This is a genomic window from Pseudomonas sp. PDM18, assembly GCF_014852585.1.
Taxonomy (GTDB): Bacteria; Pseudomonadota; Gammaproteobacteria; order Pseudomonadales; family Pseudomonadaceae; genus Pseudomonas.
On the sequence record NZ_JACVBX010000001.1, the window covers coordinates 228,007 to 342,783 of the forward strand.

The 114,777-nt window shown below is 65.7% G+C and carries 97 protein-coding genes, 4 tRNA genes and 1 pseudogene (2 of these 102 cut by a window edge); 38 read left to right on the top strand and 64 right to left on the bottom strand.

The window, feature by feature from the left end; all coding sequences use genetic code 11:
- The 4 genes from nrfB to IB274_RS01025 all read left to right on the top strand — a co-directional run.
- A protein-coding gene (gene nrfB, locus IB274_RS01010) for a cyclic di-3',5'-guanylate-activated glycosyltransferase NrfB (protein ID WP_192430272.1) crosses the window boundary here: on the top strand, positions 1–519 show its final stretch. The gene continues 1,656 nt to the left of window position 1, outside the view; only the last 519 of its 2,175 coding nucleotides appear in the window; its start codon lies beyond the left edge, outside the window; it ends in the stop codon at positions 517–519.
- Positions 516–3,701 (top strand): NfrA family protein, encoded by a 3,186-nt coding sequence (locus tag IB274_RS01015; RefSeq protein WP_192430273.1) that lies wholly within the window; start codon positions 516–518, stop codon positions 3,699–3,701. The genes nrfB and IB274_RS01015 overlap by 4 nt, the downstream gene beginning before the upstream one ends.
- Positions 3,701–4,576 carry a DUF4434 family protein gene (locus IB274_RS01020; protein WP_192430274.1) on the top strand — a complete coding sequence of 292 codons (876 nt, stop codon included), beginning with the start codon at positions 3,701–3,703 and terminating at the stop codon, positions 4,574–4,576. The genes IB274_RS01015 and IB274_RS01020 overlap by 1 nt, the downstream gene beginning before the upstream one ends.
- A 94-nt stretch (positions 4,577–4,670) precedes the next feature.
- Positions 4,671–5,738: a sensor domain-containing diguanylate cyclase gene (locus tag IB274_RS01025; protein WP_192430275.1), complete on the top strand. Its 1,068-nt coding sequence runs from the start codon at positions 4,671–4,673 to the stop codon at positions 5,736–5,738.
- A 53-nt stretch (positions 5,739–5,791) separates the two neighbouring features.
- Here the strand turns inward: IB274_RS01025 and IB274_RS01030 are convergent.
- Positions 5,792–5,868: transfer RNA gene (locus IB274_RS01030), tRNA-Arg, on the bottom strand.
- A gap of 92 nt (positions 5,869–5,960) precedes the next feature.
- Between IB274_RS01030 and IB274_RS01035 the strand changes: the two genes are divergently transcribed.
- Positions 5,961–6,437: a GNAT family N-acetyltransferase gene (locus IB274_RS01035; protein ID WP_192430276.1), complete on the top strand. Its 477-nt coding sequence runs from the start codon at positions 5,961–5,963 to the stop codon at positions 6,435–6,437.
- A 2-nt stretch (positions 6,438–6,439) separates the two neighbouring features.
- Here the strand turns inward: IB274_RS01035 and phnN are convergent, their stop codons facing one another.
- Positions 6,440–7,003: a phosphonate metabolism protein/1,5-bisphosphokinase (PRPP-forming) PhnN gene (phnN, locus tag IB274_RS01040; protein WP_192430277.1), complete on the bottom strand. Its 564-nt coding sequence runs from the start codon at positions 7,001–7,003 to the stop codon at positions 6,440–6,442.
- Positions 7,004–7,490: 487 nt separating this feature from the next.
- Here phnN and amrZ point away from each other — a divergent pair, with 487 nt between their 5' ends.
- Positions 7,491–7,823 (top strand): transcriptional regulator AmrZ, encoded by a 333-nt coding sequence (gene amrZ, locus IB274_RS01045; RefSeq protein WP_017517196.1) that lies wholly within the window; start codon positions 7,491–7,493, stop codon positions 7,821–7,823.
- A 122-nt stretch (positions 7,824–7,945) separates the two neighbouring features.
- On the opposite strand, the gene mgtE is transcribed toward amrZ, so the two are convergent.
- Positions 7,946–9,388 (bottom strand): magnesium transporter, encoded by a 1,443-nt coding sequence (gene mgtE / locus IB274_RS01050; RefSeq protein WP_192430278.1) that lies wholly within the window; start codon positions 9,386–9,388, stop codon positions 7,946–7,948.
- A 322-nt stretch (positions 9,389–9,710) separates the two neighbouring features.
- On the opposite strand from mgtE, the gene bamE reads away from it, so the two are divergent.
- Positions 9,711–10,235: an outer membrane protein assembly factor BamE gene (gene bamE / locus IB274_RS01055; protein ID WP_192430279.1), complete on the top strand. Its 525-nt coding sequence runs from the start codon at positions 9,711–9,713 to the stop codon at positions 10,233–10,235.
- Positions 10,236–10,302: 67 nt separating this feature from the next.
- Here the strand turns inward: bamE and IB274_RS01060 are convergent.
- The 24 genes from IB274_RS01060 to IB274_RS01175 all read right to left on the bottom strand — a co-directional run bounded on the left by IB274_RS01060 (position 10,303) and on the right by IB274_RS01175 (position 36,914).
- A tRNA-Arg gene (locus IB274_RS01060) sits at positions 10,303–10,379 on the bottom strand.
- 98 nt (positions 10,380–10,477) lie between these two features.
- A tRNA-Arg gene (locus IB274_RS01065) sits at positions 10,478–10,554 on the bottom strand.
- A gap of 109 nt (positions 10,555–10,663) precedes the next feature.
- Positions 10,664–10,754 (bottom strand) — tRNA-Ser (locus IB274_RS01070).
- A gap of 60 nt (positions 10,755–10,814) precedes the next feature.
- Positions 10,815–11,000, bottom strand: coding sequence for a carbon storage regulator CsrA (csrA, locus tag IB274_RS01075; RefSeq protein ID WP_003085981.1), 186 nt, complete (start codon positions 10,998–11,000; stop codon positions 10,815–10,817).
- 186 nt (positions 11,001–11,186) lie between these two features.
- Positions 11,187–12,422: an aspartate kinase gene (locus tag IB274_RS01080; RefSeq protein ID WP_045210116.1), complete on the bottom strand. Its 1,236-nt coding sequence runs from the start codon at positions 12,420–12,422 to the stop codon at positions 11,187–11,189.
- A 101-nt stretch (positions 12,423–12,523) separates the two neighbouring features.
- A complete protein-coding gene (gene alaS, locus IB274_RS01085; protein ID WP_192430280.1) occupies positions 12,524–15,148 on the bottom strand; it encodes an alanine--tRNA ligase in 2,625 nt (874 codons plus the stop codon).
- A gap of 121 nt (positions 15,149–15,269) precedes the next feature.
- Positions 15,270–16,274, bottom strand: coding sequence for a low-specificity L-threonine aldolase (gene ltaE / locus IB274_RS01090; RefSeq protein WP_192430281.1), 1,005 nt, complete (start codon positions 16,272–16,274; stop codon positions 15,270–15,272).
- 140 nt (positions 16,275–16,414) lie between these two features.
- Positions 16,415–17,407: a succinylglutamate desuccinylase gene (gene astE / locus IB274_RS01095; protein ID WP_192430282.1), complete on the bottom strand. Its 993-nt coding sequence runs from the start codon at positions 17,405–17,407 to the stop codon at positions 16,415–16,417.
- A gap of 50 nt (positions 17,408–17,457) precedes the next feature.
- Positions 17,458–17,739 carry a hypothetical protein gene (locus IB274_RS01100; RefSeq protein WP_054907334.1) on the bottom strand — a complete coding sequence of 94 codons (282 nt, stop codon included), beginning with the start codon at positions 17,737–17,739 and terminating at the stop codon, positions 17,458–17,460.
- A 9-nt stretch (positions 17,740–17,748) separates the two neighbouring features.
- A complete protein-coding gene (gene astB, locus IB274_RS01105) occupies positions 17,749–19,095 on the bottom strand; it encodes an N-succinylarginine dihydrolase (protein ID WP_192430283.1) in 1,347 nt (448 codons plus the stop codon).
- A complete protein-coding gene (astD, locus tag IB274_RS01110; protein ID WP_192430284.1) occupies positions 19,095–20,561 on the bottom strand; it encodes a succinylglutamate-semialdehyde dehydrogenase in 1,467 nt (488 codons plus the stop codon). Before astD ends, astB begins: the two co-directional genes overlap by 1 nt.
- A gap of 25 nt (positions 20,562–20,586) precedes the next feature.
- Positions 20,587–21,606: an arginine N-succinyltransferase gene (gene astA / locus IB274_RS01115; protein WP_192430285.1), complete on the bottom strand. Its 1,020-nt coding sequence runs from the start codon at positions 21,604–21,606 to the stop codon at positions 20,587–20,589.
- Positions 21,607–21,617: 11 nt separating this feature from the next.
- A complete protein-coding gene (gene aruF / locus IB274_RS01120) occupies positions 21,618–22,634 on the bottom strand; it encodes an arginine/ornithine succinyltransferase subunit alpha (protein ID WP_192430286.1) in 1,017 nt (338 codons plus the stop codon).
- Positions 22,635–22,800: 166 nt separating this feature from the next.
- On the bottom strand, positions 22,801–24,021 hold the full coding sequence (locus IB274_RS01125) for an aspartate aminotransferase family protein (RefSeq protein ID WP_192430287.1): 1,221 nt from the start codon (positions 24,019–24,021) through the stop codon (positions 22,801–22,803).
- 476 nt (positions 24,022–24,497) lie between these two features.
- Positions 24,498–25,481: a transcriptional regulator ArgR gene (gene argR, locus IB274_RS01130; RefSeq protein WP_192430288.1), complete on the bottom strand. Its 984-nt coding sequence runs from the start codon at positions 25,479–25,481 to the stop codon at positions 24,498–24,500.
- A gap of 34 nt (positions 25,482–25,515) precedes the next feature.
- A complete protein-coding gene (gene aotP / locus IB274_RS01135) occupies positions 25,516–26,280 on the bottom strand; it encodes an arginine/ornithine transport ATP-binding protein AotP (RefSeq protein ID WP_192430289.1) in 765 nt (254 codons plus the stop codon).
- Between the two features lie 17 nt (positions 26,281–26,297).
- Complete coding sequence (locus tag IB274_RS01140) at positions 26,298–27,410, bottom strand: M14 family metallopeptidase (RefSeq protein ID WP_192430290.1); 1,113 nt, start codon at positions 27,408–27,410, stop codon at positions 26,298–26,300.
- Between the two features lie 10 nt (positions 27,411–27,420).
- Complete coding sequence (locus IB274_RS01145; RefSeq protein ID WP_088418021.1) at positions 27,421–28,119, bottom strand: ABC transporter permease; 699 nt, start codon at positions 28,117–28,119, stop codon at positions 27,421–27,423.
- Between the two features lie 16 nt (positions 28,120–28,135).
- Complete coding sequence (locus tag IB274_RS01150) at positions 28,136–28,825, bottom strand: ABC transporter permease (RefSeq protein ID WP_192430291.1); 690 nt, start codon at positions 28,823–28,825, stop codon at positions 28,136–28,138.
- Between the two features lie 140 nt (positions 28,826–28,965).
- The gene (locus tag IB274_RS01155) at positions 28,966–29,745 is read right to left on the bottom strand and encodes an ABC transporter substrate-binding protein (RefSeq protein ID WP_192430292.1); all 780 of its coding nucleotides are present in this window, start codon (positions 29,743–29,745) and stop codon (positions 28,966–28,968) included.
- A gap of 594 nt (positions 29,746–30,339) precedes the next feature.
- Entirely contained in the window at positions 30,340–31,953 is a 1,614-nt protein-coding gene (locus IB274_RS01160) for an inorganic phosphate transporter (protein WP_192430293.1), read from the bottom strand.
- A gap of 186 nt (positions 31,954–32,139) precedes the next feature.
- Complete coding sequence (ppk2, locus tag IB274_RS01165) at positions 32,140–33,057, bottom strand: polyphosphate kinase 2 (protein WP_192430294.1); 918 nt, start codon at positions 33,055–33,057, stop codon at positions 32,140–32,142.
- A 200-nt stretch (positions 33,058–33,257) separates the two neighbouring features.
- A complete protein-coding gene (locus IB274_RS01170) occupies positions 33,258–35,537 on the bottom strand; it encodes an acylase (protein ID WP_192430295.1) in 2,280 nt (759 codons plus the stop codon).
- A 345-nt stretch (positions 35,538–35,882) separates the two neighbouring features.
- Entirely contained in the window at positions 35,883–36,914 is a 1,032-nt protein-coding gene (locus IB274_RS01175) for an AraC family transcriptional regulator (protein WP_192430296.1), read from the bottom strand.
- Between the two features lie 128 nt (positions 36,915–37,042).
- Here IB274_RS01175 and IB274_RS01180 point away from each other — a divergent pair, with 128 nt between their 5' ends.
- A complete protein-coding gene (locus tag IB274_RS01180) occupies positions 37,043–37,936 on the top strand; it encodes a TauD/TfdA dioxygenase family protein (RefSeq protein ID WP_192430297.1) in 894 nt (297 codons plus the stop codon).
- 126 nt (positions 37,937–38,062) lie between these two features.
- Here IB274_RS01180 and IB274_RS01185 read toward each other — a convergent pair whose 3' ends face one another.
- Positions 38,063–38,965, bottom strand: a complete 903-nt coding sequence (locus IB274_RS01185; protein WP_192430298.1) for a LysR family transcriptional regulator — start codon at positions 38,963–38,965, stop codon at positions 38,063–38,065.
- A 106-nt stretch (positions 38,966–39,071) separates the two neighbouring features.
- Here IB274_RS01185 and IB274_RS01190 point away from each other — a divergent pair, with 106 nt between their 5' ends.
- Together IB274_RS01190 and IB274_RS01195 are read left to right on the top strand one after the other, a co-directional pair.
- Positions 39,072–40,142: an AbrB family transcriptional regulator gene (locus IB274_RS01190; protein WP_192430299.1), complete on the top strand. Its 1,071-nt coding sequence runs from the start codon at positions 39,072–39,074 to the stop codon at positions 40,140–40,142.
- Positions 40,143–40,283: 141 nt separating this feature from the next.
- Positions 40,284–41,522 carry a flavin monoamine oxidase family protein gene (locus tag IB274_RS01195; RefSeq protein WP_192430300.1) on the top strand — a complete coding sequence of 413 codons (1,239 nt, stop codon included), beginning with the start codon at positions 40,284–40,286 and terminating at the stop codon, positions 41,520–41,522.
- 92 nt (positions 41,523–41,614) lie between these two features.
- Here IB274_RS01195 and IB274_RS01200 read toward each other — a convergent pair whose 3' ends face one another.
- Positions 41,615–42,169, bottom strand: coding sequence for a TetR/AcrR family transcriptional regulator (locus IB274_RS01200; RefSeq protein ID WP_192430301.1), 555 nt, complete (start codon positions 42,167–42,169; stop codon positions 41,615–41,617).
- Positions 42,170–42,257: 88 nt separating this feature from the next.
- Between IB274_RS01200 and IB274_RS01205 the strand changes: the two genes are divergently transcribed.
- A complete protein-coding gene (locus IB274_RS01205) occupies positions 42,258–43,463 on the top strand; it encodes an MFS transporter (protein WP_225614613.1) in 1,206 nt (401 codons plus the stop codon).
- Position 43,464: 1 nt separating this feature from the next.
- Here IB274_RS01205 and IB274_RS01210 read toward each other — a convergent pair whose 3' ends face one another.
- Positions 43,465–44,259 (bottom strand): LysR family transcriptional regulator, encoded by a 795-nt coding sequence (locus IB274_RS01210; protein ID WP_192430302.1) that lies wholly within the window; start codon positions 44,257–44,259, stop codon positions 43,465–43,467.
- 112 nt (positions 44,260–44,371) lie between these two features.
- Here IB274_RS01210 and IB274_RS01215 point away from each other — a divergent pair, with 112 nt between their 5' ends.
- Positions 44,372–45,097, top strand: coding sequence for an SDR family oxidoreductase (locus IB274_RS01215; RefSeq protein WP_192430303.1), 726 nt, complete (start codon positions 44,372–44,374; stop codon positions 45,095–45,097).
- Positions 45,098–45,279: 182 nt separating this feature from the next.
- Here the strand turns inward: IB274_RS01215 and IB274_RS01220 are convergent, their stop codons facing one another.
- Positions 45,280–46,512: an NADH:flavin oxidoreductase/NADH oxidase family protein gene (locus tag IB274_RS01220; RefSeq protein ID WP_192430304.1), complete on the bottom strand. Its 1,233-nt coding sequence runs from the start codon at positions 46,510–46,512 to the stop codon at positions 45,280–45,282.
- 79 nt (positions 46,513–46,591) lie between these two features.
- On the opposite strand from IB274_RS01220, the gene IB274_RS01225 reads away from it, so the two are divergent.
- On the top strand, positions 46,592–47,011 hold the full coding sequence (locus tag IB274_RS01225) for a MerR family transcriptional regulator (protein WP_192430305.1): 420 nt from the start codon (positions 46,592–46,594) through the stop codon (positions 47,009–47,011).
- A 209-nt stretch (positions 47,012–47,220) separates the two neighbouring features.
- Here the strand turns inward: IB274_RS01225 and glcC are convergent, their stop codons facing one another.
- Positions 47,221–47,991 (bottom strand): transcriptional regulator GlcC, encoded by a 771-nt coding sequence (glcC, locus tag IB274_RS01230; RefSeq protein ID WP_192430306.1) that lies wholly within the window; start codon positions 47,989–47,991, stop codon positions 47,221–47,223.
- A gap of 231 nt (positions 47,992–48,222) precedes the next feature.
- Here glcC and glcD point away from each other — a divergent pair, with 231 nt between their 5' ends.
- The 5 genes from glcD (at position 48,223) to IB274_RS01255 (ending at position 54,349) form a co-directional block, all read left to right on the top strand.
- Positions 48,223–49,722: a glycolate oxidase subunit GlcD gene (glcD, locus tag IB274_RS01235; protein ID WP_192430307.1), complete on the top strand. Its 1,500-nt coding sequence runs from the start codon at positions 48,223–48,225 to the stop codon at positions 49,720–49,722.
- Positions 49,722–50,762 carry a glycolate oxidase subunit GlcE gene (gene glcE, locus IB274_RS01240; protein ID WP_192430308.1) on the top strand — a complete coding sequence of 347 codons (1,041 nt, stop codon included), beginning with the start codon at positions 49,722–49,724 and terminating at the stop codon, positions 50,760–50,762. Before glcD ends, glcE begins: the two co-directional genes overlap by 1 nt.
- Positions 50,762–52,036 carry a glycolate oxidase subunit GlcF gene (gene glcF, locus IB274_RS01245; protein WP_192430309.1) on the top strand — a complete coding sequence of 425 codons (1,275 nt, stop codon included), beginning with the start codon at positions 50,762–50,764 and terminating at the stop codon, positions 52,034–52,036. The genes glcE and glcF overlap by 1 nt, the downstream gene beginning before the upstream one ends.
- Positions 52,015–52,413 (top strand): heme-binding protein, encoded by a 399-nt coding sequence (locus tag IB274_RS01250; protein WP_192430310.1) that lies wholly within the window; start codon positions 52,015–52,017, stop codon positions 52,411–52,413. The genes glcF and IB274_RS01250 overlap by 22 nt, the downstream gene beginning before the upstream one ends.
- A gap of 244 nt (positions 52,414–52,657) precedes the next feature.
- Entirely contained in the window at positions 52,658–54,349 is a 1,692-nt protein-coding gene (locus tag IB274_RS01255) for a lactate permease LctP family transporter (RefSeq protein WP_192430311.1), read from the top strand.
- Positions 54,350–54,540: 191 nt separating this feature from the next.
- Here IB274_RS01255 and arfB read toward each other — a convergent pair whose 3' ends face one another.
- The gene (gene arfB / locus IB274_RS01260; RefSeq protein ID WP_192430312.1) at positions 54,541–54,954 is read right to left on the bottom strand and encodes an alternative ribosome rescue aminoacyl-tRNA hydrolase ArfB; all 414 of its coding nucleotides are present in this window, start codon (positions 54,952–54,954) and stop codon (positions 54,541–54,543) included.
- Between the two features lie 370 nt (positions 54,955–55,324).
- Here arfB and IB274_RS01265 point away from each other — a divergent pair, with 370 nt between their 5' ends.
- Positions 55,325–56,119 (top strand): nucleoside-binding protein, encoded by a 795-nt coding sequence (locus tag IB274_RS01265; protein ID WP_225614652.1) that lies wholly within the window; start codon positions 55,325–55,327, stop codon positions 56,117–56,119.
- 200 nt (positions 56,120–56,319) lie between these two features.
- Here IB274_RS01265 and IB274_RS01270 read toward each other — a convergent pair whose 3' ends face one another.
- The 4 genes from IB274_RS01270 to hppD all read right to left on the bottom strand — a co-directional run bounded on the left by IB274_RS01270 (position 56,320) and on the right by hppD (position 60,088).
- Positions 56,320–56,697 carry an MliC family protein gene (locus IB274_RS01270; protein WP_015476418.1) on the bottom strand — a complete coding sequence of 126 codons (378 nt, stop codon included), beginning with the start codon at positions 56,695–56,697 and terminating at the stop codon, positions 56,320–56,322.
- A 91-nt stretch (positions 56,698–56,788) separates the two neighbouring features.
- Entirely contained in the window at positions 56,789–58,204 is a 1,416-nt protein-coding gene (locus IB274_RS01275) for an amino acid permease (RefSeq protein WP_192430314.1), read from the bottom strand.
- A 108-nt stretch (positions 58,205–58,312) separates the two neighbouring features.
- A complete protein-coding gene (maiA, locus tag IB274_RS01280; RefSeq protein WP_192430315.1) occupies positions 58,313–58,954 on the bottom strand; it encodes a maleylacetoacetate isomerase in 642 nt (213 codons plus the stop codon).
- Positions 58,955–59,005: 51 nt separating this feature from the next.
- Positions 59,006–60,088, bottom strand: a complete 1,083-nt coding sequence (gene hppD, locus IB274_RS01285) for a 4-hydroxyphenylpyruvate dioxygenase (protein WP_192430316.1) — start codon at positions 60,086–60,088, stop codon at positions 59,006–59,008.
- Between the two features lie 302 nt (positions 60,089–60,390).
- Here hppD and IB274_RS01290 point away from each other — a divergent pair, with 302 nt between their 5' ends.
- The 3 genes from IB274_RS01290 (at position 60,391) to IB274_RS01300 (ending at position 63,010) form a co-directional block, all read left to right on the top strand.
- Positions 60,391–61,158: an AraC family transcriptional regulator gene (locus IB274_RS01290; RefSeq protein WP_192430317.1), complete on the top strand. Its 768-nt coding sequence runs from the start codon at positions 60,391–60,393 to the stop codon at positions 61,156–61,158.
- Between the two features lie 698 nt (positions 61,159–61,856).
- Complete coding sequence (locus tag IB274_RS01295) at positions 61,857–62,018, top strand: DUF1427 family protein (RefSeq protein WP_017517667.1); 162 nt, start codon at positions 61,857–61,859, stop codon at positions 62,016–62,018.
- A gap of 35 nt (positions 62,019–62,053) precedes the next feature.
- Positions 62,054–63,010: a quinone oxidoreductase family protein gene (locus tag IB274_RS01300; protein WP_192430318.1), complete on the top strand. Its 957-nt coding sequence runs from the start codon at positions 62,054–62,056 to the stop codon at positions 63,008–63,010.
- An 88-nt stretch (positions 63,011–63,098) separates the two neighbouring features.
- On the opposite strand, the gene IB274_RS01305 is transcribed toward IB274_RS01300, so the two are convergent.
- Both IB274_RS01305 and IB274_RS01310 read right to left on the bottom strand, forming a co-directional pair.
- Entirely contained in the window at positions 63,099–63,890 is a 792-nt protein-coding gene (locus IB274_RS01305) for a TenA family transcriptional regulator (protein WP_192430319.1), read from the bottom strand.
- Between the two features lie 76 nt (positions 63,891–63,966).
- Positions 63,967–66,417, bottom strand: coding sequence for an EAL domain-containing protein (locus IB274_RS01310; protein ID WP_192430897.1), 2,451 nt, complete (start codon positions 66,415–66,417; stop codon positions 63,967–63,969).
- A 351-nt stretch (positions 66,418–66,768) separates the two neighbouring features.
- On the opposite strand from IB274_RS01310, the gene IB274_RS01315 reads away from it, so the two are divergent.
- Positions 66,769–67,857 (top strand): helix-turn-helix transcriptional regulator, encoded by a 1,089-nt coding sequence (locus IB274_RS01315; protein WP_225614614.1) that lies wholly within the window; start codon positions 66,769–66,771, stop codon positions 67,855–67,857.
- Positions 67,858–67,980: 123 nt separating this feature from the next.
- Positions 67,981–68,868: a class I SAM-dependent methyltransferase gene (locus tag IB274_RS01320; protein WP_192430320.1), complete on the top strand. Its 888-nt coding sequence runs from the start codon at positions 67,981–67,983 to the stop codon at positions 68,866–68,868.
- On the opposite strand, the gene IB274_RS01325 is transcribed toward IB274_RS01320, so the two are convergent.
- The 5 genes and pseudogenes from IB274_RS01325 to IB274_RS01345 all read right to left on the bottom strand — a co-directional run bounded on the left by IB274_RS01325 (position 68,869) and on the right by IB274_RS01345 (position 73,352).
- The gene (locus IB274_RS01325; RefSeq protein ID WP_192430321.1) at positions 68,869–70,662 is read right to left on the bottom strand and encodes an ABC transporter ATP-binding protein; all 1,794 of its coding nucleotides are present in this window, start codon (positions 70,660–70,662) and stop codon (positions 68,869–68,871) included. It abuts the gene before it with no gap.
- On the bottom strand, positions 70,655–71,290 hold the full coding sequence (locus IB274_RS01330) for a DsbA family protein (protein WP_192430322.1): 636 nt from the start codon (positions 71,288–71,290) through the stop codon (positions 70,655–70,657). The genes IB274_RS01325 and IB274_RS01330 overlap by 8 nt, the downstream gene beginning before the upstream one ends.
- A 3-nt stretch (positions 71,291–71,293) precedes the next feature.
- Positions 71,294–72,229: a rhodanese-related sulfurtransferase gene (locus tag IB274_RS01335; protein WP_192430323.1), complete on the bottom strand. Its 936-nt coding sequence runs from the start codon at positions 72,227–72,229 to the stop codon at positions 71,294–71,296.
- A gap of 203 nt (positions 72,230–72,432) precedes the next feature.
- Positions 72,433–72,741, bottom strand: a complete 309-nt coding sequence (locus IB274_RS01340; protein ID WP_192430324.1) for a BolA family protein — start codon at positions 72,739–72,741, stop codon at positions 72,433–72,435.
- A gap of 52 nt (positions 72,742–72,793) precedes the next feature.
- A pseudogene (locus IB274_RS01345) lies at positions 72,794–73,352 on the bottom strand (DUF2059 domain-containing protein).
- A gap of 121 nt (positions 73,353–73,473) precedes the next feature.
- Between IB274_RS01345 and IB274_RS01350 the strand changes: the two are divergent.
- The 4 genes from IB274_RS01350 (at position 73,474) to aqpZ (ending at position 77,462) form a co-directional block, all read left to right on the top strand.
- The gene (locus tag IB274_RS01350; protein ID WP_192430325.1) at positions 73,474–74,487 is read left to right on the top strand and encodes a DUF2804 domain-containing protein; all 1,014 of its coding nucleotides are present in this window, start codon (positions 73,474–73,476) and stop codon (positions 74,485–74,487) included.
- A 121-nt stretch (positions 74,488–74,608) separates the two neighbouring features.
- Positions 74,609–76,003, top strand: a complete 1,395-nt coding sequence (locus tag IB274_RS01355) for a class II fumarate hydratase (RefSeq protein WP_192430326.1) — start codon at positions 74,609–74,611, stop codon at positions 76,001–76,003.
- Entirely contained in the window at positions 75,996–76,619 is a 624-nt protein-coding gene (locus IB274_RS01360; protein ID WP_192430327.1) for an NAD(P)H-dependent oxidoreductase, read from the top strand. Before IB274_RS01355 ends, IB274_RS01360 begins: the two co-directional genes overlap by 8 nt.
- A gap of 162 nt (positions 76,620–76,781) precedes the next feature.
- Positions 76,782–77,462 (top strand): aquaporin Z, encoded by a 681-nt coding sequence (aqpZ, locus tag IB274_RS01365; protein WP_192430328.1) that lies wholly within the window; start codon positions 76,782–76,784, stop codon positions 77,460–77,462.
- A gap of 232 nt (positions 77,463–77,694) precedes the next feature.
- Here aqpZ and IB274_RS01370 read toward each other — a convergent pair whose 3' ends face one another.
- From IB274_RS01370 to IB274_RS01425, 12 genes are all read right to left on the bottom strand, one after another.
- Positions 77,695–78,654: a DMT family transporter gene (locus tag IB274_RS01370; protein ID WP_192430329.1), complete on the bottom strand. Its 960-nt coding sequence runs from the start codon at positions 78,652–78,654 to the stop codon at positions 77,695–77,697.
- A gap of 93 nt (positions 78,655–78,747) precedes the next feature.
- Positions 78,748–79,167, bottom strand: coding sequence for an MAPEG family protein (locus IB274_RS01375; RefSeq protein ID WP_192430330.1), 420 nt, complete (start codon positions 79,165–79,167; stop codon positions 78,748–78,750).
- 176 nt (positions 79,168–79,343) lie between these two features.
- Entirely contained in the window at positions 79,344–79,559 is a 216-nt protein-coding gene (locus IB274_RS01380) for a TOBE domain-containing protein (RefSeq protein ID WP_017517652.1), read from the bottom strand.
- 39 nt (positions 79,560–79,598) lie between these two features.
- Positions 79,599–80,426, bottom strand: a complete 828-nt coding sequence (gene ssuB, locus IB274_RS01385; protein ID WP_192430331.1) for an aliphatic sulfonates ABC transporter ATP-binding protein — start codon at positions 80,424–80,426, stop codon at positions 79,599–79,601.
- Positions 80,423–81,211 (bottom strand): aliphatic sulfonate ABC transporter permease SsuC, encoded by a 789-nt coding sequence (gene ssuC, locus IB274_RS01390; RefSeq protein WP_192430332.1) that lies wholly within the window; start codon positions 81,209–81,211, stop codon positions 80,423–80,425. The genes ssuB and ssuC overlap by 4 nt, the downstream gene beginning before the upstream one ends.
- A 34-nt stretch (positions 81,212–81,245) precedes the next feature.
- The gene (ssuD, locus tag IB274_RS01395) at positions 81,246–82,394 is read right to left on the bottom strand and encodes an FMNH2-dependent alkanesulfonate monooxygenase (protein ID WP_192430333.1); all 1,149 of its coding nucleotides are present in this window, start codon (positions 82,392–82,394) and stop codon (positions 81,246–81,248) included.
- Between the two features lie 161 nt (positions 82,395–82,555).
- Positions 82,556–83,521, bottom strand: coding sequence for a sulfonate ABC transporter substrate-binding protein (locus IB274_RS01400; RefSeq protein ID WP_192430334.1), 966 nt, complete (start codon positions 83,519–83,521; stop codon positions 82,556–82,558).
- 149 nt (positions 83,522–83,670) lie between these two features.
- Positions 83,671–84,264, bottom strand: coding sequence for an NADPH-dependent FMN reductase (gene ssuE / locus IB274_RS01405; RefSeq protein WP_192430335.1), 594 nt, complete (start codon positions 84,262–84,264; stop codon positions 83,671–83,673).
- A 195-nt stretch (positions 84,265–84,459) separates the two neighbouring features.
- Entirely contained in the window at positions 84,460–85,212 is a 753-nt protein-coding gene (locus IB274_RS01410; protein WP_017517646.1) for an ABC transporter ATP-binding protein, read from the bottom strand.
- Positions 85,212–86,033, bottom strand: a complete 822-nt coding sequence (locus IB274_RS01415; RefSeq protein WP_192430336.1) for an ABC transporter permease — start codon at positions 86,031–86,033, stop codon at positions 85,212–85,214. Before IB274_RS01415 ends, IB274_RS01410 begins: the two co-directional genes overlap by 1 nt.
- Positions 86,034–86,036: 3 nt before the next feature.
- Entirely contained in the window at positions 86,037–87,050 is a 1,014-nt protein-coding gene (locus tag IB274_RS01420; protein WP_192430337.1) for an aliphatic sulfonate ABC transporter substrate-binding protein, read from the bottom strand.
- A gap of 289 nt (positions 87,051–87,339) precedes the next feature.
- Entirely contained in the window at positions 87,340–87,978 is a 639-nt protein-coding gene (locus IB274_RS01425; protein ID WP_045212297.1) for a peroxiredoxin, read from the bottom strand.
- Between the two features lie 292 nt (positions 87,979–88,270).
- Between IB274_RS01425 and IB274_RS01430 the strand changes: the two genes are divergently transcribed.
- The gene (locus tag IB274_RS01430) at positions 88,271–88,480 is read left to right on the top strand and encodes a DUF6316 family protein (RefSeq protein WP_081519197.1); all 210 of its coding nucleotides are present in this window, start codon (positions 88,271–88,273) and stop codon (positions 88,478–88,480) included.
- A 292-nt stretch (positions 88,481–88,772) separates the two neighbouring features.
- On the opposite strand, the gene IB274_RS01435 is transcribed toward IB274_RS01430, so the two are convergent.
- From IB274_RS01435 to IB274_RS01445, 3 genes are all read right to left on the bottom strand, one after another.
- A complete protein-coding gene (locus IB274_RS01435) occupies positions 88,773–89,957 on the bottom strand; it encodes a thiolase family protein (RefSeq protein WP_192430338.1) in 1,185 nt (394 codons plus the stop codon).
- Positions 89,958–90,136: 179 nt separating this feature from the next.
- A complete protein-coding gene (locus IB274_RS01440; protein WP_192430339.1) occupies positions 90,137–98,809 on the bottom strand; it encodes a retention module-containing protein in 8,673 nt (2,890 codons plus the stop codon).
- Positions 98,810–98,946: 137 nt separating this feature from the next.
- Positions 98,947–99,291, bottom strand: a complete 345-nt coding sequence (locus IB274_RS01445) for a hypothetical protein (RefSeq protein ID WP_192430340.1) — start codon at positions 99,289–99,291, stop codon at positions 98,947–98,949.
- Positions 99,292–99,358: 67 nt separating this feature from the next.
- Here IB274_RS01445 and IB274_RS01450 point away from each other — a divergent pair, with 67 nt between their 5' ends.
- From IB274_RS01450 to IB274_RS01460, 3 genes are all read left to right on the top strand, one after another.
- Entirely contained in the window at positions 99,359–100,648 is a 1,290-nt protein-coding gene (locus IB274_RS01450; protein WP_371318950.1) for a TolC family outer membrane protein, read from the top strand.
- A gap of 178 nt (positions 100,649–100,826) precedes the next feature.
- A complete protein-coding gene (locus IB274_RS01455) occupies positions 100,827–102,989 on the top strand; it encodes a type I secretion system permease/ATPase (protein ID WP_192430899.1) in 2,163 nt (720 codons plus the stop codon).
- A gap of 5 nt (positions 102,990–102,994) precedes the next feature.
- Entirely contained in the window at positions 102,995–104,347 is a 1,353-nt protein-coding gene (locus IB274_RS01460) for an HlyD family type I secretion periplasmic adaptor subunit (RefSeq protein ID WP_192430342.1), read from the top strand.
- Positions 104,348–104,435: 88 nt separating this feature from the next.
- Here IB274_RS01460 and soxR read toward each other — a convergent pair whose 3' ends face one another.
- Positions 104,436–104,897, bottom strand: coding sequence for a redox-sensitive transcriptional activator SoxR (gene soxR, locus IB274_RS01465; RefSeq protein ID WP_192430343.1), 462 nt, complete (start codon positions 104,895–104,897; stop codon positions 104,436–104,438).
- A gap of 74 nt (positions 104,898–104,971) precedes the next feature.
- Between soxR and IB274_RS01470 the strand changes: the two genes are divergently transcribed.
- Entirely contained in the window at positions 104,972–105,331 is a 360-nt protein-coding gene (locus tag IB274_RS01470; protein WP_192430344.1) for an antibiotic biosynthesis monooxygenase, read from the top strand.
- Between the two features lie 127 nt (positions 105,332–105,458).
- On the opposite strand, the gene IB274_RS01475 is transcribed toward IB274_RS01470, so the two are convergent.
- The 4 genes from IB274_RS01475 to IB274_RS01490 all read right to left on the bottom strand — a co-directional run bounded on the left by IB274_RS01475 (position 105,459) and on the right by IB274_RS01490 (position 109,410).
- Positions 105,459–105,899, bottom strand: coding sequence for an acetyltransferase (locus IB274_RS01475; protein ID WP_192430345.1), 441 nt, complete (start codon positions 105,897–105,899; stop codon positions 105,459–105,461).
- 176 nt (positions 105,900–106,075) lie between these two features.
- Positions 106,076–107,686: an ATP-binding cassette domain-containing protein gene (locus IB274_RS01480; RefSeq protein ID WP_192430346.1), complete on the bottom strand. Its 1,611-nt coding sequence runs from the start codon at positions 107,684–107,686 to the stop codon at positions 106,076–106,078.
- Positions 107,687–107,923: 237 nt separating this feature from the next.
- The gene (locus tag IB274_RS01485) at positions 107,924–108,517 is read right to left on the bottom strand and encodes a tRNA-uridine aminocarboxypropyltransferase (RefSeq protein WP_192430347.1); all 594 of its coding nucleotides are present in this window, start codon (positions 108,515–108,517) and stop codon (positions 107,924–107,926) included.
- Positions 108,514–109,410, bottom strand: a complete 897-nt coding sequence (locus IB274_RS01490) for a LysR family transcriptional regulator (RefSeq protein ID WP_192430348.1) — start codon at positions 109,408–109,410, stop codon at positions 108,514–108,516. Before IB274_RS01490 ends, IB274_RS01485 begins: the two co-directional genes overlap by 4 nt.
- A 287-nt stretch (positions 109,411–109,697) precedes the next feature.
- Between IB274_RS01490 and speB the strand changes: the two genes are divergently transcribed.
- From speB to IB274_RS01515, 5 genes are all read left to right on the top strand, one after another.
- Complete coding sequence (gene speB / locus IB274_RS01495; RefSeq protein ID WP_015476374.1) at positions 109,698–110,657, top strand: agmatinase; 960 nt, start codon at positions 109,698–109,700, stop codon at positions 110,655–110,657.
- A gap of 16 nt (positions 110,658–110,673) precedes the next feature.
- Entirely contained in the window at positions 110,674–111,084 is a 411-nt protein-coding gene (locus IB274_RS01500; protein ID WP_192430349.1) for a YybH family protein, read from the top strand.
- A gap of 25 nt (positions 111,085–111,109) precedes the next feature.
- Positions 111,110–112,624 (top strand): purine-cytosine permease family protein, encoded by a 1,515-nt coding sequence (locus IB274_RS01505; RefSeq protein WP_192430350.1) that lies wholly within the window; start codon positions 111,110–111,112, stop codon positions 112,622–112,624.
- Between the two features lie 130 nt (positions 112,625–112,754).
- Positions 112,755–114,134, top strand: a complete 1,380-nt coding sequence (locus tag IB274_RS01510) for a sodium:solute symporter (RefSeq protein WP_192430351.1) — start codon at positions 112,755–112,757, stop codon at positions 114,132–114,134.
- Positions 114,135–114,224: 90 nt separating this feature from the next.
- Positions 114,225–114,777, top strand: partial view of a 5-guanidino-2-oxopentanoate decarboxylase gene (locus IB274_RS01515; protein WP_192430352.1) — the beginning only. 1,049 nt of this gene lie beyond the right edge of the window; 553 of the gene's 1,602 nt are visible here — the first part of the coding sequence; its start codon is at positions 114,225–114,227; its stop codon lies off the right edge, out of view.

Sequence of the window (114,777 nt, forward strand, 5' to 3'; positions counted from 1 at the left end):
GACGAGAAGCTGATCGAAGCACTGCCGCGCAAGCTCGCACTGCGCTACGCGGTGCTGCCGGTAGCCATCGAGGGCAACACCCTGGTGTTGGCCAGCGAACAGCAGATAAGCCAGGTCTCCCTCGGCGCCATCAGCCGTCAGCTCAAGCGCCCGGTGCGCGGTCGACTGGCTCCCCAGGGACGCGTCACCCTTGGTTTGCGGCACTGGTATGGCGGCCGCAACCAGACCGACGAAACCCGCGCCATTGTGGAGGTGCTCAGGCAACGCCAAGGCGACGAAGCCCTGATGGAACGACTCAGCGGGCACGTGGTGATGTTCGGCGCCCTGCTGCAGGTGCGCGGCATGGTCCCGCCCAGCCTGTTCAACCAGGCGCTGATCGATTTCGATCCCGAGCAGGACTCCCTCGGCGAACACCTGATCAAGCGCGGCATGATCACCCAGCAGGTGCTCGAAGAAGCTCTCCAGGAACAGGCCAGCGAACAGCACGAGGCCTATCGCATCGCCCGGGAGGCCGTGTGAAACCGCAACAAACCCTGCTTTACGGCCTGATCCTGGCGAGCATCGCCGCCCCACTGGCGCAGGCCGCCGACGACCAGCTCAGCGAGTTCCAGCGTTTCCGCAGCTTCCCCTACCTCGACAAGGGCTACAAGGAAGCGAAGAAGAGCAACTGGGCGGAAGTCGAACGCCTGATGCGCCACCTGCTGGGCCGCGTGCCGAACAACACCGAGGCGCGCTCGCTGCTGATCCAGTCCCTGGCCAAGCAGCGGCGTTTCGACGATGCCGAGAAGGAAGCCCAGGCACTGGCCGGCACCGATGCCGGCGCGCAGGCCCTGACCGAACTGCGCCTGGACCTGATCGAGAACGGCCCGCCACCCGAAGCCCAGATCAACCAGTGGCTGGCCCACACCAGCAACGCCAACGAGCGCGTACGCCTGTGGCAAGCCTACAGCCTCAAGCTCGGCCAGACCCAGGGGGCCGCCAAGGCGCTGGACTGGCTCGGCAGCCTGCCACCGGGCAACGATGGCCGCGTGCTGCGCGAGGCCCGCGCCAACTGGGCCGAACAACTGCGCGACTGGGACACCACCATCGCCCAGCTGGCTCCGCTGGCCACCGCTCACCAGCTCTCCGCCGATGACTGGCGTCGCCTGGCCAACGCCTACGCCCAGCGCCTGGAAGAAAAGCCGCTGGAGCAGTTGATCCAGCAGGCCCCCGACGCCAACGCCGCGCGCCAGGCAAGACTGGCGATCATCGACCGTGCCATCGCCGTCGATCAGACCGAGGTGGCCAAGCGCTGGTTGCTCACCCTGCCGGAGCAGGACCGCAACGACCCGACACGCCAGGCGCAACTGCTGGAGGTCGCCCGCGACAGCGCCGACACCTCGCTGGTGAGCAAGCTCAGTGACCAGCAGAATCGGCCGTGCCTGGAAACCACCGAATGGCTGTCACGCCACGACCAGGCAGCGGCGCTGGCGAAACTGCAGCAGTGCAAACCCGCTGACGACCCGAAGACCTGGCTGGTGCTGGCCCAGCGCCTGGACGCCACCGACCTGCTGGAAAACACCCGGCTTCCCGAACCCTGGGACACCGCCCGGCGCGACCAACTGGTGGACTCCTGGCGGCGCCAGGGGCGCACAGACCAGGCTCTGGCCTGGCTATCGCGCCAGCCGCAGACGCCTGACACCGTGCGCCAGCGCGCCGAGCTACTGCAGGCCCGTGGCCGCACTGGCGAAGCCGCAGCACTGTGGGAGCAGCGCTATCGCCAGACCGGTGACCTCAAGGCGCTGGATCAGGCCAGCTACCTCGCCCTCAACGCCGGGCGCACCGAACGCGCCAAACAACTGCTGGAAAGCGCCTACGACCGCCGCGGCGGCAATTTGCCGCCCGCCCTGCTGCAACGTCTGGCCGGCATCCACGCACGCAGCGACACACCGCTGGACGTCGCTCGGATCGAAGCCCTGCTGCCCAAGGCCGACCCGGTGTCGCGCGGCTACCTGCTCGGCCGCCTCGCCGAGGGCGGGCGCTGCGACGCCCTGCAGCGCTACCTGAACCCGAACTCCAACACCCCCGGCGAACTGCGCGCCCTCGGCCGTTGTGCCATGCCCGCGCGCCCCGGCGAAGCCGTGGTCTACTACCAGGCCGCGATCGCCCACGGCGACAAGCAAAGCCAGCTGCCGCTGGCCTATGCGCTGGAAGCCGCCGGCGATCCCGCCGGTGCATTGCGCATCTTCAACACCCTGCCCGCCAGCGAACTCAATGACAACGCCCGCCTCACCGCAAGCCGCGCCGCGCTGCTCACCAATGACAATGCCGGCGCCGAGCGCTACTGGCAGCAGGCGAAGAAAGCCAGCGCGGACGACTGGGCACTGGGCGCCAACATCGCCGACGCCCGCGGCGATTACCCCGACGCCCTTTCGCGGCACCGCGAGGCCCTGCAGCACGAACCCAACGGCCAGCACTTCTACAACGCCGCAGGCAGTGCACAGAAGGCCGGGGACACGCAGCAGAGCAAGCTCTGGCTAGCCGAGGCGGTACGCCGAGACCCCAACAATCCGCGCTTCCGCGCCGATTACGGCATGCGCCTGGCCGGCACCGACACCCCGGAAGAGCGCCGCACCGCGATCCCCTACCTGGAGCGTGCCACCCGCGATTACCCCGAGGACTTCCGCCTGGGCGAAACCCTCGCCTGGCGCTACGACGAGGCCGAGGACAGCTTCGCCGCCCGCCGCGAGCTGCGCCGGGTGATCGACCTGGAACAGGACCCGGTCGCCGCCGACGACGAGTACGGCAGCCTCGAAGCCCGCCGTTTCCGCCAGCGCCGCGCGCATCAGGTGCTGTCCCAGCGCGACAACCTGACCATCGCCAGTACCTGGTCGCCGGCCGGCGTCACTACGGTGCCGATCCTCAATGACGACAGGCAGACCGGCAACCGCCGCCGTGCGCAATCGCAGAACCTGCAGACCTTCATCTGGGACCACGCCCTGGGCGAGGAACCGACTCGCAACGGCAGCACCCTCTCGGTGTACGGCCGGGCGATCGCCGGCAATGAAGGACGCAAGCAGTACACCCAGACCCTCGCCGCCGGTTTCGGCCTGCGCTACAAGCCCTTCGGCGACTACAACCTCAACCTCTACAGCGAGCTGTACAAGCAGAACACGGTGAAGAACGACGGCGATTCCGATTACGCCTTCGACGGCATCCGCCTGCACGAGATCGGCACACCCGAGAAGTTCGAGCGCTACGTGCGCCAGCGCGACAAGTACGGCCAGACCTCCACCGACTTCCTGCTGCGCGCCACCGCCTCCTTCCTCGACCAGGGCGACTACCGCAACGACTGGCGCGTGGACGAAAGCGATTGGGATGAGCGCTTCCTCTACACCGATTTCGCCTGGTGGACTCACGCCGGCGACCACCAGTGGGTCTCGCGCTACCAGCAGGGCCACACCTGGAAGCTGCCAGTGGACTCGCCGCAGACGATCATGCCGTACGGCTTTGCCGAGTTCTCCGCGCAGGACCCGAGCAACGACTGGCGTCAGGACCTGCGCAGCGGCGTCGGCCTGCGCTGGCAGTACTGGTACGGCGAAGACCGCTACAACGCCTACCGCGCCCACGTCACCGTGCGTACCGAGTACCAGCTGGGCATGGCGGGCAATCTCTATGAACAGGCCAACGGCTGGCTGGTGGGACTCGAGGTGAACTTCTGATGCGACGCCTGATTTTCGCCCTGGCCCTGCTGTGCTCCGCCGCCACGGCGCACGCCGATGACCGTTTGTTCTACCAGCCGCTGAATGTCGATGCTGCGCTGAGCGACGCGCAGTGGCAGCAGGTCTGGCGCGCCAGTGCGGCCCAGGGTGCGAAGACCCTGATCGTGCAGTGGACCGCCTATGGCGACTCCGACTTCGGCGGTGCCAACGGCTGGCTCGCACGCTCCCTGAAAAGCGCCCACGACAACGGCCTGCAACTGGTCCTCGGGCTGTACATGGACCCGGCCTACTACCAGCGCCAGAGCGAGCTGGACACGCCCGGCCTGGAGGCCTACTGGCAGCATCAGCTGGGCCGCTCCCTGGCACAGCAACGGCAGGTGAGCGAGCAGTGGAAACTGCCCGTCGCCGCCTGGTACCTGCCGATGGAACTGGACGACTGGCACTTCCAGGCCGCCGAGCGCCGTCAGGCCCTGCAGCATCAGCTCAAGGACTTCGCCGGCCAGTTGAAGGCGCCGCTGCAGCTGAGCGCCTTCTCCGGCGGCAAGCTGGCGCCGCAAGTGTATGGCGACTGGCTGGGGCAGATCGCCGGGCTCGGCGTGCAGGTCTGGTGGCAGGACGGCGCCGGCACCGGCGCGCTACCCGAGCGCGTGGGCCAGGCTTACGCCGCCGCCCTGCCCTGCCCGGTCGGCATCGTCCGCGAAGCCTTCCGCCAGACCAGTGCCGCCGGCCAGCCTTTCCACGCCGAACCTGCCGCGCCTTCCAGCGCGTCCACCGGCTGTCACGCCAGCGCCGTCTTCGAGGTGCGCTACCGACCCTGGGGCAAGGTGCTGCTGGACAACCAGCGCGAGCACCCCAGCATATCCGCAACGCCCTGAGATCCCTCGCCCGATGCCCGCCGCACGCTAGCGCAGTGGGCAGCGGGTTCGGCTATTCTCGCGCGAGCGATCCCACACGCGCACAGGGCGGTTCATGTTCAAGACCATCGAGTCCGAGATACTCAAGCAAAGCGTCCCGGCCGGGATCAGGGCCGAATTCCTCCAGCACGATTTCGAGCGACTCCACGGGCTCAGCCTGCTGATCTTTGCCGTGAGCGCCGCCATGTGGCTGCTCTTCGACCTCATCGTCAGCTTCCAGGCCGGCCAGGGTTTCACCTACGTCTCGGTGCTCTTCCTCGGTGTGTTCTTCCTCATCACCGTGGTGGCCAGCTTCGTACGCAAGGCGGTGCACTTCTACTGGCTCAACCTGGCCTTCGTCATCACCTTCAGCCTCGGCGCACGCCTGGTGATCGACGGCTTGCCGGAGCCACTGCGCCCTGCCTGGCTGGTGATCGCGGCCGCCACGGTGCTCTACAGTGCCACCGCGATGCCGCTGAACAATCTCGCCTTCTATTCCGTGCTGGTAGTGACCTGGACCTTCCTCAACCCGCTACTGGGCGATGTGCCGGCCCTGGACGCGCGGCGCAGCATGCTGGTCTGCTACCCGCTGTTCATCAGCGCGCTCTCGGTCTACATCTTCCACCACCTGAGCAAAGCCAAGCTGTACAACTACGCCATGGCCAGACTGCTGCTGGACCAGGCCTACCTCGACGTGCTCACCGGCATCCCCAATCGCCGCTCCTTCATGACCCGCGTCGGCCAGCGCCTGGGAAACGACGGTGAACAGCGCTACCTGGTGATGATCGACATCGACCACTTCAAGCGGGTCAACGACACCTACGGCCATGACATCGGCGACGAAGTGCTGACCCGCGTCGCGCGCGCCATCCAGCATGAAATGCAGGACTTCGAATTCGCCCGCCTGGGCGGCGAAGAGTTCGGCCTGTACCTGTGGGGGATCAGCGTTGAGGAGGCTCAGTCGCGGGTCGAGCAGCTACGCCGCGTGACCGCCGAGTTGCCCGGCACGCCCAGCGTCACCATCAGCCTGGGCCTGGCCCATCTCACGGCGGACGGAACCTTGAGCCAGGCGCTGATCAAGGCCGACCAGGCGCTGTACGACGCCAAGCACAACGGGCGCAACCGGATGACCTATTCGCCTTGATGGCCACCCCGGGTAGAAACGAAAAAGGCCCGCAGATGCGGGCCTTGGCGTACTGGTGTCCCGGAGAGGGGTCGAACCTCCAACCTTCCCCTTAGGAGGGGGACGCTCTATCCAATTGAGCTACCGGGACAATCGGGTCGGCATGTTAACCACCGACAAGCGATTTGTCATGCCGCCGCCACCGTCGCGGTCCATAATTTCGCCGTCAGCCGGAGAATCACCATGACCACAGACGACGGCGCCCTGCCCGATTCCCCTTTCGCTACCTTCGATGTGCGCGTCGCCACGGCCGATGATGCGGCGGCGCTTGCTCCGCTGCTGCAGCAACTGGGGGCGCGTGACCCGCTGCCCGACACCGCGCTGCTCGCCCTCGCCCTGAGCGACCAGCAACCCTCGCGAGTGACGCTGATCGCCGAGCGCGATGGTGTCTTGCTCGGCACCTGCACCCTGCACCTGATCGAACACATCGCCCATGGCTTCGCCCGCTCGGCAATCCTCGAGGACATGGTGGTGGACAGCCGCGCACGCGGACAGGGCATAGGCCAGGCGCTGATTGGCCGGGCGGTGGAATGGGCTCGGGACTGGAAGTGCTACAAACTGGCGCTCTCCAGTCACCAGGACCGGGAAATGGCGCACCGCTTCTATGCGGCGATGGGCTTCGCGCCTCACGGCGTCAGCCTGTCGCTGAGCCTGGACTGACCTCAGCTGGCCTGGGCATCCGAAGGATCGAGCAGGTCCAGAAGGTGGCTGACCGTCACATCCAGGGACACCGAATTGTCCAGCTCCACCAGCGGCCCGGGCAGGCCATCGGCAAAATGCGCGTTGCGCGCCAAGCGCTCCTCGATTTCCGCCAGCGTCTCCCGCCCGCGCTTGAGCAGACGCTGGCGCAGCACGTCGGCATCGACCTTCAGCAGCACCGCGATCAGCCGCGGATAACGACGGCGGGCCTCGGGCAGGTACTTGCGCGAACCATTGACCAGCACGTCGTGGCCGGCAGCGAGCCAGTCATCTATCTCGCGGGGTATGCCGTAATGCAGGCCATTGGCGCGCCAGCTCATGGCGAAGGCGCCGGAGCGCTCCAGCGCGGTGAATTCGTCGACGCTTACCGAGTGCGCTTCTTCACCCCGCGCCTCGGCGGAACGAGTGATGACGCGCCGGACGATCCGGCAATCCATTGCGGCCAACGGAGCGCTGGCGGCCTGCAACACGCTGTCCTTTCCGGAACCCGAAGGGCCCATCAGGAAAATCAGTCTGCCTGGGGTCATGAGACTCTCGGTACGCCGGCGGCTCGGCGCTACTTCAATTCTGATCCGCGGGGCGGATAATACTCCGAGCCTTGTGCGATATCAGTGAAAACCCGATATCGACGCCCGCTCGAACCCACCACCCCTGACTCACCACCAAACGCTGTGCCATCATGGCCATCCGCGACGAAGTGCCCCCATCAGGCTGCCTAACGGCAGGCAGGCGCACGGTACATATCGACTACGCTGACTGAGACGGGCACATCACCAGCTTTCCCTTCAACTCCAATCCAAAGAAGGGTCTGCCTAGGCGGTCTCATTTCGGACGATTGGTGCTGGCATTTAGCCTTCACCCAAGACACAATATGCCGAAGGTTTGACGTCAAGTTATTGGATATTTTTTCAAAAGCTTTGACGACGCGCTGAACGGCCACTGGAAATCGCTGTCAAAGGGCCTGAACGAACGCTGACCCATGGCATCGGCCTCCCTGACTTACAGGTTTAAAGTATGCGCCCATTGAAACAGGCAACCCCCACCTACTCCAGCCGTACCGCTGACAAGTTCGTCGTACGTCTGCCCGAAGGCATGCGTGAGCGTATCGCCGACGTCGCTCGCAGCCACCACCGCAGCATGAACTCCGAGATCATCGCGCGTCTCGAACAGAGCCTGCTGCAGGAAGGTGCGCTGCAGGACAATCTGGGCATCCGCCTCGACAGCCCGGAACTCAGCCTGCACGAACGCGAACTGCTGCAGCGCTTCCGCCAGCTGACCCATCGTCAGCAGAACGCGCTGATCGCTTTGATCGCGCACGATGCCGAGATGGCACAGAACGACGCCTGATTCGTTCGCGACACCCGAAACAGCCGGCCCCGAGCCGGCTTTTTCATGTCCACGATTTACGGGTGGCGCATAACGAGAGGCAAAAAAGCCGCCTCGCGGCGGCCTTTTCGGCGGAACTGGCGCTACATCAGGAATAGCGTGGCCAATCCGAGGAAGATGAAGAAGCCGCCGCTGTCGGTCATGGCGGTAATCATCACGCTGGAGCCCATCGCCGGATCGCGCCCCAGGCGCAGCAGCGTCATCGGGATCAGCACGCCCATCAGCGCGGCAAGCAGCAGGTTCAGCGTCATGGCGCCGGTCATTACAGCACCCAGCTCCCAGTTGCCGTACAGGTAGAAGGCGACCAGGCCGATCACCCCACCCCATACCAGGCCGTTCACCAGCGCCACGCCCAACTCCTTGCGCAGCAGACGGTTGGCGCTGCTGGTCTGGATCTGGTCCAGCGCCATGGCGCGGACGATCATGGTGATGGTCTGGTTGCCGGAGTTGCCACCGATGCCGGCCACGATGGGCATCAACGCTGCCAGCGCCACCAGCTTCTCGATGGAGCCTTCGAACAGGCCGATCACCCGCGAGGCGATGAAGGCGGTGACCAGGTTGGTGGCCAGCCAGGCCCAACGGTTGCCGACCGACTTCCAGACCGAGGCGAAGATATCTTCCTCTTCACGCAGACCGGCCATGTTCAGGACTTCGCTTTCGCTTTCCTCACGGATCAGGTCGACCATCTCGTCGATGGTCAGACGGCCGATGAGCTTGCCATTCTTGTCCACCACAGGGGCAGAAATCAGGTCGTAACGCTCGAACGCCTGGGCGGCGTCGTAACCGTCCTCATCGGGTGTGAAAGTCACCGGATCGGTGGCCATGACTTCAGCCACGTCCTTGTCCGGATCGTTCACCAGCAGGCGCTTGATCGGCAGAACGCCCTTGAGCACGCCGTCGTAGTCGACCACGAAAAGCTTGTCGGTATGGCCCGGCAGCTCCTTCAGGCGACGCAGGTAGCGCAGCACCACTTCAAGGCTGACGTCATCGCGGATGGTGACCATCTCGAAGTCCATCAGCGCGCCGACCTGGTCTTCCTCGTAGGACAGCGCAGAACGCACACGCTCGCGCTGCTGCTGGTCGAGGCTTTCCATCAGCTCGTGGACCACATCGCGCGGCAGTTCCGGCGCGAGGTCCGCGAGTTCGTCGGCGTCCATGTCCCTGGCCGCAGCGAGGATCTCGTGATCGTCCATGTCGGCGATCAGGGTTTCCCGCACGGAGTCGGACACTTCGAGGAGGATGTCGCCGTCGCGCTCGGCCTTGACCAGTTGCCAGACCGTCAGTCGGTCATCCAGCGGAAGGGATTCGAGGATGTGGGCGATGTCGGCCGGGTGCAGCTCTTCCAGCTTGCGCTGGAGTTCCGCCAGGTTCTGGCGGTGCACGAGGTTTTCGACGAGGTCTTGATGCTGGCCTTCCTGACGGTGCGTCAGGTCTTCCACCAGCTTGTGCTTGTGCAGCAGGTCGACCACCTGGTTGAGGCGGTCCTGCAGGCTTTCCTGCGGCTTCTTGGCTTCTACTTCGGTCATAGCACGCTCCACCCCCAGTGGCAGAACGGGCCAGAGGGGATCAATACATCAGGTCGTGTGTACGCAATCGGGGTTCTGAGTAACTACTGGGTAAGTCCATGGTGGTGTCCCATGCGCCCATCGAGGGCAGATGCGGGAAATGATAACACTCCGGGGTGTATTAGGCGTTACAAAATGGCGGCCAGAACAATCGCTTGCAGGCGAAAGTTCATTGGCGAATCACTGCTCGGTTCGACGCCCGAAAGCTCCCACAGGACACCCGGCTCCGACTGACAATTTCCACTCCTAGGCTGCACGCAGGCCCGCCATCACGGAGGAAACCATGCGCCTGCCTGCCCTGCTCTGCTCAATCCTGATTCCACTGGTACCGACCTGCGAGGCGGCCTCAGTGTTCCGCTGCACGGCGGCCGATGGCAACGTGCTGTTCAGTCAGTATGGCTGCCCGGTGGAGCGACAACAGGAAATCCAAGAAGCGAACAACCCCACGCCCGGTAGCAGCGAGCCGGTGCCAATGGCGACTCCGCAGGTATCCGCTCCCCAGAAGCCTGCGGCGCGTAACAGGGGCCAGCGCAAGGAAGCCGAGCGAGAGGCGGTCGTGGTCGTTGGCGAACAGCAGAATGGCTGCGGCAACCGCGTCACGGGCAGCGCGCGGCGCAAGGCAATCATCGAGGGCAGTGTGAAGACGGGAATGACCCGCCGCGACGTGGAGAGCGCCCTGGGAAGGCCGGACAGGACCAGCCAGCACAACGAGACACTGCGCTATCACTATGAGGCGGACAAGAAGCGCGGTGCACGTACCGTGACCTTCGACGAGGATGGTTGCGTGATGGGCAAGTCGAAGCGCTGACCAACTTGCCCACTCTTTTTGGAAGGCAAAGAAAAAGGGCCTGCATTTCTGCAGGCCCTTTCGTATATGGCGCACTCAGGAGGATTCGAACCTCCGACCGCTCGGTTCGTAGCCGAGTACTCTATCCAGCTGAGCTATGAGTGCGTCGTTGGCAAAGTTTAACCAGATTCACCAACTGGTTGCAGCTAATGGCTTTTCAGCCCTTTCGCCACTGAAGCCCCGCTTTCGCGTTGCCTCTTATATGGCGCACTCAGGAGGATTCGAACCTCCGACCGCTCGGTTCGTAGCCGAGTACTCTATCCAGCTGAGCTATGAGTGCGCTGATGAGGACGCAAATTCTAGGGCGATTCTTCTAATCTGTCAACAAGATTTTTTAATCTTTTCAGTCACTTACGTAACCGGACAACTCATCGCACCAGATGATGCAATGGCGGAGAGGGGGGGATTCGAACCCCCGACACCCTTTTGAGGTGTACTCCCTTAGCAGGGGAGCGCCTTCGGCCACTCGGCCACCTCTCCGCAACACGGGGCGCATGATATCCATGTTTTCCCCGTTTGCAAAGAAAAATTTTAGAAAAATTAATGGTTTGGTTCTTGGTCTTTCTCTTTCTGGATGCGCTGGTAGATTTCCTCACGGTGCACAGCAACTTCCTTCGGCGCATTCACACCGATACGCACCTGATTACCTTTGACGCCCAATACAGTCACGGTGACGTCATCACCGACCATCAGGGTCTCTCCGACCCGGCGTGTCAGAATCAGCATTCCTTTCTCCTTACGTGTTACGGGATAAGCAGTCTGCAAAAAAAGAAATGGTGGCAGATTCGTATAGATCAAGTGCGCGAATCCTTCACCCAAGTATTGACCAGTCCTGCCGGAAAGAAAGTTCCTGTCAGACAGTCAAAAACGACAAAAGGCGCGGGGTAGCCGCGCCTTTCGGTATATCTCGCCTTACTCGCCCTGTCGGGCCGGGGCGTCGAGTTCGAAAGCGGTGTGCAGGGCACGGACCGCCAACTCGAGGTACTTCTCTTCGATGACCACGGAAACCTTGATTTCCGAGGTGGAGATCATCTGGATGTTGATGGTTTCCTTGGCCAGGGCTTCGAACATTCGGCTGGCGACACCAGCGTGGGAACGCATGCCGACGCCGACGATGGAAACCTTGGCGATGTTGGTGTCGCCGGTAGCTTCACGCGCACCGATGGTGACGGCGGTCTGCTTGAGGATTTCCAGGGCGGCCTGGTAGTCGTTGCGGTGCACGGTGAAGGTGAAGTCGGTGGTGTTATCGTGCGCAACGTTCTGCACGATCATGTCGACTTCTACATTGGCGGCACTGATCGGGCCGAGAATCTTGAAAGCAACGCCGGGAGTATCCGGTACGCCACGGATGGTCAGCTTGGCTTCGTCGCGATTGAAGGCGATGCCGGAGATGATCGGCTGTTCCATGGATTCCTCTTCATCAAGGGTAATGAGGGTGCCCGGACCCTCCTGGAAGCTGTGCAGCACGCGCAGCGGGACGTTGTACTTGCCGGCGAATTCCACCGAGCGGATCTGCAGCACCTTGGAACCGAGGCTGGCCATTTCCAGCATCTCTTCGAAGGTAATCTTGTCCAGGCGACGCGCCTGCGGCACGACGCGCGGGTCGGTGGTGTAGACGCCATCGACGTCGGTGTAGATCTGGCACTCGTCGGCCTTCAGTGCCGCCGCCAGGGCTACGCCGGTGGTGTCGGAACCGCCACGACCGAGGGTAGTGATGTTCCCCTGCTCGTCCACCCCCTGGAAACCAGCGACAACAACCACACGGCCGGCCTTCAGATCTGCGCGAATGTTCGCATCGTCGATGCTCAGGATACGCGCCTTGGTGTGGGAACTGTCGGTCAGGATACGGACCTGATTACCGGTGTAGGAAACCGCCGGCACGCCGCGCTTCATCAGCGCCATGCTCAGCAGGGCGATGGTCACCTGCTCGCCGGTGGAGACCATCACATCCAGCTCGCGCGGAATCGGCTGGTCCATGATCTGTTTCGCCAGACCAATCAGGCGGTTGGTCTCGCCGCTCATGGCGGACACCACCACGACGATGTCGTCACCCGCTTCACGGAATTTCTTCACCTTCTCGGCTACCTGCTCGATTCTCTCGACGGTGCCGACGGAGGTCCCTCCAAACTTCTGTACGATCAAAGCCATTTCAAAAGCCGCCTGATTCCTGAAGGGCGCCCATTAAACATGCATCACCGCATGCTGCCAAGGCCCGCCGGACGCGCTGCGGGCCCCGTATTTCAGGGCCTTTAGAGGCCCTGTTCGACAAATTTCACTGCCAGCGCCAGAGCCTCGTCCAGCTTGCCGGCATCGACGCCACCGCCCTGGGCCATGTCCGGGCGACCACCACCCTTCCCGCCCACGGCCGCAGCGGCCTGCTTCATCAGATCGCCCGCTTTCAGCTTGGCGGTCAGGTCCTGGGTCACACCGGCGACCAGCACGACCTTCTCCTCGAACACGCCGCCCAGCAGGATCACGCCGCTGCCCAGCTTGTTCTTCAACTGGTCGACCAGCGCCAGCAGCGCCTTGCCGTCGAGGCCATCGAGACGAGAGGACAGCACCTTCACACCACCGACTTCCATGGCGGAACCCGCCAGGTCGTCGCCGGCTGCGCTGGCAGCCTTGGCCTTGAGCTGTTCCAGCTCTTTTTCCAGCTGACGGTTGCGCTCGATCAAGCCAGAGAGCTTGTCCAGCAGGTTGTCACGGCTGCCCTTGACCAGACCGGCCGCTTCCTTGAGCTGCTCCTCGGCGCCATTGAGGTAGGCCAGCGCAGCGCCGCCGGTGACCGCTTCGATACGGCGCACGCCGGAAGCCACACCGCCTTCGCTGGTGATCTTGAACAGGCCGATATCGCCGGTGCGGGACACATGGGTGCCGCCGCACAGTTCGACGGAGAACTTGCCGCCCATGCTCAGCACGCGCACCTGATCACCGTACTTCTCGCCGAAAAGCGCCATGGCGCCCTTGTTCTTGGCGGATTCGATGTCGGTCTCTTCGGTCTCGACCTCGGAGTTCTTGCGGATTTCGCGGTTGACGATGTCTTCCAGCTGCTTCAGTTGCTCGGGCTTGATCGCCTCGAAGTGGCTGAAGTCGAAGCGCAGGCGCTGGCTATCGACCAGCGAGCCCTTCTGCTGGACGTGATCGCCCAGTACCTGGCGCAGCGCAGCGTGCAGCAGGTGGGTAGCGGAGTGGTTCAGCGCGGTGGCCTGGCGCACCGAGGCATCGACCTCGGCCTTCACGGCAGCGCCAACGGTCAGGCTGCCCTGGGCAACCACACCGTGGTGCAGGTGAGCGCCGCCAGCCTTGGTGGTATCGCGCACATCGAAGCGCACGCCGGCAGCTTCAAGGTAGCCGCTGTCGCCAACCTGGCCGCCGGATTCGGCGTAGAACGGAGTCTGGTCGAGGACGACCACGCCTTCCTCGCCTTCACCCAGCTGCTCGACGGCCTTGCCGTCCTTGAACAGGGCGATGATCTGGCCGGCGCCGGAAACGCCCTGGTAGCCGAGGAAGCGGGTGTCGCCATCCACTTTCACCAGGCTGTTGTAGTCCATGCCGAAGGCGCTGGCGGAGCGGGCACGCTCGCGCTGGGCCTCCATCTCGCGCTCGAAGCCTTCCTCGTCGAGGGTCAGGCTGCGCTCGCGGGCGATGTCGTTGGTCAGGTCCACCGGAAAGCCGTAGGTGTCGTACAGCTTGAACACCACGTTGCCGGGGATGACGCTGCCCTTGAGCTCGGACAGGTCCTGCTCGAGGATCTTCAGGCCCTGCTCCAGGGTCTTGGCGAACTGCTCTTCCTCGGTCTTCAGCACGCGCTCGATGTGCGCCTGCTGCTGCTTGAGCTCGACGAAGGCTTCGCCCATCTCGCCAACCAGGGCGGCGACGATCTTGTGGAAGAAGGTGCCCTTGGCGCCCAGCTTGTTACCGTGGCGGCAGGCGCGACGGATGATGCGGCGCAGCACGTAGCCGCGGCCTTCGTTGGACGGCAGCACGCCGTCGGCGATCAGGAAGCCGCAGGAACGGATGTGGTCGGCAACCACTTTCAGCGACGGTGCGTCGTCGTTGGCGCAACCGATGGCCTCGGCCGAAGCTTTCAGCAGGCTCTGGAACAGGTCGATCTCGTAGTTCGAGTGGACGTGCTGCAGTACGGCGCTGATGCGCTCAAGGCCCATGCCGGTGTCAACACTCGGCGCCGGCAGCGGGTGCATGACGCCGTCCGCGGTGCGGTTGAACTGCATGAACACGTTGTTCCAGATCTCGATGTAGCGGTCGCCGTCTTCTTCCGGCGAGCCGGGCGGGCCGCCCCAGATGTCGGCGCCGTGGTCGAAGAAGATCTCGGTGCACGGGCCGCACGGACCGGTGTCGCCCATTGCCCAGAAGTTGTCCGAAGCGTAAGGGGCGCCCTTGTTGTCGCCGATGCGGACCATGCGCTCGGCGGGAATGCCGACTTCCTGGGTCCAGATGTCGTACGCCTCGTCATCGCTGGCATAGACGGTCACCCAGAGCTTTTCCTTGGGCAGGTTCAGCCACTTGTCCGAGGTCAGGAATTCCCAGGCGTAGGTGATCGCGTCGCGCTTGAAATAGTCGCCGAAGCTGAAGTTACCCAGCATTTCGAAGAAGGTGTGGTGGCGCGCGGTATAACCGACGTTTTCCAGGTCGTTGTGCTTGCCGCCGGCACGCACGCACTTCTGGCTGGTGGTAGCGCGGGTGTAGGCGCGCTTTTCCAGGCCCAGGAAGCAGTCCTTGAACTGGTTCATGCCTGCGTTGGTGAACAGCAGGGTCGGGTCGTTCGCGGGGATCAGCGAACTGGACGCTACGCGGGTGTGCCCCTTCTCTTCGAAGAAGCGGAGGAAGGCTTCACGGATTTCAGCGCTTTTCATAGGTTCTTCCACGGAAAAATGCGGCCACGAATCGCCGGCAAAGGGCCGCATTATATCGGCCCCGCATCAAGGTTGTAGTGTCTTTGCGCGATAGTTAACCCCTATCGCGCAATAATTTCTGTCAGGAACGACGAAAGGCGGCAAAAGCTTCGACGATACGCGGGATATCGGCGTTTTTCACATCCAGGTGGGTGACCAGCCGCAGGCGCGCCGCCGGGCTGACACGAATGCCGCGTTCGACCAGGTGCTCGCCCAGCGCGCCGGCCTGCTCGCCGATGCCGACGTAGACCATGTTGGTCTGCACCGGCTCGATGGCGTAGCCCAGTTCCGCCAGGCCACGGCCCAGCGCTTCGGCGTTGGCGTGGTCCTCGGCCAGGCGCTCGACCTGATGGTCCAGCGCATACAGCGCCGCAGCCGCGAGACCACCGGCCTGGCGCATGCCGCCGCCGACCATCTTGCGCAGCCGGCGCGCGCGGCCGATCAGCTCGGCATCGCCGCAGAGCACCGACCCCACCGGCGCGCCGAGCCCCTTGGACAGGCACACCGAGACGGAGTCGAAGTGACGGGTGATCTCGCGGGCATCCACGCCCAGCTTCACCGCCGCGTTGTACAGGCGCGCGCCGTCCAGGTGCAGCGCCAGGCCACGGCGGCGGGTCAGCTCCCGTGCGGCGGCCAGGTAGGTCAGCGGCAGGACCTTGCCCTGCATGGTGTTTTCCAGCGCCAGCAGGCGAGTGCGGGCGAAGTGGAAATCGTCCTGCTTGATCGCCGCCTCGACCTTGGCCAGGTCCAGCGAGCCGTCGGCTTCGCCATCGATGGGCTGCGGCTGGATCGAGCCCAGTACCGCGGCGCCGCCGCCTTCATATTTATAGGTGTGGGCCTGCTGGCCGACGATGTACTCGTCGCCCCGGCCGCAATGGGCCATCAGGCCGAGCAGGTTGCTCATGGTGCCAGTGGGCACGAACAGCGCGGCGGCAAAACCCAGGCGCTCGGCCAGGGTCGCCTCCAGGCGGTTCACCGTCGGGTCTTCGCCGTAGACGTCATCGCCCAGTTCGGCCCGCGCCATCGCCTCGCGCATGCCGGCGGTGGGCAGGGTCACGGTGTCGCTGCGAAGGTCGATGATGGACATGGCGGAGCTCCTTGGGCAATCAGGCGGAAAGGCCGATGCTAAGCGCTCGCCAGAGACGGAACAAGGCTTGGAGCAACAGTAGAAGCGAGCTTGCTCGCGAACGTTCCGCGCACGGGGTTCGCGAGCCTACGAAAAGCCGGTCAGAGCTCGGTTGGGACCACCAGGATGCCGGCGCGCAGACCGTTCTTCACCCGCGGGTTTGGGAAGATGATCCGCGCGCCCTGCTCTTCCACGATCCAGCGGGTGCCGCCGATGTCCTCGGCGAGCAGGAAGCCGTGGTCCAGCTCGGTGAAGTTGTCCACCGCGTCGTCCAGGTGCAGGCGGAAGTGGTCGCTGTGCTTAATCACCTCGCGGGAGACGGCGAACAGCTGCAGGCCGTCCATTTGCGCCCCGTCCACCTCCTGGCCACTGATCACGCCTTGCAGCATGATTTCGAGACGATCCAGGTTCACCGCTTGGTTCTGCCCGAACGGCCGCGCCTTGCCCAGCTCCAGGGTGAACGCCTCGGCGCCGAGCTGGCTGTAGGTGTAGGCGCTGAAGGTGATGCCCGGCTTGCTTTGCAGCAGTACCGCATCGATGCCGGCGCTGCGCAGGCGCGCCAGCTCGTCGCGGGAGTGCTCGCGGCCGCTGGCCCAGGGGTAGAGCGCGAACTGCTCGATCTTCGAGCCCCGGATGGCGGTGTGCAGGTCGTAGTGCAGGCGCGGGCGGCCCTCGCGGGCGAAGAACGCGGCAGCCAGGCGCTCCAGCTCCGACGCACGCAGGGCCTCGTTGCCGCTGCCCTCCTCGTGGCGACCGCAGAACAGGCGGTTGATGTCCTGCTCCAGGTAACGCTCGCCACGGCGCATGGCCTCGGGATTGCCGAGCAGGAACAGCACCCGCGACGCCGGCTTCAGCTCGCCACGGGCGATGCGGTGCACCAGGCGGTCGAGCAGTTCGATGGGGGCCGTCTCGTTGCCGTGGATGCCTGCCGAGAGCAGCAGGTCGCGGCCATTGTCGCGCGCCACCGGCGGAGTGACTTCGAGGGCGCCTTCAGCCAGCCAGTGCAGACGGGTGCCATCGGCGGTGAGCTGGATCTTTTCCGTCGGCTCACGGCCGGCGAGGGTCAGTTCGAGCAATTTGCCCAGAGCTAGCATGCGGACGCCTCCATCATTCCCCGCGGCCGGAGCGGCCGCGGGCTCCGCGATCAGTGGTGATGGTCACATCCACAGTCTGGACCATGTTCGTGGACTTCGGCGGCTTCCAGCTCAAGGCTCAGACCCAACTGGTTCACCGCCTGCGGGCGCACCACCAGCAGCGGGATCTCGGCGTCGTCCTCATGGGAGTCGGCGTAGATCACCAGGCCGCCCTTGCCGTCGGCCTCCAGCCACAGCTCGCGCCCTTCCAGGCGGATGGCCAGGCGCGCGGTATGGGTCTCGCGGCGCTCGCCCTTGTTGTCTTCGAGAATCAGCGGGAGGCTTTCGGTCATGTCAGTTACTCAAATCTGCTGGAAGGGATAAACCGAGCCCAGTTTAAGGATCTGGCTCAATTCATCCAACGCCGTCCGGCACTCGACGAGCAGTTGCGGATCGGCCAGATCGGTTTCGGCCAGGCGATCGCGGTAGTGCTTGTCGACCCAGGTGACCAGGGTGTCGTGCAGGGTCGGGGTCATGATGACGCCCGGATTGACCGCTGCCAGCTCCTTGTCGGTCAACGCCACGCGCAGGCGCAGGCAGGCGGGGCCGCCACCGTTCTGCATGCTCTGCTTGAGGTCGAACACCTTAACCTCGCGGATCGGGCCATCCTCAGCGGTCAGGCGCGACAGGTAGCTCCAGACGCGCTCGTTCTTGCGGCACTCCTCCGGGACGATCAGCAACATGTTGCCGTCGGCACGGGTGAGCAGTTGGCTGTTGAACAGGTAGGACTTCACCGCGTCCTCGACGGCGACCTGGTCGCGCGGCACGCACACGGCGCGGAACCGGCCGCCAAGGCGTCCGAGCTTGTCGTGCAACTCGGCGAGCACGCGCTCGGTGTCGAGGAAGGCGTCTTCGTGGTGGAACAGCACTTCGCCATTGCCGACCGCAATCACGTCGTTATGGAACACGCCCTGGTCGATCACCGCCGGGTTCTGCTGGGCGTAGACCACGCCGTCATCGCTCAGGCCGTGCAGGCGGGCGACCGCCTGGCAGGCTTCCAGGGTCTGCCGCGCCGGGTAGCGCTGCGGCGCCGGGAAGCGGCTGTCGAAGGCGCTGCGACCGAACACGAAGAATTCCACGCCGGCTTCGCCATAGGACTTGCAGAAGCGCGTGTGGTTGGCCGCGCCCTCATCGCCGAACTGGGCGACTGCCGGCAGAGCGGCGTGGTGGGCGAAGTGTTTCTCGTCGTTGAACATCGCGGCGAGGATGCGGCTGGTCTGCGGATGCTCGATGGAACGATGGAACTTGCAGTTCAGGTTGGCGGCGGTGAAGTGCACGCGGCCATCGGCGGTGTCGGCACCTGGGCTGACGGTGGCAGCGTTGGCGGTCCACATGCAGGACGCCGAGCTGACGGCGGCGAGCAGCGGCATGGCCTCTTTCGCCGCCTTGGCGATCACTTCGGCGTCGCTGCCGGAGAAGCCCAGGGCGCGCAGCGAGGCAACGGCCGGACGTTCCTGCGGGGCGAACACGCCCTGCTTGAAGCCCATCTCCATCAGCGCCTTCATCTTCGACAGGCCCTGCTTCGCCGCCTCGCGCGGGTTGGAGGCCGCCTGGCTGTTGCTCTGCGAGGCCACGTTGCCGTAGGACAGCCCGCCGTAGTTGTGCGTCGGCCCGACCAGACCATCGAAGTTCATTTCATAGGCGGTCATCACAGGCTCACTCCCGGAGTCAGGGTTGCAGGCAGGCTCAGGCTGTCGCTTTCCAGCGAAGCCACCGGGTACGCGCAGTAGTCGGCGGCGTAGTAGGCGCTCGGGCGATGGTTGCCGGAGGCGCCGATGCCGCCGAACGGCGCGCTGCTGGCGGCGCCGGTCAGTTGCTTGTTCCAGTTGACGATGCCGGCGCGGCTCTCGATGAGGAAGTCCTCGTAGCGGTCGCGGGAATCCGACAGCAGGCCGGCGGCGAGGCCGTACTGGGTGGCATTGGCTTCACGCACGGCGGCGTCGAAGTCGGCGTAGCGGATCACTTGCAGCAGCGGGCCGAAGAATTCTTCGTCCGGGCGCTCGCTGACGGCGGTCACGTCGAGGATGCCAGGCGTCAGCAGCGCGGCGGTGGCCAGCGGCTGGGTCATCGCCAGCAGCGGCTTGGCGCCCTTGGCCAGCAGTTGTTCCTGGGCCTTGATCAGGTGTTCGGCAGCGGCCAGCGAGATCACCGAACCCATGAACGGCGCCGGTTGCTCGTCGAAACGGCCGACCTTGATGGTCGAGGCCACGGCCACCAGGCGCTCGATCAACGCGTCGCCCCAGGCGCCCTGCGGCACCAGCAGGCGGCGGGCGCAGGTGCAGCGCTGGCCGGCGGAAATGAACGCGGACTGGATGATGGTGTAGACGGCAGCATCCACGTCCTTCACTTCGTCGACGATCAACGGGTTATTGCCGCCCATCTCCAGCGCCAGGATTTTCTGCGGGCGACCGCCGAACTGGCTGTGCAGCAGGTTGCCGGTGCGGCTGGAACCGGTGAAGAACAGACCGTCGATATCGTCATTGCCAGCCAGGGCCACGCCGGTATCGCGGGCGCCCTGCACCAGGTTGATCACGCCAGGGGGAATGCCCGACTCGATCCAGGCCTGCAGGGTCAGCTCGGCGACCTTCGGGGTCAGCTCGCTGGGTTTGAACACCACGGCATTGCCCGCCAACAGGGCCGGGACGATGTGGCCGTTGGGCAGGTGGCCGGGGAAGTTGTATGGGCCGAACACGGCAACCACGCCATGGGGCTTGTGACGCAGCACCGCAGTGGCGTCGGCCAGCGGACCGCTCTTCTCGCCGGTGCGTTCACGGAAGGCCTGGACCGAGATGGCGACCTTGTTGACCATGCTGGTCACTTCGGTGGCGGCTTCCCACAGCGGCTTGCCGGTCTCCTCGCCAATGGCGCGGGCCATTTCCTCGGAGCGGCCCTTGAGAGCGGCGGCGAAGCGCTCCAGCACGGCGATGCGCTCTTCCACCGGGCGACGGGCCCAGGCCGGGAAGGCATTGCGCGCGGCGGCGACGGCAGCGGCAACCTGCTGCTGCGAAGCGGCACGGCCGGACCAGACCACGGCCTGGCTGACCGGGCAGAGCGATTGCAGAGGCTCGCCTTCGCCCGCCAGCCACTGGCCGGCAATGTAGTGGGTATTCATCATCAGGCTCCCCTGACGCCGGGCGGCGTCAGTTGCGTTTTCCGGAGAGGGGCACCGCGCGGACCGAAGCCCCGGCGGACAGGCGCAAGCGTTTGGCGGTCTGCGCATCGACCACCAGCGAGCCGGCGGCCACGCGCGCCGGGGCCGCGGTGATGCGGCACTCCTCGCGCCTGCGGTTGTGGATCAGGTAGGGCTCGGCGTCGTCGCCCGGCGTGCCGATGGCCAGCACCAGGCTCTGGCTGTCGGCGATGGCGCGAATCTTCTCGGTCGGCGCTTCGATGGCCGGGCCGGCGTCGAAGATGTCGACATAGCCCTGGTAGCTGAAGCCCTCGGCCTTGAGCATCGCCAGCGCCGGCTCGGTGTCGGCGTGGACACGGCCGATCACCTCGCGCGCATCCTCGGAGAGGAAGCAGGTGTAGAGCGGGAACTTGGGCATCAGCTCGGCGATGAACGCCTTGTTGCCCACGCCGGTCAGGTAGTCGGCCTGGCTGAATTCCATCTTGAAGAAGTGTCGGCCCAGGCTTTCCCAGAATGGCGAGCGCCCGGCGGCATCGGACATGCCGCGCATCTCGGCGATCACCTTGTCACCGAACAGTTCGCGGAACTCGGCGATGAACAGGAAGCGCGCCTTGGACAGCAGGCGACCGTTCAGGCCGGCGCGGTGATCGGCATGCAGGAACAGCGAGCACAGCTCGGACTGGCCGGTGAGGTCGTTGGCCAGGAACAGCGTGGGAATCTCGCGGTGGATGCCCAGCTCCTGGGAGGCGCTGACGGTCAGGCCGACGCGGTAGTTGTACCAGGGCTCGCGCAGGCCGACGGCGCCGGCCACGGCGGAGATACCGACGACCTTGCCTTCGTCGTTTTCCAGCACGAACAGGTAGTCGGCGTCGGCGCGCTCGGCCTCGCCACGGAAGGCCTTTTCGGCCCAGCTCACACGGTGCTGCAGGCGCTGCTCGTTGGCCGGCAAGGTGGTCAGACCGGTGCCGGTGCTGCGCGCCAGGTCAAACAGAGCCGGCAGGTCGGCGCTGGTTACGGGACGGACGATCATGCTCTCTCCCCTCAGATCGCAACCAGGCGCACGCTGGCGCCCTCACCAATGCCCAGGGCATCGGCGGTTTCCTGGTTCAGGGTGACGGGCTTGCCCGGTACCCAGTCGAGTTCGGCGACGATGGCGCGGAAATCCTGCAACTGGCCGTTGGTGACCAGATAACTGCGGCTGCCATGCCCCGACGCGCCGATGCGTACCGGCACCTGGCGGCTCTGGGCGATGGAGCGGATGTTCGAGGTGCGCGCATGCAACGCCGGGCCGCCATCGAAGATGTCCACGTAGTTCTCGGACTCGAAGCCATCGCGCATCAGGATGTCGAAGGTGATCTGCGCACGCGGATGCACCTGACCCATCGCTTCCTGCGCCTCGTCCGGCAGCAGCGGCACGTAGATCGGATAGTGCGGCATCAGTTCGGCAAGGAAGGTGCGGCTCTTCAGGCCGGACAGCTTCTCGGCTTCGGTGTAGTCGAGGTCGAAGAAGTTGCGCCCGATGGCGTTCCAGAACGGCGACTGACCTTGCTCGTCGCTGTAGCCGACGATCTCCACCACCACTGCATCGGCGAAACGTTCCGGATGGCTGGCCATGAACAGCAGGCGGCCACGGGAGTTGAGCTCGGCGATCGGCGTGTTCACCAGGTCGCGTTCGACGTAGAAGCTGGTCAGCAGGCTGTTGCCGGTGAGGTCATGGCACAGCGAGAGGACGTGAATCTTGTTGTGGATCTTCAGCTCGCGGGAAGCGTGCACGAAGGTCTCGTTGCGGAAGCTGTAGAACGGCTCGGAAAAACCGGCTGAGGCGACGATGGCCGAGCAGCCGACCAGACGGCCGGTCTCGCTGTCCTCGAGCACGAAGAAATAGCTCTCTTCACCGTTGAAGCTCACTTCGGCGGCGAACGAGGCCTCCGAGGCGAGAATCTTCTCGCGCAGGCGTTCCGCGTCGTCCGGCAGCGACGTGACGCCGACCGGGCTGTCCGCGGCGAGACGCTGCACTTGCTGCAGGTCGGCCACTTGGGCGGGGCGCATCACCAGCATGGCGTCACTCCTCTAACCAGACAAAATTGTGATTCTTGGTTTCTGATTCGCGGGCGCGAAACAGCCTGTGCCGCGCTCATCAGGGCATTCTCGGGAACCGGCCGGGACGATCCGGCCGGTTGAGCGGCGAAGCGCGAGCCCCGCCGATTCAGCGTAGCCGGGGGGATCAGCCGCGGGTCAGCTTGGCGATGGCGCGCTCGAGGCAATCCAGGCCTTCGTCGATGTCCGCATCCGGGATCACCAGGCTGGGCGCGAAACGCACCACATCCGGGCCGGCCTGCAGGACCATCACGCCTTCCTTCTCGGCGGCGTTGAGCACGTCCTTGGCCTTGCCCTTGAAGGCATCGTTGAGCACCGCGCCGATCAGCATGCCCATGCCGCGCACCTGGGTGAAGATGCCGTACTCGGCGGCGATCTTCTCCAGGCGGACCTTGAAGCGCTCGTGCTTGGCTTTCACGCCTTCGAGCACTTCCGGGGTGTTGATCACATCGAACGCCGCACCGGCGACGGCGCACGCCAGCGGGTTGCCGCCGTAGGTGGTGCCGTGGGTGCCGACGACCAGGTGCTCGGCGATCTTCGCGGTAGTCAGCATGGCGCCGATCGGGAAGCCGCCGCCCAGGCCCTTGGCGCTGGAGAGGATGTCCGGGTTTACGCCGTAGTACTGGTGGGCGTAGAGGTAGCCGATACGACCGAAGCCGCTCTGCACTTCATCGAAGATCAGCAGCGCGTTGTTCTCGTCGCACAGCTTGCGCACACCTTCCAGGTAAGCCTTGTCCGCCGGCAGCACACCGCTCTCGCCCTGCACCGGTTCGATGATCACGGCGCAGGTCTTGTCGGAAATGGCGGCCTTCAGGGCTTCCAGGTCGTTGAACTGGATGTGGGTGATGCCTTCGACCTTCGGGCCGAAACCATCGGAATACTTGGCCTGGCCACCGACGTTGACGGTGAACAGGGTACGGCCGTGGAAGCTGTTGACCATCGAGATGATCTCGTACTTCTCGGGGCCGTAGACGTCGTGGGCGTAGCGGCGCGCCAGCTTCAACGCGGCTTCATTGGCCTCGGCGCCGGAGTTGGCGAAGAACACGCGCTCGGCGAAGGTGGCGTCGATCAGCTTCTTGGCCAGGCGCAAGGCCGGCTCGTTGGTGAAGACGTTGGAGACGTGCCAGATCTTGCCGGCCTGCTCGGTCAGCGCCTGCATCAGCGCAGGATGAGTGTGGCCCAGGGAGCTGACCGCGATGCCGCCGGCGAAGTCCACCAGCTCTCGGCCGCTCTGATCCCAGACTCGGGAACCCTCGCCACGCACCGGAATGAAGGCAGCCGGCGAATAGTTGGGAACCATGACCTGGTCGAAGTCGGAGCGTTGGACCTGAGCTTGCGGAGCGGACATCGGTGTTCTCCTGCCTGGTTGAGGCGGCTATCGATGGATGGATTGTAGGGACGATACGCGGGCCGGCATTGCCGCCATGCGACAACTTGTTATAGCGCCAACCCGCGAATTGCCGAGGCTTACGGAAATGCGACAGAAAGCGTCGGGAAGGCGCAGTGTAAGGCCTGGGGCCTGCTGCGGGTACAAGCGGGCGTGGAATTTGTTCGCTGCGCGAACGGGGGAAATCGGAATAAGGAAGGAAGGGGCTTTTGAGCAGCAGCGAGCAGGGTGCTAGGGCGGAGAGATGCTTTTCGTAGGAGCGAGCTTGCTCGCGAACCGCTTTACGCCGGTGCATCCGGCAGGATCGTTCGCGAGCAAGCTCGCTCCTACCAAGGGCCGTTCAGACTCGTAGGGCGAATAACGCGCCAGCGTTATCCGCCGTACCCGGAGAGGCGGATAACCTGTTCCAGGTTATTCGCCTTACGAAAAGCGCGGCGTCAACCGCGCTCGGCGACCACCGGGGCAGCTTCGGCAACGCTCTGGCCGCGGCGCTGGTTGCGGTCTTCGCGCGGGGTCACGCCGAAGAAATTGCGGTACGCGCTGGAGAAGTGCGGGCCGCTGGAGAAGCCGCAGGATAGGCCGATCTGGATGATCGACTTGCTGGTCTGCATGAGCATCTGCCGCGCGCGGTTCAGGCGCAGTTCCAAGTAGTACTGGCTCGGCACGCGGGTCAGGTACTGCTTGAAGATACGCTCCAGCTGGCGACGCGAGACGCAAACGTGCTGGGCGATCTCGTCGGTGGTCAGCGGCTCCTCGATGTTCGCCTCCATCAGCAGCACCGCCTGGGTGAGCTTCGGGTGGCTGGAGCCAAGGCGGTTCTTCAGCGGGATGCGCTGGCGCTCGGAGCCTTCGCGGATGCGCTCCACCACCAGCTCTTCGGACACCGCGCCCGCCAGCTCTGCACCATGGTCGCGGGACAGCACGGCCAGCAGCAGGTCGAGCACCGCCATGCCGCCGCAGGCGCTCAGGCGATCACGGTCCCACTCGAACAGGTGGTTGGTGGCAATGACCTTGGGATAACGCTCGGTGAAGTCGTCGTGCCAGCGCCAATGCACCGCAGCGCGGTAGCCGTCGAGCAGGCCCAGCTGCGCCAGCGGATAGATACCGGCGGACAGCGCGCCGATGCTCACACCGCTACGCGACAGCTGCTTGAGCACAGAGGCCAGTGGCGCGGGGACCGTCTGCGGAATCTCGTCGGCGACCAGGAAGATGCGCTGGCACTGCTCCAGCACACCGCTCCAGGCTTGCCCCGGCAACCGCCAACCATCAGAGTCCGCGACCGTCTCGGCGCTCATGAACACCGGTTCGTAGAGCGCCTCGGGGTGCAGCCGGCGGGCGACCCGCAAGGCCTCCTCGGCCAGACCGAGGGTCAGCGCCCGCGTGTGCGGCCAGAGGAGGAATCCGATGCGTTGTGCGGTCATTCGACTAGATCACCAGGCGACGGTAACAGACAGCTTACTTCAAGCTGCCGGAAAGGAACTGCTTCAGGCGGTCCGATTGCGGATTGGCCAGGACTTCCTTCGGGCAGCCCGCCTCTTCCACCAGCCCCTTGTGCAGGAACACCAGTTGGTTCGACACCTCGCGGGCGAAGCCCATCTCGTGGGTCACCACCACCATGGTGCGGCCTTCCTGGGCCAGGTCCTGCATCACACGCAGGACTTCGCCGACCAGCTCGGGGTCGAGCGCCGAGGTCGGCTCGTCAAAAAGCATGACCTCCGGCTCGACCGCCAGGGCACGGGCGATGGCCACGCGCTGCTGTTCGCCGCCGGACATGTGGGCCGGGTAGGCATCCTTGCGGTGTGCCACGCCGACTTTCGCCAGGTAGTGCTCGGCCTTTTCCAGTGCCTCTTTCTTCGATACGCCCAGCACGTGGACCGGCGCCTCGATGACGTTCTCCAGGGCGCTCATGTGCGACCACAGGTTGAAGTGCTGGAACACCATCGACAGGCGCGAGCGCATGCGCTGCAGTTGCTTGGCGTCGGCTGCCTTGAGCGCGCCGTCCTTGTTCGGCACGAGCTTGAGCTCTTCGCCGTTGAGCAGGATCTTGCCGGCGTGGGGCTGCTCCAGCAGATTGATGCAGCGCAGGAAGGTGCTCTTGCCCGAGCCGGAGGAGCCGATGATGCTGATCACGTCGCCCGCTTTCGCCGCCAGGGAGACGCCCTTGAGCACCTCGTGACTGCCGTAGCGTTTGTGCAGGTCCTGGATTTCCAGTTTGTACATGGTGTCGGTTCTCGAATTCAGTCGTTGATCAGCCGGCCCTTGCGGAACGGCTCACGCCCGGCCACCTTGGCCAGCCAAAGCCCTGGCTGGGCATAGCGCCCACGCTCGATGGCGAACAGCACGCCGGAAGTCCCGGCGCGAACAGTGCTGACCTGGTCGTTCAGCGGGTCGACGACCTCGAACAGCACGTCGCCCTTCTCCACCCACTCCCCCGCCCGGCGCAGGAAACTGACCACGCCGGCATGAGGTGCGTAGAGGTATTCGGTACCTTCGAACGGCATGCCTTCGCAACATTCGGCCGGTGCCGCCGGCCAGTCGCCGGCGATCAGGCCCTGCTCGGCGAGGAAACCGAGGATGGCTTCAGCATTGGCCTGCCCTTGGTCGACGCGGGTGTCGCCCACGCCGCCCAGCTCGACGGTGGTCGCCAGGCACGCCAGCGGAATCGCTGCCTGCGGGAAGGCCTGCGCCAGGCGCAGCCAGGGCAGTGAGCAGGATTCGTCGAAGGAGCTGCCGCCGGAGTCTTCGGCAAGCAGAGCGACGCCGGCTTGCAGACGCGCAGCCAGCGACTTCCAGCGCGGCCAGTGCTGCGGGATCGCGTAGACATGGATGGCAGCGTCGAAGTCGCAGTGCAAGTCGAGCACCACTTCGGCATCGCAGGCGTGGCGCAGCAGGATGCGCTGCATGCCCTGCAGCTCGGACGAGGCCGGCGGCAGCGCGTCGAGACCATCACGCATGGCCTGGCGGATCAGCTCGACGTTGGCAGTTTCATCGGCGCCCAGCTGGTCGCCGACACGCTCGGCAACCAGAGCGCTCAGCTCGACGAAATCGCGGTTGAAGTTCTTCCCGCTGCCGAACTCGAAACGCCCCAGGTGGCTGGCCTGCAGGGTCTGGCCCAGGCCGATGGGGTTGGCCACCGGCACCAGTTCGACGACGCAGTTCAGTTGCCCGCGCGACTCGAGATCGGCCAGGCGCTGCTTGAGCTCCCAGGCGGTGCGCATGCCCGGCAGCTCGTCGGCGTGCAGGCTGGACTGGATGTAGACCTTGCGCGAGCCCTTGCCGTAGCGGAATACGCTCAGGCGGCGCTCGCTACCCAGGCTACTCCACGGCAGCAGATGATCGATACGTTCCACGGTGTATTCCTCAGTGCTTACGCGGCGCGAGATAGGCCAGCCAGCGGCGTTCAGCCAGCTTGAACAGGCGCACCAGGGTGAAGGTCATGATCAGGTAGAAGATGCCGGCGGTGATGAACGCTTCGAACGGCAGGTAGTACTGCGAGTACACGGTGCGCGCGGCGCCGGTGATGTCCACCAGGGTCACGATGGACGCCAGGCTCGTGGTTTGCAGCATCATGATCACTTCATTGCTGTATTGCGGCAGCGCGCGGCGCAGGGCCGAGGGCAGCAGGATGCGGCGGTAGAGCTTGATCCGCGACATGCCCATGGCCTTGGCGGCCTCGATCTCGCCGTGGGGAGTGGCGCGGATGCTGCCGGCGAGAATCTCGGCGGTGTAGGCGCTGGTGTTGATGGCGAACGCGGCGCAGGCGCAGAAGGTGGCGTTGGACAGCAGTGGCCACATTGCGCTTTCACGCACGAACTCGAACTGTGCCAAGCCGTAGTAGATGAGGAACAGCTGCACCAGCATCGGGGTGCCGCGGATCACGTAGGTGTAGAGCCAGGCCGGCAAGTTTACCGCGGGGTTCTTCGAGCAGCGCATCAGTGCCAGCGGCACCGCCGCCAGCAGGCCGAAGAACAGCGAGATCGCCAGCAGCTTGAGGGTCACCAGCAGGCCGCTGAAATAGAGCGGCAGGCTGTCCCAGATGACGGAGAAGTCGAAAATCATGATCAGGCTCCCGGTCTCAAAGCTCGGCGACTTTCACGCCGACCGAATAGCGGCGTTCGAGCATGCGCAGCAGCACCAGGGAAACGCTGGTGACCACCAGGTACAGCGCCGCCACGGCGAGGAAGTAGGTGAAGGGTTCGCGGGTCGCGTCCGAGGCCTGCTTGGCCTTGAACATCATGTCCTGCAGGCCGACCACGGAGATCAGCGCGGTGGCCTTCACCAGCACCAGCCAGTTGTTGGTGAAGCCGGGAATGGCCAGGCGGATCATCTGCGGCACCTGGATGCGGAAGAACACCTGGAGCGGGCTCATGCCATAGGCGAAGCCGGCCTCGCCCTGCCCTTTCGGGATGGCCATGAAGGCACCACGGAAGGTCTCGGACAGGTACGCGCCGAAGATGAAGCCCAAGGTGCCGACGCCGGAGGCGAAGGGGTTGAGGTCGATGTAGTCGTCATAGCCGACCATGGGCGCGATCCAGTTCACCACGGCCTGGCCGCCGTAGAAGATCAGCAGGATCAGCACGAGGTCCGGCACGCCACGGATCACTGTGGAGTAGAGGTCGCCACACCAGGCCAGCCACTTCACCGGCGACAGGCGGATGGCCGCGCCGAGCAGACCCAGCGCGATTGCCAGGGCCATCGATAGCAGGGACAGCTGAAGCGTCAGCCAGGCACCATCGACGATGGTGGCTCCGTAGCCATTGAGCATAATTTCGCACCTCGTGAAACCGGACGCCGCCCGCAACGACGCGGACGCTCAGGGCAAGCGCGACTGCTGGCTCACCCCCAATAAAAAAGTGGCACAAACTTCAGGATCAGGCCTGGGTCTGTGCCACTTCTGGACTTGGATCAGTTCTCGCCGTAGACGTCGAACTTGAAGTACTTGTCCTGTACTTCCTTGTACTTGCCGTTGGCACGAATGCCGGCGATGGCCGTGTTGAATTTCTCGGCCAGGGCGGTATCGCCCTTGCGCACGGCGATGCCGGCGCCACCACCGAAGTACTTCGGATCATTGTATTCCGGACCTACAAAGGCGTAGCCCTTGCCGGCGTCAGTTTTCAGGAAGCCGTCGTCGAGGTTGACCGAATCGGCCATGGTCGCGTCGATGCGGCCGGAGACCAGGTCCATGTTGGCTTCGTTCTGGGAGTTGTAGCGCACGACTTCGATACCGGCCGGGGCCAGGACGTCGGTGGCGTAGCGGTCATGGGTGGAAGCGCGCAGCACACCCACCTTCTTGCCCTTCAGGTCCGCCAGCGGATCGTTCAGGGTCACACCTTCCTTCATCACGAAGCGCGCGGGGGTGTGGTAGTACTTGTTGGTGAAGTCGACGGACTTCTTGCGCTCATCAGTGATGGTCATGGACGAGAGGATCGCGTCGATCTTACGAACCTTCAGTGCCGGGATCAGGCCGTCGAACTCCTGCTCGACCCAAGTACATTTGACCTTCATCTCTTCGCACAGGGCGTTGCCGATATCCACGTCGAAACCGGCGAGCTTGCCGTCGGGAGTCTTGAAGGAGAAAGGCGGATAGCCGGCTTCGATGCCGATGCGGACCGGCTTGTCGTCAGCGTGGGCAACCAGGGAAAGCGCGGACAGGGCCAGCGCACCGAGAAGTGCAAACTTCTTCATCAGTAACTCCTTCGAGGGTAGGACTTCGATTGGCAGGAGAAAGGGGTTGGCCCAGGCTGCCCGTGCAGAAGTGAAGGTTATTGTTCGTCTGCGCATTGCCGGCGCGATTCTCGTGAAAAGCGCGCCTACCGGGGTGAGCGGCATTCTAGCGACAGCCCCTGAGCGGTTATTTCTTCAATGCGACAAGTAATTATAGAAGCGCTGGGGGCGGGGGCCCGACAGCTTGACGGCGCGGATTTTACGTGATCTGAAAGCGCGGAGTAAAACCCAAATTACTTGCAGTAATTGGGCCATAAATACCTGGCCTCAGTCCCTGCGCGGGGGGGCGCGATATTGACTCATTCTGCACGGACAGAAAAGTGCACCAGGGCCGCGCAAAATGTTTCCTGACGCCTCATTTTATTGCGGGGAAATGTTACCGACAGGCAGGAAGGACACTGCAAGAAGCACGGAGCCAAGCGCAGTTGACTTGATATCTGTTGCTCGAACGATCGTAGAGACATCCCACTCATGAATGGTTGAACGTCAAACGACCTGTGCCGCACCAATGAAAACGCCGCTACGAAGAGCGGCGTTTTCATTGTGTGCCCGATGTCAGAACAGGTGAGTAAACAGCCAATACAACGAAGCAGAGAGCACGATGGCCGCCGGCAGGGTCAACACCCAGGCCATCAGCAGGTTGCGGATGGTGCGCATCTGCAGGCCCGAGCCGTTGGCCGCCATGGTGCCGGCGACGCCGGACGACAACACGTGGGTCGTAGACACCGGCAACCCGTACATGTCCGCCGCGCCGATGGTCAGCATCGCTACCATCTCCGCCGAGGCGCCCTGGGCGTAGGTCAGGTGAGTCTTGCCGATCTTCTCGCCGACGGTGACCACGATGCGCTTCCAGCCGACCATGGTGCCCAGGCCGAGGGCGATGGCCACGGCGACCTTCACCCACAGCGGGATGAAACGGGTCGACTCGTCGATCTTGCCCTTGAACGCGGCCAGCTTGCTGGTGGTATCGGCGTCAAAGTTGCCGACCTTGTCCTTGTCCATCAGGCGGATCGCCTCGCTGGTCAGGTACATGTCGTTACGCACGTTGCCCATGGCTTCCGCCGGCACGCGGGCCAGACTGCCGTAGCCCTTCACTTCCGCGCCGATGGCGCCGGTCAGCGCCGCCAGGGACGGGATCAGTTCCGGCTTAGCCTCCTTGGTGCGCACATACTCCGACAGCACCACGCGCGGGTCGGCCGGGGCCGGCTGCGGCGCGGCGCGCAGCAGCGCCTGCTGGGTGACTTCGGCGACGGCGACGAACTGCACGGTCTGGTCCGCCGGCATGGTGCGATTCAGCGCGTAGGCCATCGGCAGGGTCCCGACCAAGATCAGCATGATCAGGCCCATGCCCTTCTGCCCGTCGTTGGAACCGTGGGCGAACGACACGCCGGTGCAGGTTAGGATCAACAGGCCGCGAATCCACCACGGCGGCGGCGTCTTGCCCTTGGGCGCCTTGTACAGCGCGCGGTTCCTCACCAGCAGGCGCAGCGCCAGCAGCAGCAGCGCGGCGCAGAGGAAGCCGATCAGCGGCGAGAGCAGCAGCGAGTAGCCGACCTTGGTCGCCTGCGCCCAGTCCACACCGCTGGTGCCGTCGCGGCCGTGCATCAGCGCATTGGCGATACCCACGCCGATGATCGAGCCGATCAGGGTGTGCGAGGACGACGCCGGCAGGCCCAGCCACCAGGTGCCGAGGTTCCACAGGATGGCGGCGATCAGCAGGGCGAAGACCATGGCAAAGCCGGCGGAGGAGCCGACCTGCAGGATCAGTTCCACCGGCAGCAGGGCGATGATGCCGAAGGCCACCGCGCCGCTGGAGAGCAGCACGCCGAGAAAGTTGAAGCAGCCCGACCAGACCACCGCGAAGTGCGGCGGCAGCGAGTGGGTATAGATGACGGTGGCCACTGCATTGGCGGTGTCATGGAAGCCGTTGACGAACTCGAAGCCCAGGGCGATGAACAGGGCGACCCCGAGCAGCAGGAACGGCGTCCAGGTGGTAACCGCGGTGGTAACGTCGTCGACGTCGCGCACCAGGCTCCAGGCCGAGAACAGCAGGCCGACGGCGAGCACGGAGAAGAAAACGAAGGCGGTAATGCGGCCGGGCTTGTGTTCCAGATGGGGCCGGTCTTCGACGACAGGAAGGTCGCCGGCGGCCAGGGTATCGGTGGTCATGCTGGGAGTCCGCTTGGAGGGGTGTCCCGGTCATGATCAGCGGGGAATGTTACAGGTTGTGTCTCCATTCATTGTCCGAGCATTGTCGCCGCGAGCTTGCTCGCGAACGGGACCGGGTTCAACGGCATCAGGCGGTTCGCGAGCAAGAACTAGGCGTCCCCCTCGGTCCTACGAAGAGCAGCGTTCTCAGTAAACCTCCGGCACCACGATCTCCTGGGGCGTCGGCGTACGCGCGTAGTCCTCGTGGCGCTGGCGCTGCGGCAGGATCACCGCCGGGTGCTCCACATCCTCGTAGGGAATCAGGTTCAGCAGGTGGCTGATGCAGTTGAGCCGCGCACGCTTCTTGTCATCGGCCTGCACCACCCACCAGGGCGCCTCGGGGATGTGGGTGCGCTCGAGCATGATTTCCTTGGCCTTGGTGTAGGCCTCCCAGCGGCGCCGCGACTCCAGGTCCATGGGGCTGAGCTTCCACTGCTTGAGCGGGTCGTGGATGCGGCTGAGGAAGCGCAGGTGCTGCTCGTCGTCGGAGATGGAGAACCAGTACTTGATCAGCTGGATGCCCGAGCGCGCCAGCATGCGCTCGAACTCCGGCACGCTGCGGAAGAACTCCTCGTACTGGTCGTCCGAGCAGAAGCCCATTACCCGCTCGACGCCGGCACGGTTGTACCAGCTGCGATCGAACAGGACGATCTCCCCCGCCGCCGGCAGGTGCGAGACATAGCGCTGGAAGTACCACTGGGTCTGCTCGCGGTCGTTCGGCGCAGGCAGCGCGGCGACCCGGCAGACGCGCGGATTGAGGCGCTGGGTGATGCGTTTGATCACGCCGCCCTTGCCCGCCGCATCGCGGCCTTCGAAGAGGATCACCACCTTGTGGCCGGTCTTCACCACCCAGCTCTGCAGCTTCACCAGCTCGCCCTGCAGGCGGAATAGCTCGCTGAAGTAGCGACGGCGGGCGAGCTTTTCCTCGTCGACGTCGGCGTGCTCGTCGAAAAGCTCGTCGAGGTTGCGCACATCTTCCAGCAGCTCCAGCTCCAGCTCTTCGTCGCTGTGGTCGAGCAGTTCGCGGTGGATGCGGCGGATCACGGATTCATTGGTCAGGGGCATGGCGGCGGCCTACGCGTCGGGGGCTTTGCCGCCAGACTAGGGGCGCCGGGTGTCAGGCTGGTGACAACTGGCGGCAGACCTGTAGGAGCGAGCTTGCTCGCGAACGGTGCTCCCCTGTGGCTCGGAGTTGAGCGGTTCGCGAGCAAGGACTAGGCGTCCCCCTCGGTCCTACGAAAAGCATGCCGCCGTAAATGCACGCGTTACCGCTCGCGCAACTCCATCACCTTCAGCTCCGGATCGGCCTTGATCTGCTCGTCGGTAAACGGCAGCTCCGGCCATTGCTGGCGGGCGAACAGCTCGGTCTGGTCACGATGGTGCGGCGAGCCGGGTTCACTGGACTGCGAGAACGCCAGCAACCCGCGTGCCTTCGGGCCATCGGCGGTGAGGTCCACCAGCTGAATGTAGCTGCTGCCGCTGAGCACGCGGTAATGGTCGCCCTGCCACTCTGAGGTGATGGCGTTGTACACGCCCTCGTTGCCCGTGCCCCCGGGAATGCCCAGCGGGTTGGCGGCATCGCCGGTCAGTTGCAGCTCGCCCCACTTTTCGTCCGCGCGGATCTTGCGGCCGTCGATCTCCTGCGCGGCCGCCAGCAACGCCTGCTGCGCCTGTTGGCGAACCTCGGGCTTATCCAGGGCGACGCCCGAGGGCGTCGCCAGCGGCAGCTTGGGATCGAAGGGCAGGCGCCAGCCGCCGTCGATCTTCAGGAAGCGCGCTACGAAGGCCTGGAAGTAGGCGAAGCCCGGATTGCTGTCGAGGTTGACGTGGCGATCCCACGAACCCAGAGCCGCGCAAGCCGCCTCGGTGCCCGCCGGGGCCGGTTTGCACAGTTGCAGTAGGTCGTCGAGGAGCATGTCGGCCACATAGACGCGGTTGTCGGTGACCATTTTCTGCAAGTCATCCGGGCCGATCTTGCCGTCGCCCTTCAGCCGGTCGAGGGCGAAGCGCGCGCGGGCGCTGACCGGCACCGAATCGCGGCTCACCAGCGGCGAGAACCCGGTCAGCGGCTGCGCCGGGTTGCTCATCCAGGCGCTGTCATTGGAGTTCTGCACGAAGTCCTCGCGCTCCAGAGCCGGCATCTGCTCCGGCGGCGTCACCCCGGCGTGACGGGTGCCCGGCGCGCTCGACCAGTTGCAGGCGCGGCGCCCGCCCTGCAACACCGGCAAGCCCTGCTTCTGGTACTCGGCGATGGCGCAGTCGGCCAGTTGCTGCTGACTCAGGTGCGGCACCACCGACTGGTTGAGGTAAAGCACCTTGCCCTCGGCGTTGGTCGCCAGGGTGTTGACCCAGGGAATGCCCTGCACGTGCTCGATGCTGTCACGCAGCTCATCCAGGCTGCGCGCGTGATCGATGGCGTACCACTGCTGCAGCACGCGATCGTTGCCCAGGTTGGCATCGCGCAACGCAAAGGCTTCGCTGGCGTTCCAGGGGAATTTGCCGGGCACGCTGAGCAGCGGGCCGTACTCGGACTCGTACAGCGTATGGCTGCGCGTGCCCACGCGACCGTTTTGCTCCAGCACGCGAACGCGCAGGGTGATTTCCTTTAGCGGCCGCGACTGGCCATCGACGCGGTAGTTGCGCGGGTCCTGTGGATCGAGGTCGAGACGGTACAGCGTGAAGTGGCTGGAGGTGTCCACCGTGTGGCTCCAGGCCACGTCCTTGCTGAAGCCGATGTTCACCAGCGGCATGCCCGGCAGGGAGGCGCCCATCACGTCGAGCTGGCCGGGAATGGTCAGGTGCATCTGGTAGAAACGCAGCGCGCCGAACCAGGGGAAGTGCGGGTTGGCCAGCAGCAGGCCGTTGCCGGCCGTCGAGCGCTCGCTGCCCACGGCGACGGCGTTGCTGCCGTGGTCACGGTGGAAGTTTTCGCGACGCTGCATCGCCGCCAGCACCTCGCTGTCACTGACTACCGAAGTGCTCGCCTGCCCCGGCGGCGTGGCCGCCATCATGGCCTCGGCGAACTGCCCGGCACCGGCCTGCACCAGCAGGCGGCGGGTCAGGCGCAGCAGGTCGTCGGCCTCCAGCGGGCGCAGCCAGGCCTTGCCTGCGCACTGTGTGCCAGCGGCCTGGGTGTCCCAGAGCCAGCGGTTATAGCCCGCGGCGTAGCCATCGAGGAGGTCGCGGATCGGCTGCGGCTGGGCGCTGCGCAAGCGGCGCAGAGACTCGTTGTCGTTGAGCCAGGTGTAGAAGAAGTCCGAGGGCAGGTTGCCGACGCCGGCAGAAGTCTTGCCATCCTCGCCGAAGTAGCGCGAACGCTCGCCCCGCGCGGTGAGTACTTCTTCTGCGAGCAGGCAGGCGTTGTCGCGGGCATAGGCATAGCCGATGCCGTAGCCCAGGCCCAGTTCGTTCCTGGCCTGGATGTGCGGGATGCCGTAGCGGGTCCAGCGAATCTGTGCCTCGAGTTCGGCACCATAGGCCAGCGCGGGCAGCCCGGAAGCCAGCAGGCTGCCGGCCACGGCGGCCAGACGGAAGGTCTTGCTCATTGATTCCCTCAATGCTCGGATAACGGCCGGATGCCCGGCCAGGGGCACGCGGCCGCGCCGCTCGCGCGGTGCCGGTGCAAGGAGTGGATGGCGGCTCAAGCCCGCCAATGCAGTGCGCTGAAGGTGATCGCGCCGCGCCTTCCGAGGCACGCGCGCAGGCAGGTTGCACAGGACATGGATTCTCCTTTTCTTGTTGGACGCCGCACGAAAAATTGCGATGCGCCTCTTGAGGGCAACGGATGGGAAGCACGCGAAATTAGCCCGCGACCGATGGCAATCGGCCACACCAGAAGGCTCTATCTCGCGGCTTTCACCCATTGCAGAGGCGTTGCGGGCGGTTCGACTTCAGTGCGCCGGGAGGGTTCCGGACTGACGTTTCCAACGTCCGGGTGACTGCCCCGTCCAGCGCTGGAATGCGCGGGAAAAACTCGCCGCCTCGGCATAGCCCAGGCACTGGGCGATGCCGTGCAGGTCCATCCGCGATTCGCGCAGCAGGCGTTCGGCGAGTCGCTGCTTGATACCGTCGTTCAGCCCCTGCAGGTTTTGCCCTTCCTCCGCCAGACGCCGTTGCAGCGTGCGTTCGGAAAGGCCCATGCGTTCGGCCACCGCGGCCGCGCCGAGCAAGCTGGCAGACTCACGCAACAGCAGTTGCTGCACCCGCCGCGCGGTGGGTGTCGAGGCCAGGGTCAGCGCCAGTTCGCCACACAGGCGCTCGCAGAGTTGCTCGCCGCTGTCGCGCGCACTGATCTGCGCCTGCGGCAGCGGCGCCTGCAGGTCCTCCAGGGCGAAGAGCATGGCGTTGCGTGGCGCCGCGAACACCGGCTCGATGCCGAAGGTCTCGCGGAACGCGCTGGCATCGCCCGGCGCCGGGCAGCGCAGTTCGATGGCCAAAGGTTGCAGCGGCCGCTGCAGGAGTTCGCCGGAAAGCTGCCAGCAACCGGCGATGCCGCGTTCCACCACGAAAGCGCGGGCATCCTCGGGCAGCACCCGGTCATCAAACACCAGCCACAAACCCCGCGACTCCACTTCGCTGCTCACCGGGCAGAGCGTCAGCGCCAGGCTCTGGAAACGCCCGAAAGTCTCGAAGGCTTCCTGCAGCGTGCGGCTGGCGAGCATGGTGAAGCCCAGCAGGCCCAGCGAGGTGAGGTGGTAGCGGCGCCCGGTCGCCAACCCCAGGCCGGGCCGCCCAACACGCTGCAGCAGGTTGCGGATCACCGCCAGCTCCTGCCAGGCCTGGATGCGCCCGGCGCGCGCCTGCAGGTCGGCCAGTGAGATCGCGCTGCCCACCAGGCAATCGTCCGCGCCCAGGCTCTCGTCGCGGGCGCTGTCGAGCAGGTAACGCACTCCGGTGATCTCGCGGGTCTGGCGCCAGTCCATCGCGGGCTCCTGTGGCGGCAAAGTACGCCGTGGCGGGAATCATCATTTTTTGGCGGACTTCATCATGGAAGAAAGCGCCAGCGCTGACCATGCTGGAAGTGCCAATAACACTCACAAGAGGCTTCCCCATGTTCGAGTTCTTCTACGCGCTGCCGAGCCAGAACCGCGCGGCCGACTACCGCCACTTCCGCATCGTCCCCGCCACCGGCGCGATCGGCGCGGATGTCAGCGACCTCGACCTCACCACCCTGGGCGAGGAAGGCTATGCCGAGCTGCGCCAGGCGCTACTGGCGCACAAGGTGCTGTTCATCCGCGGGCAGAACCTCAGTGTGGAGAACCTCGAAGCCGTGACCCTGCGCTTCGGCGAATTCGGCCGTGAGCCCTATGTGGTCGGCATGGACGCTCATCCGCACGTGGTGCGGGTGGTGAAGGAAGCGAACGAGAAGACGCCGGTGGTGTTCGGCGGCGCCTGGCACAGCGACTGGTCCTTCCAGGAGCGCCCGCCGGCCTTCACCCTGCTCTACGGCCACGACATCCCGCCGTTCGGCGGCGACACCCTCTATGCGAACCTGGCGCTGGCTTACGAATGGCTGTCGCCGAAACTGCGCGCGCAGCTGGAAACCCTCGACGCCATCCACAGCCCTGAGCGCGCCTACGGCGCCGAGGCCAAGCACAACGACCTGATGGAGAACATGGCAGTGCGCTACGGCAGCCACGAGGGCGAGGTGCGCTCGCATCCGCTGGTAACGAAGCATCCGGAAACCGGCAAGAAAATCCTCTACATCAACCCGGCCTACACCAGCGGCATCAAGGGCATGCGCCCGGCCGAATCGCAGCCGCTGCTGGATTACCTGTTCAGCATCGCTACGCAGCCGGCATTCACCTGCCGCATGCGCTGGAGCGCCGGCACCCTGGCGATCTGGGACAACCGCAGTACCTGGCACTACCCGGTGTCGGATTACCACGGGATGCGGCGGGAGATGTACCGCACCACGGTGGTGGGCGAGGTGCCCAGTCGCTGAACACGCGGAGTGATCGTAGGGCGCATAACCTGGAACAGGTTATCCGCCGGATGTGTCGCGGCGGATAACGCTGCCTCGTTATTCGCCCTACGAAGCCGTGCCCAACTGCAGGTGCTCAGCCGGCGGTTACAGCTCTGCGCCAAACCGCTGCGCATGCTCGCGCAACATCGCCCGCAGCAACTGCGCGGCGGGCGACAAGTAGGCGCCCTCCCGCACCGCCAAACCGATGGTCCGCGTCAGCGTCGTCTCAGCCAGTTGCACCTCGCGCAGCTGGTCCATGCCGTGGCCGCCGGCCAGCGCTTCGCGGGCGATGAAGCTGAGCAGACGAGTGCGAGCGATCAGGTTGGGCAGCATGGGGATTGCATTGGTCTCGATCTGCACCTGCGGCATGGGCAACTGGTGGGCCTGGAAGGTGGAGTCCATCCAGCGCCGCGACGACACGCCGGTGGCCGGCAGAACCCAGCGGTAACGACAAAGGTCGGCCATGGTGACGGGGCCGTCGAAGATCGGATGGTCGCGGCTGGCGACTACCACCACCTGGTCCTGCAGCAGCGGCTCGCTGCTCAGTTGCGGGTCGTCGACAATCCGCGAGCAGATCGCCATGTCCAGCCGACCGCTGCGCAGCGCCTCGCGCAGCACGTCGTCCTGTCCCAGCACCAGGCTCATGGTGATTTCCGGCGCGCGTGCCAGCAGGTCCTCGGTCAGCCGCGGCAACAAGTACTCGGCCATGGTCGCGGCGCAGCCAAGGCGGATATTGCCGACCACGCCGCTGGCGAAATCGCGCACCTCGCGGCGGGTTTCCTCGATGTCCTGACGCAATTGCCGGGCGCGTTGCAGCATCAGTTCGCCGGCCGGCGTCAGGCGAATGCGTCGGCCATCGCGCTGGAACAACCGCGTGCCGAGGGACTCCTCCAGGCGCTGGATGCTCTTGGTCAGCGCCGGCTGGCTGCGCCCCAGGCGCTCGGCGGCGCGGCCCAGGTGGCCAAGTTCGGCGATGGTTTCGAAGTAGGCGAGATCGCGCAGGTCCATGGCGGCATACCGATAAATTTCAGGAATGAATTCATGACTATTAGAAAATAGACTTGATCAATCCGGCTACCGATAATTCCTCCGTCTTCCCCGCCCGGAGCCGTCCGTGTCCAGCCGCCCTGCCCAGTCCGTCGCCCAAATTCCCGTCAGTCTGCAATGGCTGGCCCTGGCGCTCGGAGCCGGAGGCGCCGGGCAATTGCTGACCTGGCTCGGCATCCCCGCCGCCTTGTTTCTCGGCCCCATGCTGGTGGCCATCGCCTTCGGCGTCAGCGGCGCGCAAATCCGTCTGCCGCGCCAGGCTTTCCGCCTGAGCCAGGGCTGCATCGGCCTGCTGGTCGCCCACGCCATGAGTTGGTCGGTGCTGCAGGCGATGGTCGCTTCCTGGCCGCTGATGCTCAGCGCCACCCTGCTCACCCTGTTGCTCTCGGCCGTGGTCAGCTACGCCATGGTCCGCTTCGGCGGCATCCCCGGCAGCACCGCCGCCTGGGGCACCGCGCCGGGCGGCGCCGCGGCCATGGTGTCGATGGCCGAAGCCAACGGCGCCGACCCACGAGTGGTCGCCACCATGCAGTACGTGCGGGTGGTCTGCGTGGTCATGGCCGGCGCCCTGGTCGGCCGCTTGCTGGGCATCGAAGGCGGCGGCTCGGCGACGCACAGCACGCCGATCATCGACACCACCACCCTGCCCGACCTGATCAACTGCCTGCTGCTTATCTTCGTCTGCACCACCGCCGGCGCGAAACTGCCGGCCGGCCCGCTGCTGGTACCCCTGGTGGCCGGTGCCGTGCTGCAGCTGACCGGCGTGCTGCACATCACCCTGCCGCACTGGTTGCTGGCCACCGCCTACGGCGTGATCGGCTGCTACATTGGCCTGCGCTTCGACCGCGAAAGCCTCGCCTACGTCGGCCGCCACTTGCCGGCCATGCTGGTCAGCGCACTGGCCCTCATCACCAGCTGCGCGCTGTTCGCCTGGGCGCTAGCGGCCATCACCGGGATGGACTTCCTCTCCCTCTATCTCGCCACCAGCCCCGGCGGCCTGGACGCCATGGCGATCATCGCGGTGGACACCCACTCCGACGTCGGCCTCGTGCTGGCGATGCAGACGCTGCGGTTGTTCGTGGTGCTCTTCACCGGGGTTTCCGTCGCGCGGACGGTGATCCGCCTGAGCCGCGCCTGACGCCGCGCCATAATCTGCAGGAGCGCGCCATGCGCGCGATCGCGGGCGTGGCCCGCTCCTACAAAAAACGCTGCGTCTGAGTCTTGTACTGCTGCCCGCCCCGCCTCTAAGGTCACCGCTCTTTCACTGAGCGAGCACGACATGGACAGCCTTCGCCACCGCCCCACAGCCTTCCACGTTACCCACTGGAGTGACGACCCGTTCAGCCGTGGCGCCTACAGCACCCTGCTGCCCGGTGCCACGCCGGAGCATCGGCGGCGTTTGGGTGAAGCGCTGGGTGACAGGCTGGTGCTGGCCGGCGAGGCCTGCAATCCCGACGCACCGGCCATGACCCACGGCGCCTGGAACGATGGCCTGCGCGCCGCCGAAATCGCCATCGAAAGCGGAGCCCGCCGAGTGCTGGTGATCGGTGCGGGCTTCGCCGGGATTTCCGCCACGCGACGTCTGCGGGAAGCCGGAATCGACTGCGTGGTGCTGGAAGCCCGCGAGCGAATCGGTGGCCGCGTCCACAGCATTTCCCTGGGGCCGGTACGGGTAGACGAAGGTGCCGCCTGGCTGCAGCACTTCGACGAAAATCCCCTGGCCGCCCACGCTCGGCAGCTCGGCCTGCCGCTGCAGGAAACCGATTTCGGGCAGCCCCTGGCTGCCACGGCGGATGGCCCGGTGCCCGACATCGATTCAGCCTGGGAAGCCCTGCGCGCGGGGATCGACCGCAGCCTGCCGCTGGCCGAAGGTGTCGCGCGCTATCTCGAAGATCGCGATGAAGAAACCCGCCGCGCCACCCGCTTCGCCCTGGACGCCAACCTGATCCTGGAAGCCTGCCTGCCGCTGGAGTCACTGTCGGTCGATGCCCTCGACGAAGAAGGCGTCGGCGCCGGCGACCGCTTCCTGCCGCAGGGTTATTCGCAGTTGGTCGCGCATCTCGCCGAGGGGCTGGATATCCGCCTGAACCAGCCGGTAACGGCCATCGACTGGTCCGGCGAGCAGGTGCGAGCGGGAGCCGAAAGCGCCGACTTCTGCATCTGCACCGTGCCCATCGGCGTGCTGCGCGATATCCACTTCGACCCACCGCTGCCGGCCGCGCAGCAGGACGCGCTGGAGCACCTGGGCATGGGCCAGCTGGAAAAGGTCGTGCTGCAATTCGACGAGCGCTGGTGGCCGATGTCGCCGTCAGGTTACCTGCGCTGGTACGACACGCCGGCCAGCTTCGGCGAGTGGCTGGATCTCACCGACGCAGTGGGCACACCGACGGTTGCCGGGCTGATTGCGGCGGATGCATTGGAGCGGGTGTTTGCCGGACGCAGTGATGAGGAGATTGCCGTCGCGGCTTGCGGCGCTCTTCAGGCGTGGGCAGATGCAGTGCGGAGCGCGCAGTTGTAGGAGCGAGCTTGCTCGCGAATCGAGTCAGCCGGCAGCGCTGATGCTGGGCGGTTCGCGAGCAAGCTCGCTCCTGCAGGTAATCCAACCGAGGGTTACAACCCCTCCAGCGTCAGATCGACCAGCCGCTCGACATACGCGACTTCCAGCTCCTCGCCGGAAAACAGGATGCGGTACACCAGCGGCGCCATCAACCGATCGACGATGCGGTCGACCTCCGGCAGCTTTTCGCCACGTTCCCTGGCGCGCAGCAGGATGATGTCGAACTGGCCGCAGGCGATCGCCATGCAGCGCCCGGAGCAGCCGCCACCGGCAGCCAGCAGGTCGAGCACCACCGCGCGGCCGGGCACCGAGGCGGTTTCCTCCATGTACTGCACGCCCCAGGCCAGCAGATCGCCGCGCAGGGTTCCGGTATCCGCCGGCGCTGCGTCAGGGCGGATGCGCTGCAGCGCGACGTCGCCGAGCAGTTCGCTCAGGTCGCCCCACCGCCGATAGATGGTCGACGGCGTGACGCCGGCACGCGCGGCGATCATCGGCACCGTCAATTCGGAACGGTCGCGCTCCTCCAGCAGCTCTGCCACGGCCTTGTGCACCGAAGCCTGCACCCGCGCGCTGCGGCCGCCCGGTCGAACACCCTGATTGATTGCCATAAGCACCTTAAAGCAAAGAATTTGCTTTTATCTAGAAACGGGTCCAGCATCTCGCAAAAGCAAAATCTTAGCCTTTGCGAGCTGAATCATGGCATACACCCAATCGAAAAGCGCGTCTGGTTTATCACCCAGAGCCTCCGCCTGGCTGCTGACGGCCATCCTCATGGCCTTCCTCGCTGCCGCCGCCGCACCCACGCCGCTATATGCGTTGTACCGCGAGTCCTGGCACTTTTCCCCGGCCCTGCTGACCCTGGTGTTCAGCATCTACGCGGGTGGCCTGATGCTGGCGCTGCTGGTGTTCGGCTCGCTATCCGACCACCTCGGTCGGCGCCCGGTGATCCGCGCCGCGCTGATTCTCGAACTGCTGGCGATGGCGGTGTTCCTCTACGCCAACTCGGTGGAGCTACTGATCCTCGCGCGCCTGCTGCAGGGCTTCGCCACCGGCATCGCCACCAGCGTGCTGGGCGCGGCGATGCTGGATATTGACCGCGAGCGCGGCCCGCTGATCAACAGCGTGGCGCCCATGCTCGGCATGGCCATGGGCGCGCTGGGCAGCAGCACGCTGGTGCAGTTCGGTTCCGATCCGCTGCATGAGGTCTACGTCTGGCTGCTGGCGGTGTTCGCGCTGGGCATCGTGCTGTTGCGCTGGCTGCCGGAGAGCATCAGCCGGCAACCGGGCGCGCTGGCCTCGCTGAAGCCGCGCATCCGCATTCCGTTGCAGGCACGTCGCGCGTTCTGGAGCGTGGCGCCGCTGAACGCCAGCCTCTGGGCGCTGGGCGGTTTCTACCTGTCGCTGGGGCCGACGCTGGCACGGCAGGTCACCGGCCTGCAGGTGCCGATGATCGGTGGCGGGCTGGTGTCGCTCCTGTGCCTGTGCGGTGCGCTGGCGATCTTCGCCCTGCGCAATCAGCCGGCGGCGGTGATCCTGCGCCGTGGCGGCCTAGCGCTGATCGTCGGCCTGCTGATCACCCTGCTCGGCGTGGACAGCGCCAACCTCTGGCTGTTCTTCCTCGGCACCGCAGTGGCCGGACTCGGCTTCGGCGGCGCCTTCCTCGGCGCGCTGCGCTCGGTGGTGCCGCTGGCCCACGCCCACGAACGCGGCGCGCTGATGGCGAGTTTCTATGTGCTCAGCTACTTGGCCTTCAGCGTGCCGGCGATCCTCGCCGGGCTGGCGATCCAGCGCTACGGCCTGGTCGCCACCACCAATGGTTACGCCAGCCTGCAGATTCTCGCGGCCTCGCTGGTCCTGCTGCTGTCCTTGCGCGCGCCTGCTGCACAGAAGGCGCAGGCCTGAGTCAGGCTGCCTCGCGGGCTCGCAGGAAGTCGTAGAGCCCACGCACTGCCGGGTGCTCCAGCGCCTGGGCGGAGTGGCAGAGGCCGATGCGGCGGATCGGCAGCGGCAGGTTCAGCGTGCCGCTGCGCACCGTTGGCGCGCCGGCCAGCAGAGATGCCGGCAGGATTGCCGCGCCAACGCCCGCACTGACCAGGCGCAACGCCAGGTTCAGGGTGCTGGCCTGCGCGACCACCGGCGCGCCGCCATAAGCCGTCATCAGGCGCTGATGGGAAGGATGCGTCGGGCAGGTGATCCAGCCGCAGCCCAGCACATCCTCCACGCCCGGCGGCACCGCCAGTACGTACGGATCTTCCCAGACCGGCACGAAGAGTTCGTCCTCGCAGCAGAATTCCTCCACCGCCAGCCGCGCGTCCCCCACGCAGCCTTCCTCCAGGTGCAGCAGCAGATTGGGCACGGCCTGCTGCGCCAGGCTGACGAAGCCTTCGACCTGCTCGGCGCTGACGTCGCCCTCCACGCCCAGGTGCAACGGCTGTCGGGCGGAAGCCTGGCGGAACATGTTGCGCAGCCCGTCGGCCTCGGCCAGCAAGGCGCGCGCGCGCGGATACAGGGCGCGCGCCGCTTCGCTGACTTCCACCCCGCGCGCCTGGCGCACGAACAACTCGGTGCCCAGCGCCTCTTCCAGCTGGCGGATAGTCGCCGACAGCGTCGGCTGGCTGACGAACAGGCGCTGGGCGGCGGCGGTGATGTTGCGTTCTTCGAAGACCGCGACGAAGGCGGCCAGTTGTCGGATATCCATAGGCAAACCCGATACCAGGCACAGAGATAAGCCATTTTTCAGGCGGAATACTGCTCAATATACTTCACTGCATCGTTCAGTCATCCAGATTTCCGATAGCAGGAGAATCCCCATGAGCAAGCCCCTGATCATCGTCACCGGCGCCAGTTCCGGTATCGGCGAAGCCACCGCCCGCCTCTTCTCCCAGCAGGGCCACCCGCTGCTGCTGCTCGCCCGTCGCGTCGAGCGCCTGGAAGCATTGCAACTGCCCAACTCCCTGTGCCGCGCCGTGGACGTGACCAATCGCGAAGCACTGGAGGCCGCCGTGGCAGAGGCCGAGAAGCGCTTTGGCCCGGCCGACGCGCTGGTGAACAACGCCGGCGTGATGCTGCTGGGCAACATGGTCGAGCAGGACCCGGCCGAGTGGGAGCGCATGCTCGACGTCAACGTGAAGGGCCTGCTCAATGGCGTGCACGCCGTGCTCAAGGGCATGGTCGAGCGCAACCAGGGCACGCTGATCAACGTCAGCTCGGTGGCCGGGCGCAAGACCTTCCCCAATCACGTCGCCTATGTCGGCACCAAGTTCGCGGTGCACGCGATCTCCGAGAACCTGCGCGAGGAAGTCGCGGCGCACAACGTCCGCGTCGTCACCATCGCACCCGGCGCGGTGGAAACTGAGTTGATCAGCCACACCACCGACGAGGCGATCAAGAGCGGTTATCAGGACTGGAAGCGCGAGATGGGCGGCAAGGTGCTCAGCGCCGAGGACGTGGCCAACGCGATTCGCTATGCCTATGACCAGCCGCAGGGTGTGTGCATCCGCGAGATCGTGCTGGCGGCGACGCGGCAGCAGGCGTAACGGGCAAGCGCCCATCGCACCTTCGTCTGCATAACCCGCCCGCAACAAGCTTCTCTGCCATTCATGCGCCCTCTCCCCCGCCCTCTCCCTTCGGAGCGGGGCGCGCAGCCATGGTTAGGGAGAGGGTAAGCTCCCGCACGGACGATCAGAAACCGCACGAAATCATACGACGACGAACCTGATTAGCCCGCCTGCCGCGCCGCCCAGCGCCGGTACTGCTTGGCCCGGCGCAGCGTGTGCCACTGTTCCATCACCAGCGTGCGCCACGGCGAAGCCTGCGGGTTGGGTGCACGGCGGGCGCCGATGCGCTTCAGCTGCAGCTTGACCAGCGCCATGTAGGCCAGCGCCGCCAGCGGCTTGGAGCGCCAGCGGATCGCCGGCAGCTCCGGCTGGGTCTGACTGCCGCGCTGCCAGTGCAGCACCAGCTGCGGTTCCAGCGCCAGGGCGGTGCCGATGCCGACCATCTCCAGCCCGCTGTCCAGCACCTGCTCCGCCACCGGCAGGCGACGGATGCCGCCGGTGACCATCAGCGGCATGCGTGCCGCTGCACGCATCTCGCGGGCGAATTCGAGGAAGTAGGCCTCCCGCGCCAGGGTGCGGCCGTCGCGTGCATCGCCCTGCATGGCCGGCGCTTCGTAGCTGCCGCCAGACAGCTCGACCAGGTCGACCTTCTCGTCGTTCAGCCACGCGATCACCTGCCGCGCATCGCTGGCGTCGAAGCCGCCGCGCTGGAAGTCGGCAGAGTTGATCTTCACCCCCACGCAGAACGCCGGCGACACCGCGGCGCGCACCGCACGGACAACTTCCAGCAACAGCCGCGCGCGGTTTTCCAGCGAGCCGCCCCAGCGGTCCTGGCGCTTGTTGGCCAGCGGCGAGAGGAACTGGCTGAGCAGGTAGCCGTGCGCCGCGTGGATCTGCACGCCACTGAAGCCGGCCTGCTCGGCGAGTTTGGCCGCGCGGACGAAGCGCTGAATCACCTCGGCGATATCGCCTTCGGTCATCTCGCGGGCGACGGCGAACAGCTTGGAGAACTTGCCCATTTCCAGAGGCACCACCGACGGAGCGATAGCCCCCTGGCCGAGGTTGGTCTGCACCTGGCGCCCGGGATGGTTGAGCTGCAGCCAGAACTGCGCGCCACGGGAGCGGCCGATGCGCGCCCATTCGCGGAAGCGCTCAAGATGCCGGTCATTCTCCAGCACCACGCCGCCGGGGCCGGTCATGGCGCGGCCGTCGATCATCACGTTGCCGCTGAGGATCAGGCCGACGCCGCCATCCGCCCAGGCCTGGTAGAGGCGCAGCAGCGCGGCCGAAGGCGCCTGGTCGGCGTCGGCCATGTTTTCTTCCATGGCGGCCTTGGCGATGCGGTTGGGGACTTCGCCGCCGTTGGGCAGGCGCAGGGGCTGGAAGGGCGACATGGTGCGGCTCCTAGGTTGTGGTGCCGGGGAGGTTAAGTTTAAAGTTCACTTCAAGGTCAAGCCCCTTTCGGAGCCCAGCATGAAAATCGGTGAACTGGCCAGCCTCAGCGGCCTCGCCCCCTCGCGCATCCGCTTCTACGAAGCCAGCGGGCTGATCGCCCCGGCGCGCCGCCTGGCCAACGGTTACCGCGCGTACCCGCCGGAAACCCTCGACCTGCTGGAGATCATCCGCAGCGCGCAGCAGACCGGCTTCAGCCTGGAGGAAATCCGCAGCCTGTTGCCGCACTCCAGCCCCATCGAGAACGGCCACGGCGAACTGGTCGCCGGCCTGCGCCGCAAGGTCGCGGAGATCGAGGTGATGGAGCAGCAGCTGCGGCAGAATCGCGAACGCCTGCTGGCGGTGATCGACGGCATCGAGAACAAGCCCGAGGGCATGGGCTGCCAGGCCAATGCCGAGCGCATGCTGGCCGAGATGCGCGAGCGCAAGAAGCGCAGCTGATGCAATGCCTGTAGGACCGAGGGGGCGCCTGGGCCCTGCTCGCGAACAATGCCCTGGAGCCAGGCGGTTCGCGAGCGAGCTCGCTCCTACGAAGAGGCCCCGCCTACACCGTAGGGCGGATAACCTGGAACAGGTTATCCGCCGCCCCCGGAACGGCGGATAACGCAGGCACGTTATCCGCCGTACAGTTGCGTCCCCTTCCCCCAGCGCTATTTCCAGCCTTCCAGGCGCAAGGTCGCCCGCACCAGCCGCTGCTCTTCCTGCTCGATCTCCCGCAGGTTGTCGCGCACGCTGTGGATATGTTCGCGGGCGGCGCGCTGGGCCTGTTCCGGCTGGCGTTCGCTGATGGCGCGGTGCAGCCGCGCGTGCTGGCGGTCGATCTGGCGTTTTTGCGGCGGGCGGTTGTAGAGGTTGTTCACCGAGGCGAACACGGTGCTGAGCATCAGTTCGTTGAGCGACTGCAGCGTGTGCACAAGCACCGGGTTGTGCGAGGCCTCGCTGATCGCCTGGTGGAAGGCGTGATCGCGCCGCGCATGCTCGCGCGGGTCCAGCGGCTGCGGTTCGTCGTAGGCCGCGTGCATCTCCTCGAAGCGCCGGCCGATCAGCACCAGGTCGGCCTCGGTGGCGCGCAACGCGGCCAGCCGCGCCGACTCTCCTTCCAGCAACGCGCGCACCTCCAGCAAGTCGTAAAGCGTGCGCGGCTGCGAGCGGAACAGGTGCAGCAGCGGCGACACATCTTCGGCGCCGTTCAGGTCAGCAACGAACGAACCGCGCCCTTGCTCGGTATCGACGATGCCGCGTCCGCGCAGTGCGCGCAGCCCCTCACGCAACGCCGAACGCGAGCAGCCGAGCTTCTCTACCAAGCGCCGTTCCGAAGGCAGCGCCTGGCCGACCTTGAGCACACCATCGACGATCAGCCGTTCGATCTTCTCCGCCACCTGGTCGGCAACGCGCTGCTTGCCCTGTGCATAAGTCGTCATTGCGGTTCTCCCGAACTGGTAGGACCAGCTGAAACTGGCCTGCATGGGTGCAAAGAACCCTAGCTGTCAGGACAGGGCCTTTCCAGTGGACGCCCGTGCAAGAACTGGTAGGACCAGTGCTGACGCCAGTGGACGCGGCCTGACCGGCAGTCGCATTTTCAGCGTGCCGTGGCTCCACGCGACCGCTTGGCGGGCGCGAACAAAAAAACAAAATCAGAGCACCGTCAGCCTATGAACATCCTCTACGACGAGCGCGTCGATGGCGCGCTGCCTGCCGTCGACAAGTCCGCCCTGCTGGCCGAGCTGCGCGCAGCCCTGCCCGACCTCGAACTGCTGCACCGCGCCGAAGACCTCAAACCCTACGAATGCGATGGCCTCTCCGCCTATCGCACCGTGCCGATGTTGGTGGCGCTGCCCGAGCGCATCGAGCAGGTGCAGGCGCTGCTGAAACTCTGCCATGCGCGCAAGGTGCCGGTGGTGGCACGCGGCGCGGGCACCGGGCTGTCCGGCGGCGCGTTGCCGCTGGAGAAAGGCATCCTGCTGGTGATGGCGCGCTTCAATCGCATTCTCGAAGTGAATCCACAGGGGCGCTTCGCCCGCGTACAGCCCGGGGTGCGCAACCTGGCGATCTCCCAGGCTGCCGCGCCGCATGGCCTGTACTACGCGCCGGACCCGTCCTCGCAGATCGCTTGCTCCATTGGCGGCAACGTCGCCGAGAACGCCGGCGGCGTGCACTGCCTCAAGTACGGCCTGACCGTGCACAACCTGCTCAAGGTGGACATCCTCACCGTCGAGGGCGAGCACCTGACGCTGGGCAGCGACGCCCTGGACAGCCCCGGCCTCGACCTGCTGGCGCTGTTCACCGGTTCCGAGGGCATGCTCGGCATCGTCACCGAAGTCACCGTCAAGCTGCTGCCCCGCCCGCAGGTGGCGCGGGTGCTGCTGGCCAGTTTCGATTCGGTGGAAAAGGCCGGCCGCGCGGTGGCCGACATCATCGCCGCCGGCATCATTCCCGGCGGACTGGAGATGATGGACAACCTGTCGATCCGCGCCGCCGAGGACTTCATCCACGCCGGCTACCCGGTGGACGCGGCGGCCATCCTGCTGTGCGAGCTGGACGGCGTGGAAGCCGACGTGCAGGACGACTGCGAGCGCGTCGACGGCGTGCTGCGCGCGGCCGGCGCCACCGACGTGCGCCTGGCCTGCGACGAAGCCGAGCGCGTGCGCTTCTGGGCCGGGCGCAAGAACGCCTTCCCGGCGGTGGGGCGCATCTCCCCGGACTACTACTGCATGGACGGCACCATCCCGCGTCGCGAGCTGCCGCGCGTGCTGCATGGTATCGCCGAGCTGTCGGCGGAATTCGGCCTGCGCGTGGCCAACGTGTTCCATGCCGGCGACGGCAACATGCACCCGCTGATCCTCTTCGACGCCAACGTGCCCGGCGAGCTGGAGCGCGCCGAGGCCATCGGCGGGAAAATCCTCGAACTCTGCGTGGCGGTGGGCGGCAGCATCACCGGCGAGCACGGTGTGGGGCGCGAGAAGATCAATCAGATGTGCGCGCAGTTCAACGGCGACGAGCTGACCCTGTTCCACGCGTTGAAGGCGGCGTTCGACCCGGACCGCCTGCTCAACCCCGGCAAGAACATCCCGACCCTGCACCGCTGCGCCGAGTTCGGCGCGATGCACGTGCACCACGGGCAACTGCCCTTCCCCGACCTGGAGCGCTTCTGATGCCCGACGCCAGCAGCCAACTGCTCGAGCAGGTGAACCAGGCCCTCGCTGCACGCACGCCGTTGCGCATCCGTGGCGGTGACAGCAAGGCCTTCCTCGGCCGCCCGGTGAATGGCGTGGAACTGGACACCCGCCCGCACAGCGGCATCGTCAGCTACGACCCGACCGAACTGGTGCTCACCGCCCGCGCCGGTACGCCGCTGGCGGAGATCGAAGCGGCACTGGAGGCGGCCGGGCAGATGCTGCCATGCGAGCCGCCCAACCATTCGGGTGCGACCTTCGGCGGCGTGGTCGCCGCCGGGCTTTCCGGCCCACGCCGGCCCTGGTCGGGTTCGGTGCGCGATTACGTGCTGGGCACGCGGCTGATCACCGGCCACGGCAAGCTGCTGCGCTTCGGCGGCGAGGTGATGAAGAACGTCGCCGGCTACGACCTGTCGCGCCTGCTGGCGGGCAGCTTCGGCTGTCTGGGGGTGATCACCGAAGTCTCGATGAAGGTGCTGCCCAAGCCGCGGATGTGCGCCAGCCTGCGCCTGGAAATGGGCGTCCACCAGGCGCTGGGTGAGCTCGCCGAATGGGGCGCGCAGCCGATCCCGATCACTGCCGCCTGCTATGACGGCACCGCGCTGTACCTGCGCCTTGAAGGCGGCGAAGGTTCGGTGTGCTCCGCGCGCCTGCGCCTGGGCGGCGAGGAGATCGACAGCGGCTACTGGCAGGACCTGCGCGAACAACGCCTGGGGTTCTTCGCCGGCCCCGGCACGCTCTGGCGGCTGTCGCTGCCCAACGCCACGCCGGCACTCTCCCTGCCGGGCGAACAGCTGATCGACTGGGGCGGCGCGCAGCGCTGGCTGAAGTCCGAGGCGGATGCCGAGCTGATCCGCAACAACGTCGCCGAAGTCGGCGGTCATGCGCTGCGCTACACGCCGGGCGACGATGGCTTCCATCCGCTGTCCGCCGCGTTGCTGCGCTACCACCACAGCCTCAAGCAGCAACTCGACCCGCAAGGCATCTTCAACCCAGGCCGGATGTACAGGGAGCTCTGATGCAAACCAATCTGAGCGAACAGGCCAAGCAGTTGCCGCGCGCCGAGGAAGCCGAGCGTATCCTGCGCTCCTGCGTGCATTGCGGTTTCTGCACGGCCACCTGCCCGACCTACCAGTTGCTGGGAGACGAACTGGACGGACCGCGCGGGCGCATCTACCTGATCAAGCAAGTGCTAGAAGGTGCCGCGCCCAGCGCCAGCACCCGCGAGCATCTGGACCGCTGCCTGAGCTGCCGCAACTGCGAAACCACCTGCCCTTCGGGCGTGGACTACCACAATCTGCTGGACATCGGCCGCGCGGTGGTCGAACAGCAGGTGCCGCGCACCTTCGGCGAGCGCCTGATGCGCCAGGGCCTGCGCGCCGTGGTGCCGAATGCCGCGCTGTTCGGCGCGTTGGCCAAGGCCGGGCGCACCTTCTACCCGCTGCTGCCTGAGAGCCTGCAGAGCAAGCTGCCGCGCCACCCGCATCCGCCGGTGGAGCGCCCGAAACCGCGTCACGCACGGCGCATGCTGATACTCGAAGGCTGCGTGCAACCGGCGTTGTCACCCAACACCAATGCCGCCGCTGCGCGGGTACTGGATCGCCTCGGCATCAGCGTGATCCCGGCGGCGGATGCCGGTTGCTGCGGTGCCGTGGACTATCACCTGAACGCCCAGGAACAGGGGCTGGATCGGGCGCGCAGGAACATCGACGCCTGGTGGCCGTCAATCCAGGCCGGCGCCGAAGCCATCGTGCAGACGGCCAGCGGCTGCGGCGCCTTCGTCCGCGACTACGGCCATCTGCTGGAACGCGACGCGCAGTACGCAGACAAGGCCCGGCGAGTCAGCGAACTCTCCCGCGACCTGTCCGAGGTGCTGCGCGACGAGCCGCTGGAAGATCTGCACCTGCACGGAGATCGCCGACTGGCCTTCCACTGCCCCTGCACGCTGCAGCACGCGCTGAAGCTCGGCGGCGCGGTGGAAGGCGTGCTCACCCGCCTGGGCTTCAGCCTCACCGCCGTGCCCGACAGCCACCTGTGCTGCGGCTCTGCCGGCACCTATTCGCTGACCCAGCCGGAGCTGTCCCGGCGCCTGCGCGACAACCGCCTGAAGGCGCTGGAGAGCGGCGCCCCGGAAGTCATAGTCACCGCCAACATCGGCTGCCAGACGCACCTGGGCGGCGCAGGCCGCACGCCGGTACGGCACTGGATCGAACTGGTGGAACAGGCGCTCGCCGATGCGCCATTGGAATCCCTTCAAGGCGAGGTGCAAGCATGCTCAGCAAAGCCGTTCTGACCCAGCAGGAAGTCGGCCGCATCCTTTCCGCCGCGCGCACCGAAGCGCAGCGCAATCACTGGGCGGTGGCCATCGTGGTGGTCGATGACGGCGGCCACCCGCTGGCCCTGGAGCGCCTCGACGGCTGTGCCCCGGCCAGCGCCTACATCGCCACGGAAAAGGCCCGCAGCGCGGCACTGGGCCGGCGCGAAACCAAGGGCTACGAGGACATGGTCAATGGCGGCCGCACCGCCTTCGTCACCGCGCCGCTGATCACCTCGCTCGAAGGCGGCGTACCGGTCGTGCTGGACGGCCAGGTAATCGGCGCGGTGGGCGTTTCCGGGGTGAAGGCCGGCGAGGATGCACAGGTCGCCAGCGCCGGAGTGGCAGCGCTTTGAAAGCGCTCACGCGGCCCTGGCGACAGACAGCCACCGGCCGAGTTGTGGTCGTCGCCGGCCTCAAGCGAGCCGGCGGCGACACCCCGAAAAGCTTGCCCGGACCCGCTTTCAGAAGCCCCGCTACGCGCCGCGTTGCGGGGCTTTTTCAATACCTGCCGGCGCGTGCGCCACCGGCACATGATCCACCTGGAAGACCCATCCACCGCTGACGCTTTGCCACCGACAACAACAAGGGACAATCCCCATGCAAACCTGGCAGCAGCTCTACACCCCGCTCGGCAGCCTCGGCCTCTCGGCCCTGGCCGCCCTCGTGCCGATCATCTTCTTCTTCCTCGCCCTGGCGGTGTTCCGCCTCAAGGGCCACGTCGCCGGCGCCATCACCCTTGTGCTGTCGCTGCTGATCGCCATCAGCGTCTACCACATGCCGGTGGACAAGGCGCTGGCCTCGGCGGTCTACGGCTTCTTCTACGGGCTCTGGCCGATCGCCTGGATCATCGTGGCGGCGGTGTTCCTCTACAAGCTGACGGTGAAGAGCGGGCAGTTCGAGATCATCCGCAGCTCGGTGCTGTCGATCACCGTCGACCAGCGCCTGCAGGTGGTGCTGATCGGCTTCTCGTTCGGCGCCTTCCTCGAAGGTGCGGCGGGCTTTGGCGCGCCGGTGGCGATCACCGCGGCGCTGCTGGTAGGGCTGGGCTTCAACCCGCTCTATGCGGCCGGCCTGTGCCTGATCGCCAACACCGCGCCGGTAGCCTTCGGCGCGCTGGGCATCCCGATCATCGTCGCCGGGCAGGTGTCGGGCGTGGACGCCTTCAAGATCGGCGCCATGGCCGGCCGGCAGCTGCCGATCCTGTCGGTGATCGTGCCCTTCTGGCTGGTGGCGATGATGGACGGCTGGCGCGGCGTGCGCGAAACCTGGCCGGCGCTGCTGGTGGCCGGCGGCACCTTCGCCATCAGCCAGTTCCTCACCTCCAACTTCATCGGCCCGGAGCTGCCGGACATCACCTCGGCGCTGCTGAGCATGGTCTGCCTGACCCTGTTCCTGCGTGTGTGGCAGCCGGCGAACGTGCGTGAGACGGAGTTCTCCAGCGTCAATGCCGACGGCACGGCGACGCTCGGCGCAGTCGGCGGTGGTGGCGTGCAGCGCCGGGAATCGCAGTACAGCTTCGGGCAGATCTTCAAGGCCTGGTCGCCCTTCCTGATCCTCACCGTACTGGTCACCATCTGGACCATGAAGCCCTTCAAGGCGATGTTCCTGCCCGGCGGCGCGCTGGAGAGCTGGGTGGCGGTGATCGCCGTGCCCTACCTCGACCAGTTGGTCCTGAAGGCTGCGCCTATTGTGGCCAACCCGACGCCGATGCCGGCGATCTACAAGTTCGACCTGGTGTCGGCCAGCGGTACGGCGATCTTCCTCGCCGCGCTGATCTCCATGGCGATCCTGCGCATCGGCGTGAAGAGCGGCGCGACCACTTTCGGCGAGACGCTGAAGGAGCTGAAGTGGCCGGTGCTGACCATCGGCATGGTGCTGGCCTTCGCCTTCGTCACCAACTATTCGGGGATGTCCACCACCCTGGCGCTGGTGCTGGCGGGGACCGGCGCGGCGTTCCCGTTCTTCTCGCCCTTCCTCGGCTGGCTGGGGGTGTTCCTGACCGGGTCGGACACCTCGTCCAATGCCCTGTTCGGCTCATTGCAGGCGACCACCGCGCACCAGCTCGGTGTCAGCGACACGCTGCTGGTGGCGGCCAACACCACCGGCGGGGTGACCGGCAAGATGATCTCGCCGCAGTCCATCGCCGTGGCCTGCGCCGCCACCGGGATGGTCGGGCGCGAGTCGGACCTGTTCCGCTTCACGGTCAAGCACAGCCTGATCTTCGCCGCGTTCATCGGCCTGATCACCCTGGCCCAGGCCTATGTGTTCACGGGGATGCTGGTGCACTGATGGTGCTGGCGGTGGAGTTGCCCCTGCAGGAGCGAGCTTGCTCCTACGAAGAGCAAGAGCCCCTCACCCTAACCCTCTCCCGCAAGCGGGAGAGGGGACTGTTCGGTGCAGGATGAAACCACACTGTCAGCCAGCACAATCGGCCCCCTCTCCCACTGGGAGAGGGCTGGGGTGAGGGGATCGCCCGAGCGTCAGAAATCCACTCTCCCCCGCCCCGCCTTGATCGCCCCCCGCTTGCTCTTGCCCTCCAGCCGGCGCGTCTTCGAGCCCAGCGTCGGCTTGGTCGGACGGCGCTTCTTCTCCACCTTCGTGACGCTGCGGATCAGCTCCGCCAGGCGGTTCAGCGCGTCCTCGCGGTTCTGCTCCTGGGTGCGGTATTGCTGCGCCTTGATCACCACCACGCCGTCGCTGGTGATGCGCTGGTCGCTCAGGGCCAGCAGGCGTTCCTTGTAGAACTCCGGCAGCGATGAGGCGCGCACATCGAAGCGCAGATGTACGGCACTGGACACCTTGTTGACGTTCTGCCCGCCAGCGCCCTGCGCGCGGATGGCGTTGAGCTCGATCTCGGCGTCAGGGATCTGCACGGAATTGGAAATCTGCAGCATAGGGAGGATTCAGGGAGGAAATGATGGTCAGGATACCGCGCACCGCCGCGCCTGTCCCGAAGCCATCTGGTTCGCCGCGCAGCGTCCGTTCCTGACTTTTGCGTCAATTTTTGTATACGTCTTTGTGTACAAGTTTTACTTGCAATGTCATCAATTCACCATTAGAACCCAGCCTGTCACCGACCGCCGTTCACACGGCGGGACGCCGGCCCCGAAGCCACGAAAAACAAGAACAACACAGAGGTGCAACATGGTTTCTTCCGCGATGACGGCCCCTGGCGCCGTCCGCCCCCACCCGCGCTCCAGCCGCCGCCTGAGCAACGGCCGCCGGTTCGCACTCGGTACCGCGCTGGTGCTCGCCCCACTGGGCATGGCACAGGCCGATGACGATCGATTCTTCGAGTGGACCAGCAATACGCTGGGCTTCCGCTACGGCAAGGGCTTCACCAACCCGAACAACCCGCACGACATCAGCAAGCGCATCTTCAGCTTCAGCCATGCCGACGGTTACCGCTACGGCAGCAACTTCTTCCACCTCGACGTGCTGCAGTCCGACAGCGATGACCCGCGCAAGGGCACCGACAGCGGCAGCAGCGAGGTCTACGGGGTATTCCGCAGCCAGCTGTACGCCTCGCGGGTGTTCGACCTGCCGCAAGGCAAGGGCCTGGTGAAGAACCACGCCCTCACCTTCGGTTTCGACGCCAGCCGCAACAACAACCTCGGCTCGGCGAAGAAGCGCGCACTGGTATTCGGCCCCACCATCAAGTTCAACGGGCCCGGCGTGCTCGACCTGTCGCTGTTCTATTACCGTGAGAAGAACCACTCCGGCATCCCCAACGTGAAGCACCCGGACCACACCTTCGACACCACCTACATGGTCAACCTGACCTGGCTACGGCCGTTCCAGCTGGGTGACCACGGGGCGAAGTTCCAGGGCTTCCTGAACTACACCGGGGAGAAGGGCGAGGACTACAACGACAACGACACCGCGCCGGAAACGCTGGTGCGCACCTCGCTGATGTTCGCCACCATGCCGGGCACCAAGCGCCAGCCGAACCTGTGGCTGGGCGTGGGCTACGAGTATTGGCACAACAAGTTCGGCGTGGACGGCGGACGCGGTACCCGCACCTCGACACCGACGGTGAATCTCGAATTCACTTTCTGACACGCTCCTACAGGTTTAATCCGCGTATCGGCCTATGTTCGGTCGTAGGGCGCATAACCTGGAACAGGTTATGCGCCGTTGCCCGCGCGGCGGATAACGCTGGCGCGTTATTCGCCCTATAAGAGCTTTCCGCACAGGGGCGCTGACATGAAAAAGCCCGGCATCTGCCGGGCTTTTCCGTTCGGGCGCCACAAGAAAAATCAGCTCTCCTTGCAGGCTACGCCGTCGGCGGGCTCGCCGCCTTTCCAATCCTTGTACAGGGTGGCGTCTTCGCCCTTGGTCCACCAGATGTACTGGCCGGCAGCGTACTTGGCGCCGGAGGCGGAGATGACGTTGGCGAAGACCAGGCTGGAGGCGTCGGTCACCGGCACCACGGCCAGACTGTTGTCGCCCTTGTTCAGGTACTGCACGCTGATCTTGCGGCCGTCCTCACACTTGTACGAGACACTGCGCGAGTCCAGCTTGGCGTCGCCAGGCAGGACCAGCGCGTCGACCTGGGGCGCTTTCTTTTCTTCGCCACCACAGGCGACGAGCAGGACCGGCACGGCCGCCGCGAGCAGCCAAAGTGCTTTTTTCATGAGTATCCCTCTGACGAAAAATGGCCCGGTCACTCTAGGAAAGGTCGGGCCGCGCGGTCAATCACGGGCGGCCCGGCACAAAGTCTGGCAGTCAGTCGGCCAGCACGGCGGCCGCCTCACCACGCCGCGCCGGCTGGCGCTTGAGGCGATAGCAGCCATACATCACCAGCAGCCACACCGGAATCGCATAGACCGACACCTGGATGCCCGGAGTAAGCAGCATGACACCGAGGATGAACACCACGAAGCCCAGGCATAGCCAGTTGGCCGCCGGGTAAGCCACGGCGCGGAAGGCGGTGCGCTTGCCGTCGGCATCCATGCGCGCGCGGAACTTCAGGTGCGCCAGGCTGATCATCGCCCAGTTGATCACCAGCGCGGCGACCACCAGGGACATCAGCAGCTCCAGCGCACGGGCCGGGACCAGGTAGTTCACCAGCACGGCGAGGAAGGTCACCGCCGCCGAGACCATCAGCGAGCGCACCGGCACGCCACGGCTGTCTACCTTGGCCAGCGCACGCGGAGCATCGCCCTGCTCCGCCAGGCCCACCAACATGCGGCCGTTGCAGTAGGTGCCGCTGTTGTAGACCGACAGCGCGGCGGTGAGCACCACGAAGTTGAGGACGTGGGCCGCGGTGCTACTGCCGATCATCGAGAAGATCTGCACGAAGGGGCTGCCGCTGTAGGAGTCGCCGGAAGCATTCAGGGTCTGCAGCAGGCTGTCCCAGGGCGTCAGCGAGAGCAGCACGGTGAGCGCGCCGATGTAGAAGATCAGGATGCGGTAGATCACCTGGTTGATCGCCTTGGGGATCACCCGCTTCGGCTGATCGGCCTCGGCGGCGGTGAAGCCGAGCATCTCCAGCCCGCCGAAGGAGAACATGATAATCGCCATGGCCATCACCAGCCCGCTGATGCCATTGGGGAAGAAGCCGCCGTGGGCCCACAGGTTGCTCACCGCAGCCTGCTCGCCGCCGGTACCGCCGGCCAACAGGTAGCAGCCCAGGGCGATCATGCCGACGATGGCGGCGACCTTGATGATGGCGAACCAGAACTCCGCCTCGCCGAAGGCCTTCACGTTGAACAGGTTGATCGCGTTGACCACGACGAAGAACAGCGCGGCGGTGGCCCAGGTCGGCACGTCCGGCCACCAGTAGTGGATGTACTTGCCCACCGCGGTGAGCTCCGACATGCCCACCAGGATGTACAGCACCCAGCAGTTCCAGCCCGAGAGGAAGCCGGCGAAGCCGCCCCAGTACTTGTGCGCGAAGTGGCTGAAGGAGCCGGCGACGGGCTCCTCGACGATCATCTCGCCGAGCTGGCGCATGATCAGGAAGGCGATGAAACCGGCGATGGCGTAGCCGAGGATCATCGACGGACCGGCGGACTTGAGCACCCCGGCCGAGCCGAGGAACAGCCCGGTACCGATGGCGCCGCCGAGGGCGATCAGCTGGATATGGCGATTCTTCAGGCCGCGCTGGAGCTGGCCTGCGTGTTGAGTTTCACGCGTCATGCGTCACCTGTTGTTTTTATCTGTGACGGGATCGGCCGCCCGGCTTGTGGCCAGGCGGTGCCTGTAGTGCGAGCAAGGCAAGGCTAAAGAGCGGTGGAGCGGTGGGGCTTACTGGGCGTCGGGCTGCACCTCCGGGGCGGCCTGCTGGAAGGCTTCGAGGGATTCGCAGCGCGCGGCGATGGCGAGCAGGCGCGGGCAACCGGAGAGGTCGCAGTTGAAGCGGCGAGCGTTGTACAGCTGGGGAATCAGGCAGGCCTCGAAGTAGCCCGGGCGCTCGCCCAGGGACAGCGGGCCGGTCCAGTGAGCGACGCCCTCTTCCACCGCGCGCAGGCCGGTCTCGACCCAATGGCGGATCCAAGCATTTTTCGCCTCGTCTGCCACAGCCAGCGGGCCGCTGAGGTACTGCAATACGCGCAGGTTGTTCAGCGGGTGGATGTCGCAGGCGATATGCAGGGCCAGCGCGCGCACCTGCGCACGTTGCAGCGCATCGCGCGGCAACAGGCCGGGTTGCGGGTGGGTTTCGTCGAGGTATTCGAGGATCGCCAGGGACTGGGCAATGCGCGCGTCGCCGTCCACCAGCAACGGCACCAGTTCCTGCGGGTTGAGCGACGTGTACTCGGCGGCATGCTGTTGCCCGCCGTCCTTCACCAGGTGCACTGGCACCTGGCGGTAGGCCAGGCCTTTCAGACCGAGGGCGATGCGCACGCGGTAGGCGGCGCTGGAGCGCCAGTAGGAATACAGGGTGAGCATGGCGGTTCTCCGCAGGCGGCCGCGCGGATCTGGCGGCCGCCCTCGATCAGGTTACTGCTCGGAGATCACGCCACGGCGAATCTGGTCTTCCTCGATGGACTCGAACAGGGCCTTGAAGTTGCCCTCGCCGAAGCCCTGGTTGCCCTTGCGCTGGATGATCTCGAAGAAGATCGGGCCGATCACCGTGTTGGTGAAGATCTGCAGCAGGATGCCGTCGTCGCCCGGCGCGCCGTCGATGAGGATGTTCAGCTCGCGCAGTTGCTCCAGCGGCTCGCCGTGACCGGCGACGCGGGTATCGACCTTGGCGTAATAGGTGTCCGGGGTGCTCATGAAGTCCACACCGTTGGCGCGCAGCTGGCGCACGGTGGCGTAGATGTCCTCGGTGGTCAGGGCGATGTGCTGGATGCCTTCGCCGTGGTATTCGCGGATGAATTCCTCGATCTGCGACTTGTCGTCCGCCGACTCGTTGATCGGGATGCGGATCTTCCCGCACGGCGCGGTCATGGCGCGGGACAGCAGGCCGGTGAGCTTGCCTTCGATGTCGAAGTAGCGAATCTCGCGGAAGTTGGCGATACGCTCGTAGAAGCCGGACCAGACGTCCATCTGGCCGCGCTTGACGTTGTGGGTCAGGTGGTCGATGCACAGCAGGCCGACGGCATTGTCGCAGGCCGAGCGGCCTTCGATGAACTCGAAGTCGACGTCATAGATGCTCTTGTCGCCGTAACGGTCGACGAGATACAGCAGCGAACCGCCGATACCTTCGACGCAAGGGATGTTCAGCTCGCCGAAGTTGGCGTGGCTGCCCACCAGCTTGGCGCCCTGGGATTCGACGTAGGCGGCAGCCTGTGCTGCATTCTTCACCCGGAAGGCCATGGCGCAGGCGCTGGGACCGTGTTTCTTGGCGAACTCGTGGACGTGGCCGGTGGGGCTGCCGTTGAGCACGATGTTGATGTCGTTCTGCTGGAACAGGAAGACTTCCTTGGAACGGTGTTTGGCGGTCTCGGTGAAGCCCATGCCGGTGAACAGCTGGCGCAGTTGCTCGATGCCCTGGGCGTCGGGGGCGGTGAACTCGACGAACTCGAAGCCGTCGGTGCCGATGGGATTGTGTTGTTCGATCTTGGTCACGGCGTTCATCCGGCCTCCTCGTTGTCGTTATCGGCTGGCTCGGCGCGAGGCCGTCCAGGCGTCTGGAATGCCTTCATCACAACTGTCGCGGGGCTTTGGAACAAGCCGGGCGTCGAGGGTTTACGGCACGCCTGGCCGCAGGGCCCGGAAAGAAATCCTTACGCGATGAAAAGCCCCGTGCGGCAAGCCGCCGCAGCGTAAAGAAATCGTGACAAGGTGGTGCGCCAGCCTGCCAGTGCGAGTGCCGCGCTCTCGTCAGGGCGCCATGCGGCGGCTACCATGCGGCCCATCTCCCCTGCCCGACTCGTCCCATGGCCCGTGCCGCGCCTCCTGATTTCGATTCCACGCCCGCTTCCCTGCGCGCCCTGGCCCGCAGCTATCCGCGCGGTTTGCACATCGAGCCGCACTCTCACGACTGGGGACAGGTGCTCTACGCCATGTCCGGGGTGATGTGGCTGGAAACGCCGTCCGAAGCGCTGCTGGTTCCGCCTAACCGCGCCGTCTGGCTGCCGCCGCAGGTGCCCCACGGCATCCGCGTGGTCAGCGAGCTGCAGATGCGCAACATCTACCTGCGGCCTGGGACAGCGGATTCGCTCGGCGAGCAGGTGCAGGCCTTCGAGGTGGGCGGGCTGCTGCGCGAGCTGATCGTCACCCTGGTGCAGCACGAGAGCGAGCCCGACTCCGAGTACTACCAGGCGCTGTCGCAGCTGGCCGTGCTGGAGCTGCAACGCGCTCGCAGCCTGCTGTTGCGCGTGCCGCTGCCGGATGACTCCGACCGCCGCCTGCTCAGCCTGTGCCTGGCGGTGATGGCCGAGCCGAGCCAGGAGATTTCCTTCGAGCAGCACGCCGCCGACGCCGGCGCCAGCGTACGCACCCTCGCCCGCCTGTTTCAGCGCAGCCTGGGCATGGGCTTCGCCCAGTGGCGGCGGCAGGTACAACTGGCCACGGCAGTGGCGCAGCTCAACGAAGGCCTCGCGGTGAGCCAGATCGCCCACGGACTGGGGTATCAGCCGGGGAGCTTCAGCGAGATGTTCCGCCGTGAGCTGGGCGTGGCACCGTCGGAATACTGCGCCCGGTAGGCCGGGCCTTTCGCAGGAGCGAGCTTGCTCGCGAACGGCATTGCACCGTGCCTTGCGGGTTCGCGAGCAAGCTCGCTCCTACAGGAAAAGCGTGCTCCACGCTCTGGCTCTGGCTCTGGCTCTGGCTCTGGCTCTGGCTCTGGCTCCGGCTTCTAGAAGACTTCCAGAGAAACATCCAGGCGCTCCGGAATGCCCCGTTCAGGAGGCCTCGTTGAATTGGAGTTTCAGGGGTTGAGCGACATGGATGTCGCGAGAGCTGCGATGGGCCAGGGATGGCCCTTCGCAGCGTGCCCCTGAAACTTCGATTCAACGAGGGAATTTTTCGCCTAAGCGAAAAACCGGATGTCCGGGGCAAGACCTTTGCCTTCTTTGGGGCGTTTGCCAAAGAAGGTCGCCCGAGGGGGCGAAACACTGAGTTTGCGCGCAAGCCGTCGCGGCGCTGAAAACCTCAAGCCAACGCAGGACCGTAGGCCGCATTACCCGGAACGGGTTATGCGCTGATTACCTCGCGGCGGATAACGCTGGCGCGTTATGCACCCTACGATCTGGCCTCAGCCTTCTCGGGGGCCGGCACGCTCCTCCAATACCCCGTCCATCATCTGTCCGATATTCCGAAGCCAATGACCGGCGGCGCCAAGGCGCGGCTCCTAGACTGGTTCCACTCCCGCCAGCCGCCGGAACCATCCACGGAGGACACCATGAGTTACCTGATCTCCCTGGCCATCGGCATCGCCGTCGGCCTCGCCTACCACTTCCTCGACTTCCGCTCGCCAGCGCCGCCGCTGGTGGCGCTGATCGGCCTGCTGGGCATGCAGATTGGCGAGAACGCCCTGCCACTGCTGACCCGCTGGCTCCACTGATCACCCTCTCCCACTGATTGCCAAGGACCCGTGCCATGAAAGCCCTGCAATTCGACCGTACCGGCGACCTCGCCGCCCTGAGCTTCACCGACATTGCCGACCCGGTGCCCGCCGCCGATGAAGTGCTGGTGGAAATCCATGCCGCCGGCCTGAACCCCAGCGACGTGAAGAACGTCCTCGGCCGCTTCCCCTACACCACCCTGCCCCGCGTGCCCGGCCGTGACTTCGCCGGCACCGTGGTGAAAGGTCCGGCCGAACTGCTGGGCAAATCCGTCTGGGGCACCGGCAAGGGGCTGGGCTTCACCCGCAACGGCAGCCACGCGCAACGGATGAGCGTGCCGGTCGGCGGTGTGGCGCTGATGCCCGAACGCATGAGTTTCGCCCAGGCAGCCAGCTGCGGCGTCCCCTTCACCACAGCCTGGGACGCCCTGGAGCGCAGCCAGGTCGGTGCCGGCACCCGCCTGCTGGTGATCGGTTCCGGTGCCGTCGGCGCGGCGGCCATCTCCCTGGCCAAGGCCCGTGGCGCACAAGTGCTGGGCGCGGTACGACGTGCCGAATCACAGGTGGAATTGCAGGCCCAGAGCGTGCCGAGCATTCTGCTGGGCTCGACGGACACTCTGGCGGCGCAGGTAGAAGAGCACTTCCCCGGCGGCGCCGAGGTGATTTTCGACACCACCGGTTTCTGGCTGCCGGCGGCGGTCTCCGCCCTGGCGACCTTCGGCCGCATCGCCATCATCGCCGCACCGGTGGACGGCCACGTGCAGTTGCCAGCCCTGGCGCTGTATCGCCGCGGCGGTTCGGTGGTGGGAGTGAATTCGCTGCTGTACGACACGATCGCCTGCGCCGCGATGCTGCGCCAGTTCGGCCAGTGGTTCGACGACGGCAGGCTGCCGCTGCCCAGCGGCCTGCGCGAAGTGCCACTGAGCGAGGGCGTACAGCGCTATCACGAGATCAATGAGGGCAGCAGCGAGAAGATCATTCTCGTGCCTTGAGGCTGATTTTGACTTCGGTGAAGAGCCCTCTCCCTGAAGGGAGAGGGCGCACGCCGCGCCAAATCGTCAGGCAAGCCCCGCGAACCCCCTACCCCGCCACCTTCATCGAAGAGGTCCGCAGCGCCCCGCCCTGCGCCTGCTCCAACGCCAGGCACTGGTCGAGGAACATGCGCATGTAGCCGTAGCTCTTGCAGATCGCCTCACGCAGCGCCAGGCAGCGCGGCATGGCGAGCTGCGGGCCGCAAAGGGTGCAGATGATCTCCAGTGCTTCCCAGGGATGATCGTCGTCGTAGCGGGCGTGCATCTTCAGCCAGCGCATGGCGTCCTTGCGGGCGCCGGCCGGCAGGCTGCGTTCGTAGGTATCGGTGGAGCAGACCAGCGCCGACCAGTCGCCGGTCGCGCCTTCGATGGCGTAGTTGGTGGCGGCCATGGCCAGCGCCAGTTCCTCGGTGGCGCAGCTGTGCCAACACCAGTGGCCGAGGGCGTGGAGTTCAGCGGGTACCAGCTGGGCCTTGAGTTCGGCCAGGGTCACGCCGTAGGCCTCGGCCCAGCGCACCCAATAGTCGGCGTGGTTGAGCTCGACGCGGATATTGCGCATCAGCCAGCGCCGCGCCATGTCTTCGCCGGGGCTGCGACCAAAGCGGGTTTTGAGCAGATTGTGGGACATGTACAGGGGGAACTGCTCCACCACCTGCCAGCCGCCTATGAGGAAGGCGCGCATGGTCTGTCGGCTCAACTGGCCGTCGCGCATGCGCGCGTAGAGGGGATGCTCGATTACCGACAGACGGCTGGTTTCGCATTCCTGCACCAGGCGCTGGGCCCAGTGCGGATAGCTGCAAAGCTCCTTGAGCGGCCCACTGCGAACAAAGGTGTCGTTCATCCAAGGCTCCGTTGCTGGTCGATCCATGCAAGCACCGGTAAATCAGGCCTCAGGTTAGTCCTGTCTTGGCTGCGCGTCACCGTCCGGAGGTTGTGTCGGATGCTACAGCTGCGACGTGCGTTTCACGCAGGAAGCTCCGATTGAAGGGTTGTGGGCGCGCCAGACCGTATCCCTGGGCGTAATCGATGCCGATTTCCCGCAGCACTTCGAGGATTTCCTGGGTTTCGACGAACTCTGCCACCGTGCGCTTGCCCATCACGTGGCCGATCTGGTTGATCACCTGGACCATGGCGCGGTCGATGGGGTCTTCGAGCATGTCCTTGATGAAGCTGCCGTCGATCTTCAGGTAGTCCACCGGCAGGTGCTTGAGGTAGACGAAGGACGACATCCCGGCGCAGAAGTCATCCAGCGAGAAGCGGTAGCCCAGGGCCTTGAGTTCCTGGATGAAGCGGGTGGCGTTGACCAGGTTGGCGATGGCGCTGGTCTCGGTGATCTCGAAGCACACGCTGGCGGGCTCGATGCCGTAGCGCGGCTGCACGTCGCGGAGGAAGTCGAGGAAGGTCTCGTCACCGATGGTAGCGCCGGAAAGGTTGATGGCGCAGGTATGGATCGGTTCGTAACCGCCCTCGGCGTTGCGCTCGGCCAGGGTCCGGAAGGCGTTCTCGACCACCCAGCGGTCGATATCCGACATCAGGCCGTAGCGCTCGGCGGCGGGGATGAAGTTGATCGGCGCCACCAGCCGACCGCACTCGTCGTTCAGGCGCAGCAGCAACTCGACGTGGGCGCCTTCCATCGTGCGGTCGTCGACCGGGAAGATCGACTGCGCATAGAGACAGAAGCGCTCCTCCTCCAGCCCCAGGCGGATGCGCTGTACCCAGGCCATCTCGCCGACGCGGTTGGACAGCTCGGTATCGTCGGGGCGAAACACCTGGGCCCGGTTGCGGCCCTTCTCCTTGGCCATGTAGCAGGCCATGTCGGCGCAGCGCAGCGCCTCCTCCACCGACACCAGCATGGCGGAGATATGCACCACGCCAATACTTACGGTGATGTTGAAGCCGCGGCCCTCCCACATGAAGTGCAGCGCCTGCACGGTCAGGCGGATGCGCTCGGCGATCTGCACCGCCAGGTCCGCCGGGCAGTGTTCCAGGAGGATGCCGAACTCATCGCCGCCCAGGCGCGCCAGGGTGTCGCCGTCGCGCAGGCACTGCTGCAGCACGGAACAGACCTGGCGCAGCAGTTCGTCGCCGGCGGCATGGCCACAGGTGTCGTTGACCAGCTTGAACTGGTCCAGGTCCAGGTACATCAGCGAATGCTGGTCGCGGGAGTCCGCCGAGCTTTCCAGGGCCTGCTTGAGGCGGAATTCGAACTCGCGGCGGTTAGTCAGGCCGGTCAGCGCGTCATGGGTTGCCTGCCACGACAGGCTGGCCATGTACTGGCGCTCGCGGGTCATGTCGTGCAGCACCAGCACCACGCCAACCACCCGGCCATCGGCGTGGATGGGCGTGGCCACCAGGGTCACTGCCACGCTGGTGCCATCCAGACGCTGGATCAGCTTGCTGGTCTCGCTGCCGCCATCCACCTCGCCGCGCAGGATCTGCCCCACCAGTGGCAGTCCCTCGACCTGCGAATTCTCGTCGAGTATCCGCAGCAGCGAACGCAGCGGCAGGCCGACGGCCATGGAGTTGTCCCAGCCGATCAGGCGTTCCGCCGCCGGGTTGAAATAGGCAATGCACTCATGTTCATCGAGGGTAACCACGCCGTCGCCGATGGCGGCCAGTGTGGTCTGCGCACGCTCCCGCTCAGTATCCAGGGCGCTTTCGAAGGCGCGCTGCTGGTGCAGCAGCTTGCGGGTGCGCCAGACCGCCAGGAGGATCAGCGCCAGGCCGGTCAGCCCGTTGAGCACCAGCAGCACCCACATGATCATCCGCGAACCCTGCCCGAGCGCGGCGGAGAAGGCCATGGCAGCCGGCGTGACGCCGTCGTTGATGGCCTGGATTCGGCTGTTCCAGTAGCTCAGGTCGCCGGGGCGGACGTCATTGGCGCGGATCTTCGCGCTCATCTCGTCGGACAGTTGCTCCAACTGGTCGAGGTAGGCGTCGCCGATGATCCACATCTTCACCGCCTGGTCGAAGTAGCTGTACTCGTGGAAATAGCGGTACAGCCAGATCAGCGCGGCGACATCGTCGGGATGGATGCCCCCCTGCAAGGCCCCGGCGCGGGCTAGTTCCAGGTCGGGTTGGCTGAGGTCGAGGGCAGCGCGGAAGGTACGGTCACCCTGGGGTATCGCGATGGCGGTGCGATAGCGCTCGTAATCCTCCGCGTCACGGCTCTGGCCATAGAGTTGCAGGTAATGGATGGCGTCCTTCTGGCCCTTGGACCAGAGGCTCTCACCGCCGACGTAGGCGCGCACGCCTGAAAGAATTATGAAGCTGCCGCTGCCGATCAGCGTCTGCAGCAGGACCACGACCATGAACGGCCAGACCAGCTTGAGCAGACGCGTCGTACGCCGGGTCGGCAATAGCCCCATTGCATCCATAACCAGTTTCGACTTCCTTCTTTGAATTTCTGGCAGGCCACGGGGTGCGGTGAAGGCTCGCCCTGGGACTTTTCTATCAGGCCGCCCCTTCCTTAACTTCTAGCCGATCACGGGAATTCCTCAAACCGCCGGTGCGAGCCTGGGCGTCCGAAGTCCCGCCGTCCGGCGGAAAACTGCGTTTTTACTGGGCGAAACGCCCTTTATCGCTATCCGACCGCTCCTTTGAGAGCGAACGATCAGCGGCCTTGCGACAGTCAAGGCCATGTGCCATACCTCTGTCGTGCAATTTGCAAAGAAAAGCGAGCAACCGACGGAGCGGCCATGCCACGGCGGGATATGGACATGCGGTACGACCGGCTGGTGGGCCTGACTTACGAGTGCGTGCTCGACGAAGCCAACTGGCTGCCGCTGCTCACCGAGCTGATCTGCGCCAGTGGCCGCCAGCAGGGTGCCCTACTGTTCTGGGACCAGACCGAGAGCGGTGCGCTGGCCAGCGAAATCAACCTCTGCGACCCCGGCGCCATCGAGACCTACAACCGCGAGTTCTGCACCATCGACCCGTCCAAGGGTTTCATGCTCCACCGCCCGGTCGGCCACTGGTATCACGACCGCGAGGAGTACGGCCCGCAGCGCATGGCCCGCGACCCTTACTATCAGGAGTTCCAGCGCCCCAACGGCATGCACAACGTGTCGTGCCTGAAGCTAAACGAGCAGGCCAATTCCGGCGTCTACCTGTCAGTGCTGACCAGCCTCGGCGCACGCTACCCCGGTCCGCAGGAACAGACCTTGCTGACCCGTCTGAGCGAACACCTGATCCGCGCCGCACGGATGTTCGGGCGCATCGACGAGATGCGCCAGCAGTTGGCCCACCGCGACCTGCTGCTGGACCAGCACCCCACCCCGCTGTGGCTGCTCGAAGGCAACGCCCGCGTGCTCTACGCCAACCAGGCCGCGCAACAGCGGCTCGGGCTGCGCGGCGGGCTGTTCCATGAGGTTTTCGGCCGCCTGCACTGCCGCCAGCACGACGCGAAACTCCAGGCCCTGGTACGCCACGCCGCGCCCAGCGCCGGCAAGGGCAAGGGCAAGGCCGGCTGGCTGCCGCTGGGCGATGGCAGCGGGCAGGAACTGCTGGTCACGCCAGTGCCCGCCGAAGCCAGTTTCAACCAACCTTTCCAGCGCCCGCTGGTGCTGCTGGCGCTGCTCGACGCGCACCGCCAGAGCCGCCTGCTGGGCGAACTGTTCGGCCTCACCCCGGCCGAACAGCGCCTGGGCGACCTGCTGGTCCGCGGGCTGACGCCCGAACAGTGTACCGACCAGCTTGGCACTTCGATCAATACGGTGCGCAGCCAACTGCGTGCGTTGTTCCGCAAGACCCACACCAGCCGCCAGGCCGAACTGGTCAGCCTGCTGGTGCGGCTCGGGCAGCGCTGAATTTTCGCGTCGTCATTCATTCAGATGATGGCCCGGGGCCAACCGGCTCCTAAGGTGTTGGACGGATCACCGGCAAGGCCGGTGGCGCTTTCTCATCACTGAGCGGTATCCCAGGTGGACGGCATGGACAACGGCACCCAGCAGAATCCGAACTCGCTAACCGAAGCCATCGAGCAACTCGAACAGCAGCTGCGTCACCTCCGGGACGACGAGACCGACCTGCTGGCGCTCGCCACCGGCAGCGCGCCGCCGGCCGAAGCCCCGCGCGTGGTGCCCTTCCCCCGGCGCCGCGAACGGCCGATGGGGGAAGGTGCCGGCAACGCCGTGCTGATGGACTACCTCTACGGCATCGACAGCACCCTGCGCTCGCTGCTGCCCGACGGGCCTACCGAGGAGTTGTTCCGCTACGCCAGCTCGGCGCCGGCATCCCGCGCGCTGCGCTCACGCCGCCAGCTGCTGGCGCGGGAGATCGACCGCTGCTGCCAACAGCTCAGCGGCCAGGCGCGCATTCTTTGTGTAGGCTGCGGACACCTGCGCGAGGCCGAGTTGGCGCGCTCGCTGCGCCATGGCCAGTTCCGCCAGTTCACCGCGCTGGATGCGCAGGCGCTGTCCCTGCAGACGGTGGAGGCCTGCTATGCCGCGCTCGGCGTCCAGACGCAGCAATGCAACCTGGACGACCTGTTCTACGGACGGCAGGACCTCTGCCATTTCGACCTGATCTACTCGCCGGGCCTCTACGAGGTGCTGGACGACCACGACGCCCGCGACCTGACCCGCAACCTGTTCGCCCGCCTGCTGCCCGGCGGGCGCCTGCTGATGGGCAACTTCCTCCCCGGCGTGCCGGACATCGCCTACCTCGAAGGCCTGCTGGACTGGCGCCCGCACTACCGCAACGATGCTGCCCTGCTCGACCTCCTGCTGGGCATTCCCTACAACGACATAGGCAGCGCGCGGGTCTTCCACGACCTGGGCAATTGCGTGGCCTTCCTCGAAGTCACCCGCTACGGCTGATCAGCCCTGCTGCAGGTGGCCGTAAAGGCGCGCATAGAGCCCGCCTTCGGCGATCAGTTGCTGGTGGTCGCCGTCCTCGGCGATACGCCCGCCGTCGAACACCAGCACGCGGTCGGCCTGTTTCACCGCGGACAGGCGGTGGGCGATGATCAGCGTGGTACGGCCTTCGAGAAAGCGCTCCAGCGCCTGGTGCAGGGCGTACTCGGTGGCGGCATCGAGGGCGGACGTGGCCTCGTCAAGGATCACCACCTTGGGTTCGGCGAGCACCATGCGGGCAATCGCCAGGCGCTGCCGCTGGCCGCCGGAGAGACGTACACCGGAACGCCCGACCACGCTGTCCAGTCCCTGCGGCAAGGCGCGGATGGTGTCCGCCAGCTGCGCTACTTCCAGCGCGCGCCAGCAGGCTTCGTCGCCGCGCTCGCGCCCCATGGTCAGGTTGGCGCGCACCGTGTCGTTGAACAGCGCCGGGTGCTGCAGTACCACGGCCACATGCTCGCGCACGCAATCCAGACCGATCTCCTCCAGCGCCGCGCCGCCGTAGCGGATGCTGCCGGACTGCGGCTGGTAGAGGCCCAGCAGCAGTTGCACCAGGGTGCTCTTGCCGCCGCCGCTGGCGCCGACGATGGCAACCTTCTCGCCGGGGGCGATGTCCAGGTCGAGGTCGTCCAGCACCCGCTCATCGCGATAGGCGAAGCTCAGGTCGCGCACCTGGATGCCGACGCTGGTGTGCCCGGCGAACGGATCGCGGCGGTGCTCATAGTGCGGTTCGTCGGCGCGCGCCAGCAGCTCATTGATGCGGGTCAGCGCACCACCGGCGGCGTAGTAGGCGTATTGCAGGCTGAGCAGTTGTTCCACCGGGCCGATCATGAACCACAGGTAGCTGAACACCGCGAGCATCTGGCCGATGGACAGGTCGGAGAACAGCACAGTGAGCATCGCGGCGGCACGGAACAGGTCGATGCCGAACTGGAACAGCAGCCCGCTGGCGCGCCCGGCGGCATCGCTCTTCCACTGCGAGGCGACGGCGTAGTCGCGCACTTCGCGAGCGCGCACGCCGAGACGGCCGAGGAAGAAGCCCTGGCGGTTGCCGGCACGCACTTCCTGGATGGCTTCGAGGGTTTCGGTCAGCGCCTGGGTGAAGCGCGAGGTGCTGTCGTTCTCCAGCTTCTTCAGGTGCTTCACGCGCTTGCCCAGCTGCACCGTGGCGAAGATCACCAGCGGGTTGAACAGCAGGATCAGCAGCGCCAGTTTCCAGTGCATCCAGATCAGGATGCCGGCGGTGCCGCAGAGGGTCAGCAGCGCCACCAGGAAGCGGCTCAGGGTATCGCCGACGAACTTGTCGAGGGTGTCGAGATCGGTCACCAGGTGCGCGCTGACCGAGCCGCCGCCGAGGGTTTCGTACTCGCCCAGAGCGATGCGTTTAAGGCGCTCGATCAGGCGCAGGCGGATGCGGTACACCACATCCTTGGACAACCGCGCGAACAGCTTGGCCTGCAGCACGTTGAACACCAGCGCGCAGCTGCGCAGCACCAGGGTTACCAGCAGCATCAGGCCGATGTAGCCGACCGGTTTGTGCCAGCCCTCGGGCAGCCAGTGGTTCATCACCTGCAGGGCCGCGTCGCCCTTGCCCAGCAGCACCTCATCGACCAGCAGTGGCAGCAGCAGCGGGATCGGTACGCTGCAGGCGGTCGCCAGCACGGCGACCAGGTTGGCCAGCAGCAGGGCCTTGCGATGACGGAAAGCAAGCCGGCGAATTTCCGCCCAGCTCAGGCGGTCAGCGGCCAGCTCAGGCATGCCGCGCGCGCTCCAGCCAGCGCTCCAGCAACGGGGCGAGTTCGCCCAGCGGCTGGTAGCCGTTGGTCAGCAGGGCCAGTTGGCCGTCGCGCTCGGCCAACAGCGTGGGGAAGCCGGCGATGCCCAGGTCGCGGGCCCAGGAAAAATCGGCCAGGGTCGCCAGGTGGTTGTCCTGGCTGTCGAAGGCTTCGGCAAACTCGATGCGCGGCAGGCCGACCTGTTCGGCCAGCTCGGTGAGCACGCTGGCCTGTGTGACGTCGCGGCCTTCGGCGTAGAAGGCATGCTGGATTTCGCCGACCAGCGCCCAGGCGCAGTCTTCATCGAGGCGGCGCGCGGTGACGATGGCCCGGCAGGCCGGCTCGGTGTCGTATACGAAACCATCGGGCAGCGCGTTTTCGAAGCGGAACGGCTGGTTGGTGGCACGGTGCACCGCTTCCCAGTGTTCGAGGATGTAGCGCTTGGTAGTCGGCTCCAGCGCGGCGCCCTGCCCCGTGCGCAGCCCGCCCATCACCAACGCCAGCGGCACGCCCGCGGCGCGCGCCTGCTCCACCAGCTTCCCGGCCACCGGAGCGAAGCCCCAGCACCAGGAGCACATCGGGTCCATCACGTAGAGCAGGCGGCTGGTCATGGATCAGTTCTCCGCGCGGGGATCACGGCCAATGGGATGTGGCTGGTTACGCTGGCGCGCCAGTTCGATCTGCTTCTGCCGCTCGCGGGCGCTGGCGCGAGTCTTCTCCGACAGCGAGTTCCAGCAGTGCGGGCAGCTGATACCGGGGGCGTAGTGCTCGGAAGCGCGGTCCTCGACAGAGATCGGGTTGCGGCAGGCATGGCACTGATCGTAGTCGCCTTCGGTCAGGTCATGGCGCACGGTCACGCGGTTGTCGAACACGAAACAGTCGCCGCGCCAGAGGGTCTGCGCCTCGGGCACTTCCTCCAGGTACTTGAGGATGCCGCCCTTGAGGTGGAAGACCTCTTCGAAGCCTTCGTTGAGCATGAAGCTCGAGGCCTTCTCGCAGCGGATGCCGCCGGTGCAGAACATCGCGACCTTCTTGTGTTTCACCGGGTCGTAGTGCTCGCGGATGTAGTCGGGAAACTCGCGGAACGACTTGGTCTTCGGGTCGATGGCGCCCTCGAAGGTGCCGATGGCCACTTCGTAGTCGTTGCGGGTGTCGATCAGCAGGACTTCCGGGTCCGAGATCAGCGCGTTCCAGTCCTGAGGCTCGACGTAGGTACCGACCTTGGCGTTCGGGTCCACGCCCGGTACGCCGAGGGTGACGATTTCCTTCTTCAGCTTGACCTTGGTGCGGTAGAAGGGCTGCTCGTCGCAGTACGACTCCTTGTGGTCGACATCGGCCAGGCGCGGGTCGGCGCGCAGCCAGGAGAGCAGGCCGTCGATGCCAGCGCGGGTGCCGGAGACGGTGCCATTGATGCCTTCCTCGGCGAGCAGCAAGGTGCCCTTCACGCCGTTGTCCAGCAGGGTCTGCAGCAGCGGTTCGCGCAGGGCGACGTAGTCGGGCAGGGAGACGAACTTGTACAACGCCGCGACGACGATTCTTTCGGTGGTCATGCATCACTCCAGTGGTCGCCCGCGTAAAGGGCGGACCGGGCTTCTTTGGGAACGAACGTTTGGAAACGAGCGTTTGGAAACGAAAGCTGATCGACAGCTGAAAATGACAGCGCCGGCAGAAGCCGGCGCTGGGAGTCGCATTCTACCGGAGCGGGGCGAACCCCGCACGCGGTTGGTCGGCCACCGATCAGTGCATCAGACTCTCAATGCAGATCATGCTTGCTGCCGCCACGGCAGGTTGGCGAATCCGGTGCCGCGCCCTGCTGCGCCCACTCCTCGGGGGTGTAGGTGTGCATGGCGAGGGCGTGGATCTGGCCCATCAGCTCGCCGAGCGTGGCGTAGACCTTCTGATGCCGCTTCACCGCGTTCAGCCCGGCGAACGCCGGGCTGACGATCACGGCCTTGTAGTGCGTTTCCTGTCCGCGGCTGTGCATGTGGCTCTCGTCGAGCACCTCGAGGTGCTGGGGTTCGAGGGTGCCCAGGGCGGATTGGAGTCGGTCACGCATGCTCATGTCGGGTCTCGCTGGCAGTCAGTACGGTTCAGGCAGGTGGAAATCAGGACGATCAGGGCTTCTTGGCCGGAGCCGCCGGGGCCTTCACGCCCAGTTCCTTGTCCATGTCGGCCATCAGCTTGTTCACCGGCTCCACCGCGGTCTGCAGTTTGGCCTGGGTCAGCTGGGCGGATTCGGCGGTCAGGCGCGGCATCTTCTCCAGCACCTTGCGGCCCAGGGGCGATGCGTAGAAATCGTTGAGCTGCTTGAGCTCGGATTCGCTGAAGTTGCTGGTGTAGAGCTTGACCAGTTCGGGCTTGAGCTTGTCCCAACCCACCGCGCGGTCCAGTTCGGCGTTGGCCTTGGCCTGGTAGCGGTCGAGCACGGCCTTCTTGCTGTCCGGCGCCTTGGCCTGGGCGAAGCGCTGGGCGAGCATCTGCTGGACTTGCGCGTAGACCGGCACGGTCAGCTTGTCGGCATGGACCTGCTTGAGGAATTTCTCCGCCTCGGCGTTGGCGTCAGCCAGTGCCACGGAACTGAAGCCAACCAGAAGTGCTGCGGTGCAGAGGGAACGAAGAACGGTCATGGGGCAGTCCTGTGAGTCTGAAGGGTGTCCGGGTGGGACCCGCCATTCTGCGCCTAAGTTCGGAATGTGCTCAAGAGAGTGCCAAATGACATGGAAGTGACCGGCTTCTCTTGTAGGACAGTTCATGAAACGTCATGCTGCGGCGCGTTGCCACATGGATGTGACCGATGAACACCCTCACCCACCCGCCGACGCTCGCCGCCGCGCCGCCCCTGTGCGATGCACGCGGCCGCCTGAACAGTTCGGCCGTGGGCTGGTCGTCGCGGCCGCAGACGCTCTGCCAGCTTTCCGGCAACGCCGGCCGGCGCAAGCGCTGGAACCACTGGTGCATCAACGCGCCGGGCTGGATGCTCTCGATCACCATTGCCGACCTCGACTACCTGGGCTACGGCGCCGTGTACTTCCTCGATCTGGAAACCGGACGGTCAGTGCACCGCACCCAGTTCAGCCCCTTCGGCCTGGGCTGCCACCTGCCGGACACGCCGAACCAGACCCATGGCTTCGAACACGGCCAACTGCGCCTGGGCTTCGACGAGCAGCCCGGTCAGCTGCGCATCACCGCCTGCGCGCCGAACCTGGGCGGCCAGCCGCTGAACCTCTCCCTGGAAGTACAGCGTCCGGCGCACCTGGAGTCGGTCAATCTGGTGGTGCCCATGGGCGGTAAGTGCTTCCACGCCTGCAGTCGGCAGATGGGCCTGCCGATCAGTGGAAGTCTCACCCTCGGCAACAAGACCTACCGCTGCACCGAGGGCCAGAGCTTCGCCGCGTTGGATTTCGGCCGCGGCGTCTGGCCGTTCAATACCCAATGGACCCGCGCCGCCTTTGCCGCACCCGGTGGCATCGCCGGCAACTTCGGCGCCGGCTGGACGGAAAACAGCCACCTGAGCGAGAACGCCCTGTGGTTCGGCGGCGAGCTGCAGGCCCTGGACGGCCCTGTGGATATCCGTCAGTCCCCGCACGACCCGCTGTCACCCTGGCAGTTGAACAGCAGCGATGAGCGCGTCGACCTCATCTTCACCCCCCGCAAGCTGCACCGCGCCTGCCCGCGCCTGGGCCCGCTGTTTGCCGAGACCTGCCAGTGGTTCGGCCGCTTCGACGGCTCGCTGCGCAGCGCCGAGGGCGACCTGGTACCGGTCAATGGCGCACTGGGCTGGGTCGGCTCCACGCACGCTCGTTGGTAACTGCCTGTCCGTGAGCCTCGCACGCCATCCAAACCGCTCTATCACGGCCATTGAGCCAGAGTGGAACCCGGAAGCCTCGTAGCGGCCTAAACTGGCCGAGACCCTTTTCCGGAGAAGCACCATGAGCCGCACCGAAACCGACAGCCTCGGCCCCATCGAAGTCCCCGACGACGCCTACTGGGGCGCGCAGACCCAGCGCTCGCTGCAAAACTTCGCCATCGGCGGGCAGCGCATGCCGCTGGCCGTGGTGCACGCCCTGGTGCTGATCAAGAAGGCCGCCGCGCGGGTCAACGCGCAACTGGGCGAACTGCCGGAGAACATCACCAGCCTGATCGAGGAAGCCGCCGACGAAGTGCTGGCAGGCGAGCATGACGACCAGTTCCCGCTGGTGGTCTGGCAGACCGGCAGCGGCACCCAGAGCAACATGAACGTCAACGAGGTCATCGCCGGGCGCGCCAACGAGATCGCCGGCAACGGCCGCGGCGGCAAGAAGCCGGTGCACCCCAACGACCACGTGAACCGCGCACAGAGTTCCAACGACAGCTTCCCCACCGCCATGCACATCGCCGCCGCACAAGCGGTACAGCACGACCTGCTGCCGGCCATCGCCGAACTCAGCGGCGGCCTCGCCCAGCAGGCCGCGCGCCACGCCAATCTGGTGAAGACCGGGCGCACGCACCTGATGGACGCCACACCGGTCACCTTCGGCCAGGAGCTTTCCGCGTTCGTCGCCCAGCTGGACTACGCCGAGCGCGCCCTGCGCGCGGCGCTACCGGCGGTCTACGAGTTGGCCCAGGGCGGCACCGCCGTCGGTACCGGGCTGAACGCTCCGAAGGAGTTCGCCGACGCTATCGCGGCCGAGCTGGCCGACCTCTCCGGCCTGCCCTTCGTCTCCGCGCCGAACAAGTTCGCCGCCCTCGCAGGCCATGAGCCTCTGGTGACCCTGGCCGGCGCCATGAAGACCCTCGCCGTGGCACTGATGAAGATCGCCAACGACCTGCGCCTACTCGGTTCAGGCCCGCGCGCGGGGTTTGCCGAGGTGAAGCTGCCGGCCAACGAGCCTGGCTCCTCGATCATGCCCGGCAAGGTCAACCCGACCCAGTGCGAGGCGCTGTCGATGCTCGCCTGCCAGGTCTTCGGCAACGACGCGGCAATCACCTTCGCCGCCAGCCAGGGCCACCTGCAGCTCAACGTCTACAAGCCGGTCATCATCCACAACCTGCTGGAATCCGCGCGCCTGCTGGCCGACGGCTGCCGCAACTTCAATACCCACTGCGTCGCCGGCATGGAGCCGGACGCGGCGAAGATGCGCGAGCACCTCGACCGCGGCCTGATGCTGGTGACCGCGCTGAATCCGCACATCGGCTACGACAAGGCCGCCGAGATCGCCAAGAAGGCCTACGCAGAGGGCAAGACCCTGCGCGAAGCCGCGCTGGAGCTGGGCTACCTGACCGACGCCGAATTCGACCAGTGGGTGCGCCCGGAGACGATGCTGGAGGCCGGGCAGAATGGTTGAGCCGACCCGCTCCGGCGCCACACCGATCGAGGGCGACGGCAAGCGCGTGCTGCTGGTGCTGGGTTCACCCAAGCCCGGCGGCTTCTGCCATGCAGTGGCCGAGGCCTACGCCCACGGCGCCCGCGCAAAGGGCCATGTGGTGCACACGCTCAAGCTCGGCGAGATGAACTTCGACCCGGTGCTGCGCGGCGGCTACGAACAGAGCCAGAACCTAGAGCCGGACGTGCTCGAAGCCCAGCGGCAGATCCACTGGGCGCAGCACCTCGTGTTCGTCTACCCGATCTGGTGGGGCGGCCTGCCGGCGCTGCTGCAGGGCTTCTTCGACCGCGTACTGCAGCCGGGTTTCGCCTTCCGCTATCGCTCGCTGGAGTCCCGCGAGTTCGAGCCACTGCTGGGCGGCCGCAGCGCCGACCTGCTGGTCAGCCATGACCAGACCCACTGGCACTACCGCCTGCGCCAGGGCGCCCCAGCTCACCGGCAGATGACCCGCTGCATCCTCGCGCCCTGCGGCATCGCCCTGCACCAACTGGAGGAATTCAGCCCGGTGCGCGGCTCCGGCGAGGAGCAGCGGCAGGGCTGGCTGCGCCGGGCGGAGCAGTTGGGCACACAGGTGTGAAGGGACGGCGGGTTGCGCTTGATGCGTAATCCGCCCTGCCGTCGACACTCCATTCAGAAGGCATTCCCCACGCCTTGGGAAACGCCCTACATCGCACCCAACCACCACTTCCCTAGCATGCCCACGCCCCAATCCGGGGTTCCTCTTGCCTCTGGAGGCAGCATGCTTCGCAAACTCTCCGCCGAAATGATCGGCACTTTCTGGCTGGTGTTCGGTGGTTGCGGCAGCGCCATCTTCGCGGCCCACGCCATCGGCGTGCTGGGTGTCGCCCTGGCCTTTGGTCTGACGGTCGTAACCATGGCCTATGCCATCGGCCCGATCTCCGGGTGCCACCTGAACCCCGCTGTCAGCCTCGGCCTGTGGGCCGGCGGCCGCTTCCGCACCGCTGAGCTGGTGCCGTACATCATCGCCCAGTGCATCGGCGGCGTTCTCGCCGGCGGCGCCCTGTACCTGATCGCCACCGGCAAGGCCGGCTTCGACCCGCTGACCGGCTTCGCCGCCAACGGTTACGCCGAAGGCTCGCCGAGCGGCTACAGCCTGCAGTCCGCGCTAATGATCGAAGTGCTGATGACCGCGTTCTTCCTGTTCGTGATCATGGGCGCCACCGACAAGATCGCGCCGGCAGGCTTCGCCCCGCTGGCCATCGGCCTGACCCTGGCGCTGATCCACCTGATCAGCATCCCGCTGACCAACACTTCGGTTAACCCGGCGCGCAGCCTGGGCGTGGCGATCTTCGCCGACCCGCTGTTCATGAAGCAGCTGTGGCTGTTCTGGGTTGCCCCGCTGGCTGGCGGCGTGATCGGTGCACTGGCCTACCGTCTGGTTCGTCCCTCCAACGACTGAACCTTGCTGTGACAAGAAAACGGGCGCCTTCGGGCGCCCGTTTTCGTTGGTGTTCAGCCTTGCCGGAGTTGTAGGAGCGAGCTTGCTCGCGAACCCGCCCGGCTTCGGTGCCGCCGGGAAATCTGTTCGCGAGCAAGCTCGCTCCTACAGTTTCTTCGCCGGCCCATCGGATAGACTTCCAATGCCGTAGGGAGGATAACGCCAGCGGCGTTATCCATCGTTGACCGCCGACTCAGACGTCAGCCATGCGCGAGCGTCGCGCGCGGTAGCTACGCAGCAGCGAAGGGGCCAGCGCGGTGAGCGCCGAGCCGCTGACCACCAGCAGCGCGCCGAGATAAGCCAGGCCATTGAGCTCTTCGGGCGGCACGAACTCCGGCCACAGCGAGGCAGCCAGCGCCACCGAGGCGAAGGTCACCAGCGGCGTGATCGCCAGGGTCGCGCTGACCCGCGACGCCTCCCAGTGCGCCAGCGCCTCGGCGAAGGCGCCGTAGGCCACCAGGGTGTTCAGGCAGCAGGCCAGCAGCAGCCAGCCCTGCAGCGGCGACAGGTCCAGCGCCTCCAGCGGATGCGCCCAGGGCGTGAGCAGCGCGCCGCAGCCCAGGTAGATCACCATCATCACCTGCACCGAGGTCCACTGGGTCAGCAGCTGTTTCTGCGCCAGGCCATAGAAGGTCCAGATGAAGGCGGCGAAGACCACGATGAGCACACCGGTGGTGTACTCGCCGAGGGACCCGAACAACTCGGCCAGGCGCTGGTTGAAGAACAGCCCGAAACCAAAGACCAGCACCGCAAGGCCGAGCGCCTGGCCGATGCTGAAGCTTTCCTTGAAGACGAACAGGCTGCCCAGCAGCAGGAGGATCGGCGCGATCTGGATCACCAGTTGCGTGGTCCCCGGCGTTAGCAGGCGCAGGCCGATCAGGTAGCAGACGTAGTTGCCGGTCAGGCCGAGGATGGCGACCAGCACCAATCCCTTGCCGCGCTTGCCCAGCGGCGAGAAGCGCGGCAACTGGCGGGTGAGGCCCAGGTAGATGAACAGCAGGCCACCGGACACCACCAGGCGAAACCAGGTGACGGTGATCGGGTCCATGACCTTCAGGACTTCCTTGAGCTTGATCGGCAGGATGCCCCACAGGACGGCGGTGACCAGGGCAAGGAACAGGCCGAATTGCCAGCGGCCGGATGAAACGTGCATGGGAGCCTCGACGCGTGTGCGGTCCGCCATGCTAAGTCATGGCGGTATCGCCCCATAGGAACAGTTGGCCTGCGCAACTGTTCCGGTCGCCGCTCAGATCAGGGTCGAGAGGCGCAGCAGCCACCAGATCAGGATGATCAGCTGGACGAAGAAGGCGGCGAAGCGCACCCAAACCGCCAGCGCGGAGGTGCTGAGCAGGTGCACCACCGATTGGACGATGCGCGCCACCAGCAGGGTCGGCGCCAGCGGATCGGTGATCACTGTCTGCTGGGTGACCATGGCGTACAGCAGCACGGCGCAGAACAACGGCACGTTCTCCACGCAGTTGGCGTGGGCGCGCACCAGGCGCTGGCCGAAGGTGCCAGGGGTGTTGCTGCCGTCAGCGGCGAAGACGTTGACCTTCATGCGGCCGGACATCACCAGGAGGCCGCGCTGATTAACCACCAGCAGGACCAGCAGCACGGTCCAGGCGACCAGGCCGAGCAACGCGAAGGCAGAGGGACTCAGGGACATGCGGGACTCCTTTCTCTTGTTGGTTTGAGCGGAGTCTAGAGAAAGTAGAGCAATTGCTCTAGCCATGAATCGCCGGCGCAAAGGTGGGCAGAGCCTGTCGTCCAGCCCGACGCCATACTCGCAAAAGAAAACGGGCAGCCCGTCGCCAGACTGCCCGTTCTTTTCCAGCGCAGCATTTACAGCTTGGCGATGGAAACCTCGGTGGATTTCACGAAGGCGATCACTTCGCTGCCGATGGCCAGCTCCAGCTCCTTCACGGAACGGGTGGTGATCACCGAGGTCACGATGCCGGCGGCGGTCTGCACGTCGATTTCCGACAGCACATCGCCTTCGACGATCTCCTTGATGGTGCCTTTGAACTGGTTGCGGACGTTGATGGCTTTGATGGTCATGGCGTAGCTCCTTGGGAGAATCGGGTATTCACTGTGGGTTCAAAGCGCCCAGCGCAATTGCGTGGGCAGTGGGGAAACAGGTTCCGGCTCGGGCGGCTGGGCCGGCAGCGACAGCACGCGTTCGAGCACTTCGGCTTCCAGCGCGGCGAGCCTCGCCGAACCACGGGCGCGCGGTCGGTGCAGTTCGACATTGAGGTCCAGGCCGATCTCGCCGTCCTCGATGAGGATCACCCGGTCGGCGATGGCGACCGCCTCGGCGACGTCGTGGGTGACCAGCAGCACGGTGAAGCCATGCTGCTGCCAGAGGTTCTCGATCAGCTGCTGCATCTCGATGCGGGTCAGGGCATCCAGCGCGCCCAGCGGCTCGTCGAGCAGCAGCAGGCGCGGCTGGTGGATCAGCGCACGAGCCAGGGCCACGCGCTGCTTCTGGCCGCCGGACAAAGCCGCCGGCCACTCGTTGGCGCGGTCGGACAATCCCACCGCTGCCAGCGCTTCCAGCGCTTTCGGACGCCAGTCGCCCTTGAGGCCCAGGCCGACGTTGTCGATCACCCGCTTCCAAGGCAGCAGGCGCGAATCCTGGAACATCAGGCGGGTTTCCTCGCGGGCGCTTTCCAGCGGCGCGGAGCCAGCCAGCAAATGACCGTCGCTGGCTTCATCGAGCCCGGCCAGCAGACGCAGCAGGGTGCTCTTGCCGCAGCCGCTGCGACCGACAATGGCGACGAACTGGCCAGCGGGAATCCGCAGGTCGATGCCCTTGAGCACTTCGCGGTCGCCGAAGCGCTTGCGCACGTTTTCCAGTGCCAGCGGAATGCCTTTCTTGAGCTGCTGGGGAAGCTGCTTTTGAGACAGAGGATTTACTGCGTTCATGCCGCACCTCCCTTGACCTGATAAGCCGGGTGCCAGCGCAGCCAGACGCGTTCCAGGCCGCGGGCGGCGAGGTCGGCGAGCTTGCCGAGCACGGCGTAGAGGAGGATCGCCAGCACCACCACGTCGGTCTGCAGGAACTCCCGGGCATTCATCGCCAGATAACCGATGCCAGAGTTGGCGGAGATGGTTTCGGCGACGATCAGGGTCAGCCACATGAAGCCCAGGGCGAAGCGCACGCCGACGAGGATCGAGGGCAGCGCGCCGGGCAGGATCACCTGGCGGAACAGCGCAAAGCCGGATAGCCCGTAGCTGCGCGACATTTCCAGCAGGCCCGGATCGATGTTGCGAATGCCGTGGTAGGTGTTGAGGTAGATCGGGAACAGCGTGCCGAGGGCGACCAGGAATATCTTCGCCGACTCGTCGATGCCGAACCACAGGATCACCAACGGGATCAGCGCCAGGTGCGGCACGTTGCGGATCATCTGCACAGAACTGTCGAGGAAGCGCTCGCCCCATTTCGACAGGCCGGTAATCAGGCCCAGCACGAGGCCGATACTGCCGCCGATGACGAAGCCGACAGCGGCGCGCCAGGTGCTGATCGCCAAGTGCTGCCAAAGCTCGCCGCTGACCACCAGGTGATAGCCAGCTTCGGCCACGGCGCTGGGCGCTGGGAGGATGCGGCTGGACAGCCAGCCGAATTCCACCGCCAGCTGCCAGATGACCACCAGGCCTACCGGCAATGCCCAGGGCGCGAGGCGCTGGGCAAGGTTGTTGGTAACGCTCATCTCATCTCTCCGGATTCTTCGGTCGCTACGGGAGTCAGCTGGCAGACGCCTGTTTCGGCAGGATGTCGTTGGCGACCATCTCGCCGAACGGGCTGACGTAGCCACGCGCCTGCGGTGCCTGCGCCTGAGCGAGGTCCAGATGCGGGAAGAGCAGTTCGGCGACCCGGTAGGACTCTTCCAGGTGCGGATAGCCGGAGAAGATGAAGGTATCGATGCCGAGGTCCGCGTACTCCTTCACGCGCGCCGCCACGGTCGGACCGTCGCCCACCAGCGCGGTGCCTGCGCCGCCACGCACCAGGCCGACGCCGGCCCAGAGGTTGGGGCTGACTTCCAGGTTGTCCTTGTTGCCGCCATGCAGGGCGGCCATGCGTTGCTGGCCGACGGAATCGAAGCGCGCCAGCGAAGCCTGGGCGCGGGCGATGGTCTCATCGTCCAGGTGGGAAATCAGTCGGTCGGCGGCCTGCCAGGCTTCCTCGTTGGTCTCGCGGACGATCACATGCAGGCGGATGCCGAAGCGCACGCTGCGGCCCTGCTTGGCAGCCTTCTCGCGCACCTGGGCGATCTTCTCGGCGACAGCGGCCGGCGGCTCGCCCCAGGTCAGGTACAGCTCGACCTGCTCAGCGGCGAGGTCCTGGGCCGCATCGGAAGAGCCACCGAAATACAGCGGCGGACGCGGCTGCTGGATCGGCGGATAGAGCAGCTTGGCGCCCTTCACCTGAAGGTGCTTGCCGTCGTAGTCGACAGTCTCGCCTTCCAGCACGCGGCGCCAGATGCGGGTGAACTCGACCGAGGCTTCGTAGCGCTCGGCGTGGCTCAGGTGCAGACCGTCACCGGCCAGTTCGTCTGGATCGCCACCAGTCACCAGGTTGAACAGCGCGCGCCCGCCGGAGAGCCGGTCAAGGGTTGCGGCCTGGCGAGCGGCCACGGTCGGGGAAATGATGCCCGGGCGCAGGGCGACCAGGAATTTCAGGCGCTGGGTTACTGGGATCAAGGAGGCGGCTACCAGCCAGGAGTCCTCGCAGGAGCGGCCGGTGGGGATCAGCACGCCGCCAAAACCGAGGCGGTCGGCGGCCTGGGCGACCTGTTGCAGATAACCGTGGTCCACGGCGCGGGCGCCTTCGGCGGTGCCCAGGTAATGGCCGTCGCCGTGGGTCGGCAGGAACCAGAAGATGTTGAGACTCATCGCAGTAACTCCAGATAAGCGCGCCGGCGTGGCGTAGCCGCGCGATGATGGGATTCGTGTACGGGGCGTTTTTTTCGTAGGAGCGAGCTTGCTCGCGAACGGACTACCCGGCAGCCCTGGAGCTGGGCGGGTTCGCGAGCAAGCTCGCTCCTACAGGTATGTCACTGGGCAGTGGCGACCTTGGCCGGAGCCGTCCAGACCACGTCCTTGATGCTCAGCTTCTTGGGAATCAGCTTCAGGTCGGTGAAGGTGTCGGCAATTTTCTGTTGCGCAGCGGTGACGTCGGGGGTGATCGGCTGGGCGCCGTAGCCCTGGCGTTTCACGGCGGTGAAGGTGATGTCTGCCGGCAGGCCGAGCAGCGGCGCGACCTGGTCGGTGACCTGCTGCGGATTCTGCTGCGACCACTCGCCGACCGAGCGCACTTCGTCGATCAGGGTGGTGATCACCTGCGGGTGGTTGTTCGCGTAGGGGCGGGTCGCGAGGTAGAACTGGTGGTTATCCACAAGGCCGGTGCCGTCCACCAGGGTGCGGGCGGAAAGTTGCTTCTCGGCGGCGGCCTGGTACGGGTCCCAGATCACCCAGGCATCTACGCTACCGCGTTCGAAGGCGGCGCGGGCGTCGGCCGGCGGCAGGTACACGGGCTGGATGTCGGTGTATTTCAGGCCAGCCTTCTCCAGGGCGCGCACCAGCAGGTAGTGCACGTTGGACCCCTTGTTCAGGGCGACCTTCTTGCCTTTGAGCTCGGCCACGGATTTGATCGGCGAATCCTTGGGCAGCAGGATCGCTTCGCTGGTCGGCGCCGGCGGTTCGTGCGCGACATAGACCAGATCGGCGCCAGCGGCCTGGGCGAACACCGGCGGAGTTTCGCCGGTGACGCCGAAGTCGATGCTGCCGACATTCAGGCCTTCGAGCAGCTGCGGGCCGCCGGGGAATTCGGTCCACTGCACCTTGACGCCCTGCTCGGCCAGGCGCTTCTCCAGCGTGCCACGGGCCTTGAGCAGCACCAGGGTGCCGTACTTCTGGTAGCCGATACGCACGGTACCGGGTTGTTCGTCTGCCTGGGCGTTGTAGGACAGGGCCGCGATCAGCAGGGCCGCCAGTCCACTACGCAAAGTGAGTGTCCGCATGGGAGTGCTCCTTTATCGAGTGTGCTTGCCGGACCTGCGGTCCCGTTGTCGGGACGGTGAGGGCCATCTATTGGTTTAAACGCAGTGGTAATCCGCGGGGGACGCTTGCCGGGTTGGGGCTGGGCGTTCGCCTGCGTTGAATGTGTCGGTCAGATGCTCCAGCGGGCGTTGATCAGCCGTTCGTTGAGCAGGTTCGGGTCAATGGGTTTCGGGCGGCGCGCGAGGGCACCGTGGAACTGTTCCAGGGATTCCAGCAGTCGGTGTTCGAGAGTCGGCTCCAGGCGCGCCGGGGTATTGCCCTCGGGGTATTGCACCTGGCTCTCCTCGGCGAACACGCCGTGCAGGGTTTCCTGGGCCTTCAACGCAGCGAGGACTGGCTTGAGTGCGTAGTCCACCGCCAGCATGTGCGCATTGCTACCGCCAGTAGCCAGGGGCAGCACCACCTTGTGCGCCAGTGCCCGCTCCGGCAGCAGGTCGAGAATCACCTTCAGCGCACCGGCGATGGACGCCTTGTACACAGGGGTGGAAATCACCAGGCCGTCGGCGCGCAGCACCTGCTCGATCAGTTCGACTACCCGCGGGCTGTCGAAGCGCGCGTGCAGCAGGTCTTCGGCCGGGAAATCGTGCACGCTGTAGGAGCGCACCTCTGCGCCGTGGGCATGCAGCCAGTTCCGCGCGACGTCCAGGAGGACACCGGAACGGGAACGCTGGCTCGGGCTGCCGGCAAGGGTGACTACATACATCTGCACGCTTCCTTATAACGATCAGGCCGGTACAAATGCCGGCCTGCTAACCAATATGCATAGACCTTAACAGCCCTTCTCATATTCCAATAAATGGTATTTATTCATTTAGTTATGCGTTTTAGTTAGATCAAACGACATGCACCCCGCACGCGGATCGCGGGCAGGGTGTGCAGATCGGGGGATTGGCAGGCGTCAGATGACGTGGGACTGGTGCAGCTCGGTCAGCGCTTCGCCGCGCAGGAAGGCCAGTTCCACCGCTCGACGGTCACGCGGGCGCGGCAGCGGAACGGGGAATTCGCGACGCAGGCGGCTGGGTGTGCCGCCCAGCAACAGAACGCGGTCGCTGAGGTAGAAGGCTTCGTCGAGGTCGTGGGTGACCAGCAGGATGCTGATGTCGTACTCCAGCGCCAGTTGCTGGATCAGGTCCTGCAGACGGATGCGGGTGAAAGCGTCCACCGCGCTGAAAGGTTCGTCCAGCAACAACACCTGCGGCCGGCCATAGAGACCACGAGCGATGGCCGCGCGTTGGGCCATACCCCCAGAGAGTTGCTTGGGCAGCAGGTCACCCTTGCCCTCCAGCCCCACGTCGCGCAGCAGGTGCTCGATGCGGTGATCGTCGGCCAGCCAGCCGTCGGCGAAGCCGATGTTCTGCGCCACCGTGAGCCAGGGCAGCAGGCGCGGCTCCTGGAATACCACGCCGACGCCACCGCCGCCGCGACCGGTGTCGCCGTCCGGGCCGAACCCCAACAGCGGGTTGCGCTCCAGCGAGCCGGCGAACTCGTCGTCCAGCCCGGCTGCGATGCGCAGCAGCGTACTTTTTCCACAACCGCTGGGGCCGAGCAGGCTGACCACCTCGCCCGGCGCCAGGCTCAGACTCACGTCGTCGAGCACTCGCACGCCGGAAAAGCTCTTGCGGATATCACGCAGTTCCAGCAAGGCGCTCATCAGTTGTCTCCATTGCCCAGGAAGGTATCGCGCCAGGCCAGCGCGCGTTGCTCCAGCGCCCTGAGAAGGCTGTCGCTGAGCTTACCGAGCACCGCCAGCACCAGGATGGCGGCAATGACGATGTCCGGCCGCGAGGTTTCCCGACCGTCGCTGAGCAGGTAGCCCAGGCCGCGGGTGGCGGCGATCAGTTCGGCGGCGACGAGGAACATCCAGCTCAGGCTCAGCGCGCCGCGCAGGCCGGTGAACAAGCTCGGCAACGCCGCCGGCAGGAGGATGCGCCGCACCAGGGCGAAGGACGAGAGGTGATAAAGCCGGCCCAGCTCCACCCACTTGCGGTCGACGTTGCGCACGCCGGCCACCAGCGAGAGGTACACGGGGAAGAAGGCGCCGAGGGCGATCAGCACGATCTTCGGGGTTTCGTCGATGCCCAGCCAGAGCAGCAGCAAGGGCACCCAGGCCAGGCTGGGAATGGCCCGCAGCGCCTGGAAGGTGGGTTCCAGATAGGCCTCGGCGCGCTGACTCAGGCCCACCCAAGTGCCGATCAGCACGGCCGCCGCGGCACCGATAAGGAAGCCGGCGGCGACTCGCGCCAGGCTGGCGGCGACATGTTTCCAGAGCTCGCCCTGGGCCAGTTGCCAGAGGGTCAGCGCAACGCTGCTGGGCGCCGGCATCTGGTGCTCGGCCAGCCAGCCGACGCGCACCGACAGCTCCAGCGTCGCGCACAGCAGCAGCGGCACCAGCCAGGCGCGCCAGCTCAGCCGCGGCCAGCGCAATTTCAGTGCGCGGTGCTGGCGGGCCAGGGGCAGGCTCTGGGTTGGCATGGATTATTGCCCTGCCTTGGCGACGGCGGGTTTGCCGATCACTTCACCGGCCAGTTGCGGTGCGATCAGTTGATCGACCACGGCAGTGACGTCGGTTCCCGGACGCACCAGTTGCTCGCCCAGCAGGATCGGTGCGGCAGCCTTCAGCGCGGCCACCTGCTCGGCGCCCGGCAGCGGCTTGCTGAAGTCGGTGCGCGAGAGTTGCAGCTTCGCCACTTCCAGCGGCAGCTTGGCTTCCTCGGCGAGCAGCTTGGCGGTCTCCTCCGGATGCGCCACGGCCCACTGACGCGCCTCTTCATAGGCGGCGATGACCTGCTTGATCAGCGCCGGCTGCTCCTTCTCGAATTTCTCGGTGACGCTGAGCACGCCGTAGCTGTTGAAGTCGACATTGCGGTACAGCAGCCGCGAACCGGCCTGCAGCTCGCTGGCGGCCATATGCGGATCGAGGCCGACCCAGGCGTCCACCCTGCCCTGCTCCAGCGCGGCGCGGCCGTCCGGGTGCTGCAGGTGGACAATCTCCACGTCATTCTTGTCCAGACCCGCCTGCTGCAGGCTGCGCAGCAGGAACAGATAGGGGTCGGTGCCCTTGGTGGCGGCGATTTTCTTGCCCTTGAGGTCGGCCACCGACTTGAGGGGCGAGTCCTTGGGCACCACCAGCGCGGTCCACTCCGGGCGGCTGGCGATGTACACGGTCTTCAGCGGGCTGCCATTGGCGCGGCTGAGCACGGCGGCAAGGCCGGCGGTGGAGGCGAAATCCGTACTGCCCGCGTTGAGGTATTCCAGCGAGCGGTTGCTGCCCTGGCTGAACACCCAGCGCACTTCGGTGCCTTGCGGCTTGAGGGCCTTTTCCAGATAGCCAAAGTGCTTGAGCACCAGGCTGGTGGGTGCGTAGTAGGCGTAGTCCAGCCGCACTTCCTTGGGCGCTTCGGCGGCGTTGGCGGGGCTGTTGTAGGCGCCGATCGGCAGGCTCGCGAGAAGAGCGACGGCCAGGCTGCGGCGCCAGGTGGAATGACCCATGGTCGTTCTCCTTGGCGTGGGCTGACGTCTTCTTCCCGTTTGGCGGGCAAGTCAGAAGTTGGATACGTGAAGGTTGAATAAAAAAGCGCGGCGTGGTCCGCGCATGAAAGATAAAAAATGGGCCAACGAACCGGTCCTATTTCCGCTCGAGGTTGAAACTTCGGCCTCCGGAGCGCGCGAGCTAGAGCCAGGCAAGGCGCCAGCGGCAGGGAGAGCGGAGTGTGCTACAGCACATGAGCATCTCGCTGTCGCTGGCAACGCAGGCTGGCCGACGCGCAGCCGCTTCGGATCACTTGTTGGGTTGCGGCGTCAGACGCAGGTAAGGCTTGATCGCACGGTAGCCCTTGGGGAAACGCTGCTTGATCTCTTCCTCGTCCTTGAGCGAGGGCACGATCACCACGTCGTCGCCATCCTGCCAGTTGCCGGGCGTTGCGACCTTGTGGTTGTCGGTGAGCTGCAGCGAGTCGATGACGCGCAGGATCTCGTTGAAGTTGCGCCCGGTGCTCGCCGGGTAGGTGATGGTCAGGCGCACCTTCTTGTTCGGGTCGATGACGAACAGCGAACGCACGGTGAGGGTGTCGTTGGCGTTGGGGTGGATCAGGTCATACAGCTCGGACACCTTGCGGTCGGCGTCGGCGATGATCGGGAAGTTGACCACGGTGTTCTGGGTCTCGTTGATGTCTTCGATCCACTTCACGTGGGAGTCCACCGGGTCGACGGACAGGGCGATCACCTTCACGCCCTTGGCGGCGAACTGGTCCTTGAGCTTGGCGGTCAGGCCCAGCTCGGTGGTGCATACCGGGGTGAAGTCGGCCGGGTGGGAGAACAGAACACCCCAGCTGTTGCCGAGCCATTCATGGAAACGGATGCGTCCTTCGCTGGATTCCTGTTCGAAGTCGGGGGCGATGTCGCCGAGTCGCAAGCTCATGGGTCTCTCCTTGTTCGTGTTGGTGACCACTATGCACAAGGTCTTTACGCATTAAAAAGAATATATTTTGATTTTCTTATAACCGAAAAAATCATCTTTTCTCGACCCTGCGCGGCGGCGACCGCCGCCGGACACTGAGCATAGTCAAGGGAACGTGAAGCCCACCCAGTCGAGTGTTTCATCGTTGAAACGATTGGCTGCCGTTCGTCGCCATTCCTCCGTGGCCCAGGCACGGCGGGCCTTTGCGACATACACTCGATTCAATTAATCCTTTCGTTCGGGAGGTCAGCTCATGTTGGGACAACGCGTCGGCGACGGCCAGGCGGCCACCCATTACCGCAGTGATCGCATCAGCGCGGTCAATGGTCAGTACTTCTTCTCCACCCGCGAGGGAACGCTGGAAGGCCCTTACTTCACGCGCTTCGATGCCGAGCGTGAGGTGATGCTTTACATCACCCGCATGCAGCAGGCCTCCGACCTGTTCGCCCGCGTCGGACGCTGATCTCCTCCAGGTCCTGGACACACGAACCCCGGCCTGCCAGCCGGGGTTTTGCTTTTCTGCTTCCGAAGCGAAAGCCCATCGCACCTTTGCAGGAGCGGGCCATGCCCACGATCGCGCCCATGGGGCGCTTCTACAGGTTGGCGCCGACATTCCGGGTTATGCCCGCACCTGAAGAGAAGCACAAATGAAAAACCCCCGGCGTCACCGCCGGGGGCTTCTCAGCGGCACCGGGCCGCTTGCGTGGAGCGGTCGGTGCCATCCAGGCAAGGGCGTGCGCCCTCACCCGTCGTGCTCAGCGAACGGCCTCGAACAGGCCGGTGGCGCCCATACCGCCGCCCACGCACATGGTGACGATGCCGTAGCGCAGGTTGCGGCGCTGCAGTTCGCGCACCAGGTGGCCGACCTGGCGCGAGCCAGTCATGCCGAAGGGGTGGCCGATGGAGATGGAGCCGCCGTTGACGTTGTACTTCTCGTTGTCGATGCCCAGGCGGTCGCGGGCGTACAGGCACTGCGAGGCGAAAGCTTCGTTGAGCTCCCAGAGGTCGATGTCGGCAATCTGCAGGCCCTTGGCCTTGAGCAGCTTGGGCACCGAGAACACCGGGCCGATGCCCATTTCATCCGGCTCGCAACCGGCAACGGTGAAGCCGCGGAAGAAGGCCTTGGGCTTGAGGCCCAGTTCCAGGGCCTTGTCCAGACTCATGATCAGGGTCATCGACGCGCCATCGGAGAGCTGCGAAGCGTTGCCGGCGGTGACCGAGCCGTCTTCTGCGAAAACCGGCTTGAGGGAGTTCAGGCCTTCAAGGGTGGTTTCCGGGCGGTTGCAGTCGTCGCGGTCGACCACGCCGTCGAGCACTTTCTTCTCGCCGGTGGCCTTGTCTTCCACCAGGTACTTCACGCTCATCGGCACGATTTCATCGTCGAACAGGCCTTCGGCCTGGGCGCGGGCGGTGCGCTGCTGGCTCTGCAGGGAATACAGGTCCTGCTGCTCGCGGGTGACGTTGTAGCGGCGGGCGACGATCTCGGCGGTTTGCCCCATGGGGTAGTAGATGCCGGGGAACTCGTCCTTCAGGCGCGGGTTCACGAAGTTGTCGAGATTCTGCTTGCCCATGGTCAAGGTGATGGACTCGACGCCGCCGGCCACCAGGATGTCGCTGCAGCCCGAAGCTACCTGGTTGGCAGCAATGGCGATGGCCTGCAGACCCGAGGAGCAGTAGCGGTTCAGGGTCATGCCGGCGACATGGGTGCCCAGGCGCGACAGTACGGCGGCGTTGCGGCCGATGTTGTGGCCCTGGGCGCCTTCGTTGGAGCCCGCGCCGACCACGCAGTCGTCCACCAGCAGCGGGTCGAGGTTGTTGCGCGCCAGCAGCGCGTCGATGCAATGGGCGACCATGTCGTCCGGACGGGTCATGTTGAATTTGCCACGGAAGGACTTGGCCAGGCCGGTACGGACGCTGTCGACGATCACCACTTCGCGCATGGGAAACCTCGTTGCTTGTTGTTCGTTGGGGAGGATGGTGTAGCCCCGAGCATAGGCGCCAGTGAGGACGCAGGGCGACGATCATTCACCAGGCGTATAGCTGTGCCACCACCCTCGTTGGGCGGGCAGGAACGAAACCGCCGCCCGAAGGCGGCGGTTTCGAGGGGGTTCACACGAGGTCAGACGGTGTCGGTCTTGATCGCGTGATCGCCCAGCAGGCCGTTGAGTACGGTCTGGGTATCCCCCGCCGAGAGCACGCCGTTGCCGGCATGGCCCGCGTACTTGGCGGCGAGGTCGACGTTGGCCAGGTCGACGGTCTGGGTGACGGCGCCACCACTGGTGGGGCTGACGCCGATGGTGGTGGTGCCGGCGGCGACCGAGAAGGTCAGGTAGTGCGCCAGCGACGAAGCCGTAGCGGCCTCCCCTTGCAGCAGATCGGCGAAGTTCAGCACGTCGTGCTCGGCGATGTTGAAGTCCTTGATCACATCGTGACCGGTATCGCCGGACTTCCAGATGAACTCATCCGCGCCGGTACCGCCGTACATGATGTCGTCGCCGGGCCCGCCGATCAGCTTGTCGTTGCCGCCTTGGCCGAACATCAGGTCATTGCCGGCCCCGCCTTCGAGGATGTCGTCGCCGCCGCGCAGGTCACCGGCGACGTTGAGCTGATCCGCGTGCTGGATGATGTAGTTGCTGATCGTGGCCGCCGTCGGCGCGGTGCCATTGGTGGCGGTCAGGTAGTCCACCAGTCCCTGGAAGCCCTGGCCGTTGTGCGTCCCGGCGGCATGCCCGGCCCAGGCCAACTGGTCGGTGTTGATGACATCGCCGAACAGGATGTCGTTGCCCGCCCCGCCGACCAGATGGTCGTTGCCCACCGTCACCGGTGTGCTGGTGCTGAAGCCTTCCTGCAGCGCCGCCTGCAATTGCTCGGCGGTGTTGATGATCTGCGGCTGGCCGACCGTGTTGGACAGGTTCGTGCCATCGACATTGGTCACCACGGTGCCAGTGGTGTTGGTGTTGTCGAAGTAGCGCAGGTAGTCGCTGTTGATGCCGTTGCCGATACCGATGGCATTGACCGCCACCGAGTTGTCGCCGACCAGGGTGCCGGCATGGTGCAGCATGTCGTTGCCCGAGGTGATAGCGACGTTCATGTCGTTATAGCTGGTGCTGTTGCCGCTGCTGGAGTTGCCGTTGTAGACGGTCGGGTTGCCGTCGGTGAGGAAGAAAGCCAGGTTGACGTAACCGTGGGCCGCGTCCGCATGGTTGGTGCTGACCTGGGTGTTGAACCATGCCGAAGCCTTCTGCATGGCATCGTCATAGTTGGTCGCACCGTTGGCGCTGAGCGCGTTGATCGCGGAGATCAGCAAGGCCACGTTGGCTGTCGTCAGGCCGTTGTAGCTGACGCGGGTGGCGTTGTCGCCGAACGACACCAGGCTGACGTTGATGACCCCGTCGTGCCCCTTGATGGCGTTGACCAGGTTCACCAGTGCGTTCTTCGCCAGGTCCATGCGCGACAGGCTGCCGGTACCGGAGGGGTCCTTCATGCTGCCGGAGGTATCGACGATCAGCGAGATGTTGTAGTTCTTGCCCGGCTGGGTATAGACCGACACGCCACCCGGATCGCCCACCAGCACGTCGTTGCCGCCACCGCCACTGATGGTCCCGGACTTGTCCACATCCTGCGGGTTGGGCAGGGTGTGCTGAGTATTGGACCCGTCGATGTCGCTGCTGTTGCTGCCCACTACCAGTACAGACTGCGGGCTGCTCAGGTCCAGGCACAGGTTCAGCCCGGCGCTGTCGCCGTCGCCGTCGGTAAGGCCGACGTGGAAGTTGAGGTCCAGGTTCTCCGGCAGGACCGACTGCCCGGCGGAGACGGTGACCAGACGGTAGTCGCCGCTGTTGCTGCTCAGCACCACGGAGTTGAAGCCGCCTTCGGACAGCTGGAAGGCCGAGCCGCTGGTGAAGTGGCCGTCGGTCAGCAGGTTGAACGAGATCGAGCTGCTCTCCCCATAGCCGGCCGGCGGCGAGAAGGTCCCGGTCGCCAGCACCACCCCGCCGTCACCGAGCACCTTCCAGGTGAGCACATCGCTGGTGGAGAGTTTCTGCACGTCGAAGCTGACGTCGTAGATCTTCTCGCTGAAGGCGATGTTGAGGTTCTCGCCGGGGGTGATGAGGTTGTTGCCGCCCACACCCATGCCGTTGTCGGAGGGATTCACGTTGCCGTTGGGGCTGCTGAAGACCACCGAAAGGCCATCGGCGGACAGAGTGACGGAAGGCCGCGGGCCACCGGCGGAGACCTGTGTCAGGTCGTATTCCACCGTCGAGATCGGCCGCGAGTTGAGCACCTCGAAGCTGTAGGTGCCGTCGGCATTGACCTTGAGGACGAAGAACGCCTCGTTGGAACCGTCGTAGGCGGTCAGCTGCGAGCCGCCACCGGCCAGTTGGGTAACCACGTAGGTCAGGCCATCCGGCGCGGTGTTGCCGCTGAGGTCGAAGGCACCGCGGCCGTCGCCGCCGAAGCTCACGTCGAGCGTGCCGTTGAGCACGAAGCCGGGGACCTCGGAGACATCCTGGCACGGCGGTTCGCTGTGCACCACCGGCAGGTCGTCCTGCACGTTGATCACCAGCGAGCCACTGCCAAGGCTGACCGGATCGCCGTCGCCGTCGGTGGCCTTGATCACGCCACCAAGGTTGAGCGCCAATTGCTCCGCATCACTGCCATTGTGCAGCGGATGATCGAGCGGGCCGACGAGCTTGAATTCGTAGTTGCCCGCCGCATCCAGCGACAGGGTGAAGATGGTCTTGGCGCCGGCAGTGGCGGTCAGCAGGTTGCCGACCACGCTGTAGGCCAGCGCCACGCCGCCGGAGGTCAAGTGCTGCGAGGTCAGCGAGGAATAATCGCCAGTCAGGGAGAAGGCCCCAGGGCCGTCCGCACCGAAGTTCACCAGGCTGGTGAGCGAGCCCGTGGCGGTCGTGGTATCGCTGGCCCCGTCGGGGTTGCCGCCGGGCAGCGCATCCTCCATGACCTGGCCCGTCAGGCTGCCACCTGCGATGAGCGCGGGGCCGTCGTCCTTGAACACCAGCTTGTCGCCCAGGTCGAGGCTGGCGGACTTGTGATCGCCATCGCCGTCGGTGATGGTCGCCACCAGGGATATCTTGTTGCCCAGCAGGCCGACCGAGTCGTCGGGGTTGCCGCTATCGGCGTGCTTGAGTGCCAGTTGCTGGTCGAGCTTGAGCTCGCCGGTAGCGCTGTTGAGGGACAGGCTGAAGGCGACCGCGCCGCTACTGTTGCCCACGCGGCCCTCGACCAGGGTATCGCTGACCTTGACGAGCACGATGTTCTGCCCGCTGGTGGTCTGCAGCCCGCTCGGCGTGTCAGTGGTAGCGGCCAGCTTGTAGCTGACGCTGCCGCCATCGGCGCCGCCATTGGAGGTAAAGACGCCGCTGAAGTTGGCGGTGGCATCGGTGCTCAGCACTGTCTCGTCCACGGTCAGGGTCGGCGCTTTGCTGGCATCTGCGCTGATGCTCGGGGCATCGTCGTGGAATACCAGCTTGCTGCCCAGGTCGATGGAGGCGCTCTGGCTGTCGCCGTCCTTGTCGGTGATGGTCCCGGTCAGGCTGATCTTGCCGCTGGCGATGCTCAGCGTTTCATCGTCGTTGCTGCTGTCGGGATGGATGAACGCCACGCGCTGATCAAGGGTCAGCGCCCCACCATCAGGACGAACCACGAAGGCGATGGCGCCGCTGCCTTCGACCTTGCCGACCACTCCATTGCCGTCGTTGAACAGCAGAATGCGTGCGCCGCTGGCGGTTTCGCGCAGGCCGCTGTCGGTACCGTCGACGGTGGTGACCTTGTAGCTGATCGAGCCGGCCCCGTCGGCGCCGAAATCGGCGGTGAACAGGTTGGCCACCAGGGGCGCTTCGACGCGCGCGTCGCTGGCGAGGTTGGACTCGTCCACTTCCAGGCGGATATCGGCGTCGGTGCACGGCTCGATGTGCGGGCCGTCATCGAGGAAGGTCAACTTGCTGCCCAGATCCACGCTGGCCGACTCATGGTCGCCGTCACCGTCGGTAATGGTGGCGGTGAGAGCGATCTTGTCGATGCCGATGCTCAGCGGATCATTGGCATCGGTGGTCACCGGGTGCACCAGCGCACGCTGCTGATCCAGGGTGATCGCGCCGTTGTGCTGAGTCACGGTGAAGGCCACCAGGTTGGTGCCCTCCACTTTACCCACCACACCTTCGGCGGTGTTGTACAGGAAGATCCTGCCACCGGTCGCGGTGTCCTTCAGGCCGCTGTCGGTGCCATCGGTTGTGGTGATCTTGTAGGTGATGCCGCCGGCGCCGTCAGCACCGAAGTGACTGGTGAACAGCGCCGCCACGTCGCCCGCCGATGCCTGGGCATCAGTCCCCAGGTTGGTTTCATCCACCGTCAGGCGGATGTCGGCGGTGGTGCATGGTTCGATTTGCGGGCCGTCGTCGTAGAACACCATCTTGCTGCCCAGGTCGACATGGGCCGAAGCCTTGTCACCGTCGCCATCGGTGATGGTGGCGGTCAGGGTGATCTTGCCGCTGTCCAGGCGCAGCGGATCATCGGGGTTGCTGGTGTCCGGATGCTTGAGCGCCAGGCGCTGGTCGAGCATCAGCGCGCCGTTGTCCTCGCTGACCACGAAGGCGACTGCTCCACTGCCCGCCACGCGGCCTTCCACCGTGCCATTTATGTTGTACAGCAGGATGGCGTCACCCTGGGTGGTCTTCAAACCACTGTCAGTGCCATCCACAGTGCTGACCTTGTAGGTGATGCCGCCCGCGCCATCGGCGCCGAAGTGCGATTCGAACAGCAGCGAAACCAGGCTGGATTCGACACGGGCGTCGTTGGCGAGGTTGGACTCGTCTACTTCCAGGCTGATGTCGTAGATGCTCGACGGGGCGATGCTCGGGCCGTCGTCAAGGAAGGTCAGGCTGCTGCCCAGGTCGATATGGGCGCTGGCGCTGTCGCCGTCCTTGTCGGTGATGGTGGCGGTCAGAGTGACCTGGCCACTCAGGCTCAGGGCATCGTCAGGATTACTGGTATCCGGATGCGCCAAGGCGCGCAACTGCTCCAGCGTGACCTTGCCGTCGCCGTCCACATAAACGCGGAAGGCCACAGTATCGGTGCCCTGCAGGCGGCCTTCGATACCATTGGCGGTGTTGTAGAGATAGACCTTCTGCCCCGTCTCGGTATCTTTCAGCCCCGAATCGGAGTTGTCGGCCCCAGCCAGTTTGTAGGTGATGGTTCCGGCGCCGTCCGCGCCGAAGTGAGCGGTGAACAGGTCGGCCACCGACGCACTGCTGGTGTCCGGCACGCCGAGGTGGGTTTCGTCCACGGTCAACTTGATGTCGGCGTCCTGGCACGGCGTGATGCTCGGGCCGTCGTCGAGGAAGTTCAGCTTGCCGCTCAGGTCGATGTGGGCCTGGGCGCTGTCGCCGTCCTTGTCGGTGATGGTGGCGGTCAGGGTGACGGTGTTCGGGTCGAGGCTCACGCTGTCGTTGGCATTGCCGGGGTTCGGGTGAACCACCGCCCGCACCTGGTCAAGGGTGATCGTGCCGTCTTGGCCCAAAGTGACGCGGAAGGCAACGTCGCCGTTCACGCCGCCTACCCGGCCTTCCACGCCACTGGCGGTGTTGAACAGGAAAATCTGGCTACCGGTGGCGGTGTCCTTCAGGCCGCTGTCGGTATTGTCCTGGGTCTCAACCTTGTAGGTGATGCCGCCGGCGCCATCAGCCCCGAAGTGCCCGGTGAACAGGTCAGAGACGCTGACCGAGCTGGTGGCATCCACATTCAGGTGGGTTTCGTCCACCGTCAGCTTGATATCCAGATCCTTGCACGGCTCGATGCTGGGGCCATCGTCGAGGAAGGTCAGTTTGCTGCCCAGGTCGATGTGGGCGCTGGCGCTGTCGCCGTCCTTGTCGGTGATGGTGGCGGTCAGGGTGACACTGTTCGGGTCCAGGCTGACGCCGTCATTGGCATCGCCGGGGTTCGGGTGAACCACCGCCCGCACCTGGTCAAGGGTGATCGTGCCGTCCTGGCCCAAAGTGACGCGGAAGGCAACGTCACCGTTCACGCCGCCTACCCGGCCTTCCACGCCACTGGCGGTGTTGAACAGGAATATCTGGCTACCGGTGGCGGTGTCCTTCAGGCCGCTGTCGGTGTTGTCCTGGGTCTCGATTTTGTAGCTGATCTGCCCCGGACCATCTGCACCGAAGTGTGCGGTGAACAGGTCGGAAACGCTGGCGCTGCTGGTGGCATCCACATTCAGGTGGGTTTCGTCCACCGTCAGCTTGATATCCAGATCCTTGCACGGCTCGATGCTGGGGCCATCGTCGAGGAAGGTCAGTTTGCTGCCCAGGTCGATCTGCGCGGTGGCAGAGTCTCCGTCCTTGTCGGTGATGATGGCACTGAGGGTGATCTTGCCGGCCAGGTTCAGCGCGTCGTTGGGGTCGCTGGTATCGGAGTGCACCAGCGCACGCAGCTGCTCCAGGGTGACCTTGCCGTCCTGCCCGACGGTCACGCGGAAGGCGGTTTCGCCACTGGTTTCCAGGCGCCCTTCCACCCCGTTGGCGGTGTTGAAGAGGAACACGCGCTGCCCGCTGGCGGTATCGGTCAGGCCGCTGTCGGTGTTGTTGGCGGCTTCGAGCTTGTAGCTGATGGAGCCGGCGCCGTCGGCGCCGAACTGGCCGTTGAACAGCTCGGCCACCGAGCCGGTGCTGGTCGCCGGTTGGCCGAGCGTGGTTTCGTCCACGCTCAGGTGCAGGTCACTGCCTTCGATGGGCGCGATGCGCGGGCCGTCGTCGAGGAAGGTGAGTTTGCTGCCCAGGTCAAGGCTGGCGCTCTGATGGTCGCCATCGGCGTCGGTCACCGTGGCAGTCAGGCTGATCTTGCCTTCGCCCAGGCTCAGCGGGTCGTTAGCATCGGTGACGTCCGGGTGCACGAGTGCACGCACCTGATCGAGGGTGATCTTGCCGTCCTCGCCCAGGGTCACGCGGAAGGCGACCGCGCCATCGGCGCCGCCAACGCGGCCCTCGACACCATTGGCGGTGTTGAACAGGAAGATCTTGTCGCCAGTGGCGGTGTCCTTCACACCACTATCGGTGTTGTCGGTGGTGGACACCTTGTAGGTGATCGAACCGGCACCGTCGGCGCCGAACTGCGCGTTGAAGAGGCTGCTCACCGCTACGCTGCTGGTGGCGTCAGTGCCCAGGGCGGTCTCGTCCACCGTCAGGTGCAGGCCTTCGGTGTTGCCCACGGCAATGCTCGGACCGTCATCGGTGAAACTTACGCGGCCGCCCAGATCCAGTGAGCTGCTGGAGGTCACGCTATCGCCGTCCCGGTCGGTGACTGTCAGGTTGCCCTGCAGCTGCACCAGGCCGGAATCGAGTGCGATGGTCTGGCTGGCGAAACCGCTCTCGCTGCCCGGTAGCGGATGATCGATGGCGCTGTATTGAGTCAGGGTGACGACCCCGGTGTTGCCGTTCACCGATAGCGAGAACACGGTGTTCTCGCCAGTGATGCCGGCAGCGCTGGCGGAGGTGGACGCCACGATGGCGCCGCCCACGCTGTACAGGTAGATAACCGCGCCGCCGCTGGTCAGGCCCGAGTTGGCGCCGTTGCCGGCCACCAGACTCAGGTTGTAGCTCAGCTGCGTGGTGCCGGCGCCATCGCCGCCGTAGTTGGCAGTCACCTGGAAGGCCGAGCTGTAGTCGGCGGTGGAGGTGTCGAAGGCGGCGCCAGCGGTGTTGGCGTCATGGGTCTGCAGCAGCACGTCCACGCCATTATCGGCGGACAGGCTGGCCTGTGGCGCATCGTCGACGATGCCAACGGTCAGCGTGCCATTGGCGGACGTGCCGTTGCCGTCGGTGATGACGTAGGGAATGTCGAAGTTCAGGGTGTCTTCGGAACCCTTGACCGGGTGGTCCACCGGCTGCAGCAGGTTGACCTCGAAAGCACCGGTGTTGATATCGGTGAGGGTCACGGTGAAGACCGGCGTGCCATTGGCGCTGCCGGTAAGTACATGGCCATCGGGGCTGACGCTATAGGTGATGGCAACTCCACCGGAGGTCAGGCTGGGTAGCCCAGCGGTGCCCCAGGAGAAGCTGCCAACGCCGTCGGGACCGAAGCTGTAGCCCAGGGTGCCGGAGTGGATCGCACCCTCGCCTGCACCATCGGGAAGACCGCCGGGCAGGCCGGCCTCGAACACATTGGAACCACCGGGGCCGCTGGGGCCGGCGCTCGGCACGCCATCCGGCGGGACCACGGGCGGTTCGGCCTCGGGACGTACATCCGGGGTGCCATCGAATTCACGCAGGGGCAACGGACCGGAGCCTATGGGGCCGGTCGGGAAGCCGATAGTCGGGTCGACGTGCCCGCCGACTTCAGTCAGCAGCACGAAGGAGTGCCCGCCACCGGGCTTGCCGTTGGCGGCGGCACCTGCGGCACTCGGGCCGGCGGCGGTGGCTTCGGCAGCCTGGGTCGGGTCCATGCCCGCGGCGATGGCGGCCTGCAGCGCCTTGACGTCGGTGACGTCCTGCTTGGTCGGCGTCGCCGGCTGTTGCTGGGCAACCGACTGGTCACCCTGCTCCGCCTGGTGCGCGGCCGCAAGCATCTGTGAGGTCATCGGCAAGGAGCTGTCACGCCCCAGCGTGATCTCGCCGCCCCCCGCAATTTTCAGCGCGACTGCGCCATTGGCGCCGGTGACGAGCTGCTCACCGACAAAAACCTTGTCTCCCTGTTCCAAAGGACGACGCGATCCATCGGCGGCTACCGCAAACACTTCGCCGATTACCTTGCTGACGACACCCATCAAAGTAGCCATGAGTCCTTCCTCCGCTGCACATCCCGCGGCCGGTTCCACCGACGCGCGATTGACCGAAACAGGCCATGGCACGCTTGTATCGGGATGCTGCGAAGAAAGTTGCGAAGGGGGCAAAAAGGACTGCTAGCGTTTTTGCATCAAAAAGCCAGCGACAATTTTTTGTCATGCTGGCCACGCGATTCTTGTCCTTCTGCGGTGGTCCCCGCCCTAACTGCTACAAACCGTACCTGGCTTCTTCTGCAAGCGCCTGCTCCGGCCCATACCCAGGAAACACGAGGGCTTGCACGTTCAAACAATGTGCGGTTTTTCACAGGGCTCATAAGATTTTTTCCGAATAACCCTTGTGAAAAATTCTTCTGAGGTTTTCGAAAAGTTGTTCTTAGCTCTGATGTTACAGGCGTGAAACGCTTGATAAGAGAAAAAAGCCAATAAATTGGCGATCCGAGAGCATCGAAGTACGAGAACACCAGGAGCAAAGCCATGCGCAGTCGTAACGCGGCACTATGGAGCGGTGTATTTTTGGCGGTGTCAGGGGCCCATGGGCAGGCCATGACCCTGACTGAAGCTATACAAAGCACGCTGCAGTACCACCCGGAAATCAGTCAGAGCGTGAACAGTCGCCTGACCGCGGATGAAGAACTCAAGTTTGCCAGGGGAGGTTATCTGCCAACCGTCGATCTCGTGGCCGGTTACGGCCGGGAGAACACCGACAGCCCGACCACGCGCGCGGCGGGCAATCACAACGATGAAACCCTGACCCGCGGTGATGCGGAAATCCGTCTGCGGCAGATGCTGTTCGACGGCTTCGGCACCCCCAACGAGGTCAAGCGCAACGAGTCCAACGTCAACTCCAAGGCCTTCCGTATCCTCGGCACTTCGGAAACCGCTGCCCTGCGCACCGTCGAGGTCTACCTCGATGTGCTCAAGCGCCGCGAGATGGTGGCGCTGGCCAAGAACAACCTGCAGGCCCACGAACGTATCGGCGACCAGATCCGCCTGCGCAGCGAGCGCGGCGTCGGCTCCACCGCCGACAACGACCAGGCCATCGCCCGTCTGGCCCTGGCGCAGAACAACCTCTACACCGAGGAAGTGAACCTGGCCGACGCCGAGGCCAGCTTCTATAGCGCCACCGGCCGCATGCCGGATCAGCTGGAAGCGCCCTCCACGGTCAAGGCGGAGGTTCCGCCGGACCTGCTGGTGGCCCGGCAGAACATGCTCAGCGACAACCCGCTGCTGAAATCGGCGCAGGCCGACGTCAACGCCGCCGAAGCCCAGTATGAAGCCGCCAAGGCGCCCTTCTACCCGCGCTTCGACGCCGAGCTGGCCAAGGCGGCCAACAACAACGTCGACGGCGACGAAGGCCACTACAACAGCTGGGAAGCCCAGGTCGTGATGCGCTACAACCTGTTCAACGGGATGCGCGACAAGGCCCACCTGAACGCCACCTCGCACCAGATCAACGAGGCTCAGGACATCCGCAACAACGCACTGCGGCTGCTCAACGAGAACCTCTCGCTGGCCTGGGATGCGATGGAAAACGCCAAGAAGCAGACCCAGCCGGCCCGTGAATACGCCGACTACACCCGCAAGGTTCGCGAGGCCTACCAGCAGCAGTTCACCCTCGGCCAGCGCACCCTGCTCGACCTGCTGGACAGCGAGAACGAACTGTTCACCGCCAACCGCCGCTACACCGAAGTCCGCTACACCGAGGAGTACTCGATGTACCGCGTGCTCGGCAGCATGGGCTACCTGCTGAAGTCGCAGCACGTGGTGGCGCCGCATGAAGCGGTCGCACTGTCGGATGTGAAGAACGAGGCACGCCTGCCTGATCTGAAATAAGAAAGTCGCACGCGCTCGTCACCTTGCCCCGCGCCGCCCGGCGTCGGGGCGACGAACGTGAAGCGATACGACGGGGCACGGAACACCCGGCGTCCGGCACGCACCGGCGAGCACCTGCAAGCGCTCGCCGGCGGCTGCCGGCGCGGGTCCGCCCGGCCCGGGAGGAAGTAGCGTGACCATGATCATCCAGGAGCGCGGCGCACCCGCGCCGGGCGATCCGCGCCTGAGCCATGACGACCCTCTGCTCGACGGCCTGCTGATCCTCTGCCGCCTGCACGGCTGCGCGGTCAGTCGCAACAGCCTGTCCGCCGGCCTGCCGCTGCGCGACCAGCGCCTGTCCCCCGCGCTGCTGCCCCGTGCCGCCGCGCGTGCCGGCCTGCAGGGCCGCCTGCTGCGCCGCGAGCTGAAGAGCATTTCCAGCCTCAACCTGCCGGTCCTGCTGCTGCTCAAAGACGGCCGCAGTGCCGTGCTGCGCCAATGGCGCGACGATGGCCAGGCGCTGATCCTGCCCTGCGAAACCGAAGGCGGCGAGCAGGCGGTGAGCGCCGACGAACTGGCCGCCCAGTACAGCGGCCAGGCCCTGTTCGCCCGGCCTCGCCACGAACTGGAAGCCGCGCGCAAACCCCTGGTGCCGCGCGTCGAGGCCTGGTTCCGCGACACCCTGCGGCTGTCGCGCTGGCTCTATACCGACGCCCTGGTCGCCAGCCTGCTGATCAACCTGCTGGGCATGCTGGTACCGCTGTTCGTCATGCAGACCTACGACCGCGTGGTGCCCAACCAGGCCATCTCGACACTCTGGGTGCTCGCCGCCGGCCTGCTGCTGGGCACGCTGTTCGAACTGCTGCTGCGCGTGCTGCGTTCCAACCTGCTGGACATGGCCGGCAAGAAGACCGACGTGGTGCTCTCCGCCACCCTGTTCGAACGCATCACCGGCATGTCGCTCAAGGCCAAGCCGGAAACCATCGGCGGCTTCGCCCAGAGCATCCATGACTTCCAGGGCCTGCGCGAATTCCTCACCGCGCTGACCCTGACCAGCCTGATCGACCTGCCCTTCTCGCTGCTGATGATCCTGGTCATCGGCCTGCTCGGCGGCTGGTTGATCGCCATCCCGCTGCTGGCCTTCCCGCTCACCATCGTCTTCGCCCTGATCATCCAGAGCCGCCTGCGCGACACCGTGCAGAAGAGCCTGACCCTGGGCGCCGAGCGCCAGGCCCTGCTGATCGAAACCCTCGGCGGCCTGGAAACCCTCAAGGCCTGCGGCGCCGAGAGCGAGCGCCAGTACCGCTGGGAGGCCACCCACGGCGCCCTGGCGCGGCTGGACAACCATGCGCGCTTCCTCTCCGCGCTGGCCACCAACGGCACCCTGTTCCTCCAGCAGTTCGCCGGCATGGCGATGATCTGCGCCGGGGTCTACAGCATCCTCGACGGCAACCTCAGCGTCGGCGCACTGGTCGCCAGCTACATGCTCAACAGCCGCGTGCTCGCCCCGCTGGGGCAGATCGCCGGGCTGATCACCCGCTACCAGCAGGCGCGCCTGACCATGAAGAGCACCGACGCGCTGATGGAACTGCCGCAGGAACGCCAGGCTCGCCAGCGCCCGCTGGAGCGCACCCAGCTGCACGGCGCGCTGGAAGTGCGCCAGTTGAGCTTCAGCTACCCCGAGCAGACCACCCCGGCGCTGAACCACGTCAGCCTGCGCCTGGCCCCCGGCGAGAAGATCGGCATCATCGGCAAGAGCGGCTCGGGCAAGAGCACCTTCGGCCGCCTGCTGATGGGCTTCTATCACCCCGACGAAGGGCAGATCCTGCTCGACGGCCTGGACCTGCGCCAACTCGACGTCTCCGACCTGCGCCAGCAGATCGGCTACGTGGCCCATGACCTGCCGCTGCTGGCCGGCAGCCTGCGCGACAACCTGACCCTCGGCGCACGCTACGTCAGCGACGCGCGGATGCTCGAAGTGGCCGAGCTGACCGGCGTCAGCGAACTGGCCCGGCAACACCCGGCCGGCTTCGACCGCCCGGTGGGCGAGCGCGGCCAGCTGCTCTCCGGCGGCCAGCGCCAGGCGGTGCTGATGGCCCGCGCGTTGCTGCTCGACCCGCCGATCCTGCTGCTGGACGAGCCCACCAGCGCGATGGACAACAGCAGCGAGGAAATCCTGCGCAAGCGCCTGCACGAGGCCTGCCGCGACAAGACCCTGCTGCTGGTCACCCACCGCACCTCGATGCTCAGCCTGGTCGACCGCCTGCTGGTGCTCGACAGCGGCCGCATCGTCGCCGACGGCCCGAAAGACGCGGTCATCGAAGCATTGCGCAAGGGCCACGTCGGCCCGGCAGCGGGGTAATGGCCATGCACTTCTCCCAATCGATCCGCGACTACCTGGGCGGCAACGGCGCTCGCGACACCGAATTCATGCCCGAGGTGCAGGGCACCCTGCTGGAGGATTCGCCCAACGCCACGCGCATCACCTTGTGGGCGGCGCTCGGCCTGTTGGTAGCGGCCATCACCTGGGCCTACTTCGCCGACATAGAAGAGGTGACCAAGGGCGAAGGCAAGGCCATCCCTTCCTCCAAGGTGCAGACCATCCAGAACCTGGAGGGCGGCATCGTCTCGGAAATCTTCGTCCGCGAAGGCCAGGTGGTGGAGAAGAACCAGCCACTGCTGCGCCTGGACGACACCCGCTTCTCCTCCAACAAGGGCGAGACCGAGGCCGACCGCAATTCCCTGGAAGCCCGCGTCGAACGCCTGAGCGCGGAAGCCGAAGGGCGCGAGCCGGTGTTCACCGATGACCTGAAGAAAGACGCACCGCAGGTGGTGGAAGACCAGCTGGCGCTCTACCAGACCCGCATGCAGCGGCAGAACAGCGAGCTGAACATCCTCCAGGAGCAGTTGCGGCAGAAGGGCCAGGAGCTGCAGGAGTTCCGCGCCAAGGTGCAGCAGTACCGCTCGAGCCTCGGCCTGGTGCAGCAGGAAATCAACATGTCCGAGCCGCTGGTGAAAGCCGGTGCGGTGTCACCGGTGGAACTGCTGCGCCTGCGCCGCAGTGCGGTGGAAATCAGCGGCGACCTCAACGCCACCAACCTCGCCATTCCTCGCGCCGAGGCAGCGGTGAACGAAATCCAGCGCAAGATCGAGGAATCGAAGCTGGGCTTTCGCAGCGACGCGCTGAAGGAACTCAACGACGTCCGCACCGACCTCAACAAGCTCACCGCCACCAGCCGCGCCATCGACGACAAGGTCAACCGCACCCTGGTGGTCTCGCCCATGCGCGGCATCGTCAAGCAGCTCAAGGTCAACACCATCGGCGGCGTTGTCCAGCCGGGCAACGACATGGTGGAAATCGTCCCGCTGGAAGACAACCTGCTGGTGGAAGCGCGGGTGCGCCCGCAGGACATCGCCTTCCTCCACCCCGGCCAGCCGGCCACGGTGAAGTTCACCGCGTACGACTACACGATCTACGGCGGCCTCAAGGCCAAGCTGGAACTGATCAGCGCCGACACCATCACCGACGACAAGGGCAACAGCTTCTACATGATCCAGGTGCGCACCGACAAGAACCACCTGGGCACCGACGCCAAGCCCCTGCTGATCATCCCCGGCATGGTGGCAACGGTGGATATCATCACCGGCGAGAAGAGCGTGCTGGATTACATCTTGAAGCCGGTGTTGAAGGCGCGGTGGGAGGCACTGCGGGAACGGTGAGTTCTCCGCTCGGGCCTGCCCTCACCCCAACCTTCTCCCGGAGGGAGAGGGTTGGGGTGAGGGCTCCTGGTCCAATACAGCTGCCCACTCAGCCTTCTCCCCGCCAATGCGCCCCCGGCCCCTCCTCCGCCAGCTTGTCCCCCGGATTGCGCAGCGGGCAGGCCTCCATCGACAGGCAGCCGCAGCCGATGCAGCCATCGAGCTGATCGCGCAGCAGCAGCAACTTCTCGATCCGCTCGTTCAGATCATCCCGCCAGCGCGCCGACAAGCGCGCCCAGTCCGCCGCCGACGGGTTGTGCCCTTTGGGCAGCGAAGCCAAGGCCTCGGCGATCTCGCCCAGGGGGATACCAACTCTTTGCGCGACCTTGATCACCGCCACCCGGCGCAACGTATCGCGGGAATAGCGGCGCTGGTTGCCGGTGTTGCGCGAGCTGCTGATCAGGCCCTTGGCCTCATAGAAGTGCAGCGCGGAGACGGCCACGCCGGCACGTCTGGCCAGCTCGCCGACGCTCAGTTCGCGGTGCATGGAGCAGGAAGAAGATTCTTTCATGGGCTATTGACCTCAACTTATGTTGAGGTTTTACCCTCGCCTGGCATTCGGTTCAAGACAGGGAGCCCAGGAACATGACCCAACCCGCCCCGATCACCGCCCAGGCCTGCGTGGACAACCCGCATTTCATCCTGCAGATCGAGATCGACGTAACGCCCCAGCAACGCCCGCACATCGCCGCGCGCCTCTGCGATTACCTGTCGCACCTGCAGGAATTGTTCTACCGGCGTCCCGGCTACCTCGCCAGCGAGCTGCATGCCGAGGGCGAACCACAGCGCCTGGTCGGCCGCCTGCACTGGCGCCGCCGGGAAGACTGGGAAGCCGCCTGGGATTGCCGCGCCACCGCCAGCGACCTGTTCGCCGACAGCCTGCTCAGGCTCGGCGCACGGAGCATCCGCTTCGGCAGCGGCGAGACCGAGCGGGTTCAGGCGTAGGGCGTACAACCGTTCGCGGTTGTACGCCGGTACACGGCGCCCCTTCGCCCGCTCCTCGGCCGCGATCGGAGTGCCCTGGAACACTGGCCAATTGGCGTATAACGCGTAGCGTTATACGCCCTACGCCCTACGCCCTCGCCAGACTCATGTGCAACAGCGGGAATGGTCTTCCTTCGCCATCGACGGGCGAACGCCCGGTCTGGACAAAGCCGTAGTGCAGATAGAAACCAACCGCCTGGGGATTCTGCTCGTTGACGTCGACACTCAAGGTGCCGCGCAGATCGCGCACGAAATCCAGTAACGCACGGCCAAGGCCTCGCCCCCGGCAATCCGGGTCGATGAAGAGCATTTCCACGTGGCTATCGTTGAGGCCGATGAAGCCCTGCGGGCGGTCCTCGGCATCCACCGCCACCCACACCTCGACAGCCGGCAGGTAAAGGTCGCGAACCTGCGGCAGCAGGGCTTCGATGTCGGAGGGCTGGAGGAAATGGTGGGTCGCGCGCACGGCGCCCAGCCAGATAGCGAGCAGCCGCGGATTGTCCGCAGCGATGCGTTGGCGAATGAGCATGAAATCATCCTGATTCAGCAGATCGATTAGAGATAGCACGTCACCGGGTGACGGCCGCTGGAGCGTCGGCAGCATGAATGCCCGCTTCGCGAATCAACGCCTGGGCGGGGCACGGCAGAGGCAGCCGGAAAGAGAGGGAGGTCGATCCTACCCAGCCCTCCCCGGTCGGTAAAGCCTCACTCGCTCCGCCAATGCCACTCCTGTTCCCCGCATTCCAACCGCGCCTCCAGCCCCAGCCGGTCGAGAAACGCCGGGTCATGGGACACCACCAGCAGCGCGCCCCGGTACTGCCGCAAGAGCATTTCCAGCGCCTCGCGGGACGGCAGATCAAGGTGATTGTCCGGCTCGTCGAGGAGCAGCAGCTGGGCCGGGTGCTCGGCGTAGAGCTCGCAGGCCAGCGCCGCCTTCAGGCGCTCTCCCCCGCTGAGCAGCGAGCTGGGCAACCCGACCCGGGACGCCGGCAGCCCCAGTTGTGCCAGACGCGTCCGCAGCACTGCGGGGTCCGCCACGCCATTGCGCTGTTGCAACAGTTCAAGCACCGAGCGCTCGGGCAGCAACGCGGCAAGGTGCTGATCCAGGTAGGCGCTGCGGACCTTCACCTCGCACGACCCGGCCGCCGGACTCAGCGCACCCGCGACCACCTTGAGCAGCGTCGACTTGCCGCTGCCGTTGCGCCCGGTCACCGCCACGCGCCGGGGGCCGCTCAGTTGCAGGTCCAATGGCGCGGCATTGCCGAATGGCAGCCGCAGTCCCTCCAGCAGCAGCACGCCACGGGCCTGCGGCAACGCGCAGTCAGGCGCATTCAGGACCACTGCCGTGTCTTCGCATACCTGATCGAAAGCCTCCTGCACCTCCCGCGCCAGCCGCTCCCGACGTTCGTCATGCTGGGTGGCCAGGCGCGCGATGCTGCCCTGGCTGCGCTCCTTCTGCCGGTCGACGAGGATCTTCGCCTGGTTCGCCTCCTTCGCGTCCCGGCGCCCCTTGGCCTGCCGATGCTCCTGCCGCTCGCGCTGCTCCTGCATGGCGCGCTGCTGGCGGTCGCGCTCCTGCTTGCGCCGCTGCAGTTCACGCTGAGCGTTGTCCTGCTCCTGCCGGCGCGCCTCGCGGTAGAACGCATAGTCGCCGCAATAGCTGCGCAAGCCGGTGGCAGACAGCTCGACGATGCGCTGCATGTCGTCCAGCAGCAGGCGGTCGTGGCTGATGAGCATCAGCCCGCCGCGCCAGCGTTGCAGTTGCTCACGCAGGGCGTCTCGGCCGGCGCGGTCGAGAGGGTTGCTCGGCTCGTCGAGGATCAGCCAGTCCGCATCGCTGAGCCAGGCGCCGAGCAACGCCACCCGCGTGCACTCGCCACCGCTCAGCCGCGCAGCCGGCGCATCCGCCGCCAGGTGAGCAAGCCCGGCGTCGGCCAGTTCGGCTTGCAGGCGTGCACGAATATCCCAATGGCCGTCGAGACGTTCGAAATCCGTGGGATCGACCCCACCGGCCTCGACCCGTGCCAGCGCATCCAGCAGCGGTTGCACGCCGGCCAGATCGGCAACGCTGCGGAACGCCTGTGGCTCGAGGCGCTGCGGCAGGTAATGCACCGGCCCGGACGCCAGGCAACGACCACTGCCGGGAGCCAGCTCGCCGGCCATGATCCCCGCCAGCACGGACTTGCCCACGCCGTTGCGCCCGACCAGCGCGGTGCGGCGGTCGTCGAAGGTTTCGTTGAGGTCACTCAGCAGCGGCTCGCCGCTGGGCAGTTGGAAAGAGACGCCTTGCAGCGCCAGGGTGAACGGGCTCGTCATGCGCAGTACCAGATTGATGCCGGAATTCCCCCGGGAACAGGCCAGGGAAGGAAACGGGCCGTGAAACCACGGCGGCATCAATTGCGCATCGGACGAACACCTCGCGAAGGGGAATGAGGGGCGCAGTATAACGCGCATGCAGTGCTCTTGTAGGAGCGAGCTTGCTCGCGAACCCGCCCCACTCCGCAGTCGGAGGACAATCGGTTCGCGAGCAAGCTCGCTCCTACGAAAAGCGGGTCAGCGGCGTGGGCCGTGGTTGCGCAGGAAGGTCTCCTCGCCCATCGCGGCAATCTGCCCATCGATCAGTGCATCGAATGGGCGCAACAGGTCAGCATGGGACTGCGGCGCATCCAGCGCATCGAGCGCCTGCACCACCGCCTCGAGGGTCGACAGCGCGCCCTCGGCCGGCGCCTTGCGCAGGCGGTAGCGCGAAGTCAGCCCTTCCGGCAGGACGACCCGCGGCAGCAACGCGAGATTCGGGTTCAGGTGCAGCAGCTTGCGTGCCTTGCGCCAGGTGCCGTCGGGTACCACCAGCAGGCGTGGCTTATCCACAGGCCGGGCGGCCAGTTCGGCCAGCGCCACGGCGGATTCGCCGGGAAACAGCAGCCAGGCATCCCAGGCGGACAGCTCGAGGTCGCTGAAATCCTCGCCAACCATCAGCTCCGCGTTGGCCAGGCCGAGCGCCGCCAGGCGCGCGGTGTTCAGCGCATGGCCGACCTCGCTCGGGTGCTGCAGCAGGAGCACACGGGTGCGGTTGTCCAGGCGCGGGATCAGCGCGCACAGGCAGTGGTCCAGCGGGCGCTCGCAGCGCGGACAGCGAGCGCGGCTCACGACTGGCTCGGCTGGGTGCGCAGCAGGTCGCGGAAGTTCTGGATCAGCGGCTCGCGGGAACGGCCGCGGCGCAGGATCAGCGAGAACGGCGCCTGGTAGCCGAAGGTCGCCGGCAGCAGAGCGCGCAGGCGGCCCTGCTCCACCCAGGGATGCGCGTAGTGCTCGGGCAGGTAGCCGATATAGCCGCCGGAGAGGATCAGGATCAGCTGCGCCTCCATACTCTCCACGGTGCCGGCGCTGTGCTTGAAGCCGTGCCGCGCCAGTTCCGCCTGGCTCCAGTAGCCACGGCCGACCATGCGCTGCTGGGTGATCAGTTCGGCAGGAATGCGCCGGCCGTCGAACAGCGGATGGCGGTCGCTGCAGTACAGCCAGTGCTGCTCTCTATAGAGAGGCTGGTAGACCAGGCCGTTCATCCGGCTGAAGAAGGAACCGATGGCCAGGTCCAGGCGATTATCCAGCACCGCCAGTTGCAGCTCGTAGGGGCTCTGCACCTGAAGATGCAGGTGCACCGCCGGGTGCAGGCCGCTGAAGGAGCCGATCACGTCGGCCAGCGGCAGCGCCGGGTCGCTCACGGTGGAGTCCAATACGCCCAGGTTCAAGGTGCCGCGCAGTTCGCCCTTCAAGGTCGCTGCGTAGCGCTCGAAGCCTTCCAGTTCGCCGAGGATGCGCAGGGTTTCCTGATGGAACAGCTCGCCCTTGCTGGTCAGCCCGAAGCCGCCCCGGCCGCGGTGGCAGAGTACGATGCCCAGCTGATTCTCCAACTGGCTCATGTAGGTACTGATCGCCGAGGTCGACAGATTCAACTCCTGCTGGGCGGCGGCGAAACCCTGGCTGCGCACCACGCAGGCAAAAATCCGCAGCAGTTTGACGTCGGGCAGTGCGCTCGCGCTCATGAAGTCTCCGCAAAACCGCGGCCGGGCCGCTCTAGTTCAGTAGTTTCTGCACCTGAAAACAGAGGATAGAAAGCCAGCTATCTATCCAGGAACCGCAGGCCACAAGCTCGGCGGGCCGTCCGCTGCGGCAAGGTGGCGCAGTCTAGCCGCCCCGATTAGTTTAGAAAACTCTGAAGTGATTATTTGTAGCCAGCGATTTTTTCTACTACCCCGGCTGATGAGAATCCGGTCTCAGTATTCAACAAGCCTGTTTCCACGAAGACAGCGATCAGCCTGAGGCCCTTCCCATGGACAAGAAACTTCACCAGCCCCTGGGCGGCAATGAAATGCCGCGTTTCGGCGGCATCGCCACCATGATGCGCCTGCCGCATATCCAGTCCCCCGAAGAGCTCAACGAGCTGGACGCCGCCTTCGTCGGCGTGCCCCTGGACATCGGCACCTCCCTGCGCTCGGGCACCCGTTTCGGGCCGCGCGAAATCCGCGCCGAGTCGGTGATGATCCGTCCGTACAACATGGCCACCGGCGCTGCGCCGTTCGATTCGCTGAACATCGCCGACATCGGTGACGTGGCGATCAACACCTTCAACCTGATGGAAGCGGTGCGCATCATCGAGGAGGCTTACGACAAGATCCTCGACCACGGCATCCTCCCGCTGACCCTGGGCGGCGACCACACCATCACCCTGCCGATCCTGCGTGCCATCCACAAGAAGCACGGCAAGGTCGGCCTGGTGCACATCGACGCCCACGCCGATGTGAACGACCACATGTTCGGCGAGAAGATCGCCCACGGCACCACCTTCCGCCGCGCGGTGGAAGAAGGCCTGCTGGACTGCGACCGCGTGGTGCAGATCGGGCTGCGTGCGCAGGGCTACACCGCCGAAGACTTCAACTGGAGCCGCAAGCAGGGCTTCCGCGTGGTGCAGGCCGAAGAGTGCTGGCACAAGTCGCTGGAACCGCTGATGGCCGAAGTCCGCGAGAAAGTCGGCGGCGGCCCGGTGTACCTGTCCTTCGACATCGACGGCATCGACCCGGCCTGGGCGCCCGGTACCGGTACCCCGGAAATCGGCGGCCTGACCACCATCCAGGCGATCGAGATCGTCCGTGGCTGCCAAGGCCTGGACATCATTGGCTGCGACCTGGTCGAGGTCTCCCCGCCCTACGACACCACCGGCAACACCTCGTTGCTCGGCGCCAACCTGCTGTACGAAATGCTCTGCATCCTCCCGGGCGTAGAGCGCCGCTGAGCGCACGAGCACTTACATGAATAACGACGCCTGCGTAGCACAGGTGCTGGAGGCTGCCCGCGATCTCGTGGCAGCCTTCGCGCGCACCGACACCGAAGCCTACTTCGCCGCCTTCAGCGAAGACGCCAGCTTCATCTTCCACACCTGGCCGCAGCCGCTGCTGTCGCGCGCGGCTTACCGCGAGGTGTGGGAAGGCTGGTTGCGTGACGATGGCTTCGAGGTCCTTGACTGCCTTTCGAGCAACACCTTTGTGAGCCTGCAGGGCGAAGACGTGGCCGTGTTCTGCCACGACGTCGCCACGCGGCTGCGCATCCAGGGAGAGGAAAGCCTGAACCACGAACGGGAGACCATCGTCTTCCGCCGTGATCCGAAACTGGGCCGCTGGCTGGCCACACACGAGCACCTGTCACCGTCTCCGACGCCATAAAGACAGGGCTCCCCGGGAGGAAGTCATGGATAACAACAACAAAGCACACGCAATCACAACGATCGAGACATTCGGGGTCGAACAGATCCCGGACAACGAACGCAACGCCACGCCCACCGACCTGTTCCGCATGATCTTCGGTGGCGCCAACACCTTCGCCACCGCCGTGCTGGGCAGCTTCCCGGTGCTGTTCGGGCTGTCGTTCCAGGCTGGCGTCTGGGCCATCGTGCTCGGCGTGCTGGTCGGTTCGATCATCCTCGCGCCCATGGGCCTGTTCGGCCCGCTAAACGGCACCAACAACGCGGTCTCCTCCGGCGCCCACTTCGGCGTACACGGGCGGATCGTCGGTTCGTTCCTGTCGCTGCTCACTGCCGTCGCCTTCTTCTCCCTCTCCGTGTGGAGCTCGGGCGATGCGCTGATCGGCGGCGCCAAGCGCCTGTTCGACCTGCCGGAAACCGACCTGACCCTGGGTCTGGCCTATGGCCTGTTCGCCGTGCTGGTGCTGATCGTCTGCATCTACGGCTTCCGCTTCATGCTGATGGTCAACAAGATCGCCGTGTGGGCCGCCAGCCTGCTGTTCCTGCTCGGCCTGTTCGCCTTCGCCGGTCCCTTCGACGCTGGCTACGCCGGCACCGTGCAGATGGGCAGCGAAGGTTTCTGGGCCGCCTTCATCGGCGCCGCCCTGCTGGCCATGAGCAACCCGGTATCCTTCGGCGCCTTCCTCGGCGACTGGGCGCGCTACATCCCGCGCCAGACCTCGCAGAAGCGCATCATGCTGGCGGTGATCCTCGCCCAGCTGGCGACCCTGATCCCGTTCCTGTTCGGCCTGGCCACCGCCACCATCGTTGCGGTCAACGCCCCGGACTACATCGCGCAGAACAACTACGTCGGCGGCCTGCTGGCCGTGTCGCCGAGCTGGTTCTTCCTGCCCGTGTGCCTGATCGCGGTGATCGGCGGCATGTCTACCGGCACCACCTCGCTGTACGGCACCGGCCTGGACATGTCCAGCGTGTTCCCGCGCCTGCTCAACCGCGTGCAGGCCACCCTGCTGATCGGCCTGCTGTCCATCGCCTTCATCTTCATCGGTCGCTTCGCCGCGAACCTGGTGCAGAGCGTGTCCACCTTCGCCGTGCTGATCATCACCTGCACCAGCCCGTGGATGGTGATCATGATCCTCGGCCTGATCATCCGCCGCGGCTTCTACCACGCCGATGACCTGCAGGTGTTCACCCGTGGCCAGGAAGGCGGCGCCTACTGGTTCCACAACGGCTGGAACTGGCGCGGCATGGGTGCGTGGATCCCGAGCGCGGCCATGGGCCTGTGCTTCGTCAACCTGCCGGGCCAGTTCGTCGGCCCGCTGGGCAATCTGGCCGGCGGTATCGACATCAGCCTGCCGGTGACCCTCGGCATGGCCGCCCTGCTCTACATCGCCCTGCTGCGCAGCTTCCCCGAACCCGCTGGCGTCTACGGTCCCAAGGGCCCGCGCTGGGTTGCCAGCCATGACCGTCCGGTACGCAGCATCAGCGAGCCGACGGCCTGATCCAGGCTTCGCTGCCTGGCGAAGCGTTTGACCCCAAAGCCCCCATCGGACCGGTTGCCACCGGTCCGATGGCCTACCGCACGCCACGAGCGCGCGGCAACAATGACAATGCAAGTGTGAGGAACCAACCATGGCGTTAGATCTGATCGTCGTACTGATATATGCCGCCGGCATGTTATGGCTGGGCTGGTACGGCATGCGCCGCGCCAAGACCCACGAGGACTACCTCGTCGCCGGCCGCAATCTCGGCCCGTCGTTCTACATGGGCACCATGGCGGCTACCGTCCTGGGCGGCGCCTCCACCGTGGGTACCGTGCGCCTGGGCTACGTCCATGGCATCTCTGGTTTCTGGCTGTGCGCGGCACTAGGCGCCGGCATCATCGCGCTGAACCTGTTCCTCGCCAAACCGCTGCTCAAGCTGCGCATCTTCACCGTCACCCAGGTCCTGGAGCGCCGCTACAACCCAATGGCCCGCCAGGCTTCGGCGGTGATCATGTTCGCCTACGCCCTGATGATCGGCGTGGTCTCCACCCTGGCCATCGGCACCGTGATGCAGGTCCTGTTCGGCCTGCCGTTCTGGGTATCCGTGCTGCTGGGCGGCGGTGTCGTGGTGATCTACTCCACCATTGGCGGTATGTGGTCCCTGACCCTGACTGACATCGTGCAGTTCATCATCAAGACCGTCGGCCTGATGTTCATCCTGCTGCCGATCTGCCTGTACCGCGTGGGCGGCTGGGACGAACTGGTAGCGAAGCTGCCGGCGACCGCCTTCAGCTTCCACACCATCGGCTACGACACCATCATCACCTACTTCCTGATCTACTTCTTCGGCATCCTGATCGGCCAGGACATCTGGCAGCGTGTGTTTACCGCCCGCGACGAGAAGGTCACCAAGTACGCCGGCACCGCCGCGGGTGTGTACTGCGTGATCTACGGCCTGGTCGGCGCGCTGATCGGCATGTGCGCCAAGGTCCTGCTGCCTGACCTGGACAACGTCAACAACGCCTTCGCCGCCATCGTCAGCGCCGCCCTGCCGGACGGTATCCGTGGCCTGGTGATCGCTGCGGCCCTGGCCGCGATGATGTCCACCGCCAGCGCCGGCCTGCTCGCCGCCTCCACCACCATCACCGAAGACCTGCTGCCGATCTTCACCGGCCAGCGCTCCACCCGCCTGAGCCTGAACCGCCTCTGCACCCTGATCACCGGTGTCGTGGTCCTGGCCATCGCCCTGGTGGTGAACGACGTGCTCAGCGCCCTGACCCTGGCGTACAACCTGCTGGTGGGCGGCATGCTGATCCCGCTGATCGGCGCCATCTACTGGAAGCGCGCCACCACCGCCGGCGCCATCACCAGCATGGCTCTGGGCTTCATCACCGCACTGGTATTCATGCTCAAGGATGGCTTCGACGCCAACACCCCGATCTACTACAGCCTGGCCATCGGCCTGGTCAGCTTCATCGTCGTCAGCCTGCTGTCGCCGCGCCCGGCGCCGGTAGCCAACGCGGCCTGATAAGAACGTGCGCTAGGCAAGAGGGCGCGGCGAGATGATCTCCGCGCCCTTTTGCATCATGACCTCACCCACGAATAGTAAGGAACTGCCATGACCACCTGCGGCGAATTCCTCGTCAAGCAACTCGAAGCCTGGGGCGTCGATACCGTCTTCGGCATCCCCGGCGTACACACCGTCGAGCTGTACCGCGGCCTGCCCCACAGCGGCATCCGCCACATCACCCCGCGCCACGAACAGGGCGCCGGCTTCATGGCCGACGGCTACGCGCGCGTCACCGGCAAGCCGGGCACCTGCTTCATCATCACCGGCCCGGGCATGACCAACATCCTCACCGCCATGGGCCAGGCCTACGCCGACTCCATTCCCATGCTGGTGATCTCGAGCGTCAACGAGCGCTCGCGCCTCGCCCACGGCAACGGCTACCTGCACGAGCTGCCGAACCAGCGCGCCATGGTTGCCGGCGTCAGCGCCTTCAGTCATACCCTGATGAGCGTCGACGAACTGCCGGCCGTGCTGGCCCGCGCCTTCGCCGTGTTCGACAGCGAGCGCCCGCGCCCGGTGCACATCGAGCTGCCGCTGGACATCATCACCGCCCCGGCCGACCACATGCAGGTGCTGCCGCGCGTCCAACTGGCCCGCCCGG

Bases quoted from the DNA above. Each gene is read 5' to 3' on its own strand.
- IB274_RS01020 (WP_192430274.1), top strand. From the start codon at position 3,701: ATGCGACGCCTGATTTTCGCCCTGGCCCTGCTGTGCTCCGCCGCCACG.
- IB274_RS01025 (WP_192430275.1), top strand. From the start codon at position 4,671: ATGTTCAAGACCATCGAGTCCGAGATACTCAAGCAAAGCGTCCCGGCC.
- IB274_RS01035 (WP_192430276.1), top strand. From the start codon at position 5,961: ATGACCACAGACGACGGCGCCCTGCCCGATTCCCCTTTCGCTACCTTC.
- phnN (WP_192430277.1), bottom strand. From the start codon at position 7,003: ATGACCCCAGGCAGACTGATTTTCCTGATGGGCCCTTCGGGTTCCGGA.
- amrZ (WP_017517196.1), top strand. From the start codon at position 7,491: ATGCGCCCATTGAAACAGGCAACCCCCACCTACTCCAGCCGTACCGCT.
- mgtE (WP_192430278.1), bottom strand. From the start codon at position 9,388: ATGACCGAAGTAGAAGCCAAGAAGCCGCAGGAAAGCCTGCAGGACCGC.
- bamE (WP_192430279.1), top strand. From the start codon at position 9,711: ATGCGCCTGCCTGCCCTGCTCTGCTCAATCCTGATTCCACTGGTACCG.
- csrA (WP_003085981.1), bottom strand. From the start codon at position 11,000: ATGCTGATTCTGACACGCCGGGTCGGAGAGACCCTGATGGTCGGTGAT.
- IB274_RS01080 (WP_045210116.1), bottom strand. From the start codon at position 12,422: ATGGCTTTGATCGTACAGAAGTTTGGAGGGACCTCCGTCGGCACCGTC.
- alaS (WP_192430280.1), bottom strand. From the start codon at position 15,148: ATGAAAAGCGCTGAAATCCGTGAAGCCTTCCTCCGCTTCTTCGAAGAG.
- ltaE (WP_192430281.1), bottom strand. From the start codon at position 16,274: ATGTCCATCATCGACCTTCGCAGCGACACCGTGACCCTGCCCACCGCC.
- astE (WP_192430282.1), bottom strand. From the start codon at position 17,407: ATGCTAGCTCTGGGCAAATTGCTCGAACTGACCCTCGCCGGCCGTGAG.
- IB274_RS01100 (WP_054907334.1), bottom strand. From the start codon at position 17,739: ATGACCGAAAGCCTCCCGCTGATTCTCGAAGACAACAAGGGCGAGCGC.
- astB (WP_192430283.1), bottom strand. From the start codon at position 19,095: ATGACCGCCTATGAAATGAACTTCGATGGTCTGGTCGGGCCGACGCAC.
- astD (WP_192430284.1), bottom strand. From the start codon at position 20,561: ATGATGAATACCCACTACATTGCCGGCCAGTGGCTGGCGGGCGAAGGC.
- astA (WP_192430285.1), bottom strand. From the start codon at position 21,606: ATGATCGTCCGTCCCGTAACCAGCGCCGACCTGCCGGCTCTGTTTGAC.
- aruF (WP_192430286.1), bottom strand. From the start codon at position 22,634: ATGCTGGTGATGCGCCCCGCCCAAGTGGCCGACCTGCAGCAAGTGCAG.
- IB274_RS01125 (WP_192430287.1), bottom strand. From the start codon at position 24,021: ATGTCCGCTCCGCAAGCTCAGGTCCAACGCTCCGACTTCGACCAGGTC.
- argR (WP_192430288.1), bottom strand. From the start codon at position 25,481: ATGACCGCACAACGCATCGGATTCCTCCTCTGGCCGCACACGCGGGCG.
- aotP (WP_192430289.1), bottom strand. From the start codon at position 26,280: ATGTACAAACTGGAAATCCAGGACCTGCACAAACGCTACGGCAGTCAC.
- IB274_RS01145 (WP_088418021.1), bottom strand. From the start codon at position 28,119: ATGATTTTCGACTTCTCCGTCATCTGGGACAGCCTGCCGCTCTATTTC.
- IB274_RS01150 (WP_192430291.1), bottom strand. From the start codon at position 28,825: ATGCTCAATGGCTACGGAGCCACCATCGTCGATGGTGCCTGGCTGACG.
- IB274_RS01155 (WP_192430292.1), bottom strand. From the start codon at position 29,745: ATGAAGAAGTTTGCACTTCTCGGTGCGCTGGCCCTGTCCGCGCTTTCC.
- IB274_RS01160 (WP_192430293.1), bottom strand. From the start codon at position 31,953: ATGACCACCGATACCCTGGCCGCCGGCGACCTTCCTGTCGTCGAAGAC.
- ppk2 (WP_192430294.1), bottom strand. From the start codon at position 33,057: ATGCCCCTGACCAATGAATCCGTGATCCGCCGCATCCACCGCGAACTG.
- IB274_RS01170 (WP_192430295.1), bottom strand. From the start codon at position 35,537: ATGAGCAAGACCTTCCGTCTGGCCGCCGTGGCCGGCAGCCTGCTGGCT.
- IB274_RS01175 (WP_192430296.1), bottom strand. From the start codon at position 36,914: ATGGACTGGCGCCAGACCCGCGAGATCACCGGAGTGCGTTACCTGCTC.
- IB274_RS01180 (WP_192430297.1), top strand. From the start codon at position 37,043: ATGTTCGAGTTCTTCTACGCGCTGCCGAGCCAGAACCGCGCGGCCGAC.
- IB274_RS01185 (WP_192430298.1), bottom strand. From the start codon at position 38,965: ATGGACCTGCGCGATCTCGCCTACTTCGAAACCATCGCCGAACTTGGC.
- IB274_RS01195 (WP_192430300.1), top strand. From the start codon at position 40,284: ATGGACAGCCTTCGCCACCGCCCCACAGCCTTCCACGTTACCCACTGG.
- IB274_RS01200 (WP_192430301.1), bottom strand. From the start codon at position 42,169: ATGGCAATCAATCAGGGTGTTCGACCGGGCGGCCGCAGCGCGCGGGTG.
- IB274_RS01205 (WP_225614613.1), top strand. From the start codon at position 42,258: ATGGCATACACCCAATCGAAAAGCGCGTCTGGTTTATCACCCAGAGCC.
- IB274_RS01210 (WP_192430302.1), bottom strand. From the start codon at position 44,259: ATGGATATCCGACAACTGGCCGCCTTCGTCGCGGTCTTCGAAGAACGC.
- IB274_RS01215 (WP_192430303.1), top strand. From the start codon at position 44,372: ATGAGCAAGCCCCTGATCATCGTCACCGGCGCCAGTTCCGGTATCGGC.
- IB274_RS01220 (WP_192430304.1), bottom strand. From the start codon at position 46,512: ATGTCGCCCTTCCAGCCCCTGCGCCTGCCCAACGGCGGCGAAGTCCCC.
- IB274_RS01225 (WP_192430305.1), top strand. From the start codon at position 46,592: ATGAAAATCGGTGAACTGGCCAGCCTCAGCGGCCTCGCCCCCTCGCGC.
- glcC (WP_192430306.1), bottom strand. From the start codon at position 47,991: ATGACGACTTATGCACAGGGCAAGCAGCGCGTTGCCGACCAGGTGGCG.
- glcD (WP_192430307.1), top strand. From the start codon at position 48,223: ATGAACATCCTCTACGACGAGCGCGTCGATGGCGCGCTGCCTGCCGTC.
- glcE (WP_192430308.1), top strand. From the start codon at position 49,722: ATGCCCGACGCCAGCAGCCAACTGCTCGAGCAGGTGAACCAGGCCCTC.
- glcF (WP_192430309.1), top strand. From the start codon at position 50,762: ATGCAAACCAATCTGAGCGAACAGGCCAAGCAGTTGCCGCGCGCCGAG.
- IB274_RS01250 (WP_192430310.1), top strand. From the start codon at position 52,015: ATGCTCAGCAAAGCCGTTCTGACCCAGCAGGAAGTCGGCCGCATCCTT.
- IB274_RS01255 (WP_192430311.1), top strand. From the start codon at position 52,658: ATGCAAACCTGGCAGCAGCTCTACACCCCGCTCGGCAGCCTCGGCCTC.
- arfB (WP_192430312.1), bottom strand. From the start codon at position 54,954: ATGCTGCAGATTTCCAATTCCGTGCAGATCCCTGACGCCGAGATCGAG.
- IB274_RS01265 (WP_225614652.1), top strand. From the start codon at position 55,325: ATGGCACAGGCCGATGACGATCGATTCTTCGAGTGGACCAGCAATACG.
- IB274_RS01270 (WP_015476418.1), bottom strand. From the start codon at position 56,697: ATGAAAAAAGCACTTTGGCTGCTCGCGGCGGCCGTGCCGGTCCTGCTC.
- IB274_RS01275 (WP_192430314.1), bottom strand. From the start codon at position 58,204: ATGACGCGTGAAACTCAACACGCAGGCCAGCTCCAGCGCGGCCTGAAG.
- maiA (WP_192430315.1), bottom strand. From the start codon at position 58,954: ATGCTCACCCTGTATTCCTACTGGCGCTCCAGCGCCGCCTACCGCGTG.
- hppD (WP_192430316.1), bottom strand. From the start codon at position 60,088: ATGAACGCCGTGACCAAGATCGAACAACACAATCCCATCGGCACCGAC.
- IB274_RS01290 (WP_192430317.1), top strand. From the start codon at position 60,391: ATGGCCCGTGCCGCGCCTCCTGATTTCGATTCCACGCCCGCTTCCCTG.
- IB274_RS01295 (WP_017517667.1), top strand. From the start codon at position 61,857: ATGAGTTACCTGATCTCCCTGGCCATCGGCATCGCCGTCGGCCTCGCC.
- IB274_RS01300 (WP_192430318.1), top strand. From the start codon at position 62,054: ATGAAAGCCCTGCAATTCGACCGTACCGGCGACCTCGCCGCCCTGAGC.
- IB274_RS01305 (WP_192430319.1), bottom strand. From the start codon at position 63,890: ATGAACGACACCTTTGTTCGCAGTGGGCCGCTCAAGGAGCTTTGCAGC.
- IB274_RS01310 (WP_192430897.1), bottom strand. From the start codon at position 66,417: ATGGGGCTATTGCCGACCCGGCGTACGACGCGTCTGCTCAAGCTGGTC.
- IB274_RS01315 (WP_225614614.1), top strand. From the start codon at position 66,769: ATGCGGTACGACCGGCTGGTGGGCCTGACTTACGAGTGCGTGCTCGAC.
- IB274_RS01320 (WP_192430320.1), top strand. From the start codon at position 67,981: ATGGACAACGGCACCCAGCAGAATCCGAACTCGCTAACCGAAGCCATC.
- IB274_RS01325 (WP_192430321.1), bottom strand. From the start codon at position 70,662: ATGCCTGAGCTGGCCGCTGACCGCCTGAGCTGGGCGGAAATTCGCCGG.
- IB274_RS01330 (WP_192430322.1), bottom strand. From the start codon at position 71,290: ATGACCAGCCGCCTGCTCTACGTGATGGACCCGATGTGCTCCTGGTGC.
- IB274_RS01335 (WP_192430323.1), bottom strand. From the start codon at position 72,229: ATGACCACCGAAAGAATCGTCGTCGCGGCGTTGTACAAGTTCGTCTCC.
- IB274_RS01340 (WP_192430324.1), bottom strand. From the start codon at position 72,741: ATGAGCATGCGTGACCGACTCCAATCCGCCCTGGGCACCCTCGAACCC.
- IB274_RS01350 (WP_192430325.1), top strand. From the start codon at position 73,474: ATGAACACCCTCACCCACCCGCCGACGCTCGCCGCCGCGCCGCCCCTG.
- IB274_RS01355 (WP_192430326.1), top strand. From the start codon at position 74,609: ATGAGCCGCACCGAAACCGACAGCCTCGGCCCCATCGAAGTCCCCGAC.
- IB274_RS01360 (WP_192430327.1), top strand. From the start codon at position 75,996: ATGGTTGAGCCGACCCGCTCCGGCGCCACACCGATCGAGGGCGACGGC.
- aqpZ (WP_192430328.1), top strand. From the start codon at position 76,782: ATGCTTCGCAAACTCTCCGCCGAAATGATCGGCACTTTCTGGCTGGTG.
- IB274_RS01370 (WP_192430329.1), bottom strand. From the start codon at position 78,654: ATGCACGTTTCATCCGGCCGCTGGCAATTCGGCCTGTTCCTTGCCCTG.
- IB274_RS01375 (WP_192430330.1), bottom strand. From the start codon at position 79,167: ATGTCCCTGAGTCCCTCTGCCTTCGCGTTGCTCGGCCTGGTCGCCTGG.
- IB274_RS01380 (WP_017517652.1), bottom strand. From the start codon at position 79,559: ATGACCATCAAAGCCATCAACGTCCGCAACCAGTTCAAAGGCACCATC.
- ssuB (WP_192430331.1), bottom strand. From the start codon at position 80,426: ATGAACGCAGTAAATCCTCTGTCTCAAAAGCAGCTTCCCCAGCAGCTC.
- ssuC (WP_192430332.1), bottom strand. From the start codon at position 81,211: ATGAGCGTTACCAACAACCTTGCCCAGCGCCTCGCGCCCTGGGCATTG.
- ssuD (WP_192430333.1), bottom strand. From the start codon at position 82,394: ATGAGTCTCAACATCTTCTGGTTCCTGCCGACCCACGGCGACGGCCAT.
- IB274_RS01400 (WP_192430334.1), bottom strand. From the start codon at position 83,521: ATGCGGACACTCACTTTGCGTAGTGGACTGGCGGCCCTGCTGATCGCG.
- ssuE (WP_192430335.1), bottom strand. From the start codon at position 84,264: ATGTATGTAGTCACCCTTGCCGGCAGCCCGAGCCAGCGTTCCCGTTCC.
- IB274_RS01410 (WP_017517646.1), bottom strand. From the start codon at position 85,212: ATGAGCGCCTTGCTGGAACTGCGTGATATCCGCAAGAGCTTTTCCGGC.
- IB274_RS01415 (WP_192430336.1), bottom strand. From the start codon at position 86,033: ATGCCAACCCAGAGCCTGCCCCTGGCCCGCCAGCACCGCGCACTGAAA.
- IB274_RS01420 (WP_192430337.1), bottom strand. From the start codon at position 87,050: ATGGGTCATTCCACCTGGCGCCGCAGCCTGGCCGTCGCTCTTCTCGCG.
- IB274_RS01425 (WP_045212297.1), bottom strand. From the start codon at position 87,978: ATGAGCTTGCGACTCGGCGACATCGCCCCCGACTTCGAACAGGAATCC.
- IB274_RS01430 (WP_081519197.1), top strand. From the start codon at position 88,271: ATGTTGGGACAACGCGTCGGCGACGGCCAGGCGGCCACCCATTACCGC.
- IB274_RS01435 (WP_192430338.1), bottom strand. From the start codon at position 89,957: ATGCGCGAAGTGGTGATCGTCGACAGCGTCCGTACCGGCCTGGCCAAG.
- IB274_RS01440 (WP_192430339.1), bottom strand. From the start codon at position 98,809: ATGGCTACTTTGATGGGTGTCGTCAGCAAGGTAATCGGCGAAGTGTTT.
- IB274_RS01445 (WP_192430340.1), bottom strand. From the start codon at position 99,291: ATGGCTTTGCTCCTGGTGTTCTCGTACTTCGATGCTCTCGGATCGCCA.
- IB274_RS01450 (WP_371318950.1), top strand. From the start codon at position 99,359: ATGACCCTGACTGAAGCTATACAAAGCACGCTGCAGTACCACCCGGAA.
- IB274_RS01455 (WP_192430899.1), top strand. From the start codon at position 100,827: ATGATCATCCAGGAGCGCGGCGCACCCGCGCCGGGCGATCCGCGCCTG.
- IB274_RS01460 (WP_192430342.1), top strand. From the start codon at position 102,995: ATGCACTTCTCCCAATCGATCCGCGACTACCTGGGCGGCAACGGCGCT.
- soxR (WP_192430343.1), bottom strand. From the start codon at position 104,897: ATGAAAGAATCTTCTTCCTGCTCCATGCACCGCGAACTGAGCGTCGGC.
- IB274_RS01470 (WP_192430344.1), top strand. From the start codon at position 104,972: ATGACCCAACCCGCCCCGATCACCGCCCAGGCCTGCGTGGACAACCCG.
- IB274_RS01475 (WP_192430345.1), bottom strand. From the start codon at position 105,899: ATGCTCATTCGCCAACGCATCGCTGCGGACAATCCGCGGCTGCTCGCT.
- IB274_RS01480 (WP_192430346.1), bottom strand. From the start codon at position 107,686: ATGACGAGCCCGTTCACCCTGGCGCTGCAAGGCGTCTCTTTCCAACTG.
- IB274_RS01490 (WP_192430348.1), bottom strand. From the start codon at position 109,410: ATGAGCGCGAGCGCACTGCCCGACGTCAAACTGCTGCGGATTTTTGCC.
- speB (WP_015476374.1), top strand. From the start codon at position 109,698: ATGGACAAGAAACTTCACCAGCCCCTGGGCGGCAATGAAATGCCGCGT.
- IB274_RS01500 (WP_192430349.1), top strand. From the start codon at position 110,674: ATGAATAACGACGCCTGCGTAGCACAGGTGCTGGAGGCTGCCCGCGAT.
- IB274_RS01505 (WP_192430350.1), top strand. From the start codon at position 111,110: ATGGATAACAACAACAAAGCACACGCAATCACAACGATCGAGACATTC.
- IB274_RS01510 (WP_192430351.1), top strand. From the start codon at position 112,755: ATGGCGTTAGATCTGATCGTCGTACTGATATATGCCGCCGGCATGTTA.